Source organism: Thermococcus sp. AM4 (genome assembly GCF_000151205.2).
GTDB lineage: Archaea > Methanobacteriota_B > Thermococci > Thermococcales > Thermococcaceae > Thermococcus.
Window position 1 is genome coordinate 986,810 of sequence record NC_016051.1, and the last position, 115,343, is coordinate 1,102,152.

At 55.8% G+C, this 115,343-nt stretch carries 97 protein-coding genes and 2 tRNA genes (2 of these 99 running past the window's edge); 60 read left to right on the plus strand and 39 right to left on the minus strand.

What is annotated here, in order from left to right:
* On the plus strand, window positions 1-395 hold the 3' portion of the coding sequence (gene rqcH / locus TAM4_RS05400) for a ribosome rescue protein RqcH (protein ID WP_014122238.1). The gene continues 1,558 nt to the left of window position 1, outside the view; 395 of the gene's 1,953 nt are visible here — the last part of the coding sequence; its start codon lies off the left edge, out of view; the stop codon is at window positions 393-395.
* Here rqcH and TAM4_RS05405 read toward each other — a convergent pair whose 3' ends face one another.
* Window positions 396-821: a hypothetical protein gene (locus TAM4_RS05405; RefSeq protein WP_014122239.1), complete on the minus strand. Its 426-nt coding sequence runs from the start codon at window positions 819-821 to the stop codon at window positions 396-398. It lies immediately after the preceding gene.
* Window positions 822-996: 175 nt separating this feature from the next.
* On the opposite strand from TAM4_RS05405, the gene TAM4_RS05410 reads away from it, so the two are divergent.
* The 4 genes from TAM4_RS05410 (at window position 997) to TAM4_RS05425 (ending at window position 5,535) form a co-directional block, all read left to right on the plus strand.
* The gene (locus tag TAM4_RS05410; RefSeq protein ID WP_014122240.1) at window positions 997-2,604 is read left to right on the plus strand and encodes a Na+/H+ antiporter NhaC family protein; all 1,608 of its coding nucleotides are present in this window, start codon (window positions 997-999) and stop codon (window positions 2,602-2,604) included.
* A gap of 67 nt (window positions 2,605-2,671) precedes the next feature.
* A complete protein-coding gene (locus tag TAM4_RS05415; RefSeq protein ID WP_014122241.1) occupies window positions 2,672-3,586 on the plus strand; it encodes a pantoate kinase in 915 nt (304 codons plus the stop codon).
* A complete protein-coding gene (locus tag TAM4_RS05420) occupies window positions 3,583-3,807 on the plus strand; it encodes a hypothetical protein (RefSeq protein ID WP_014122242.1) in 225 nt (74 codons plus the stop codon). Before TAM4_RS05415 ends, TAM4_RS05420 begins: the two co-directional genes overlap by 4 nt.
* 48 nt (window positions 3,808-3,855) lie before the next feature.
* Window positions 3,856-5,535, plus strand: a complete 1,680-nt coding sequence (locus tag TAM4_RS05425; RefSeq protein ID WP_048150934.1) for an ATP-dependent DNA ligase — start codon at window positions 3,856-3,858, stop codon at window positions 5,533-5,535.
* Here TAM4_RS05425 and TAM4_RS05430 read toward each other — a convergent pair.
* From TAM4_RS05430 to udp, 7 genes are all read right to left on the minus strand, one after another.
* Window positions 5,519-6,253 carry a hypothetical protein gene (locus TAM4_RS05430; RefSeq protein WP_014122244.1) on the minus strand — a complete coding sequence of 245 codons (735 nt, stop codon included), beginning with the start codon at window positions 6,251-6,253 and terminating at the stop codon, window positions 5,519-5,521. The two genes, TAM4_RS05425 and TAM4_RS05430, sit on opposite strands and share 17 nt — an antisense overlap.
* Window positions 6,254-6,296: 43 nt before the next feature.
* Window positions 6,297-8,243, minus strand: coding sequence for a beta-CASP ribonuclease aCPSF1 (locus TAM4_RS05435; protein WP_014122245.1), 1,947 nt, complete (start codon window positions 8,241-8,243; stop codon window positions 6,297-6,299).
* Between the two features lie 10 nt (window positions 8,244-8,253).
* Complete coding sequence (psmB, locus tag TAM4_RS05440; RefSeq protein ID WP_014122246.1) at window positions 8,254-8,838, minus strand: archaeal proteasome endopeptidase complex subunit beta; 585 nt, start codon at window positions 8,836-8,838, stop codon at window positions 8,254-8,256.
* A 106-nt stretch (window positions 8,839-8,944) separates the two neighbouring features.
* Window positions 8,945-11,461 carry a CDC48 family AAA ATPase gene (locus tag TAM4_RS05445; RefSeq protein ID WP_014122247.1) on the minus strand — a complete coding sequence of 839 codons (2,517 nt, stop codon included), beginning with the start codon at window positions 11,459-11,461 and terminating at the stop codon, window positions 8,945-8,947.
* A gap of 65 nt (window positions 11,462-11,526) precedes the next feature.
* Complete coding sequence (locus TAM4_RS05450; RefSeq protein ID WP_014122248.1) at window positions 11,527-12,285, minus strand: hypothetical protein; 759 nt, start codon at window positions 12,283-12,285, stop codon at window positions 11,527-11,529.
* Between the two features lie 116 nt (window positions 12,286-12,401).
* On the minus strand, window positions 12,402-13,574 hold the full coding sequence (locus TAM4_RS05455) for a hypothetical protein (RefSeq protein ID WP_014122249.1): 1,173 nt from the start codon (window positions 13,572-13,574) through the stop codon (window positions 12,402-12,404).
* Between the two features lies 1 nt (window position 13,575).
* Window positions 13,576-14,409, minus strand: coding sequence for a uridine phosphorylase (gene udp, locus TAM4_RS05460; RefSeq protein ID WP_014122250.1), 834 nt, complete (start codon window positions 14,407-14,409; stop codon window positions 13,576-13,578).
* Window positions 14,410-14,472: 63 nt separating this feature from the next.
* Here udp and TAM4_RS05465 point away from each other — a divergent pair, with 63 nt between their 5' ends.
* A complete protein-coding gene (locus tag TAM4_RS05465; RefSeq protein WP_371136997.1) occupies window positions 14,473-15,243 on the plus strand; it encodes a pyridoxal-phosphate dependent enzyme in 771 nt (256 codons plus the stop codon).
* The gene (locus TAM4_RS11970; RefSeq protein WP_371136998.1) at window positions 15,240-15,488 is read left to right on the plus strand and encodes a hypothetical protein; all 249 of its coding nucleotides are present in this window, start codon (window positions 15,240-15,242) and stop codon (window positions 15,486-15,488) included. The genes TAM4_RS05465 and TAM4_RS11970 overlap by 4 nt, the downstream gene beginning before the upstream one ends.
* A gap of 11 nt (window positions 15,489-15,499) precedes the next feature.
* On the opposite strand, the gene TAM4_RS05470 is transcribed toward TAM4_RS11970, so the two are convergent.
* Complete coding sequence (locus TAM4_RS05470; protein ID WP_014122251.1) at window positions 15,500-16,573, minus strand: ATP-binding protein; 1,074 nt, start codon at window positions 16,571-16,573, stop codon at window positions 15,500-15,502.
* 108 nt (window positions 16,574-16,681) lie between these two features.
* Here TAM4_RS05470 and TAM4_RS05475 point away from each other — a divergent pair, with 108 nt between their 5' ends.
* From TAM4_RS05475 to TAM4_RS11755, 16 genes are all read left to right on the plus strand, one after another.
* A complete protein-coding gene (locus tag TAM4_RS05475) occupies window positions 16,682-17,557 on the plus strand; it encodes an MEMO1 family protein (protein ID WP_014122252.1) in 876 nt (291 codons plus the stop codon).
* Window positions 17,558-17,588: 31 nt separating this feature from the next.
* Entirely contained in the window at window positions 17,589-17,963 is a 375-nt protein-coding gene (locus tag TAM4_RS05480) for a nucleotidyltransferase domain-containing protein (protein WP_014122253.1), read from the plus strand.
* Window positions 17,960-18,376 (plus strand): DUF86 domain-containing protein, encoded by a 417-nt coding sequence (locus TAM4_RS05485; RefSeq protein ID WP_014122254.1) that lies wholly within the window; start codon window positions 17,960-17,962, stop codon window positions 18,374-18,376. The genes TAM4_RS05480 and TAM4_RS05485 overlap by 4 nt, the downstream gene beginning before the upstream one ends.
* Window positions 18,377-18,378: 2 nt before the next feature.
* Window positions 18,379-19,383, plus strand: coding sequence for a mevalonate kinase (locus tag TAM4_RS05490; protein WP_014122255.1), 1,005 nt, complete (start codon window positions 18,379-18,381; stop codon window positions 19,381-19,383).
* A complete protein-coding gene (locus tag TAM4_RS05495) occupies window positions 19,380-20,162 on the plus strand; it encodes an isopentenyl phosphate kinase (RefSeq protein ID WP_014122256.1) in 783 nt (260 codons plus the stop codon). The genes TAM4_RS05490 and TAM4_RS05495 overlap by 4 nt, the downstream gene beginning before the upstream one ends.
* A 5-nt stretch (window positions 20,163-20,167) precedes the next feature.
* Window positions 20,168-20,929 (plus strand): molybdopterin-binding protein, encoded by a 762-nt coding sequence (locus tag TAM4_RS05500; protein ID WP_014122257.1) that lies wholly within the window; start codon window positions 20,168-20,170, stop codon window positions 20,927-20,929.
* Window positions 20,930-21,142: 213 nt separating this feature from the next.
* Complete coding sequence (locus TAM4_RS05505; protein ID WP_014122258.1) at window positions 21,143-23,035, plus strand: aldehyde ferredoxin oxidoreductase family protein; 1,893 nt, start codon at window positions 21,143-21,145, stop codon at window positions 23,033-23,035.
* Window positions 23,036-23,120: 85 nt separating this feature from the next.
* The gene (locus TAM4_RS05510; protein ID WP_014122259.1) at window positions 23,121-24,692 is read left to right on the plus strand and encodes a class I SAM-dependent DNA methyltransferase; all 1,572 of its coding nucleotides are present in this window, start codon (window positions 23,121-23,123) and stop codon (window positions 24,690-24,692) included.
* Between the two features lie 32 nt (window positions 24,693-24,724).
* A complete protein-coding gene (locus TAM4_RS05515; protein WP_048150052.1) occupies window positions 24,725-24,910 on the plus strand; it encodes a hypothetical protein in 186 nt (61 codons plus the stop codon).
* A gap of 6 nt (window positions 24,911-24,916) precedes the next feature.
* Window positions 24,917-25,543: a PIN domain-containing protein gene (locus tag TAM4_RS05520; RefSeq protein ID WP_014122260.1), complete on the plus strand. Its 627-nt coding sequence runs from the start codon at window positions 24,917-24,919 to the stop codon at window positions 25,541-25,543.
* Window positions 25,536-25,718, plus strand: a complete 183-nt coding sequence (locus TAM4_RS05525) for a hypothetical protein (RefSeq protein ID WP_014122261.1) — start codon at window positions 25,536-25,538, stop codon at window positions 25,716-25,718. The genes TAM4_RS05520 and TAM4_RS05525 overlap by 8 nt, the downstream gene beginning before the upstream one ends.
* 3 nt (window positions 25,719-25,721) lie before the next feature.
* Entirely contained in the window at window positions 25,722-27,008 is a 1,287-nt protein-coding gene (locus TAM4_RS05530; RefSeq protein WP_014122262.1) for a restriction endonuclease subunit S, read from the plus strand.
* The gene (locus tag TAM4_RS05535) at window positions 27,005-27,865 is read left to right on the plus strand and encodes a hypothetical protein (protein WP_014122263.1); all 861 of its coding nucleotides are present in this window, start codon (window positions 27,005-27,007) and stop codon (window positions 27,863-27,865) included. The genes TAM4_RS05530 and TAM4_RS05535 overlap by 4 nt, the downstream gene beginning before the upstream one ends.
* 410 nt (window positions 27,866-28,275) lie before the next feature.
* Window positions 28,276-31,227, plus strand: coding sequence for a type I restriction endonuclease subunit R (locus TAM4_RS05540; protein ID WP_014122264.1), 2,952 nt, complete (start codon window positions 28,276-28,278; stop codon window positions 31,225-31,227).
* Window positions 31,218-31,880, plus strand: coding sequence for a M48 family metallopeptidase (locus TAM4_RS05545; protein ID WP_014122265.1), 663 nt, complete (start codon window positions 31,218-31,220; stop codon window positions 31,878-31,880). Before TAM4_RS05540 ends, TAM4_RS05545 begins: the two co-directional genes overlap by 10 nt.
* A gap of 51 nt (window positions 31,881-31,931) precedes the next feature.
* Window positions 31,932-32,096 (plus strand): hypothetical protein, encoded by a 165-nt coding sequence (locus tag TAM4_RS11755; RefSeq protein WP_014122266.1) that lies wholly within the window; start codon window positions 31,932-31,934, stop codon window positions 32,094-32,096.
* A gap of 2 nt (window positions 32,097-32,098) precedes the next feature.
* On the opposite strand, the gene TAM4_RS05550 is transcribed toward TAM4_RS11755, so the two are convergent.
* Both TAM4_RS05550 and TAM4_RS05555 read right to left on the minus strand, forming a co-directional pair.
* Window positions 32,099-33,430 carry a cation:proton antiporter gene (locus TAM4_RS05550; protein WP_014122267.1) on the minus strand — a complete coding sequence of 444 codons (1,332 nt, stop codon included), beginning with the start codon at window positions 33,428-33,430 and terminating at the stop codon, window positions 32,099-32,101.
* On the minus strand, window positions 33,388-33,915 hold the full coding sequence (locus TAM4_RS05555) for an HPP family protein (RefSeq protein ID WP_014122268.1): 528 nt from the start codon (window positions 33,913-33,915) through the stop codon (window positions 33,388-33,390). Before TAM4_RS05555 ends, TAM4_RS05550 begins: the two co-directional genes overlap by 43 nt.
* A gap of 160 nt (window positions 33,916-34,075) precedes the next feature.
* On the opposite strand from TAM4_RS05555, the gene TAM4_RS05560 reads away from it, so the two are divergent.
* Entirely contained in the window at window positions 34,076-34,780 is a 705-nt protein-coding gene (locus TAM4_RS05560; protein ID WP_014122269.1) for an ATPase domain-containing protein, read from the plus strand.
* A gap of 14 nt (window positions 34,781-34,794) precedes the next feature.
* Here TAM4_RS05560 and glyS read toward each other — a convergent pair whose 3' ends face one another.
* Complete coding sequence (gene glyS / locus TAM4_RS05565) at window positions 34,795-36,504, minus strand: glycine--tRNA ligase (protein WP_014122270.1); 1,710 nt, start codon at window positions 36,502-36,504, stop codon at window positions 34,795-34,797.
* A gap of 149 nt (window positions 36,505-36,653) precedes the next feature.
* Between glyS and TAM4_RS05570 the strand changes: the two genes are divergently transcribed.
* Together TAM4_RS05570 and TAM4_RS05575 are read left to right on the plus strand one after the other, a co-directional pair.
* Entirely contained in the window at window positions 36,654-36,884 is a 231-nt protein-coding gene (locus tag TAM4_RS05570; RefSeq protein ID WP_014122271.1) for an LSm family protein, read from the plus strand.
* A 22-nt stretch (window positions 36,885-36,906) separates the two neighbouring features.
* A complete protein-coding gene (locus TAM4_RS05575; protein ID WP_014122272.1) occupies window positions 36,907-37,098 on the plus strand; it encodes a 50S ribosomal protein L37e in 192 nt (63 codons plus the stop codon).
* 100 nt (window positions 37,099-37,198) lie between these two features.
* Here the strand turns inward: TAM4_RS05575 and TAM4_RS11795 are convergent, their stop codons facing one another.
* Genes TAM4_RS11795 through TAM4_RS05600 form a run of 6 tightly spaced genes read right to left on the minus strand, consistent with a single transcriptional unit; the run spans window position 37,199 to window position 45,105 of the window.
* Window positions 37,199-37,369, minus strand: a complete 171-nt coding sequence (locus tag TAM4_RS11795; RefSeq protein ID WP_014122273.1) for a hypothetical protein — start codon at window positions 37,367-37,369, stop codon at window positions 37,199-37,201.
* A 51-nt stretch (window positions 37,370-37,420) separates the two neighbouring features.
* Window positions 37,421-38,143 carry a DUF72 domain-containing protein gene (locus TAM4_RS05580; RefSeq protein WP_014122274.1) on the minus strand — a complete coding sequence of 241 codons (723 nt, stop codon included), beginning with the start codon at window positions 38,141-38,143 and terminating at the stop codon, window positions 37,421-37,423.
* A 5-nt stretch (window positions 38,144-38,148) separates the two neighbouring features.
* A complete protein-coding gene (locus TAM4_RS05585) occupies window positions 38,149-39,387 on the minus strand; it encodes a DNA double-strand break repair nuclease NurA (protein ID WP_014122275.1) in 1,239 nt (412 codons plus the stop codon).
* Entirely contained in the window at window positions 39,374-42,031 is a 2,658-nt protein-coding gene (gene rad50, locus TAM4_RS05590) for a DNA double-strand break repair ATPase Rad50 (protein WP_014122276.1), read from the minus strand. The genes TAM4_RS05585 and rad50 overlap by 14 nt, the downstream gene beginning before the upstream one ends.
* Complete coding sequence (locus TAM4_RS05595) at window positions 42,028-43,428, minus strand: exonuclease SbcCD subunit D (RefSeq protein ID WP_014122277.1); 1,401 nt, start codon at window positions 43,426-43,428, stop codon at window positions 42,028-42,030. The genes rad50 and TAM4_RS05595 overlap by 4 nt, the downstream gene beginning before the upstream one ends.
* 9 nt (window positions 43,429-43,437) lie before the next feature.
* Entirely contained in the window at window positions 43,438-45,105 is a 1,668-nt protein-coding gene (locus tag TAM4_RS05600; RefSeq protein ID WP_014122278.1) for an ATP-binding protein, read from the minus strand.
* A gap of 169 nt (window positions 45,106-45,274) precedes the next feature.
* Here TAM4_RS05600 and TAM4_RS05605 point away from each other — a divergent pair, with 169 nt between their 5' ends.
* Complete coding sequence (locus TAM4_RS05605; RefSeq protein WP_014122279.1) at window positions 45,275-46,816, plus strand: dihydropteroate synthase-like protein; 1,542 nt, start codon at window positions 45,275-45,277, stop codon at window positions 46,814-46,816.
* Here the strand turns inward: TAM4_RS05605 and TAM4_RS05610 are convergent.
* Complete coding sequence (locus tag TAM4_RS05610) at window positions 46,813-47,553, minus strand: CGP-CTERM sorting domain-containing protein (protein ID WP_014122280.1); 741 nt, start codon at window positions 47,551-47,553, stop codon at window positions 46,813-46,815. The two genes, TAM4_RS05605 and TAM4_RS05610, sit on opposite strands and share 4 nt — an antisense overlap.
* Window positions 47,554-47,606: 53 nt before the next feature.
* Window positions 47,607-60,485 (minus strand): right-handed parallel beta-helix repeat-containing protein, encoded by a 12,879-nt coding sequence (locus TAM4_RS05615; protein ID WP_014122281.1) that lies wholly within the window; start codon window positions 60,483-60,485, stop codon window positions 47,607-47,609.
* A gap of 258 nt (window positions 60,486-60,743) precedes the next feature.
* On the opposite strand from TAM4_RS05615, the gene TAM4_RS05620 reads away from it, so the two are divergent.
* Window positions 60,744-61,832 (plus strand): VIT1/CCC1 transporter family protein, encoded by a 1,089-nt coding sequence (locus TAM4_RS05620; protein ID WP_014122282.1) that lies wholly within the window; start codon window positions 60,744-60,746, stop codon window positions 61,830-61,832.
* Between the two features lie 54 nt (window positions 61,833-61,886).
* Here the strand turns inward: TAM4_RS05620 and rbcL are convergent, their stop codons facing one another.
* From rbcL to fba, 4 genes are all read right to left on the minus strand, one after another.
* Window positions 61,887-63,221 carry a type III ribulose-bisphosphate carboxylase gene (gene rbcL, locus TAM4_RS05625; RefSeq protein WP_014122283.1) on the minus strand — a complete coding sequence of 445 codons (1,335 nt, stop codon included), beginning with the start codon at window positions 63,219-63,221 and terminating at the stop codon, window positions 61,887-61,889.
* A 125-nt stretch (window positions 63,222-63,346) separates the two neighbouring features.
* Window positions 63,347-65,674 carry an alpha-amylase family glycosyl hydrolase gene (locus TAM4_RS05630; protein ID WP_237702061.1) on the minus strand — a complete coding sequence of 776 codons (2,328 nt, stop codon included), beginning with the start codon at window positions 65,672-65,674 and terminating at the stop codon, window positions 63,347-63,349.
* A gap of 47 nt (window positions 65,675-65,721) precedes the next feature.
* The gene (locus TAM4_RS05635; RefSeq protein ID WP_014122285.1) at window positions 65,722-67,497 is read right to left on the minus strand and encodes a pyruvate/oxaloacetate carboxyltransferase; all 1,776 of its coding nucleotides are present in this window, start codon (window positions 67,495-67,497) and stop codon (window positions 65,722-65,724) included.
* A gap of 85 nt (window positions 67,498-67,582) precedes the next feature.
* A complete protein-coding gene (fba, locus tag TAM4_RS05640) occupies window positions 67,583-68,428 on the minus strand; it encodes a class I fructose-bisphosphate aldolase (RefSeq protein ID WP_014122286.1) in 846 nt (281 codons plus the stop codon).
* 87 nt (window positions 68,429-68,515) lie between these two features.
* On the opposite strand from fba, the gene TAM4_RS05645 reads away from it, so the two are divergent.
* From TAM4_RS05645 to TAM4_RS05680, 8 genes are all read left to right on the plus strand, one after another.
* Window positions 68,516-69,238, plus strand: a complete 723-nt coding sequence (locus tag TAM4_RS05645; RefSeq protein ID WP_014122287.1) for a biotin--[acetyl-CoA-carboxylase] ligase — start codon at window positions 68,516-68,518, stop codon at window positions 69,236-69,238.
* Window positions 69,239-69,336: 98 nt separating this feature from the next.
* On the plus strand, window positions 69,337-70,617 hold the full coding sequence (locus TAM4_RS05650) for a dicarboxylate/amino acid:cation symporter (RefSeq protein ID WP_014122288.1): 1,281 nt from the start codon (window positions 69,337-69,339) through the stop codon (window positions 70,615-70,617).
* 90 nt (window positions 70,618-70,707) lie between these two features.
* The gene (locus TAM4_RS05655; protein WP_014122289.1) at window positions 70,708-72,144 is read left to right on the plus strand and encodes a CGP-CTERM sorting domain-containing protein; all 1,437 of its coding nucleotides are present in this window, start codon (window positions 70,708-70,710) and stop codon (window positions 72,142-72,144) included.
* A gap of 73 nt (window positions 72,145-72,217) precedes the next feature.
* On the plus strand, window positions 72,218-73,357 hold the full coding sequence (locus TAM4_RS05660) for a CGP-CTERM sorting domain-containing protein (RefSeq protein ID WP_237702062.1): 1,140 nt from the start codon (window positions 72,218-72,220) through the stop codon (window positions 73,355-73,357).
* 51 nt (window positions 73,358-73,408) lie between these two features.
* Window positions 73,409-73,996 carry an SMC-Scp complex subunit ScpB gene (scpB, locus tag TAM4_RS05665; protein ID WP_014122291.1) on the plus strand — a complete coding sequence of 196 codons (588 nt, stop codon included), beginning with the start codon at window positions 73,409-73,411 and terminating at the stop codon, window positions 73,994-73,996.
* Window positions 73,997-74,111: 115 nt separating this feature from the next.
* Entirely contained in the window at window positions 74,112-75,191 is a 1,080-nt protein-coding gene (locus TAM4_RS05670; RefSeq protein WP_014122292.1) for an OB-fold nucleic acid binding domain-containing protein, read from the plus strand.
* 5 nt (window positions 75,192-75,196) lie between these two features.
* Window positions 75,197-75,574, plus strand: a complete 378-nt coding sequence (locus TAM4_RS05675; RefSeq protein ID WP_014122293.1) for a replication factor A complex, RPA14 subunit — start codon at window positions 75,197-75,199, stop codon at window positions 75,572-75,574.
* Window positions 75,571-76,371, plus strand: a complete 801-nt coding sequence (locus TAM4_RS05680) for an OB-fold nucleic acid binding domain-containing protein (protein WP_014122294.1) — start codon at window positions 75,571-75,573, stop codon at window positions 76,369-76,371. The genes TAM4_RS05675 and TAM4_RS05680 overlap by 4 nt, the downstream gene beginning before the upstream one ends.
* A 4-nt stretch (window positions 76,372-76,375) precedes the next feature.
* On the opposite strand, the gene TAM4_RS05685 is transcribed toward TAM4_RS05680, so the two are convergent.
* Genes TAM4_RS05685 through TAM4_RS05695 form a run of 3 tightly spaced genes read right to left on the minus strand, consistent with a single transcriptional unit; the run spans window position 76,376 to window position 78,730 of the window.
* A complete protein-coding gene (locus tag TAM4_RS05685) occupies window positions 76,376-76,756 on the minus strand; it encodes a hypothetical protein (RefSeq protein ID WP_014122295.1) in 381 nt (126 codons plus the stop codon).
* Window positions 76,757-76,765: 9 nt separating this feature from the next.
* The gene (locus tag TAM4_RS05690; RefSeq protein WP_014122296.1) at window positions 76,766-77,596 is read right to left on the minus strand and encodes a geranylgeranylglycerol-phosphate geranylgeranyltransferase; all 831 of its coding nucleotides are present in this window, start codon (window positions 77,594-77,596) and stop codon (window positions 76,766-76,768) included.
* Window positions 77,597-77,641: 45 nt separating this feature from the next.
* Entirely contained in the window at window positions 77,642-78,730 is a 1,089-nt protein-coding gene (locus TAM4_RS05695) for a Clp1/GlmU family protein (RefSeq protein WP_048150070.1), read from the minus strand.
* A 127-nt stretch (window positions 78,731-78,857) separates the two neighbouring features.
* Here TAM4_RS05695 and TAM4_RS05700 point away from each other — a divergent pair, with 127 nt between their 5' ends.
* Window positions 78,858-79,319 carry an Lrp/AsnC family transcriptional regulator gene (locus TAM4_RS05700; protein ID WP_048150073.1) on the plus strand — a complete coding sequence of 154 codons (462 nt, stop codon included), beginning with the start codon at window positions 78,858-78,860 and terminating at the stop codon, window positions 79,317-79,319.
* Here the strand turns inward: TAM4_RS05700 and engB are convergent.
* Window positions 79,314-79,862 carry a GTP-binding protein EngB gene (gene engB / locus TAM4_RS05705; protein WP_014122298.1) on the minus strand — a complete coding sequence of 183 codons (549 nt, stop codon included), beginning with the start codon at window positions 79,860-79,862 and terminating at the stop codon, window positions 79,314-79,316. The genes TAM4_RS05700 and engB overlap by 6 nt on opposite strands.
* A gap of 91 nt (window positions 79,863-79,953) precedes the next feature.
* On the opposite strand from engB, the gene TAM4_RS05710 reads away from it, so the two are divergent.
* The 4 genes from TAM4_RS05710 (at window position 79,954) to TAM4_RS05725 (ending at window position 82,548) form a co-directional block, all read left to right on the plus strand.
* Complete coding sequence (locus TAM4_RS05710; RefSeq protein WP_014122299.1) at window positions 79,954-80,607, plus strand: hypothetical protein; 654 nt, start codon at window positions 79,954-79,956, stop codon at window positions 80,605-80,607.
* A gap of 38 nt (window positions 80,608-80,645) precedes the next feature.
* Window positions 80,646-80,733, plus strand: a tRNA-Leu gene (locus TAM4_RS05715).
* 264 nt (window positions 80,734-80,997) lie between these two features.
* Window positions 80,998-81,201, plus strand: a complete 204-nt coding sequence (gene hpkA, locus TAM4_RS05720) for an archaeal histone HpkA (protein WP_014122300.1) — start codon at window positions 80,998-81,000, stop codon at window positions 81,199-81,201.
* 72 nt (window positions 81,202-81,273) lie between these two features.
* Entirely contained in the window at window positions 81,274-82,548 is a 1,275-nt protein-coding gene (locus TAM4_RS05725) for a TIGR04013 family B12-binding domain/radical SAM domain-containing protein (RefSeq protein WP_014122301.1), read from the plus strand.
* Between the two features lies 1 nt (window position 82,549).
* On the opposite strand, the gene TAM4_RS05730 is transcribed toward TAM4_RS05725, so the two are convergent.
* Window positions 82,550-84,265: a CGP-CTERM sorting domain-containing protein gene (locus tag TAM4_RS05730; protein WP_014122302.1), complete on the minus strand. Its 1,716-nt coding sequence runs from the start codon at window positions 84,263-84,265 to the stop codon at window positions 82,550-82,552.
* Window positions 84,266-84,338: 73 nt separating this feature from the next.
* Between TAM4_RS05730 and TAM4_RS05735 the strand changes: the two genes are divergently transcribed.
* From TAM4_RS05735 to TAM4_RS05745, 3 genes are read left to right on the plus strand one after another with little or no spacing between them, the layout of a single operon-like run.
* A complete protein-coding gene (locus TAM4_RS05735) occupies window positions 84,339-84,740 on the plus strand; it encodes a toprim domain-containing protein (protein ID WP_014122303.1) in 402 nt (133 codons plus the stop codon).
* Window positions 84,737-86,089, plus strand: a complete 1,353-nt coding sequence (gene dnaG, locus TAM4_RS05740) for a DNA primase DnaG (RefSeq protein WP_014122304.1) — start codon at window positions 84,737-84,739, stop codon at window positions 86,087-86,089. Before TAM4_RS05735 ends, dnaG begins: the two co-directional genes overlap by 4 nt.
* 50 nt (window positions 86,090-86,139) lie before the next feature.
* Window positions 86,140-87,855, plus strand: a complete 1,716-nt coding sequence (locus TAM4_RS05745) for a glutamate--tRNA ligase (RefSeq protein WP_014122305.1) — start codon at window positions 86,140-86,142, stop codon at window positions 87,853-87,855.
* Between the two features lies 1 nt (window position 87,856).
* Here TAM4_RS05745 and TAM4_RS05750 read toward each other — a convergent pair whose 3' ends face one another.
* The 3 genes from TAM4_RS05750 to TAM4_RS05760 form a co-directional block, all read right to left on the minus strand.
* Complete coding sequence (locus tag TAM4_RS05750) at window positions 87,857-89,146, minus strand: sodium-dependent transporter (protein WP_014122306.1); 1,290 nt, start codon at window positions 89,144-89,146, stop codon at window positions 87,857-87,859.
* Window positions 89,147-89,317: 171 nt separating this feature from the next.
* Window positions 89,318-91,798: a maltodextrin phosphorylase gene (gene malP / locus TAM4_RS05755; protein WP_014122307.1), complete on the minus strand. Its 2,481-nt coding sequence runs from the start codon at window positions 91,796-91,798 to the stop codon at window positions 89,318-89,320.
* Window positions 91,799-91,891: 93 nt separating this feature from the next.
* On the minus strand, window positions 91,892-93,769 hold the full coding sequence (locus tag TAM4_RS05760; RefSeq protein WP_014122308.1) for a phosphoenolpyruvate carboxykinase (GTP): 1,878 nt from the start codon (window positions 93,767-93,769) through the stop codon (window positions 91,892-91,894).
* 163 nt (window positions 93,770-93,932) lie between these two features.
* Here TAM4_RS05760 and TAM4_RS05765 point away from each other — a divergent pair, with 163 nt between their 5' ends.
* Both TAM4_RS05765 and tmk read left to right on the plus strand, forming a co-directional pair.
* The gene (locus TAM4_RS05765) at window positions 93,933-94,640 is read left to right on the plus strand and encodes a phospho-sugar mutase (protein ID WP_014122309.1); all 708 of its coding nucleotides are present in this window, start codon (window positions 93,933-93,935) and stop codon (window positions 94,638-94,640) included.
* Window positions 94,641-94,709: 69 nt separating this feature from the next.
* A complete protein-coding gene (tmk, locus tag TAM4_RS05770; RefSeq protein ID WP_048150077.1) occupies window positions 94,710-95,336 on the plus strand; it encodes a dTMP kinase in 627 nt (208 codons plus the stop codon).
* Window positions 95,337-95,737: 401 nt separating this feature from the next.
* Here tmk and TAM4_RS05775 read toward each other — a convergent pair.
* Window positions 95,738-95,815: transfer RNA gene (locus tag TAM4_RS05775), tRNA-Gly, on the minus strand.
* A gap of 252 nt (window positions 95,816-96,067) precedes the next feature.
* Between TAM4_RS05775 and TAM4_RS05780 the strand changes: the two genes are divergently transcribed.
* From TAM4_RS05780 to TAM4_RS05830, 11 genes are all read left to right on the plus strand, one after another.
* Window positions 96,068-96,316, plus strand: a complete 249-nt coding sequence (locus TAM4_RS05780; protein WP_015859535.1) for a DNA-directed RNA polymerase subunit H — start codon at window positions 96,068-96,070, stop codon at window positions 96,314-96,316.
* Between the two features lie 15 nt (window positions 96,317-96,331).
* Entirely contained in the window at window positions 96,332-99,700 is a 3,369-nt protein-coding gene (locus tag TAM4_RS05785) for a DNA-directed RNA polymerase subunit B (RefSeq protein WP_014122312.1), read from the plus strand.
* 5 nt (window positions 99,701-99,705) lie between these two features.
* Window positions 99,706-102,423, plus strand: coding sequence for a DNA-directed RNA polymerase subunit A' (locus TAM4_RS05790; protein WP_014122313.1), 2,718 nt, complete (start codon window positions 99,706-99,708; stop codon window positions 102,421-102,423).
* Between the two features lie 5 nt (window positions 102,424-102,428).
* Window positions 102,429-103,604 (plus strand): DNA-directed RNA polymerase subunit A'', encoded by a 1,176-nt coding sequence (gene rpoA2 / locus TAM4_RS05795; protein ID WP_014122314.1) that lies wholly within the window; start codon window positions 102,429-102,431, stop codon window positions 103,602-103,604.
* Window positions 103,605-103,617: 13 nt separating this feature from the next.
* On the plus strand, window positions 103,618-103,926 hold the full coding sequence (locus tag TAM4_RS05800; RefSeq protein ID WP_014122315.1) for a 50S ribosomal protein L30e: 309 nt from the start codon (window positions 103,618-103,620) through the stop codon (window positions 103,924-103,926).
* A complete protein-coding gene (locus tag TAM4_RS05805) occupies window positions 103,926-104,363 on the plus strand; it encodes a NusA-like transcription termination signal-binding factor (protein WP_014122316.1) in 438 nt (145 codons plus the stop codon). Before TAM4_RS05800 ends, TAM4_RS05805 begins: the two co-directional genes overlap by 1 nt.
* 10 nt (window positions 104,364-104,373) lie before the next feature.
* Entirely contained in the window at window positions 104,374-104,817 is a 444-nt protein-coding gene (locus TAM4_RS05810) for a 30S ribosomal protein S12 (protein WP_014122317.1), read from the plus strand.
* 5 nt (window positions 104,818-104,822) lie between these two features.
* A complete protein-coding gene (gene rpsG / locus TAM4_RS05815; RefSeq protein WP_014122318.1) occupies window positions 104,823-105,470 on the plus strand; it encodes a 30S ribosomal protein S7 in 648 nt (215 codons plus the stop codon).
* Between the two features lie 102 nt (window positions 105,471-105,572).
* Window positions 105,573-105,824, plus strand: a complete 252-nt coding sequence (locus TAM4_RS05820; protein ID WP_014122319.1) for an AbrB/MazE/SpoVT family DNA-binding domain-containing protein — start codon at window positions 105,573-105,575, stop codon at window positions 105,822-105,824.
* A complete protein-coding gene (locus TAM4_RS05825; protein ID WP_048150088.1) occupies window positions 105,806-106,210 on the plus strand; it encodes a type II toxin-antitoxin system VapC family toxin in 405 nt (134 codons plus the stop codon). The genes TAM4_RS05820 and TAM4_RS05825 overlap by 19 nt, the downstream gene beginning before the upstream one ends.
* A gap of 67 nt (window positions 106,211-106,277) precedes the next feature.
* The gene (locus tag TAM4_RS05830; protein ID WP_014122321.1) at window positions 106,278-106,688 is read left to right on the plus strand and encodes a hypothetical protein; all 411 of its coding nucleotides are present in this window, start codon (window positions 106,278-106,280) and stop codon (window positions 106,686-106,688) included.
* On the opposite strand, the gene TAM4_RS05835 is transcribed toward TAM4_RS05830, so the two are convergent.
* From TAM4_RS05835 to TAM4_RS05855, 5 genes are all read right to left on the minus strand, one after another.
* Window positions 106,685-107,089, minus strand: coding sequence for a type II toxin-antitoxin system VapC family toxin (locus TAM4_RS05835; RefSeq protein WP_048150090.1), 405 nt, complete (start codon window positions 107,087-107,089; stop codon window positions 106,685-106,687). The genes TAM4_RS05830 and TAM4_RS05835 overlap by 4 nt on opposite strands.
* Window positions 107,071-107,259: a hypothetical protein gene (locus TAM4_RS05840; RefSeq protein WP_014122323.1), complete on the minus strand. Its 189-nt coding sequence runs from the start codon at window positions 107,257-107,259 to the stop codon at window positions 107,071-107,073. Before TAM4_RS05840 ends, TAM4_RS05835 begins: the two co-directional genes overlap by 19 nt.
* A gap of 135 nt (window positions 107,260-107,394) precedes the next feature.
* Window positions 107,395-108,135 (minus strand): hypothetical protein, encoded by a 741-nt coding sequence (locus tag TAM4_RS05845; RefSeq protein ID WP_048150097.1) that lies wholly within the window; start codon window positions 108,133-108,135, stop codon window positions 107,395-107,397.
* A 29-nt stretch (window positions 108,136-108,164) separates the two neighbouring features.
* Window positions 108,165-109,283 (minus strand): alkaline phosphatase family protein, encoded by a 1,119-nt coding sequence (locus TAM4_RS05850; RefSeq protein ID WP_014122325.1) that lies wholly within the window; start codon window positions 109,281-109,283, stop codon window positions 108,165-108,167.
* A 35-nt stretch (window positions 109,284-109,318) separates the two neighbouring features.
* Window positions 109,319-110,089 carry a hypothetical protein gene (locus tag TAM4_RS05855; protein WP_014122326.1) on the minus strand — a complete coding sequence of 257 codons (771 nt, stop codon included), beginning with the start codon at window positions 110,087-110,089 and terminating at the stop codon, window positions 109,319-109,321.
* Window positions 110,090-110,369: 280 nt separating this feature from the next.
* Between TAM4_RS05855 and TAM4_RS05860 the strand changes: the two genes are divergently transcribed.
* Entirely contained in the window at window positions 110,370-111,692 is a 1,323-nt protein-coding gene (locus tag TAM4_RS05860; RefSeq protein ID WP_014122327.1) for an RNA-guided endonuclease TnpB family protein, read from the plus strand.
* Between the two features lie 79 nt (window positions 111,693-111,771).
* Here TAM4_RS05860 and TAM4_RS05865 read toward each other — a convergent pair whose 3' ends face one another.
* Complete coding sequence (locus TAM4_RS05865) at window positions 111,772-113,022, minus strand: Nre family DNA repair protein (RefSeq protein WP_014122328.1); 1,251 nt, start codon at window positions 113,020-113,022, stop codon at window positions 111,772-111,774.
* Window positions 113,023-113,226: 204 nt separating this feature from the next.
* Between TAM4_RS05865 and aor the strand changes: the two genes are divergently transcribed.
* Window positions 113,227-115,044, plus strand: coding sequence for an aldehyde ferredoxin oxidoreductase (gene aor, locus TAM4_RS05870; protein WP_014122329.1), 1,818 nt, complete (start codon window positions 113,227-113,229; stop codon window positions 115,042-115,044).
* A gap of 67 nt (window positions 115,045-115,111) precedes the next feature.
* Window positions 115,112-115,343: the 5' portion of a ubiquitin-like small modifier protein 1 gene (locus tag TAM4_RS05875; RefSeq protein WP_014122330.1), read on the plus strand. 20 nt of this gene lie beyond the right edge of the window; 232 of the gene's 252 nt are visible here — the first part of the coding sequence; the start codon lies at window positions 115,112-115,114; the stop codon falls past the right edge of the window.

Genomic DNA, 115,343 nt, shown 5'->3' on the forward strand with positions numbered 1-115,343 from the left:
CGATGAGTCGCGCTTGGAGTCAGGGGCTGTATGGAGCGGACGCCTACTGGGCGTATCCCAATCAGGTGACGAAGCAAGCGCCGAGCGGTGAGTACCTCGGCAAGGGCGCCTTCATGGTTTACGGAAAGAGGAACTGGCTCCGCGGGCTTCCGCTCAAGCTGGCGGTGGGAGTCATAAACTACGATGGGGAAGACTACGTCGTCTGCGCGCCCGTTGACGCGATTAAGGCCCACACGAACAGGTACATCGTCATAAGACCCGGCAGGCTCAAGAAGGGCGAGCTCGTCAAGAAGATTCGTGGAATCCTCGAGAAGTGGGGCTACAAGGTGCGCGAGGAGGATTTGAACGCGATTCTTCCGCCGGGAGGGGGAGAAATAGTGGAGGTGGTGGGATAACTACCTCTTCCCTCCACCACCCCCAATGGCACCGATCAGAAAGCCGATCCAGGCCAGATAGTAGCCGGTGTAGAGGATATCAAAGAGCCTGTCCCTGAAGACCATGTACCAGGCGGCGGTGAAGAGGCCCATGCCGATCAGCCCAAGGACGTGGCCGCCTTTGCCCCCGGTCAGGCCCAGCAAGGCTCCGAGGGTTATGAAGAGCATCCCGAGGAAGTACATCCCGAGGAAGCTGATCGTTTTTCCCGATTCGTCGTGCTCCGCGAGGTACTGAAACGTCTTGAGGAAGTCGTCGAGGTTTGAATACGTAGCCTCTGCCATCTTGTAGAAGGACACTGACTCGTGTCCCAGCATGGTGCTGTGGAACCAGGGCATGAAAATAGCGAAGAGGACTATTAGTGCTCCTGCAAACCCCACTATGCGCATTTTTACCACCGAAACGATACAGGATGAGCAATTTTAAAAAACTTTGCCCGGCGTAACCGGCGGATTTTTGCCGAAGGATTTTCTAAAATTTGTCAATTTATCGAAGAAATTTGCAAAAGGCTTATATAACCACCCAAATTTTTTGGGATCACAACTCAACCAGGAGGTGAATTAAATGGCTGAATTCGGTGTCCTTTCACTCCTTCCACCGCTGGTGGCCATCATACTGGCCATATGGACAAAAAGGGTCGTGCTGGCCCTGTTCGCTGGGGTATGGGTTGGAGGCTGGATGGTGTCTGGATGGAATCCCATTACCGGAACCACCCAGACCCTGGACTGGATCGTTGCGAGCGCAACCGACGACTGGAACGCCAAAATCCTGCTCTTTGACTTCTTGATCGGTGCGGGTGTTGGGCTGGTCTACAAATCTGGAGGCGCCTTCGCCGTTGGGCAGGCCCTGGCCGGGAGGGTTCGCTCAAGCAGGGGAGCCTCGGTGATGGGCTGGTTACTAGGGGTCCTCATATTCTTTGACGACTACGCCAACACGATAATAGTCGGCAACACGATGAGGCCCATAACCGACAGGACGCGCGTTTCCAGGGAGATGCTGGCGTATATCGACGACTCCACCGCGGCGCCCGTGGCGGGACTGGCGCTGGTCTCAACGTGGATAGGCTACGAGGTCGGTCTCATAGGGGACGCCTTCAAGGAGCTCCACGCCGATCTAACGTCCGTCGGCGGGGCCTACGGGGCCTGGCTCCACAGCGTGCCATTCAGGTTCTACTCGATCTTCGCGATAATCCTAGTATTCCTCGTGGCCTACTTCCACAGGCACTACGGGCCGATGCTCCAGGCTGAAATGAGGGCCCGGACAACGGGGAAGGTGCTCCGCGATGGGGCCAAACCGCTCATGACGACCGAGATAGACCTTGGAATACCCAAGGAAAACGGGAGCGTGCACTTTTTCATCTGGCCGATCCTAGCGCTCGTCTTCGTGACCCTGCTGGGGATGTGGTACAGCGGTGGGGGCTACACCGCCTACGCAGAGGGCGGCATAAAGTCAGTCCTCGGAAACGCGGACTCAGCCCTGGCACTCCTCTGGGGCAGCTTCGCCATGGTAGTGGTGGCCTTTGCCCTGGTCGTCGGAACGAGGCAGATGAGCGTTGAAGAGGCCGAGGAAGCTATCATAAGGGGAATGAAGCAGATGGTGATAGCCAACACGATACTCCTGCTGGCGTGGAGCATAAAAAGCGCTACCGGGGCCGTTGGGACCGCCCAGTACGTTGTGAACATGGCGAACAGTGCCGGCATAAGCGGAAACTGGGTCCCTCTGATAGTGTTCGTCATCGCGATGTTCATCTCCTTCACCACGGGAACGAGCTGGGGAACCTTCAGCATAATGATGCCGATAGCGATTCCCCTAGCCTACGGGGTCAGCGGAGAACTCGGACCCGCGGTCTTTGCGAGCATCGGAGCGGTCTTCGCGGGCGGAATCTTCGGCGACCACTGCTCCCCGATAAGCGATACAACGATAATGAGCTCGATGTTCAGTGGGTCCGACCACATAGACCACGTCAGGACGCAGGTTCCCTACGCGGTCACGGCCTCGGCCGTGGGGATAGTGCTCTATATCCTCTTCGGCCTCGGGCTGACGAGCGTTGCAGTCCTGCTTCCAATAGGCCTAGTGCTCTTAATCGGAGCTTGGTATGTGCTCAGCGAGTGGTACGGCGGGAAGTACGGCGTTCCCCACGGAAAGGTGCCGGTGTACGTTGTCGAGGAGTGACGCCGCTTTCCTTTCCCTTTTCTAAACCCTTTTAAAAGCCCCCTCCAACTCCTCCCGGGGTGAGGCAATGCTGGTTAGGTCCTTCGTTCCAGCCCACATAACGGCCTTCTTCGTGCCGGTCTTTCACGATGATCCGCTCAAAGCCGGCTCCCTCGGGGCGGGAATAAACCTCGACAAGGGAACCAACGTCTTCGCGAGCATCGAAACCGGAACGCTGGAGAGGCACATCCATATAGCCTTCAACGGTGAGCCCGTAAAGAGGGAAGATGCAATAATCAGCTACTCAGTCGCGGGGAAACTCGTTCCAGAGGATTTCCTCGGCGAGGTCGAGATATGGCAGTACTTCGACTTCCCCAACGGTCACGGCTTCGGCAACAGCGCTGGGGGCGCTCTCGGCACGGCCCTCGCTTTGAGCTACGCCTTCGGGGGGACGTGGCTTAAAGCGGCTCAAACGGCTCACGAGGCAGAGGTGGTTCACAAAGGAGGTCTCGGCGATGTCATAGCCCAGCTCGCGGGGGGGATAGAAGTTCGGATCAAAGCGGGCGCCCCGGGGATCGGCGTCGTTGACAACCTCTTCTTCGAGGACTACCGCGTTCTGGTCGTTCCGCTCGGGAAGCTCTCCACGAGGGAGGTACTCGACGGCGACGTCGTGAAGGCCATAGAAGTCGAAGGGAGGAAGGCTCTGGAGGAGCTCCTGAAGGAGCCAGCTCCGAAGAGACTCATGGTTCTGGCGAGGGCCTTCGCCGAGAGGACAGGCCTGCTCACCGGCGAGCTCCTTGAGCTGGCGAAGGAACTCGACAGGGTTTTAAAGCTTCCGAGCTCGATGATAATGCTCGGAAAGGGCCTCTTCGCGCTTGTCCGGGAGAAAGAAATCGAGAACGCTAAGGTCCTTCTGGCTGACCTCGGGGTTCCCTACGATATCGCCGAAATCCACGAGGGGAAGCCCAAGGTCGAGAGATGGTTTGAGGGGGGATCGGGATGAAGGTTGCCCTATTCCTGATTGCCATAGCCTTCATAATAGCCGCCACCTATGCAAACCTCAAGAAGGAGCACAAACTCGGGGTTATCCTGTCGGGAATCGCAGGGGGCTTGGCCGTGTGGTTGCTCTTCTACGGCAAGCTGAATCCAGTTGTGACGTTCGCGATAGGCTTCGTCCTCACGGCGGCCTTTGAGTGGGCGAGGTTCTTCCAGGGGAAGCGCTGAGTTTTTATCCCCTTCACCGTATTTTAGCCGGTGGTGAGAGTGGGCGACATGAAGTATTTAGAGCTGGCCGAGCTTTACCGGAGGCTTGAGAAGACCACGCTCAAAACGCTCAAGACGAAATTTGTGGCGGACTTCCTCAAGAAGACGCCCGACGATCTGCTCGAGATAGTTCCATACCTTATTCTCGGCAAGGTCTTCCCCGATTGGGACGAGCGCGAGCTCGGCGTCGGTGAGAAACTCCTCATAAGGGCCGTTTCGATGGCGACGGGCGTTCCCGAGAAGGAAATCGAGAACTCGATTAAGGACACGGGGGATTTGGGCGAGAGTGTGGCTTTGGCTCTAAAGAAGAGAAAGCAGAAGAGCTTCTTCAGCCAGCCCCTCACGATAAAGCGCGTTTACAACACCTTCGTCAAGGTTGCCGAGGCGAGCGGAGAGGGGAGCCAGGACAGGAAGATGAAGTACCTGGCCAATCTCTTCATGGACGCGACGCCCGAGGAGGGCAAATACCTGGCAAGAACAGTCCTCGGGACGATGAGAACCGGCGTCGCCGAGGGAATCCTGCGCGATGCCATAGCAGAGGCCTTCAAGGTGAAGCCCGAGCTGGTAGAGAGGGCCTACATGCTCACGAGCGACTTCGGCTACGTGACAAGGGTTGCCAAGCTCGAGGGGAACGAGGGGCTCTCAAAGGTTAGCATACAGATTGGGAAGCCGATAAGGCCGATGCTAGCTCAAAACGCCGCCAACGTCAAGGAAGCGCTAATCGAGATGGGCGGTGAGGCAGCCTTCGAGATTAAGTACGACGGCGCGCGCGTTCAGGTCCACCGCGACGGGGACAGGGTGATAATCTACTCGAGGAGACTTGAGAACGTCACCCGCTCGATTCCCGAGATAGTTGAGGCGGTGAAGGCCTCACTGAGGCCTTCCAAGGTCATAGTTGAGGGCGAGCTTGTTGCGGTAGGCGAGAACGGTCGTCCAAGGCCCTTCCAGTACGTCCTGAGGCGCTTTAGGAGGAAGTACAACATCGAGGAGATGATCGAGAAGATTCCGCTCGAGCTCAACCTCTTCGACATCCTCTACGTTGAAGGGGAGAGCCTCATCGACACGAAGTTCGCCGAGAGGAGAAAGAAGCTCGAGGAGAGCGTCGAGGAAAGCGATAAGATAAAGCTCGCCGAACAGCTCGTTACGAAGAAGGTCGACGAGGCCGAGGAGTTCTACAAACGCGCTCTGGAGCTCGGCCACGAGGGGCTAATGGCGAAGAGGCTGGACTCCGTCTACGAGCCCGGAAACCGCGGTAAGAAGTGGCTGAAGATCAAGCCCACGATGGAGAACCTCGACCTCGTCATTATCGGAGCCGAGTGGGGCGAGGGAAGAAGAGCCCACCTCCTCGGTTCCTTCCTCGTTGCGGCCTACGATCCGGAGAGCGGTGAGTTCGTCCCGGTGGGCAAGGTCGGGAGCGGTTTCACCGATGAAGACTTGATCGAGTTCACCAAGATGCTCAAGCCCCTGATCGTCAGGGAGGAAGGGAAGTTCGTCGAGATACAGCCGAAGGTCGTCATCGAAGTAACGTATCAGGAGATACAGAAGAGCCCCAAGTATAAGAGCGGTTTCGCGTTAAGGTTCCCGCGCTACGTGGCGCTGAGGGAAGATAAAAGCCCGGAGGAGGCGGACACCATAGAGAGGGTCGCCCAGCTCTACGAGCTCCAAGAGAAGTTCAAGGCGAAGAGGTGAGCTCTTCATCCACCGCAACCGGAGAGGGCAGGGGCAGCTCTTTTACCTCTTCTTCCTCCCTCGGGATCAGTTCCTCCACGAGAGGAGCGGTTCTCAGGACGTCAACGATGAGGAGGGCAACCATGAGCAGACCGAGCCCCATGAGCGCCTTCAGGTATGGCCCGCGATACCCGCCCACAAAGACGAGGAGCGGCAGGTCGTAGAGGGAGTGGTAGAGGGAAGCCCTCAGGTAGCCGGACCAGCTCTCTTTAACGAGGTAGTGGGTGACAGTCACGAAGGTGAGGGCCACGTGAAAGGCGACGAGGAAGACACGGTAGAGGGCCATGAGGTGCTCTCCAACGATCAGGAGGATCAGGGCGTAGAGGGACCCCTCGATGAGGCCGAAGAAGAACGCCGCGCCGATGGTCTTCTTCCAGAGCTTCCACTTCTCCTCGCGGTAGAGCTTGACCGGGAGAAGCTTTGAAAACTCCTCTATGGGCCCGACGAAGATACCCAGGAGGAAAAATCCCGCGAGCGAATTGGAGATGAGGAACGGGAACTCCATTATCGAGGCAACGAGGATCGCTAGGAGACCGAGGAGAAACGAGATCGTCTTCCAAGACATTGCCGGGAGTTTTTCCCACGCTTCCCTGACCTTACGGTAGGTTACGATGAAAACCAAAACCTGAAGGGGGGCCACCGCGTAGATGTAATACCTCAGTATCCCGAGATCGACCACGTTACCACCGTGTGAAAGAAGGGAAGAAACCTTAAAAAGTTTATCACTTCAGCCTTATGGCGTCGAGGTTGTTCGGTGCCCTCGTGGAGAGGTTGAACTTCTTGTGCAGGCTCGAGGCCAGGTCAAGGCACTTGTGCGGCTCGCCGTGAACTGTTATGACGCGCTCGGGCCTCGGCCTCAAGCGGGCGACGTAGCTTATGAGCTCCCTCCTGTCCGCGTGGCCCGAGAAGCCGTCTATCGTGTGAACCTCCATGTTGACCTGGACCACCTCAGTCCTGCCGTCCTCGCCGACGAGCGGTATCTCGCGTAAGCCCCTCTGCACCTGCCTTCCGAGGGTTCCCTCGGCCTGGTAGCTGACGAAGATTATGCTGTTCTTCTCGTCCGGGGCGAGTTGCTTGAAGTACTCGACGCTCGGCCCGCCGACGAGCATGCCCGAGGTGGCGATGATTATCGCGGGTTCGCCACTGTCTATGATATCCTGCCTCTCGCGCGAGTTGGCGACGCTCTTGAATATCGGGTTGAGGAACGGGTTGTAACCCTCGTGGAAGATCTGCTCGCGCAGGCGTCTGCTAAGGTACTCCGGATAGGCAGTGTGGATTGCAGTTGCCTCCCAGATCATTCCGTCGAGGTAGATGGGAACGTCTATGCCGCCGACGCGCGCGTACTCCTCGAGGACCATCATTATCTCCTGGGCCCTACCGACGGCCATGGCCGGAATGAGAACCTTTCCACCGCGCTTTATCGTGTGGTGGATGACCTCTATGAGCCTCTTCTCGGCCTCCTCCCTCGGCATCTGGTAGTCGTTGCTTCCGCCGTAGGTGGACTCCATAACCAAGGTCTCGACGCGCGGGAACCTGCTCACAGCCGGTTCGAGCAACCTTGTGGGTATGAACTTGAAGTCGCCCGTTACCGCTATGTTGTGCAAACCGTTGCCGATGTGGAGGTGAACTATCGCCGAGCCGAGTATATGGCCGGCGTTGTGGAGGGTCAGCCTTATGTCCGGGGCTATGTCGCGAACCTCGCCGTAGTCGAGGGTTATGGTGTGCTTTATGACCTCCTTTATGTCTCTCGGCCTGTAGAGCGGCTCCATTCCGTTCATGTGCTGGATCTCGATGAAGTCCTGCTGGAGGAGGGTCATTAAATCTCTCGTCGGTGGCGTCGTGTAAATCGGCCCGTCGAAGAGCTTGTAGCGGAAGAGGTACGGCAGCATTCCGCTGTGGTCGAGGTGGGCGTGGGTGATGATGATTGCATCGAGAAGGCCCTCGTCGAGGACGTAGCGGAATTCTGGAGCGTCAAAGTGCGGAAACGCTTTGAGCGGGTCCCTCATCGCGGCTATGTTCACGCCGAAGTCAACGAGGACGTAGCTCTCGTCCGTCTGGACGAGGAGGGCGCTCCTTCCCACCTCACGGAAGCCACCCAAACCGGTGATCCTGATCCACCTGCTCTTGTACTCGGGCTTGCGGTAGATCGTCCGCCCTACCTGCCTCAGGAACTTCCTCCTGTCCTTGCTCTCGGTCTGGAGGATCTGCCTTATGGAGTATATCGTCTGGCTCTGGATCGGGGGAGTTCTTATCGCCTTCGGCGCCCAGTGGACTTTCTGCGTGATGAGGCGAAGCGTCTCGCCGTTCTTCCCTATCACCAGGCCGGGCTTTCTGGCCTCTATGATGACCTCGCCGACAGAGGGGTCGAAGCTTATGTTGGTTATCTCCGCCTCCGGCGGGACGATCTGCTTTATCATCTCCTCCGCCTTCTCGGGCGGAATCAGAATGTCCGGATCCGGGCGGACGCTTATCCTCTTCTTGAGCACTTTGGCGAGGTTCCTTATCAGATCGCCGTCGCGCATTATCGCCTCCGGATTCTTGACGTAGATGACCAGCTCCGGACCCTCGAACTCGACCTCGGTTACCTTGGCCTCCCTCGGCACCATCTGGTTGATGACGGCCCTTATGTCCTTGAGTATGTCCTCGACGAAAGTTTCTCTCCTGATCAAGTCCACCACCTCACTTCAGAACCGGTTCAAGCTCACGGTAGCCTTCCTTCGTGATCGTGACGACGGTGACGCCCTCACCGGTGTAAACGTCCCTCCTCATGGCGGCCTTAACGGCTCTAACCGCCAGATCAACGCCCTCCTCAAGGTCCATTCCATCGGAGAAGTTCTCCTCAAGGAGGGCAAGCGCGAACTCCATACCAGAACCGGCCGCTATAAAGCGCTCCTCGGTAACGCCTCCCGCGGCGTCTATCGAGTAAAGCCTCGGCCTCACGTCGTACCCCCCGATCAAGAACCAGGCAAAGTAGGGGAGGTACCTGCTCCCGTGCAGAACGTTCGAAACGAGCGTTGCCATGGCTTTAACCGACATCTCCCTGCCGACCCTCGCGCGGTAGAGCTTTGCCTCAGCGCGAAGAAGCCTGACGAGGCTGAGTATGTCTCCAACGAGACCGGCACCGGCTATGGCCAGATGGTCGTCTACCTGAAAAACCTTGGTTACCTCCTTCGACGTCACCATGTTGCCCAGCGTTGCCCTTCTGTCCGCTGCGAGCACGACGCCGTCCCTACACACCACGCCAACGGTCGTGGTGCCCTTCATTGCACTCGGACTCCCGTTCAACAGTAACACCCCTGTATGGTCTGTGTAGAACAGAAAAACCTCAAACCCCGGTTTGGAAAAGGGGTATTTAAAGATTTCGAAAGGCTCAGAAGGTGTAGTAGTCCACTCCCTTGCCCTCTCCCCTGTCCCTTCTCCTCCTGCTCTCCTCGAAGTTCCGGTAGTAATCGACCATGTAGGGCGTTATGCTGGGCCTGACCTTCTTGAGAGCCATCTCGAAGTCCTTCCTCGAAACCTTGAGGCTCTCCAGGAACTCTTCGCTCTGCTTCTCCACCACGTCCCTTGGAAGCCTCGAAACGGCCCTTCTGAGGGCTATCAGCGCCGCCTCCCTGACCAGGGCCTCTATGTCTGCTCCCGAATATCCTTCCGTTTTCTTTGCCAGCTCCTCGAGGTTGACATCTTCCGCCAAGGGAACGCGCCTCGTGTGCACCTTGAATATCTCCAGCCTGGCCTTCTCGTCCGGTGCCGGCACGAGTATCAGCCTGTCAAAGCGCCCGGGCCTCAGCAGGGCCGGGTCAATGATGTCCGGCCTGTTGGTGGCACCGATGACAACCACACCACTGTTCTCCTGAATACCATCCATCTCAGTCAACAGCTGATTGATCAGGGTGTCGAGGTGCCTTCCGCCCTCGTAGCTTCCCCTCGCCGGAGCTATCGCGTCGATCTCGTCGATGAAGACGACCGTCGGAGCAGCCTGTCTCGCCTTCCGGAATATCTCCCTTATCCTCTTCTCTGTCTCGCCGACCCACTTGCTCAGCACTTCTGGCCCTCTAATCGCTATGAAGTTGGCCTCGCTCTCGTTCGCCACCGCCTTTGCAAGGAGCGTCTTACCCGTCCCGGGCGGACCGTAGAGGAGTATTCCCTTCGGCGGGGTTATGCCGAGCCTCTCGAAGGCCTTGGGATACTTGAGCGGCCACTCCACCGCCTCCCTGAGCTCCTGCTTGACGTCTTCGAGGCCCCCTATGTCGTCCCAGCGGACGTTTGGAACCTCTATGAGAACCTCCCTGAGCGCCGATGGCTCGACCATCTTGAGGGCCTCGTAGAAGTCCTCCTCGCGAACCCTGAGCTCCTGCAGAACCTCCGGGGGAATGCGCTCCTGCTCCGGGCTCACCTTGCCCTCCTGGATGAGCCTCCTGAGGACGACCATCGCCGCCTCTCTCGCCAGAGCCGCTAAGTCGGCTCCAACGAAGCCGTGCGTTCTGTCCGCTATCCTGTCGAGCATTCTGTCTATCAGCTTCGCCTTGACCTCGGAGTAGAGCTCGCCGCTTCCCTTCAGGATCTCCTTGATCTCCCTCCCGCTCTGGGCGGCCTCAACGAGGGGCTTCAGTTTTCCAACTTCCTCGGCGAACTTACCGCCCCGCCTTGCGAGCTCTTCAAGGACCGCGAGGACTTCCTCCTTGTCGAATGAAGGCTCCAGCGGCATTCCCCTGGTGTGTATCTGGAGTATCTCCTTCCTGCCCTGCTTGTCCGGAACGCCGACCTCTATCTCCCTGTCAAACCTTCCAGGTCTCCTCAAAGCCGGGTCAATCGCGTCGGGCCTGTTGGTGGCCGCTATCACTATCACCTTGCCCCTGCCCTTCAGGCCGTCCATCAGCGTGAGTAACTGGCTTACAACCCTCTTCTCGACCTCTCCAACAACCTCCTCCCTCTTCGGAGCTATCGCGTCAATCTCATCGATGAAGATGATGCTCGGGGCGTTTTCCTCGGCCTCCTTGAAGATCTCCCTCAGCCTCTCCTCGCTCTCGCCGTAGAACTTGCTCATTATCTCCGGCCCGTTGATGGCTATGAAGTGTGCGTTTGCCTCGTTCGCCACCGCCTTGGCGAGGAGGGTCTTACCGGTTCCCGGCGGACCGTAGAGGAGAACCCCCTTGGGCGGCTCTATTCCAAGCCTCTCGAAGAGCTCCGGGTGCTTGAGGGGCAGCTCGACCATCTCGCGGATCTTCTGTATTGCGTCGCTCAGGCCGCCGATGTCCTCGTAGGTAACCTCGGGGATGCTCTCCTCCCTCACCTCAACCGCCTGCGGGAGAACCTCAACCTCGGTGTTGTAGGTTATCTGGACTATGCCCTTGGGGACGGTGCTCACCACAACGAACTTCAGCTCGCCGAAGCCGATCGGCATGGCCTCGAAGAGGCCCCTGATGAGGTCATCGAGCGGACTTCCGTAGTAACCGGTCTCACCCCTGCTGCTCGCGACCACTATGTCCCCTTTCACGACCGGCCTCCCGAGGAGGTTCTGCTTGACGATGTCGCCGGGTATCTGGAGTATGACGCCCTTCTGGGCCGGCGCGAGGACGACCTTCTTCGCCTCCTGGACCTGCGCCTTCCTCACCGTCACGTAGTCGCCTATGCTTACTCCGGCGTTCTTCCTGATGTAACCGTCCATCCTTATTATATCGAGACCCCTGTCGTCGGGGTGGGCGTTGGCCACTATCGCGGCGGTTGAGCGCGAACCTATGAGCTCGACTATGTCGCCGGTACCGACGCCGAGCTTCCGCTGGTACTGCTTGTCGAACCTGACTATTCCCCTGCCCACGTCCACCTTCAGGGCCTCTGCAACCCTGAGCTTTATTTCATCCACGTTCTCCTCGCCCCTTCCAAAGATCACAGCCCGCACCTCCTAAGTTTTCTCACGACGATGATCCTACGCTCCAGGGGTATAAAACACCTCCGCTACCTCTTCCTCCTTTGCCTCTCAATGGCCTCTTCGAGCGTCATGTTTCCAAGGGCAACCTCCCTGGCGAGCCGGGTGGATATCGTTATGTTGCCGCTCAGTTCCCTGCTCCTCCTCTTGATGTCCTCGATTTCCCGCTTCGTTGGCTCCCTGACCTCAAGCAGCTCGCCGATCGTCGCTTCCCTGCCCTCCCTGAGGGCGATGTTTATCGAGGCAACTATGTCCTGAACGCCCGGGGCCTCGGTGTTCCCGACCCTCGGCGTTGTTCTCGCCTCGTTCACGAGTATAACCCTGTAATCGTAGCCGAGGGCCTGGCCGAGGGCCTTGAGGGTTAAGGTTCTCTGCCTCCTCGCACCGTGACCTATCTTTATCCTTGCCTCAGGGTACTTCTCGAGCAGCTCAAGAACGACCGAGACGTCCCTCGGATCCCTCATCCTGTGAACCTCGAGAACCCTGTTGTCGGCCACGACGCTGAGGCCCGGTCTCTCACCGGGGTCTATTGCGATGAAAATCCGCCTGAACCTCTCCCGCCCCTCGAGAAAAGCCAACAGCTCGTCTATGAAGCCCTCATCCCTCGCGAGGATCTTGGCCGGAAAATCGACCTTCCCCCAGCTGACCTCATCGACGAGAACGACCTCGACGTCGAAGGGGATCCTCTCGCCCGGTCTAAGGCTGTGGAACCCTATTCCATAGGCCTTGAGGGTCTTCACGATGGTGTAGTAGGCCCTCGCGTCCTCGGTGATGACCGCAACCCTCATTACCAACCCCTGACCCGATGTCGGGGAAAAGCCTTAAATCTTTCACCCCCAAATAGATCTGAGGTAGGCTCCATGTTCCCGCCCAAGAAGAAGGTTAAAGTCGAGGACGATGAGGATTACCTCGAGGAGGAGCTCTGGGAGGAGGACGACTTCGAGGAAGAAGACTGGGAAGATGAGTGGGAGGACGAGGACTGGGACGAGGACGAAGACTGGTAGAGAGACTCTTCGTATTCCCTCTGGATTTTTACGCCCATCTCAAATATTTCGCGGGACTTCTCCAAGAGCTTTGGATCGTTTTCCTTCTTCGCCTCGCCCAGCATTTCAAAGGCGAGGAACTTGAGCAGGCGGGCGAGGATGTAATCGCTGTCCGGGGTCAGAACGGCCTCGGCGAGCTCCCTCTCAAGCAATCCCCTCACGGCAAGCTCCCTGAGAACCAGCAGCTTTTTCACGGGGCTCCTTATCTTACAGGAGAGGGAACCAATTTCCCCAAGCCTTCCATCCTCGATCATCCTGAGGGCGAGCAGATACGCGAGATCCTCCGTTTTTCCGGCCTTTCCGGCGAGCTCAAGGGCCTTCTCGATAACACCGGCCCGGAGGTATATCAGTCCTGCCTCCTCGAGGAGCTCATCCCTCAGCGGCCCTTCGACGAGCTCCGCCCAGTACTCGAGCTCGGCAACGTTGGCCATATCCCCGAGCAGCTGGAGGTAGTCACGCAGATAGCCGGCTTCCACCGTCCCAAACTCAAAGTAGGGCCTCTCCGGGGGGCTCCGCCGGACCTCGGTGAGGGAAACCACCTCGTTCCTGAACTCGCCCTTCATCCTGAGTATCTCGCCGCCGGGCATCAGCTTGCCGTCCTTGAGGCTTATTCCGCCGGGAAGGGGCTTTAAAACCTCGACGTCACTCTCATCAAGGCCGAGCTCGCTGAGGCTTATCTCCGCCCCCCTCTCCACTATCGCCCTCGCTAAAACAGTTGAAACCGTGCGAAGGGCCTTTTTCCGTGTGAATTCCCCCCTGATTTTCCTGGCGACCTCAATGGCCAGCTTGAACTTCCCCTCCCTTGAAAAAATGTAGGATAGGTTCGCGAGGGCATCGTCCCTCAGGGAATCCGTCGAGATCATCCCTGCTATCTCAACGGCCTTCTCCGGGTTCCCCCGGGCGTAGGCTTCCGCGACCCATCGGAGGGCGTAGTCCCTCCAGTAGGGCTCCTCGATGCTCTCCGCGACGAGCAGTGCCGTGTCCAGCTTTCCCTTGGCGATGAGCGCCTTAACGTCGATCAACCGCTCATCCATCTCAACCCCTCAGCCCGGGGAACCATACCTTCTTTCCTTTCTTTTCCTTCTCCTCGTCCCACTCGGCGAGTATCTTCACAGCCTCGCTCGCCACCAAAGCCGCTTCCTTCTCACCGGCCTTTCCGAACTCGTTCGTAACGCGGTTCGCGAAGACGGCGCAGACGCAGCCGGCCCTGAGCCCGTAGATGTTGGCGAGGGTGTAGAGCGTGGCCGCCTCCATCTCGAAGTTCGTGACGTTGGCCTGCCTGAGGTCATCGACTAAATTCTTTGCGAAGCTTGGGAAGTAGCCGTTCAGACCCGGCCTGCCCTGGCCGAGGTAGAAGCTGTCCGTCGAGGCCGTGATGCCGATGTGGTATCTAACGCCCAAGCTCTCGGCAGCCTCGATAAGCGCGAGCGTCACCTCAAGGTCCGCAACGGCCGGGTATTCAACGCGGACGTACTGCTTTGAGGTTCCCTCAAGCCTCACGGCGGCCTTGGCTATAATCAGGTCGCCTATCTCCATCCCCGGCTGGATTGCGCCGGTGGAGCCCACCCTTATGAAGGTGTCAGCCCCTATCGCCGCGAGCTCCTCGATGGCGATGGCGGTCGAGGGCCCGCCTATTCCCGTCGAGGTGACGCTTATTGGAACGCCCTTGTATCTGCCGGTGTGCGTTCTGTACTCGCGGTGGAAGGCTATCTCCTTAGCTTCGTCCCACAGGGAGCTTATCTTCGGAACCCTCTCCGGGTCGCCCGGCAGGAGAACGTAGCGCGCGACGTCGCCGGGCTTGCAGGCTATGTGGTACTGGTAGCCTTCCTCGGTCTGCGGCCTCTCGGCTGAAATGAACTTCTCCACCATGGCAACCACCTTTTTAAGTTTCGATGTCCTTTATTCCACACCATCCCTAAAAAAGGTGATGCTATGCTGCGCTGTTCCCGTTGCGGGAGAACTTATCCAGAAACCTTTCGCCTTACCTGCAACTGCGGGGGAACGCTTCTCGTTGAGCGGGACTTAAAGGCATTCACACCGGAGCCGTTCCTTGACGTGAGGCGCTACCGCAGGCATCTGCCCGTTAACGGGGTAGTCGTCCCAGTTCCAGCGGTTACGCCTGTAAGCGGGCTCGAAATCAACGGCGTTAGGGCCTTCTTTAAGCTCGAGTACCTCCAGCCGAGCGGTTCATTCAAGGACAGGGGCACCTGGGTTACGGTTTCAAAGTTGCTCGACGAGGGCATCACAGAGGTCGTCCTCGATAGCTCCGGCAACGCCGCGCTGAGCTTCGCGCTCTACGGTCTTGCAAATGGAATCCGCGTTCATGCCTTCGTCTCCTACGATACGAGTCCCGGCAAGCTCTCGCTCCTCCAGGGGCTCGGTGCTGTTGTTCACTACGTTGACGGCGACAGAATGGCCGTCCACGAGCGCGCGGTCGAGTTCTCCGAGCGGAGCGGAGTTACCTACGTCTCCCACTGGCTCAACCCCTACTTCCTGGAGGGCACTAAGACAATCGCCTTTGAGCTTTACGAGCAACTCGGCGTTCCCGACTGGATTCTTGCCCCAACCGGAAGCAGAACCCTCTTCCTTGGCCTCTGGAAGGGCTTTTCCGAGCTAAAAGCGATGGGGAAATTGGTAGACTTCCAAGGCTCGTCGCGGTTCAGGCTTCCGGCTACGAGAGCCTCTGCGAGCGCTCGGCAGTGAAAAACATCCTCGCTGAAGGTATAGCCATTCCCGAACCTCCGAGACTCAACGGGATGAAAAAGGCGCTGAATGAAACCGACGGGCTCTGCGTGAGCGTTGACGAGCTTGAAACGATGGGCGCGCTCAGCTGGCTTAAGAGACGTGGCTTCCTGGTCGAATCAACATCTGCCGTTGTCCTCTCCGCGCTGTGGAAGCTCATTGAAACGGGTCTGGTTGAAAAGGGGCACTCGTTGTTCTGCCCCTGACGGGTTCGGGTTTAGAGCTGATTTAGTCCAAGTCTTTCCGCTGTGTACCTGTAAACAGGGTCTGTGAACCGATATACGCCCACTTCATCTTTTTCCACTATGAACAGTTCGTTGATCAATGCGTTGAGGAGGCGGTGAAGGCTGTCCTTCGATATTCCCGTTCTTTCAAGCTCACTCCACGTTGCCCCGTATGCGAGCTTCTTCACAACGAGCCTTGCTTTTTGACTCCTCCCCTTGAGCAAGTTTTCCAGCTCTTTCTCCGCTTCCCTGACCGCTTTCTCGAAAACGACTTTGACTGCATTTTCGTGGGGCAATCCGAGGCATCTTCTGAGACCGTAGAGATTGAGCCATCCAGGGAGTGTTCCCAAGCTATGGATTGTCGATGCGATTTCCCTTTCGTTGAAGGGCACTCCACACCCCCTGAACCCGTTCTCAAGGAACTCTGCCGCCTTCCACTCCGGCCATGGGTGAAGCGTTATTTCGAAGGGAATTCTACCGAACAGGCTGTCTCTATGTCCCTGGCGAAGTAGTTTTCTGACGACTCCGGCATAGGAACCGGTAAACAGAATGAGAAGGGAGTCGTTTTCGTTGAAGGCTGTTCCCAATGCACCGAGCATACTCTCCACTCCCTGTGTCACGTTTTGAATCTCGTCGAGTATGAGGACGGTGTTCTCGACGCTTAAGAGGGCATCCTCAAGGGCGTGTTTTGCCGGGGCATACTCCTTCAACTTCAGGGTCGCCCCGATTCCGCTGGCGTGCACCCTCACCTCCGAAAGGTACTTCGACAGTCTCTTGATTGTTGAAGCCGGCATTTTCCCGAGGATTTTCTCAGTGGCCCTCCGTGAAGTTCGGGCAGTTCTCAGGTCCACGAATACAACTTGATAGTCATTTTTCTCGCTAAATTCCGAAGCGGCCGCCCATGCGAGGCTTGTTTTCCCGACCATCCGAGGACCGAGTATTACGGCCCAGCTCCCGGCTTCCATTGCACCCATCAACTGTTCAAGTTCATAATCTCTCCCAAAAAGGTCTTTTCTGCTCTTTCGTGGTCTCTGGTCAAAATAGTGTTTGCGTTTTTGTTTTTTCATCCGATACCCCCCGAACATGTTCGAGGGGTATCTAAATAAACGTTTTGGCTACTAAACTAACCCAAGGTATTTAAACTCTCGCGCCAACTAACTCCGGAGGTGGTGGCGATGATAAGGTACCCAGCAGTAGCGGGAAGCTTCTATCCTGCCGACGAGGAGCTCGTGCTCATGCTCGAGAGGTTCTTCAGCGACCTCGGCGAGGAGGGAAGCGAGAGACGGATAACCGCCGGAGTGGCACCCCACGCGGGCTACATCTTCTCGGGCTATACGGCATCGAGGACATACAAGGCCATCTTCGAGGACGGCCTGCCGGAAACCTTCGTAATCCTCGGGCCCAATCATACAGGCCTCGGCTCGCCGATAGCGGTCTATCCCGAGGGTGAGTGGCTGACCCCGCTCGGGAGCATCGAGGTCGATGCCGAGATGGCAAAGGAGATAGCGAAGCTCTCCGGAATAGCTGATTTAGACGACCTCGCCCACAAGTACGAGCACTCCATCGAGGTTCAGGTGCCCTTCATCCAGTACCTTGCCGAGCTCGCGGGGAAAGAGGTCCGGATCGTTCCCATAACCCTCGGCATTCAGGACGAAGAAGTTTCGAGGGCCCTCGGAAAAGCAATATTCGAGGCGAGCGAGGAACTCGGCAGGGACGTCGTGGTAATAGCGAGCACGGACTTCATGCACTACGGCCCGGCCTACGGCTACGTGCCCTTCAGAGCCAGGGCCGACGAGCTCCCGCACAGGATAAAGGAGTGGGACTTCAGGCTGATACGGAGAATCCTCGACTTCGACGTTGATGGTCTCTTCAGGGAGCTCCGCGAGATGAGGCACACGATGTGCGGCCCCGGGGCCGTTGGAACTGCCATCGTTTACTCCCGCCTCGCAGGGGCGCTTGAGGCTGAGCTTTTGCACTACACGACGAGCTACGAGGTCAGCAGGAGCACCGAGGCGATAGTCGGCTACGCGAGCATCGTGATGAGGAGGTGAAGTTTTAAGAGTTGCTAGCTTATTTTCTACCATGAACCTCGACGATGCCGTGAGAAAAATCCTCCAGCTCGGCGGCGACCGGGTGAAGTTCATCATCCTCTTCGGCTCCCGCGCGAGGGGCGAGGCGAGGAAGGACAGCGACGTCGATTTGTGCGTCTACTACGAGGGCACTCCCAAGGAGGCCTTTGAGTTCAGGATGCACGTTCTCGGGGTTCTCCCAGAGGAATACGACGTCCAGATTTTCCAGCTCCTCCCAGTCTATCTCAGAAAGGAGTGCCTCAGAGGAAAGGTTCTCTTCTGCAGGGACGAGACGTTCCTCTACGACCTCGCCTACGAGACGATAAAGGAGTGGGAGGACTTCAAGCGCTACTACTACGACTACCTCGGCCTGGAGGCGATAGAATGAGGATTGAGCTCATACGCTCAAAGCTTGAGGAGGTAATGGAGAGCTTAAGGCTCGTTGAGGAGAACCTACCCGATGACTTTGAGACCTTTGAGTCCCTTGGGCTCATCAAGGATGGGATATACAAGAGGATTGAGTTTGCAATCCAGAACGTCATCGACATCTGCGCGATAATAAACTCCGACCTGAGGCTCGCGATGCCCGAAAGGGAGGAGGACGTTTTTGAGGGGCTGGTAAGAGCGGGGATAATCCCTCGGGAAATGGCCGAGAAGCTCAGGCTCATGAAAGGCTTTCGAAACATCCTCGTCCACAGATATGGGCGAATAAACGACGAGCTTGCCTTCGAGGTCCTTCACGAGCATTTGGGAGATATCTACGAGTTCGTTGAGCTGATAGAGAAATTTTTGGAGGGTTAAAAATGAGGGTTTTAGCATCCGCCCCAGCTAAAATTATCCTCTTCGGCGAGCACAGCGTCGTCTACGGCAAGCCAGCGATAGCGGCCGCGATAAACCTTAGAACCTACGTGTGGGCCGAGTTCAACGACAGGGGAGCAATCCGGATAGAGGCCAAGGACATACGCGTTCCTGGTTTGACAGTTTCCTTCTCCGAGGATGAGATTTACTTCGAGAGCGACTACGGAAAGGCCGCAGAGGTCCTCAGCTACGTCCGCCAGGCGATAGAGCTCGTGAAGGAGGAAGCGGACAAGAACGGGAGGGGAATCACCGTCTCGATAACGTCCCAGATTCCCGTTGGGGCTGGCCTCGGTTCTTCCGCCGCCGTTGCAGTTGCCACAATCGGAGCGGTTTCAAGGCTTCTCGGCCTCGAACTGACCAACGAGGAAATCGGAAGGCTCGGCCACAGGGTTGAACTCCTCGTTCAGGGGGCATCGAGCGGCATCGACCCCACGGTCTCGGCGATAGGTGGCTTCATCCACTACGAAAAGGGTAACTTTGAGCACCTGCCCTTCATGGAGCTTCCAATCGTGGTTGGCTACACGGGCTCAAGCGGTTCAACGAAGGAACTGGTCGCGATGGTGAGGAGAACGAGGGAGGAGATGCCGGAGATAGTCGAGCCGATACTCCTCTCGATGGGCAAGATTGTGGAGAGGGCGAGGGAGATCCTCCTCTCCGACCTCGATGAAGAGGTTCGCTTCGAGAGGCTTGGAAGGCTGATGAACATCAACCACGGGCTTTTGGATGCACTCGGCGTTTCGACCAAAAAGCTCAGCGAGCTGGTCTATGCGGCCAGAACTGCTGGAGCTTTGGGAGCCAAGATAACCGGGGCCGGTGGCGGCGGCTGTATGTATGCGTTGGCCCCTGACAGGCAGAGCGAAGTGGCAACGGCCATAACGATAGCTGGCGGAACTCCGATGATAACCGAGATAAGCAGGGAGGGCCTCAGGATAGAGGAGGTGATCCCGTGATAATCGTCAAGATCGGCGGCAGCGTCTTCAGCGACAAGAAAGGGGATCCAGAGAACTTCGACCACGAAACCGTGAAACGGCTCGCGGAGGAGATCGGAAGGTTCTATCCTGAGAAGAGGTTCTTGATCGTTCACGGTGGCGGGAGCTTCGGCCACCACCACGCCAAAAAATACCGGATCAGGGACGGCCTTCCCGAGGACTTCGAGAAAGCTAGGGAAAGGATGATCGGCTTCACGAGAACGCACCAGTCCATGCTGAGGGCCAACGGCAACTTCATCGACCACTTTCTGGAGATAGGCCTTCCCGCTTTCCCCGTTTCAACGTCTTCCGTCTTCATAACCGAGAACGGGGAGGTTGCCTACGGCGACGTTGAGGTCATAAAGAAGCTCCTCGAGCTGCGCTTTATCCCGGTTCTCTTCGGTGACGTGTCGGTCGATCTGGCGAAGGGCATAGACATCCTCTCGGGCGACCAGATCATAACATACCTCGCCAAGATGTTCAAACCGGAGAAGGTGATCTTCCTGATGGACGTTGACGGGATCTACGATGGAAAACCCGGCGAGGGACAACTTTTGCAGAACATCGGCGTGGACGAGGTCGATTCACTCCTCGATAGGCTGGACTGCTCGGCAAGGGACGTTACCGGCGGGATCTGCAACAAGCTCAGGGAGGCCAAGAAGATCGCCCGCTTTTCCGAGGTCTGGTTCGTGAACGGAAAAGTGGCCGGAAGACTGAGCGGGGCGATTAGAGGGGACGGCTTCGGAACGGTTTTGAGGTGATGGGTATGTTCGCGGAGATACTCACCGTCGGGGACGAGCTCCTCACTGGGAACACAGTTGACAGCAACTCGGCCTTCATTGCCAAAAGACTCACGGAAAGGGGCTACTGGGTCAGGAGAATAACGACGGTCGGGGACGACGTCGGGGAGATAAAAGCGGCCGTTCAGGAGATCCTGGGGAGAAAGCCCGAAGTCCTCGTGATCTCGGGCGGCCTCGGGCCGACTCACGACGACGTTACGATGTTAGCGGTTGCGGAAGCCCTTGGAAAAAGGCTCGTCCTCTGCGAGGAGTGCCTGGAGAGGATCAGGGAATTCTACGAGAGGCTCCACCGCGAGGGCTACATAGACGATCCCGGGCTGAACGAAGCGAGGAGGAAGATGGCCTACCTGCCTGAGGGGGCGGAACCGCTCGAGAACGGCGAAGGTGCCGCACCGGGGGCATACATAGAACACGGGGGAACCAAGATTTTCGTTCTCCCGGGGATGCCCAGGGAGATGAAGGCGATGCTCGAAAACGAGGTCCTGCCGAGGCTTGGAGGAAGGAAGTTCGTCCAGCTCAAGTTCTTAGCTGAGATAACCGACGAGAGCAAGCTGGCACCGATCCTGAGTGAGGCCCTGGAGAGGTTCGACGTGAGGATACACTCCTCGCCGAAGGGCTTTGGCAGGTACATAGGCATCATAATCTTCGCGGAATCGAAGGAAGAGGCCGAGAAGGTCGTGGAGTTCCTCGAGGAGAAGGGGATCTCCCTCCAGCGGTGGAAGCTCTGAGGAAAAGTTCAACGTTTTCAGCCCTTTTCTGTAAAAATTTTTCGTCGTTTTCCTGAAATCTGAAGGTTCTCCACCTCCAGCACCGAAAGCTGGAAGCCCCTTTGCCCTTTTTCGTTAAACGGGAGTGTTTTAGGATTTTGGGAAAATTAAAGCTGTTTGTGAACCCAAAAGGTTTATTAGAAACCGTTCACTACTGATCGTTGGTGATCCACCATGGATGGTTACTGGGGAAAGATTCTGCGCGTTAACCTTACGACCGGGGAAATAAAGGTCGAGCCGCTCCCGGAGCACTTCCCGAGAAAGTACCTCGGCGGCGTTGGATTTGGAACGAGACTTCTCTACGACGAGGTTCCAGCAAAAGCTGACCCGCTCGGACCCGAGAACAAGATGATCATCACGCCGGGTCTCTTCGTTGGGACGGGAATCGGAACCGGTTCCAAGACCGCTTTCAACTTCAAGAGCCCGCTTACTGGAGGATACGGCCGCTCGATGGCCGGAGCCAAGATGGGCGAGGAGCTCAAGAAGGCCGGCTACGACGTTCTCATAATCGAGGGCCAGAGTGAAGAGCCGGTTCTTCTCTACATCAAGGACGATGAGGTCAAGCTCGTTCCGGCAAACGAGTACTGGGGCCTCACCACCGGCGAGGCGAGAAAGAAGGCCAAGGAGGAGTATCCCGGCTTCGCGACTGCCTTCATTGGTCCCGCTGGTGAGAACCTCAGCCTTATTGCAACGATAGACACCGACGAGAGGCAGGCCGGTAGAGGTGGCCCCGGAGCGGTTCTCGGAAGCAAGAAGCTCAAGGGAATCGTCGTCAAGGGCACCAAGAAGGTCCCGATCGCCCAGCCCGAGAAGCTCCGCGAGCTCATCAAAAAGTGGGCTCTAATCTTCAAGGACCACCCGGCAACTAAGGCCGATATGGAGTACGGAAGCGGCGAGTTCCTCGACTGGATGAACAGGGAGAGGGGAACCTTCCCGACCAGGAACTGGCAGATGGGCTTCTTCAAGAAGGCCTACGAGAGGGCCAAGGAAGAAGGGAGAGAGCACATCTACATCGACCCCTACTACTGGGCGCCCAAGTACCGCGTCGGAAGAAGACCCTGCCCGCTCTGTAACAAGCCGTGCAGCCAGTACGTTAAGGTCGAGAGCGAGAAGTGGGGCACCTTCATGACCGACGGTCCGGAGTACGAGACCCTCTACTCCTTCGGTGGAGCCCTTGAGCTCGACGACTTCGAGACCGTTGCCTACCTCAACTACCTCGCGGACGAGCTCGGTCTTGATACCATCTCCGCCGGTGTCACAATCGCCTGGGCCATGGAGGCCTACGAGAGGGGCCTTCTCACGAAGGAAGAGGCAGACGGCCTTGAGCTGACCTTCGGCAACGGCGAGGCTGCTGTCGAGGCGCTCAAGAAGATGGCCTACCGCGAGGGCAACCTCGGAAAGCTTTTGGCCGACGGTGTCAGGAGGGCAAGCGAGAGGCTCGGCAGGGGAAGCGAGAAGTTCGCGCTCCACGTCAAGGGCATGGAGCCCCCTGCCTACGACGTCCGCGGCATAAAGGGAATGGCTTTGGCTTTCGCGGTCAACGTCCGCGGCGCCGACCACCTCACCAGCGGTGCCTACGGAACCGAGCTCGTCGGCAAGTGGTGGAAGTTCGAGGGCGTTGACAGGACCAAGGCAGAGAACAAGGGCTTCGAGATTGCCTTCCACGAGAACCTCATGGCCATATACGACGCCACCGGTGTCTGTAAGTTCTCGAGGCACATGTACTTCCTTGAGGGCTTCCCCGAGCTCGTCGAAGCGGTTACCGGCATGAACATCGGCGAGGCCGAGCTGATGGTCATCGGCGAGAGGATAATGAACATCGCAAGGGCATTCAACGTCCGCGAGGGCTTCACCAGGAAGGACGACACGCTCCCGTACAGGATTATGTGGGAGCCGATTCCGGAGGGACCGAGCAAAGGTTTACACGTCCCGCCGTGGGAGCTCGACAGGATGCTCGACGAGTACTACCAGGCAAGGGGCTGGAGCAGGGACGGAATCCCGACCAAGGCCAAGCTCATGGCCCTCGACCTGCCGGACATCGCGAAGGACATCGGAGCAGGAATCTGATTTCCTGCCCTTTATTTTGTGTCTCTTTTTCCACAAGGAGTTAAATATAAGAATCCGACCGAGTATTTTGCCCTTGGTGTGAGTCATGGAGAAAAAGCTAACGGATTTCATAGGCGCATCTCCCCAAGAGAGTAAGGCCCTAACCCGCGAGGAGCTTGAGAGAGTCCTCAAGAAGGCCGCGGATTTAATCAGGACGAGGGTCGATTACAAGTACATCCTTCTTCTGCTTTTCTTGAAGAGGTTAAGCGACGAGTGGGAGAAGGAGTTTGAGGAGTACGTTAAGAAGCTCATGGAGGAAGGGCTGGATAGAAAGACAGCCGAGGAACTTGCTCTTCAGGATAAAGAGGCATACACCATCAACTACCCACCGGAATACCTCTGGAGAAAGCTCCGCGAGAAGGACATCGAGAACCTCCCCCAGAACCTCTCGCAGGCCCTCAAGAAGCTCGCCGAGCTCAACCCCAACCTGAGGGGTGTCGTTGACCGCTTTGACTTCATGGAGTTCATGCTCCACAGGGACAACGCCGAGATACTCAGACAGCTCTTCGAGTTATTCAGTGGGCTCAACCTAAAGAATGCTTCACCGGACGTTCTCGGTGATGCCTACGAGTGGATTCTCCGCTACTTTGCCCCCCAGAAGGCCAAGGAGGGGGAAGTGTATACCCCAAGGGAAGTCATAAGGCTTCTCGTTGAAATCCTCAAACCAAAGCCGGGTGAGGAAGTTTACGACCCGGCGATGGGCTCCGGGGGAATGCTGATAGGTGCCTACCTCTACGTCAAAGAGAAACATGGCGAGAGCGAGGCCAAAAAGCTCTTCCTCTACGGCCAGGAGGTCAACCCGACCACCTACGCCTTAGCGGAGATGAACATGATACTCCACGGCATCAAGTCGCCGAAGCTTGCCGTCGGCGATACACTTCTCAGGCCCGCCTTCAAGGAGGGAAACAAGCTCAAGCGCTTCAATGTGGTCATAGCAAACCCCCCGTGGAACCAGGACGGTTATGGGGAGGCCACACTCAAAAAGGCGGAGTTCAAGGAGGAGCGCTTCAAGTACGGCTATCCTCCCAACAACTCGGCCGACTGGGCGTGGATACAGCACATGCTCGCGAGCGCAAGAGATGAAGACGGCAGGGTCGGGATTGTAATAGACAATGGCGCGCTCTTCAGGGGAGGCGCTGAAAAGAAGATTAGAGCAAAGGTACTCAAGGACGACCTGGTTGAGGCGGTAATTTTGCTCCCCGAGAAGCTCTTCTACAACACCGGCGCGCCAGGGGCCATAATGATATTCAACCGGAACAAGCCCACCGAGAGAAGGGGGAAGGTTCTCTTCATCAATGCATCCCAGGAATATGAAAAGCACCCGGAGGTAAGGAAGCTCAACCGCCTCGGTGATGGGCACATAAGGAAAATCGTTGATGCATTTGAGAAGTTCGAGGACGTTGAGGGCTTTGCGCGGGTCGTTGAGCTGGATGAGATAAAGGAGAACGACCACAACCTCAACGTCACCCTCTACGTTTTCCCGATGGAGGAAGAGGAAGAAATTGACGTTAAGGCCGAGTGGGAGGAGCTGAAGAGGATTAACGAGGAGCTCGCGAAGGTGGATGAGAAGATTGAGGGGTATTTGAAGGAGCTGGGGTATTGGGGGAAGGGTTATTAAATCTCCCTGTCTAAATTAATTGGGTGAGGAAAATGGCCACAAAAAAGAAGAAGTCCACAACCAAAAAGCCTAGGCGCATTCGTATTCACAACCCGCTCACCGGAAAGTATTATCTCGCTGAGATTCAGCCCAACGGACAGTATAGAATAGTTGGGCTTTGGCACCCCCCAAAGAGGTCGAAGAAAAAGAAAAAATCCGTATGGAGCCTCCTAGGTTGATGGGTCATGATTAAGGTGTTCATAGACACGAACACCATAGTCCACTGGCTTGTTATCAAGAAAATGATGGAAGAGCACGGGAAGGAAATCTTGGAGAAATACAAAAGACTTAAGCAGTCTTACGAGTTCGTTGAGGCTGTTCTTTCGAGGAAGTTTAAAAATGCGGAGTTTTACATTTCCCGCTTAACCCTTGCGGAGATGACCAAAGCAATCCTTGATTTTATCGTGTACGAGAAGATGCGCCTCGACGGGGTTGCGGCCATTTATGGAATGAAGTACTTTAAGGACTATCTCTTAACAGATGAGGAATTCGACAGCTTTCTTGAAGGTATTATTGAGGCCTTCAATGTTCTTGAGAGCGAACTGAACGTGCTAGAGGACGACCTCTCCGATTTGGAATACTACCCCTTCTTTGTGGCGAGGGCGGGACTGAGAACACAGGACGCAATTCTACTGACGACGGCCATACGGCATGAGATGGACTACTTTGTTACAATGGATAGGGACTTTCATGATTTGCTGGAGGACAAGCGAATAAGGGACAGGACGAGGAAGTTCTTCGAGGAGAGAAATTTTAGAATCGTGAGACCGGGAAGGATGATGCAGATTTTGGAGGAGATAACCAATGAGTGAGGGGGCCGAGAAGATATTTGGGGCGTTTATGGTGTTTCTAGTTATAGCAATTGCCGGTTGGATGATGCTTGATATCGATATCGTGAGACCTCTGGGTGTTGGGTGGTTTATACTTGGGGTTTTGGTGGCCATAGGGATTTTAGTTGGGATAATTGTAAAGTTACTCGGTGAGTAAACTATGCAAGCTAAAACCAAACTCAAGAAAACTCCAATCGGCGAGATTCCTAGGGATTGGAAAGTTGTGAGAGTTCGGGAGATCTTTGATGTAAAGACCGGAACAACCCCCTCAACAAAACAAACAGACTATTGGGAAAATGGAGAGATGAATTGGATAACACCAACTGACCTGAGCAAACTAAATGGTAACATTTACATGGGAGATAGTGAGAGAAAAATCACTAAAAAAGCGCTTGAAGATTATAACCTAAGTCTCCTCCCTAAAGGCTCACTTATATTGTCAACGAGAGCCCCCGTGGGTTATATTGCTGTTCTCACGGAAGAGGCCACATTTAATCAGGGATGCAAAGGACTTGTCCCCAAGGATCAGAACAAAATCATTCCAGAATTTTATGCTTACTATTTTAAATTCAAGCGACAACACTTAGAAAGTTTAAGTGGTGGAAGTACCTTCAAGGAACTTGCTAAGGCCATGCTTGAACGCTTCTTAGTTCCTCTCCCACCCCGCCTCGAGCAGAAGAAAATCGCCGAAATCCTGAGAACTGTTGATGAAGCGATTGAAAAAACAGACTTGGCAATCGAAAAGACGGAGCGCTTAAAGAAGGGCTTGATGCTGAGGCTTTTGACCAAAGGAATCAAGCACGAGAGGTTTAAGAAAACAGAGATTGGAGAGATTCCGGAGGAGTGGAGGGTTGTTAGGCTTGAGGAAATAACTAGAAGGATTAAAAGAGGACCATCCAAGAAAACAGATGACAACGAAACAGGTGTGGTTTATGTAACTTCTGACTATATAGACGACCATGGAAACCTTAATTTTGATAATCCTAAATACTTATCTTTAGAAAAGATCGACAGGCTAGACAAATATTTGTTAGAGGAAGGCGACTTGATTATCAATTGTGTAAACAGCCTTGAGAAAATTGGGAAAGTTGCCGTTTTTGAAGGTTATTCTAAAAAAGCGATTGTCGGTTTTAATAACTTTGCTTTGACACTTGTATCCACGGTTAATCCATATTATGTTAAATATTTCTTCCTATCCTACAAGGGCAAGGCTCTCATTAAATCAATATCTAAAGCAGCTGTACAACAAGTTAGTTTTAGCTCGAAGGACTTACTACGTTTAAAAATCCCCCTTCCTCCTCTCCCCGAACAAAAACAAATCGCCGAAATCCTCTCTACCGTTGATAAAAAGCTCGAACTCTTAAGGAAGCGCAGGGAGAAGCTTGAGCTGGTGAAACGCGGGCTGATGAAGGGTTTGCTGACGGGAAGGAGGAGGGTTAGCGTGTGATCCTTGATACATTTTCGTTTACTCCCATTGAGATTTCCCTAGCGATTGTAGCTTTTAGTGCGATTCTCTACTATTTTGGCCGGCTAATAGCCGACACGCATGTTGAACAAGCTGATAAACCTGTTCTTTACGTTGCAGGATTTATCTTCGTTGTGTTCTTTATCTTAATTCCTGGTGGAGTTGTGTACTGTCTCAAAAATTACCTCGCGTGGATACCTAACATCGCACTTGTGCTTCTTCAAATTGGGATGTTCTCAATGCTTTCTTGGGCATTGACGACTTACGAATATTTTCTTAAGCACAGTCTTTTGGACGTGTTCCAAGAGAGATACCGAGAGAAACTAGAGGAAGTCAAAAAAGATAATACCCTTCTGGGGGACATTATTGTAGTCTACGAGACAATGAAAAATAACAAAGATCCAGTTTCAACATTCTCAAGTATATTTGAGGCCAATAGAAAAATCTCTAGCAATTACGTCTTTTTAATGTTAGTATCAATAATTTCCATTTTTTCACTATATAGAGCAATCTCAGAGCGCTCTGTGGTCCTTATTGTAGCTACTTCAGTACTGGGGATATTTCTCTTCACAATGATGGCACTTGTTTATGGGTTCAGTACTGCATATTATCCCCCCGCAGTCATTCACCTAAGAAACGGACAGATTCTCCAAGGCAAGCTTCTAAAATTCGGGGATTTTGTATATTTACTTGATCCTGAGCAAAAAGTTAAATTTTTCATAAATAAGCAGGAGATTATGTATTTAGAGGAGAGCTTATTCAAAAATCAATTCCCAATTTCTCAATCCGAGGACCAAGTTCGAATGAAAACTCTAGAAGAACACAATGAAAAAGTATAAGTACTATTGTATGTAAAAACACGATGTTGTGTGTGGAGGTTGGGGCGCTCTTAGCCCTAGCAGCTTCAGTAGACCTAGCGACTACAGTACTGCTAATACAGCTTGTAAAGGAGGTGATTGAGGTGGCCATGTGGCTATCTACATCACTACAGTGGGAGAAGGGCGGAGTGGCGGTCCCCCTCTGGGCTCGGAGGTACTAGGGGATCGTCATACAGGGCCAAGAGCGTCTTACCCTCGCTTCCCAGAGGGTGTGGGGGTTCGACTCCCCCACCTCCGCCCACAGGAATTCAATATCAAGAAAAATCAGGTGAAGTTCTGACTTGCATGAATATTTAAAACCAAGAGAGTTTATCCATAAACATCCAACCTCTCTAGTGCCCACGTTGTTTACGAATAAACAGGTGTCCCCTATGCCCGCTCAAACCCCCGAATACCTCCAGTGTGAGAAGCCCATCATCGAGCGACTGGAATCGAAGGGCTGGACTTACCGGAGGGGCATTGAGGTTCTTGAAAACGAAAACGAGCCCCTCTTAATCTCAAGGCTGAAGCGTGCGATAGTGAGGATAAACAAAGTCAGTGAGAAGGAAGCGGAGGAGGCTATCAACCTTCTCAAGGCCGCTCCCTTCGGCGTTGAAGGTTCCCGCAGGGTTCTTGACTATCTCAAGAACGGCGTTCCCGTGAAGGATGAAGAAACCGGTGAGCCCAAGAGGCTGATGCTCATTGACTATGAAAACCTCCAAAACAATGAGTTCCTCGTTGCCAACCAGGTCGGCTACCCGTTTAAAACTAAGATACCCGATGTAATCCTCTACGTCAACGGCATCCCCCTCGTTATAATAGAGTGCAAAAAGCTCGACGTGAGCTGGAAGAAGGCCTACGAGCAGATTAAGGGCTATGAAAAGGAGATGCCGGAGCTCTTCAAGTACGTGCAGGTTGGCGTCGCGGTCGGGGACAAACCCGTCTATTTCCCCATAGTGCCGTGGCTGAGCAGTGTTCCGGTCTACGAATGGAAGTGGGGCAACTTCGACCCCCTGGATGACCTCGTCGAACTTCTAAAGCCCGAAACCCTCCTCGACATCCTCCGCTACTTCACCTTCTACCGCGAGAGTGGCGGGGCTTTCACCAAGGTTCTGCCGAGGTACATGCAGTACAGGGCCGTTAGGGAGATAGTAAACCTCGCCGTTGGCTACGCAAGGGGAGAAACCGAAAGGAACCGGGGTCTAATCTGGCACTGGCAAGGTAGCGGGAAAACTCTGACGATGATATTCTCAGCCTACAAAATCAAGCGCCTGCTCGGCAACCCCACGATTTTCTTCATCGTTGACAGGAGGGAACTTGAGAGACAGCTGAGCGGCGAGCTTAAAGCCGTGGGGCTGAGCTTTGAAGTTATAGATTCAATCGAGAAGCTCAAGGAAGTCCTAACCCACGCCGATGGAAAGAGGGGAATATTCATCACGCTCATCCATAAGTTCCGGCCAGAGGAACTTGAGGATGTCCTTACAGAGCTCAAAAAGAAGAGCCGTAGGCAGAGGACGATAATGAACCGCCGGGACGTCGTGGTTCTCATAGACGAAGGACACAGAACCCAGTACGGCGAGCTTGCTTCGACTATGCGCTCGATACTCAAGAGCGCGTCCTTCTTCGCCTTTACCGGAACCCCAATAGCAAAGAAAGGGCGCGACACCTACGCCACCTTCGGCTATAAGGACAGGCCCTACCTCGACAGGTACTTCATAACGCAGTCCATAGAGGATGGCTTTACTGTGAAGATAGCCTACCAGGCGAGGCTTGAGGAGGACGTTCATCTAAAGAGGGAGCTCCTTGAGGCGTTTCTCTCATCGAAGCTGGAGGAAATCCCAGAGGAGTACCGCGGAAGGGTAGAGGAGAAGCTCAAGAAGAGGCTCAACGCGATAAGGGTATTCCTGAAAAACCCGAAGAGGATCGAAATGATAGCCCAGGATATAGCAAGGCACTATAAGGAGAGCGTGGAGCCATTTAAAGCAATGGTCGTCGCCGTTGATAGGGAGTCCTGCGTCTTATACAAGCGCGCTCTCGACAAGTATTTGCCAAGGGGGTACACCGAGATCGTGATGACGTTCAACCGGGACGACAGTGAGGTTATCAAGGAATATCAAAAAGAGCTTGAAGAGCGTTTCCCGGGAAAGGACATGGCTGAAATCCGCGAGAGAATTCGTGAGGATTTCAGGAACAAGGAAATTCCAAAAATCCTGATAGTTACCGATATGCTCCTCACGGGCTTCGACGCACCAATCCTCCAGACAATGTATCTGGACCAGCCCCTCAAGGAGCACCGGCTTCTTCAGGCGATAGCGAGGACCAACAGGCCCTTCATCAAGAACGGTGAGAACATCAAGCCCTTCGGCCTCGTTATAGATTACGTGGGCATATTCAAGGAGTTGAAGAGAGCGCTGGAAATCTATGATGAAGTTGATATCGAAGGGGCCGCTTACAGCGTCGAAGAGATAAAGGAAGAGCTCAGGAAAAAGATCGCCAAGGCTATGGGATACTTTGATGGTCTTGAGCCGGGAAGAGATAGGGAGACCATAATGAACGCAGTCGAGACACTGTTTAGAAACAACAAGGGCGAAGAGTTCCAGAGGCTGTACAGGGAGATAAGGCACCACTACAAGCTCCTCATGGAGGACAGAGATGAGTTCAGGGAGGCCTTCAAATGGCTCACGGAGGTCTATTATGCATACAGAGCGAAGGTTGATGGCGTTCCGCCGGAAGTCGAACTCAAAGCCGACGAATTCTTCAGGGAGGCTCTCAAGTTCATACACGAGACAGTGGACATAGAGGAGATAAAGACGGACTTTCCAATAATGGAACTTGACGAGGAGTTCCTCAAGAAAGTAATGAGGGAAAGGGATAAGCGGAAGGCATTTACTAACCTCCTATTCTCGGTCAGACACTACGTAAACACTCACAAGGGACCTTTAACGGAGGACTTGGTTGAGCAGGTAGAGAGGATAATCGAAGCCTGGAGACATAAAAAGGAAGAAATCGAGAAGCTCTATGAGGAGCTCCTTGGAATAGCAGGGGAAATAGAAAAGCGCTCGCAGGAGCAGAGAAAGCTCGGTTTGAACGAGCTCGAATACGCCATTCTGATGGTGCTCAAGAAGCACGTAAAGACCAATACTAACGAGCTGATCAAAGGGATCAGAAAGTTGCTCAAGGAGACCGAGGGGCTTAGGTTCCCCCGTTGGACAGAGAAAACTGAGGTCGTCAGCGAAGTCTCGCGGAAAATTATGCTCTTCATTGTAAGGGAATATAAGGAGGAATGCGACGACATCATCAAGACGCGTAACGAGCTCCTAGAGGTGCTCAAAAGGTGGGGATAGAGTACCGCGTAATTCTGAGGGACGTTAAGTATCCCCGCATCGAGATAAGCTCCCTGGGGGAGGTTAAGGTAATAGTCCCACCAAATGCAGACGCCGAGGATCTGGTGAAGAGAAAGAAGGAGTGGATAGAGAAGAAGCTAAGGGAAATCGAAGAAGCCAAGATGAAGTTTCTCCCGCTTTCCAATAAGCTCCTACTCGACGGTGAGTTCTACGAACTCATCGAGTCAGAGGAGTTTGGGGTTAATTCAAAGTTTCACGTGGTTCTCCTGCCCAAGGACGATTTGGGAATGCTAAAAAGATGGCTGAAGAGTCAGCTGAGAGAAGAGTTGGAATTTAAGGTGAGACTCTTCTCATCGGTCTTTGGGGTAAAGTACAGAAAAATATACATCCGCTTTCAGAAGACGAAGTGGGCAAGCTGTTCTGAGAAAGGAAATCTAAGCTTTAACCTAATGCTTATGGCGCTGCCAGAGGAACTCAGGGACTACATCATAATACACGAGGTGGCCCACCTCAAGTTCCAAAAGCACTCTCGCGCGTTTTGGGAACTCGTAAGGCAGTATTACCCCGACTACAAACATGCCCAGAGAGAACTGAGAGAGTACTGGCTTGCGCTCCAGTATAATAAAATCTGGAATAGACTGAGGGAAATTTAGCGCTGCTTAAAGTTTTTATCCCCTCCCCTCTTATTCTCCCCGGTGAGCAAAATGGACGAGAAGTTAAAGGCCTGCAAGAACTGCCGCTGGTTCGGGCCGATTGACTCCTACTTCCTGACCTACGGGATGTGCAGGAAGCACATGAAGACAGTCCACATGAACTTCGTCTGCGACGACTGGGAGCCGCTATGGGGAACGGAAAAGGAGAAAGAGTGAGATCACCCGCCCTTCGATCTCGACTCCTGCCTCTTCTGGGCGACCTTCTTCTTCCTGTCCGAGATCTTGCTCTTCCTCTTCTCGACCTTCTGGGAGATAGTGCTCTCGATGTCCCGCTTGAAGGCCCACTTGAGGAGGGGAGGCGTTATCAGCACCGATACGGTTATGAATATCAGCGTTGCGGCTATGAACTCCGGTGCGTCCTTCTGGGGAATCGCCCCTCCCTGTATCGCCACCATTAAATCGACGAGGGCAACCTCCGTCCTCGGTATCGAGCCTACCCCCATCTGGAGGGACATCCAGAAGTTCTCCCTCGTGAGCAGGAAGTCCCTTCCCCTTCCCCAGGCCGTTATCCATGCTCCGAAGCCCCTGCCAACGACCTTTCCGATTATCGCTATCGTCGAGAGCACCGCGGCGAGTTTGATCGCGTTCCCGTTCTCGAAGACCTTGAGGTTGAGCATCGCCCCTGTGTGCACGAAGAAGAAGGGCACGAGGAGACCGTAGCCTATCGCCCTGACGTCCTCCATCATCCTCTTGCCCTCTGGCAGTTTGGAGAGGATCAGGCCCATCATGAAGGCACCCTCGATGGCGGCGGCGAACCAGCCCTCGGCGAGGGCCGCGAAGAGAAACATCATGCCTATCGCCATTCCGAGGATGCCCTTCTCCACGTGGAGCCGCTCGGCGAAGCGGATGTAGTAGTCAATGAGATACCAGCCGATGACGCCGGTTATTATGAAGAACGCCACTATCTTGACGCTCAGGTTGATCAAACCGCCGCTTCCAACTGCAAAGATAACCAGCGCTATGCCGAGGAAGTCGTCCATGACGCTTGCGCTCAGCGATGCCGCCCCAACCTCGCTCCTGAGAACGCCTAAATCCATCATAACCCTGACCGTTAGACCTATGCTCGTCGCCGTTAGAAGAACGCCGCCGGCGAAGGCTTCCCTGCTCGGATAACCCATGGCCATGAGGGCGTACCAGCCCATGATCAGCGGAACGAAAACACCCATGACGGTTGATATCGTGGCCGTCACGCCCGTGCGCTTGAGCTGCTGGATGTCGGTATCGAGGGCGCCCAGAAAGAGGAGGAATATTATACCGAGCTTCGCGAGAAACTTCGAGATCTCCGTTGCCATCGTCTCAAAGCCCTGGCCCGTGGTGATCGGCAGGTACTGGGGGGCGACTATTCCGAAGTAGACGAGGTTCCCGAGGAGCATTCCCATGAGGAGTTCTCCGAGGACACCGGGCAGCTCAAACCTCTCGATTATACTGTCCCCGATCTTCGCCAGGATCAGGGAGACTCCGATTGTGAAGAGGATCCATGTTGCGTCCATTTCACATCACCCACCCTCAGCAGTCTAAGGAACTCGTCAACCAGGATACGGAGGCTCACTTCCCCGACGAGCCTGTCGCCCTCGACGACGGCCAGAACCTGAGTCCTGTAGCGCCTCATTTTGAGCAGGGCATCGAGAACCGTCGAGTCCTCCTCGATCGTGAGAACGTTTCTCTCGGCAACGTCGCCCGCTTTCTCAGCCCCTCCGAGTATTGACCTCAGGGTCCTGCTGGTCATTCCGAGCTTGAACTTGTGGGCCTCGGGGGGAAGGAGGATGTCTATGACGTCGAGGTACCTGATGACGCCTTCGAGCCTCATGCTCTCCCTGTCCTCAACGACCCAGACGTGGTGCCTCGTCCTGAGGATTTTAAGAACCGTGAGGATGGGGGTATCAACGGTAACGATGGGCATTGAGGCTATCGGAGGCATTATGTCGTCCAGCTTCATGGAATGAAAACTCTGAAGGGCCCTTTCAACGTCATGCACAGCTACCACCGGTTTTCCAGGTGTGAAAAACTCCCTTTAAGCTTTTCTGGTCATTCCCAGCCCATAGTGAACGTTTAAGATCATGTGGGGCCCCCTCCTGTACCATGCGACCACTAACTTTTTAGTTCGTAGAACGGATTATCCACAAACGGTGATCCGTATGGTAGAGAGGATATCCACTGGAATACCGGGACTCGATGAGATGCTCGGGGGAGGCCTGATAGCGGGAAGGGCCTATCTCGTCGAAGGACCTCCCGGAGCAGGTAAGACCATACTGGCGATGCACTTCGCCATGGCCGGTGTTGAGAGGGGCGAGAACGCCCTTTACGTAACCCTTGAAGAGCCCGCGGATCAGCTAAAGGAGGACATGGCGGGACTCGGTTTCAACGTTGGAAGCGAGAACTTCAAGATAGTGGACGCGACCCCCGTGAACCCCGAGAGAAGCATCGTGTTCTCAGAGAGCCCGGACATCGAATTCGGGGAGAGCTTTGAGAGACTTCTCAACTCCCTGAGCGCGGAGCTCAGAAAAAGGGAATACCGGAGGGTGGTCGTCGATCCGATAACCATGGTCAAGCTAACCGTGCCGGACGAGCTCGAATACAGGAAGATATTCCTCTCCTTCCTCAAGACCCTCAGGCGGTACAACGTCACCGTTCTGATGACGTCGGAGCTCGAGAAAAGCGACGTGGAGAAGTACCTCGTCAGCGGCGTGATCAGGCTCACCAGGGTCGTCTCGGGGGACAAACCCGTCAGGGCCATTCAGATAACCAAGTTCAGGGGTTCGGCCTTCGACGAGGCCATGAGGCCGTACCGGATAACGAGCAGGGGAATACAGATCTTCCCTGGGGAGACCGTGTTCGTTTAAAAGAAAAGAAACGCTCACTCCCCGAAGATCAGCTCCCTGAGCTTTGACGGCAGCTCCTCTATCTTAACCCTTACCTGCTCCCTCGTGTCGCGGTCGCGAATCGTCACCGTGTTGTCCTCGGGCGTCTGGTTGTCTATGGTCACGCAGTAGGGCGTTCCAATCTCGTCGTACCTTAGATAGCGCTTTCCGATTGTGTCCTTCTCGTCGTAGACGACTATAAAGCCAGCTTTCTGGAGCTTCCTGAAGACGTCGTAGGCTATGCTCTTCAGCGGTTCCTTGGCGACGAGGGGCAGAACTGCAACCTCAATCGGCGCCATGTCCTTCTTGAGCTTTAGATAAGTCCTGTCCTCCTCGATGACGAGACTGTTCTCGAGGAGCAGGTAGAAGGGCCTATCTATTCCGAAACTCGGCTCGAGGACGTGCGGGACTATCTTCTCGCCGGTTATTTTCTCCTCGACTTCCCTTATTATGAAGTCGTCTCTCTCCAGCTCGTAGCCCTCTATCGTGATTTTGCCCTCTTTCTCAAGGATTCCGACCAGCTCGCGCTTCTTCTCCTCGTCCCAGCCCTTGATGAGCTCGTTTATCCTCTTGGCGTCTTTCCTCAGCTTCGGACCAACGCGCTTGAGGTTGAGGGAAACCTCCAGCTTCCTCACGATTTTCGGCTCGTCGTAGTGGATGAGCACCGTCAAATCTGCCCCGCTCTCGCGCATGTGCCTGCTTAAGTCGTAGTCTCCCCTGTTGGCTATTCCAACGCATTCCACCCAGCCGAAGCGCTCGCTGTGGATTTCCGCGTCCCAGGTGTCGCGCGAGTAGTGGGCACGCTCCTCCGGTAGCTGCTGGCGGAAGCGTATCTTTTCTTCTGGAATGCCGATGTCGAGGAGGGTTCTCTTGACCATGACCATGTAGTAGGCGAAGAAGGTGTTCATAATGTAGCCTTTCTTTACAGCTTCCTCGGCGGTGAGCTCAATCTCGCCAAGGCCCTTGAGCTGGTGCTCTATCGGGTAGAGCCTCAAAACCTCGTCCTTAACCTCGTCGAAGTGCGGGTGCTCTGTCTCCTTCGGGTTGAAGAATATCTCGGCCTCTGCCTGCGTGAACTCCCTGAGCCTCAACATTCCCTGCCTCGGTGAAATCTCGTTCCTGTAAGCTTTCCCAATCTGGAAGACGCCGAAGGGGAGCTTGTTCCTCGCGAAGGCGTTCAGCCTTTTGAAGTTCACGAACATTCCCTGGGCCGTCTCTGGCCTTAAGTAACCTTTCTGGTCGCCGTAGGGGCCGATTTTCGTCTCAAACATGAGGTTGAAGTACCACACATCGGACAGCTCGCCGCCGCACTCGGGACAGCGGATGTCGTGTTCTCTAATAAGCTTCGTGAGTTCCTCAGCTGATAACCCCTCGACGTCCATGCCAAGGGCTTCCTCGACGAGGTGGTCGGCTCTAAACCTGGCGCCGCACTTCTTACACTCGACGAGCGGGTCGACGAACTTCTCGACGTGTCCGCTCGCTATGAATACCTTCTCCGGCGTTATGTCAGGCGTTTCGAGCTCGAAGAAGCCCTCCCTCTGGAAAGCTTCCCTTATTTTCTGCTCTATCTTCCTCTTTATCGTCGCGCCGAGCGGGCCGTAGTCGTAGAATCCGCGTGAACCGCCGTAGATTTCAAAGCTGCCCCACGCGAAGCCTCGCCTCCTCATCAGATCCTGGAGAACCTCGTACTTGTCCTGCTCCCCCATGCTCTACCACCTGAGAGTTGAGCGAGACAATTTCATAAAAAGGTTTTGGGGCTTTCCCTGGAATTCTGACGATGCCGAAAAACGGAAAGAGTTATAAACCGTTTCCGTCGTTTAGGCTATGAGCTTTGATTGTTTGGAGGTGCGTGAAAATGGCGGAAAGACCACTCGATGTTATTCACAGGTCCCTTGACAAGGACGTCCTCGTGCTCCTCAAGAGGGGTGGCGAGTTCAGGGGCAAGCTCATCGGTTACGACATCCACCTGAACGTTGTCCTCGCCGGAGCCGACTACATACAGGACGGCGAGGTCGTTAAGAGCTACGGTAAAATCGTCGTGAGGGGAGACAACGTTCTCGCGATCTCCCCGGTCGATATCGAGTGAGCAGACTTAGCGAGGTGAGACCATGGGAGCGGGCACAGAGCCAAAGGGTAAGCGGAATCGTACTCCGACCCACATAAGGTGCAGGCGCTGTGGTAGAAGAGCTTTCAACGTCAAGAAGGGCTACTGCGCCGCCTGCGGCTTCGGCAGGAGCAGGAGAATGAGGAAGTACCGCTGGAGCCACAAGTGGAAGAAGAAGAGGAACCTCCCCTACTGAACCCTTTTCTTTTCCATGCGATGATGACCCTTTAACCGGCTGACTGTGATGAGCTGGACCCGTGCCTGAGCCCAAGGCTTAGAAAAGCATTGCCGAGATACTAAACTTCCCCGGCGTACTCCTCAAGCTCCTCGGCGCTTGCCCTTCCGAGCATTCCGGGATGGACTTTCTTTTTCATTGCCTTTGCGAGAAACTCTGCGTCAGCTTCAAGGAATTTTTTGAGCCGTTCAATGTCAATCCCCGCCGGAACCTTTATCGTTATCTCCTCCATGCTCCCACCTAAAGGGAATTCGATGGAGTTGTATAAATCCCTATCAAAGCTTTATCCTCCCCCCACAATCGCCTTGAACCTCTTCGCGTCCCGGCACATGTCGGTGTTGTTGAAGAAGACGAAGCTCTCACTCCTGTTCCAGCCGAGGACGCGCTCTCGAACTTTTTGCAGTTCCTCGTCGCTGTAGGAGTGCCGGTAAATTATCCGCCCGTTCTCGTAGCGCCCGTGAAGGCGGTAGTAGTTCGTCTCGCCGCTGTGGAGCGGAATCCTCACGAGCGGGTCTGTTACGTCTATGACGTCGAAGGCCCTAACGAAGCGCTTAATCCCCTCCTCGCTCCAGCCCCTCAGCTCAACGGCTATCTCGAAGTTTCCCCTGTCAATCATCTCGAAGAACCTTTCCGCGTTGGTGAAGCTCTCCTCGCTCTCTTTAAAGCTCCGGGGGAGCTGGATGAGAATGAAGCGCGCGCCGAGGGTTTCGGCCTCTTTGAGCGTTACCCGCCAGAAGTGAAGGACGTCGCTCGTTGGCCTCAAAAGGCCGACGTTTTTGCCCGGCTTCACGTTGCTCCTCCGCCACGTCGGGCTGTTTGGGGGATGCGTTACGCCCTGAAAGGCCTTCACCGCGAAAGTAAAACCTTCTGGTGCCTCTTTCCTCCAGCGCTCGAGGGTTTTCTCCCCAAGGATTCTGTAAAAGGTCTGCTGAACCTCAACCGCGTCGAAGTCCCGGAAATACTTCGCCCTTCCCTCGCAGAAGCCACACGTTCCAACCTTAATCATCTCCATCACTCCAGCGGTTCCCTTCCGTAGCGCAGGAAGTTCAGGTATGCCTCGTCCTCGCCAACTATCGCGCTCAGGATTGCGTCAACGTAGGCGTCGAACTCCCTCTTCTTGATTACGACCGAGTGGTGCGCGTATTCGAGCGGAATCACGTACTCATCTTCGGCCACAGAGAGGATTTTTGCCAGCGTTTCCTCGAAGTCCTGCCCCTCCGGAACCTCGAGGAGATAAATCAATCCCCCGTCTGCGAAGCGGACGTAGGCCGGGTTAATTCTCGCGCCCTCTATCTTCCTCCCGTCGAGGACGAGAATCTCGCGAAGGTTCTCGAAAAAGCCGTGCTCCATGAGGTCGAGGATTAACTGAGCGAGGGCCTCCTTCTTGCCGACCTTCGACGAGAAGCGCAGGTAACCGCTCTTATCGGTCAGCGAAGCTACGACGGGCGTGTCCACCATTATTGGAACTTTTTTCAGCTTCTCCCTCTCTGCTACCGTCCCTATGACGTCGGAGCGGTAGAAGGTCTTGGCTATCGAGGCTATCTCGTTTCCCAAAAGCCTGTCAAGGGCGTGGAGGTATTCAAGGTATTCGAAGAGGACTATCAGGTTTTCGGCATCCACAACCCACCAGATTTTTCCGCGAATGCTCCTCGAGCCCTTCTCCTCCAGTATCTTGAAGATTGACTTTCCTTCTCTCCCGCGGGCGAGCAGAGATGGACCCGAGATGACGCCCTTTTTGAGCTCCCGCTTCCACTCGTTCCATTGTTTGTTTAGGTAGTCAAGGAAGTCCAGCGAGGCCTCCAAGAGCGTCCTCCCGTGTCTTTCATAGAGCTGGTTCGTGGTCGAGTTCGCGTAGCTCGGCGGTCTTATGAGTGCCCCGCTTATCGTGCCGTCCATGAGCACGAGGTCCGACATTTCCCCGACGAGGGCACCCATTCTTTTTTCTAAGGTATCCATGTGAACCCTTATCCTGTCGTCCGCGTTGCTGTAGGGGAAGAGCGCCCCGATGTCGTTCCAGTAGTAGAGGTCATCGCCGACCGCCGATGCGGAGACGGCGTAGATTATCGCCCCGCTGAGCCTCTTGGCCATTCTACTGCCGTCAACGGCGTAAACCTTAGCTTTCTTCGGCTCGGGTAAGCTCTCCCAGCGGTAGTGCTTCCTCACGAGGGGAACGAGCTTTCCGAGCTCTTTCCTGCTCTCCCTGAGGAAGTGCCTGATTTCCTCGAGGTGCCGGTCGTCAATACGCTCCAAGGCTCTCCACCTCCACCCTTGCTTCACCGGCGTTGGTAACCCTTATCACGTAGTCGGCCGCGTCCTTCAGCTCTTCGTCGTGAGAGACGATGATTACCTGCGGTATCTTCCTCAGCTGGCTTGATATAATCTCCACGAGCTTCTTCCTCCTCTCCTCGTCGAGGAATGGCGTCGGCTCGTCCAGTATGAGGAGCTCAAGGTTGCCCACCTTGTAGAGCGAGAGGGCAAGGCGGAAGGCCAGACCGAGCGCTATTCTCTCCCCACCGCTGAGGAAGTCTATTCCCACCTCGTTGCCCGCGTAGAGGACTTTGAGCTCAATCCTCTCCTTTCCGTACTTCTTCTCGCGCCTCAGCCTTATCCCCTGATACTTGCCCTCGGTCATCTCCGAGAACAGCTCTCCGGCCAGCTTCTGCACCTCTTCAAGGCCCCTCAGCTCTTCCTCCGCCTTCAGCCGGGCTATCTTCTCCCTGAAGGCCGTTATATCCGAGAGGGCCTTCTCGACGAGCTCGAGCTCTTTCTCGGCCTTTTCAATCTCCCAGAGGTTCGCCTTCAGCTCGTCTATTAAGCGAGCTATCTCGTCCCTCAGGCTTTCCGCCCCTTCACGCTCGGCCCTCGCCCTCTCAAGGACTCTCGATTTCTCAAGGTATTCCCTCTCGGCCCTCTCGAAGTCCTCCTCCGAGAAGTCCTCTCTGGCTTCCTCCAGCTCTTCTCTCGCCTTTCCGAGCTCGGCCTTCAGGCGCTCCATGTTCGCCCTTGATTCATCGGCCTTCCTCCGCTCGACGTCGAGCTTCCTCTCGAGGACCTCAATCCTCCTTGGAACGTCCTTCAGCGAGAGGAACTCGCGGTAGGGCTTCTCGAGCTCCCCAATCCTCTCCTCAACCTCCTCGAAGGACTTAAACCCCCTCTCGGAGAGCCTCTTTAGAATGTCAGCCTTTCTCTCCTCGAGGGCGTGAAGTTCCTTCTCTACTTCTTCCTTTTCCTTCTCAAGGCCCTCAAGCTCCTCAAGCCTCTCCCTCACGCCCCGGATTTCCTTCTTGAGACCGATGAGTTTCTCCTTCGTTTCCTCGAAGAGTTCGGCGTCCCTCTCAAGCTCCTCAACGCCGAGCTCCTCAAGCTTTTCCTCCGCCTCCCTGAGCAAATCGGCCGTCTTCTTGAGGCGGATTAGCTTTGGCTCTTTCGCGAGGAGCTTCCTGAGCTCAACCTCGCGCTTTTTCAGCCCTTCGAGTTCCTCCTCAAGGGTTTTAACTTCCCCCTCAATCCTCGATATCTCAGCCCTGTATTCTGCCAAGATTTCGCCTTCCTCGTGCTCGTCTATGGGCCTTCTGCAAAGGGGGCAGATTTTGGCCCCTTCCAGCCTCTCCATGTTGGCCATAAGCTCCGCCTTTTTCCCCTTCAGCGAGGCTATCTTCTCCCTGACCTTCGAAATCTCCTCCTGGAGTTTTTCAAGCTCCTCCTTGGCTTCCTCGATTTCTTTGAGTTCCTTCTCAAGCTTCTCGACGGTGTAGCCGGCCCTCTCGAGTTCCTTCCTGTGCTTCTCGGCCTCACCGAGGATTGACAGGGCACGCTGGTAGAGCCTGTGCCTCTCCTTGAGCCTCTCGTATTCCCTCCTCGTCTCAGCCTCTTTCTTCTTCAGCTCCTCAAGCTTTTTCTCCAGCTCAGCACGCTTCGCCGTTTCCCTCTCGAGGGAGCGGAGCTTCTCCCTCAGCGAGGAAAGCCCAACCTCAACCTTCGAAAGCTCGTCCTTCAGTTTGAGAAGTCTGCCGAGCTCGGTGTATTCCTCTGCGAGGGGCTTCAGCTCCTCGAGTCTCGCCTTCTTCTCCTCCAGCTCCTCGAGCTCGAGCTTCAGCTCCCCTATCCTCTTCTCCCTCTCCCTCAAAAGTTTCTCCTCGCTCGCCAGCGATTTTTCGAGGAGAGCTATCCTCTTCTCAAGGCTGGTTATCAGCTCTTTCCTCTCCTTCATCTCTTGATAGAGCTTGGAAAGCTTCTCCACCTCGGCCGAAAGCTCCCTTTCCCTCTTCCTCAGCTCGCTAATCTTTCTCAGCGTCTCGGCAAACCTCTTCTCGGCATCCCTGAGGTTCTCCTCGATTTCGGCTTTCCTCTCGATGAGCCTCTTGAGGTTCTCCTTCCTCCTCTTCAGCTCGCGGATTACATCGGCCGAGTTCCTCTCGGCGTTCTCGTAGTCCTCTATGCCGAGAACCTTGCGCAGAACCTTCTCCATGACCTCGCGGTTGGTGATTATGCCCTCAATCTCGCCCTGTCGAATGTAGAGCGCGTTCGTGTAGATCTGCAGGGGGTAAACGTTCCGCTCGACCCAGCGCGCTATATCTGAGCTCTTCTCCGCGATGAGCCGTCCGTTCTCGAGGAGCTCGCTCTTCTTCGTTGTTCTGGTTATGCGGTAGGTTTTGCCGTTGTGCTCGAATTCCAGGCTCAGGGAAAGCTCACCGGTTCCGACGCGAGCGTTGGCCTTCAGGTAACCCTTCGGGAAGCTCGGGTGTCCGAGGTAAAGCGAGGCGAAGATGGCCTCAAGGATTGAGCTCTTTCCCGCTCCATTCTGGCCGATTATCAGGTTTATGCCGTCGCTGAACTCGACAACGCTTTTCCTGTGGGCCCTGAAGTTCCGAATCTCGATTTTCCTGACCCTCATCGCTTACCACCCCTCAGCCACGCGTCGAGGCTCGACGGCTTTGCCGGCTTCGGTTTCTTTCCGGTCTTCTTTTCGGGTTTTGACTTTTCCTGTTTCTCCCTCTTCGGAGTTGCCTTCACGTGCTTTTCCTCTTTCGACCGTTTCTTTTCGACGTTTTCCGGTTTCTTCGGCTCTTCCGCTGGTTTGAGGGCCCTTGCATTCATCTCCGCCGGAACGCCGAGGCGGTACTTCTCAAGGAGCCAGTCCATGAACTCGTCGAGCGGGAACTCCTTGGTTTCACCCCTCATGTGGAGGAAGAGCTCCCTCTCCCACTCGGTCAGTATCTCCTCGCCCACGCGCTCCTTCGAGATTATCGCCTCGCCCGTGACCCTGCTCCTGAAAGCGTAGTAGGCTATGCCTGAATCCTTCAGCAGGTCGTTGAACTCCGCCAAACTAACGCCACCCTTCACCGTCCCCTCGAGGTAGATGATTGCCACGGCATCTTTCGGAATCAGCCCCGCTACCTCCTCGACCTTCCGCCTGAGCTCGGCCTTTGAGTTTCCCGAGACCGTAACGCGGTAGAAGGGCCTCGTTTCGACCTCGACGAACTCCGGCCGGAAGTCTTCAACGATGTAGAAGCCCTTCGGCTGGTTGTTTTCCCTGACCTTCGGCTTTCTGTCCCTCTCGCCGTAAACTATTATGTGGCTCGCCTCCCTCACGTCGGTTCTCTCGAGCGAACCGGGATAAACGACTGGCCCGTTCAACCCGGTCTGCTCCGGTTCGGCTATTTTCCTCACGTGTATGTGCCCGAGGGCGTAGTAGGAGAAGCCCTCGGGGAGTTCGCTCAGCCTCAGGTCAAAGGCGTCTTGATAGGGCGTGTCCTTCGCGAGGTAGTCAACGGCCTGGTGGAGCATCAAGATGTCCCCCTTCTTGAAGAGGGCCTTCAGGACGTTGGTGTTGCCCCTTATGAGCTGCCAGCGCGTGTGGTGTCTCAGGCCGTAGATTTTGAGGTCTCCAACTTCGGCCCAGACGAGGTAGCGGTCCGCTATTTTCTTGCTCCGCAGGAACTCGTCTTTCTTTTCCTCCCTCCTGAGGCCGAGGGTCCTTAGAAGGCCCAGGTGTTCGAGCAGGTCGAAGATGGAAGCTTCCCGAATCGTCTTGTCGTGGTTGCCCTCGATGGCGAAGACCGGGATTTCCTTCTTCCTCGGGATTTCGAGTATCTCAACCGCATCGCGCAGGGCCTTCGGCGACGGCCTGCTCACATGGAAGAGGTCTCCGGCGATGAGTATGAAGTCCACGTTCGCTTTAACGGCCTCCTCAACCGCCTCGCGGAAGGCCCTAACGTAGTCCTCGTAGCGGAAGGGCTGGTTGAACTGCTCCCTGCCGAGATGGGCATCGGCTATGTGCGCGAACCTCATCTTAACACCTCACAGCGGGAGGGCGCTTATGGCCTCTTCCTCGCTAACCTCTTCCTCCTTCCCATCGAGCCACTCCTCGACGATATCTATGTCCCTTCCTCCATAGTGGCCGTTGAAATCCTTCTCGAAGTTATAAATCTTCACCATCGCCGGAATCGTGATGGCGTAGCCGACTATAACCGCTTCACCGACGCCGAGGGAGGCTATATCGCTCAGCAGGTCCTCGCTTATCTGCTCACTCGCCTGCTGGACGTAGCGCTGGTCGTTGGGCTCAACCAGCTTGAGGATTATCTTGGTGTTGGTCTGGCTGAGTATGTCGTCGTCCAGCTTCTTCGGCCTCTGGGACACTATGCCCAAACCAACCCCGAACTTCCTGCCCTCTCGCGCTATCTTGCCGAGCCACAGGGTTGCGGGGTTCTTCTCACCCCGTGGAGCGAATATGTGTGCCTCCTCAACTATGACGAGAATTGGCTTCTTCACGGCCGGGTAAGCTTCCAGTATCTCCCTCGCGGTGAGCCTGTCGCTCGTTCTGACGGCTTTGATGTACTCGATGCGGTTCTTGAGGATTCCCCTCAAAACGAAGCTCGCGAGCGTTATCATCTGCTCCTCTTCCATTCCGCTGAGGTCTATGACGTTCACCATGCCGGGCCTTATCTCGCCGAGCACATCTACCGGGCTTATGAACTCGCCGAAGTTGGCCTTCAGCTCGCCTATGTAGTCCTTCAGCCTTATCAGGGAGTCCAAATCCCTCGCCTGAATCTTCCTCGGCGTCTCTATGCCCTTCTCGTTGTAGTAGTAGATTACCTTGTCGTCGGTGTTCTCGTAAACGCGTATCCACTCCTCTATCTTGTCCTCCATCGCCTCAAGGAATGGCAGACCACCGACGACCTTTCCGTCCCTTCTCATCTCCTCCTTGACCGTCCTATAAATCAGCCCGAGGAAGCGCCTCTGAAGGCTCGCGTTTTCGGCTATGCCGAGAAGCGTTGCCAGCTCGCTCAGCCTTATCCTTCCGGGGTCTATCGTGGCCTTTATCGGGTTGACGCGCGCCCCGGGCCAGCTCAACCTCTGATACTCGCCGTGGGGGTCGAGGATAACGACGGTCGCGTTCACGTTGTCCACGAGCTCCTTGGTGAGAACCGCTATGGTATTGGATTTACCGGCTCCGGTAACGGCCAAGACCGCGAAGTGTCTTGAAACGAGCCTGTTGGCGTCGAGGCGGACCTCTATGTTGGCCCTCGCGATGAGCTTTCCAATTCTGAGGTGCCCGTTGGCGAAGATTCTCTCCAAGTCCTCGTCTCTGGCCAGATAAACTCTCTCGCCCGGCTTTATGGGGACGCGGTTGGGGGCGGGCTTTACCATAAACTCGCCGTCCCTCGTTCTGAGAACGCCGAGAACCTTGGCATTAGCTAATATCTCCTCGCTCTTGTCGAGGATTCCGCGCGAGAAAACGTTGACGGTTTTTTCAACGTAGTCGTAGCTTCCCCTTCCGGCTTCCATAAGCCAGTTGAGGTTTCTGATGGACTTGAGGAGAGCCAAAACCTCGTCTCCCTCGCGGTTTTTGACGACGAGGAACTCCCCGAAGCGCGGGAGCTCGTTCTTGGGGTTGACTATGAACGTGAAGTGGTCGGTGCTCGATTCACCGAACACTATTCCAACCGAAGCGTCGCGCCCTTCCATATTACCACCTTGAGTTGATTTTCCGGCGAGGACAAAAACCTTTCGATGCCGAAAGGGTTTTTATTGGCTTCCCCAATCCACCACGCCCGATGACGAGCTACTCCCGGCTGAGCGGTGATGAGCCACCTACCGGCCGAGGGCTTTTAAGGCCAACACCGAAGTTCCAACCATGAGAATCCTCCTCGTCACGGGAAAACTCGCCGAACCGCTCGTGAGGAAGTATGGAAAAGGTTGCGACGTCCTCGTTACGCCGGTCAGCGTCGCGGCTTTCCTGACGCCAGAGCTGATAGTCCGCTACCTGAAGAGAGCCGGTGTGAGGAGCGAGGACTACGACCTAATTCTGATTCCCGGCCTTGTCAGGGGTTCAGCTCAACCCATCGAGGACGAAATCGGAATTCCAACCTTTAAGGGGCCGAGGAACGCGATGGATTTACCGGCCGTGCTGAGGGCATTGGAGAAGGGCTTCAGGCTGAGCAGGGAAAAGCCGGCGGACGAGCTCTTCTCCCTCGACGGCCTGAAGAAGGTCGAGGACATCAGGAATAAGACTAAGGACAGGCGCTACATCGAGAGGGCCCTTAAAAGGCCCGGGAACGTCCTCATCGGCAACCTTCCCGCGGGAAGGGACTTCCCGACGAGGATTCTCGGCGAGGTCGTTGACGCCCCGAGACTCGGCATAGCTGGAACCGTTGAGAAGGCCCTCTACTACCTCCGCGAGGGGGCCGACATAATCGACATCGGAATGGTTGCCGGAGAGACGAACCTCGATTTCATCGAATCCCTCCCAGAAATCCGCGGGAGACTTAAAGAGAGGGGCTTCGACGTTCCAATCAGCTTCGATTCTCTCAACACCGCTGAAATCGAGAAAGCTTTGAACTACGCCGACCTTTTCCTGAGCGTTGATGAGAGCAACATCGAGGAACTCGTCACCGATAAGCCGGTCGTTCTAATCCCGACGAACCAGAGGAGGGGTTTCTTCCCGGCTAAACCCTCGGAGAGGGTCGAGTTTCTCGAGAGGCTCAAGGAAAAAGCTCTGGATTTGGGCTACAAAACCCTAATCCCCGATTTAATCCTCGAGCAGGTTCCCCACCTGGCGCGCTCGGTTACAGCCTTCCAGCTCTACCGCGAGAGGAACCCGGACGACGTTCTCCTCGCTGGAGTCGGAAACGTGATTGAGCTCTACGACGCGGACAGCGTGGGAATTAACGCCTTGCTCGCTGGAATCGCTAAGGAGCTTTCGATAAGCCTTCTCCTTACGACGGAGACGAGCGCAAAGGCTAAAGGCTCAGTCAGGGAGCTGAGAAGGGCTGTGGACATGAACCTCTTCGAAACCCCAAAGGACCTCGGCCTCGATCTGCTCATCCTGAAGGAGAAGAGAACCAGGGAGTGGCGCTTCGAGCCGGCTCAGGGGGTTGTTGAGGCGAGGGAAAGGCCCGTCCAGCTCGAACCGGTTTACTTCCGCATTTGGGTTGAGGGCGGGAGAATCTGGGTGAACGCCTACCGGGGAACAAAAGCTGTTCTAACTCTCGTCGGCGACGAGCCGAACGCGATAATAGACACGATTCTTGAGCGCTTCGAGATAAGCCCGAGGCACGCCTTCTACCTCGGCCGGGAGCTGGAGAGGGCCTACACGGCCTTAAAATTGAGGAGGAGCTACGTTCAGGAGGTCGAGCTCTTTTCGGACTTCTACCTGGGTGAAAATGAAAGGCGTTAGCGCCTTCTCACCGCTGCGAGAAGGGCGAGGAAAAGCATCGCGCCGGGCCCGCAGGTTTTTCCGGAGCCAGTTGCGGAACTGGATTTCTGACCTGATGTCCCGGTTTGACTCCGAGTCGTTCCGGTGGAAGTTGGCTCGTAGGAAACCTCCACCCCGTCAAAGTAGATGTGGGACTTCATCGGGCTGTCGTCCCAGCCGCCTATTACGAGCTGGAAGTGGGTCGAGCGGCCAAACTGCTCCGTTGGTACGTTTTTGAGCAATTCTCCCGACTCCCAGAATTCCACGTGATCCGGGTAGAGGACTACCTTGAAGGTCCGGTAATCCCTGGGAATTCTCCTGGTCTCACTCACAGCCCCTCCTGGCAGGTCGTAGGCTATCTTGTCCGATGGCCAGCTGATGTAACGCATCCCGAAGTATTTCCCCGAGTCGAGGTCGTAGATCCTGAACCACATCTCTGCCGTCCCCGGATCGGTGAACTTCCACCTTCCGGAGAACGTCACGGAGCGCCAGTTCTCAATCGTGATAACCCGACTCCGGAGAAAGGCGTGCTCCTTGCGATAATCCTTGAACCTGCTGCCGTAGGTCTCGAAAACCGCGGCACCGTCTTCCTCGCTGAACCTGTTTCCGCTTCCCGCGATGTCTATGCTCCATTTTCCCGAGACGTCTCCCGAGCTGAAATCGTCGTGGAAGGCTATCTTTTCAGAGGAACTTCCCGCACTTACAAACGAAAGCGTCAAAACGCACGAAAGAAACAGAAAAAGAAGCAAAGATCGACCCGCACCCAATTTTCTCACCTCCTGCGCAGATAAACCAGTAGGAGCAGCACGGCCGCAAGGGCCAACAGAGCGTAGTAGGGCAATTTGATGCCACTTCCCCCTTCGGGAGTACCGGGAACGGTTTCAGTCTGACTTTCGGTTGGGGTTGGCGTTTCCGTTGGTGTCTCGTTTTCCTCCACGCTGAGCTTTTTGGCAACAACAAAGACCGAGAGCGCAGGTACCCTGACGTGGTAGTGGAGGTACTCCCCATCCCCGTACTCTAAAACGGGCCGGTACTCAGTCCAGCCGTAGCCGTGGCGAAGGAGGACAACATCTCCCGGGCTGACGTTGTTGTTCTCAAACCACCTCCTCGGCACCCTGAAGTAGAGGGTAACGTTGTTAACGCTCCAGTTCGAGGGATGGGTGACGTTGAACGTCGAGTACACGAGATAGCCCTCCACTCTCCCTCCAGGGTTCTGGGACACTGCTACTACACCCTTCAGCTTCCCCTCTGAGACGAGGGAAATCATCTGAAGATCCGTGTCGAACTCGAGCACGATGAATCCTGAGCTATCCACGAGGGTGCCCGCGACTTTCTTAGTAACGATGGGCGGTGTTACCGTCTCAACCGTGAAGGTCCTGGACTCACTGAGGTTTCCGATGAGGCACGTGACCTCAAGCGTGTGGTTTCCTGGCGCGACGGCGTCCGTCGGAACGAAGATGCCCCGTCCGGTTTTTCCGTCTAACCTCCACTCGATCGCACACGCCGCGGGGGCGGTTACGGTTATCGCATCCCCGAGTCTGAGCTTCAGCGGTGCCGCGTTGAGTTCCAGGTTTTCAACCCTGCCCCTCACAACCGTGATAAAGTCGTTTGAGGTTCCCACGGAGGCATTTCCGGTTACGTTTACCTCGGTTGAGTTCAGGGGAACGAAGGAGGGCCTAATCTCGATGAAGTTCCCGTAGCGACCGACGCGGGTCACGTTGGCGAGGGTGAGGCTCGCGTTCGTGAAGATGCTTACGCTAACCTTATCCTCCGTGGGGTAGGCGTTGAGGATTCCAGTGGCAAAGATGACTACCCTACCCCAGTCCATCGAGACGTTCCAGCGAGGCTTCCCCGCAAAATAGCCAGAGAGGAGCGTCCCGACCATGCCCTCCTCACGGAGCGCAGCCAAGAGCCTGTTCGCGCTATCCGCCGTTGGCCTCATGGTTATCGTCACGTTCCCGAGCATCTCCCCAATTCTAACGCCCTCAACTCTGGTGCTCATCCATAGCAGGGTTCCGTTGAAGAGCGATGCTATCGGAAGGCTCTCTGTTGAAACCAGGTAGCTGGCGTTGTAAACGTCCACATCGCCCAGGGAGAGCGAGACCCTGCCAACGCCCGTCCCAACGGCTCCGCCTCCTAAGAGGGTCACGTTTGAGTCTTCCGGATGCACCGTGAAGTTACCCGGAGGATCGAGGACGTATATCGTTTTGGTTCCTGGAACCGGGGCAAGGGCCAGGTAGGTAACGAACTGGGACATATCAAAGGTGTAGACGACGATGGCAGCGACGCCCTTTCCGACCTTGTTCTTGTAGGCCTCCTGCTCCTCCGGGGTCAGGCCCTTATAGTAGCTCGTCTTCTTCAGCTCATCGAGGACCGCCTCCTTGGCGGCCTCCTTCAGGGCCTTCTTCAGTGCCGCGGTGCCTATCGCCTCGCTTCCGCTGACTATCGCCTCCGGGTTCTGTGTTATCGCGCCCTTCATGACCTTTCCGAGGTTGTAGTAGAGGTTCGCATTGCTCACCTCTATTATCGTCTCCAAGAGGAGGAGCTGAAGGTCCTCATCGAGGGCTATCGCCTTCACGAACTTCCCGAGGACCCGGGCCTGCTCGGCGGCGGGCAGTTCGTTGAGGTTCTCCAGGCTGTTGTAGTACTCCCTGTCCATTCCGTAGTTCTTCTCAAGCCGGGCGAAGGTGTCTATGCCAACGGGCGCTATAACCGTCTCGTTGCTTGACAGGAGCTCGGCATCGACCTCGCTCCTCCTGGGACTGGCGTTTATGGACTCGAAGCTCTCGGAATCCGTCTGGAAGTCTATGGTCTCGGCTAGGTTCACAACCTTGAGCACGGTGTGTGCGAGGGCAAGGGTAAGCGTATCAGCGGGAACGTCGATTCCAAGCACCCCGAGGACGGCGTTCAGTGTGGAGGCGAACAGCTTGAGGTAGCTTCCGACCGTCGAGGGCTTGAAACCCACTATGATCCTGTAGTGGGGTACCGTCCTCTGGGGCTCGCGGCTGTCCCCGGCTATCGCCCTCATCGTGAAGCCCGGAGGTATGAAGTGGTACCACCTGAAGCCCTCACCCGGACCGTAGGAGCCCTGGACGAAGTAGTCGTAGTACACGTTCCCGTTGGTGTTGTGCATGGTAACGTACGTCTTTTCGTTCTTGACGGCAACAATCCTGACGTCCACGGGGTTCATACGCACAGTCAGGGGCACGAACGTCTTGTTCAGAGCCTTTACGGGCCTCTTTTTGTAGTTCAGGCTGGGGGTAGAGTAGTCCCTCCCATTTTCGTCGGAGTAGTAGAAGTCGGCGCTGATGAGATAATCGCCGGTGAAATTGACTGGGGGTATCATGATCGGGGGCAGATCCGGCCACCAGTCTATGAAGACATCCATTCCAGTCTTCTCAACCCCAACGGGGGCGCTTCCGAGCAGGTGGAACGAATCGGGATCCGTGTCCCACAGGCTGGATGAATCGTTGAATATCTCAACGGTGTTCATGCGGAGTGTCTTCTTTCCCGGATACTTCTCTGGGATGTGTTCCTTGACACTTATCCACCTCACGTTGGCGTCGGTGTCACCAACGTTCTCGTAGCCCATGTCAAAGTGGTGGCTCTCAGCGGCCTCGACGACGTCGTCGCCGTCACCGTCGTAGGGGGGATCGTGGTGGCAGGACTGGGGATAACCCCTACAGTACTTCCGGGAATACGAATACATGCTGTATCCCGTTATCTTGAAGACCGGGCCGAGGGTGAATCCCACCGTAACCGGTACCTCCGCCCTCAGCACGTTGTCGGAGTCATAAAGTCTGACCCAGGCCGTGAACCTGCCAAAGCTCGGGAGTTCATCGGGCAGAACGTCCCACGTCAGGGTTTCCCAGTTGTACTCCACTATCGGAAGGGAGAACCTGAGGGACAGCGAACCGTTGGGGGGAATGTATGCTAAGGCCTCAACATTACCGGTGTGCCTCTCCACGTACTCCGGCAGGTCGAGCACGAGCCTTGCGCTCCCGTTTATCAGGCCGGTGTTCTTGAGCACGACTGTGACGTTGGCGAACCTGTCCCGGTTTGGCCAGCTCTTCAAGAAGCCCTCTTCCACGGGTATGTACTTGATCCGGTAGAGGCTGTAGATGTTCGTGGCGTTGGTGGCGCTCACGTTCTCTATCACGATCTCGGCGTTGGCAAAGTACACCCTCACGGCACTCGTCAGGTTTTTGCCCGTGGAATCGACCGCAGTAAACCTCAGCGTTCCCCAGCCCGTCAGGTTCATCCCGACCGTGTCTAAGAGAACATAGCCGTCGTAGGTGTCCGAGTCAACGTTCACCTCAGCAATCGTCTCAACGCTCCCGTTCATGTCCAGGGAGTAGCGCACCTGGGACAGGCCCTCCCTCGATACCGCCCTTCCGGCGAGGGTCACGACGCCTTTGACCGAGCCTTTTTCGAGGGGATGCACGTTCAACGAGGCCGAAAGCAGGCTGGAACCCCAGTCAGCACCCACGGAGGTCGAGTTGCGGAGGATGACGGGCTTCCAGTTCAGGGCGAGAATGTCGTAATCGTCCCTCACCTCACCGTCGCGCGTGTACATAAAACCATCGGGGTAGCTGAGCACCATCCTCGGCTCGGTCCCTCCCCAGTCAATGAAGCGGAACACGGGTGAAAAGCGGCCCTCGATGAGCACGTCCCTGTAGTTTACCAGCGAGTCGAACTCCATGCCCGGCATCATCGTGGAGTTGAGGAGCAGGCCGAGGTCGTTGTTCTGGATCAGGCTCTTAGTAAGGCTCAGATAACCGGGACCGGCTCCACCGCTGAAGCGAACACCGAGGGAGTTCCCCAGTACGGTGTCGTGGGTTATTGAGAGCCGGTTCCCCCTTGCGTAGGCCGTTCCTCCGGTGTTCACGTCTATTCCAACGTCGTTTCCGTAGATCACGTTGTTCTCTATCATTCCCGTGACGTTGTGAGTCACCACGCCGATCCCGTTGTCCCTGATGTAGGAGTCCCTGATGAGAATTCTCGCGCTCTGAAGGCTTATCCCAACGTTGTTGTCGTAGATCTCGCTCCCGGTCACGTTGACCTCACTGGCCCCCATTATTCCGTACTCGAAGCCGTGAACTCTGGAGTTCTCGACCGAGATCGCACCGTAGTCAGTCATCCCAAGCCCGGTACCGCTCCCGTTGCCCTCCAACTCGCTGTTGATCAGCTCAATCCTTCCCACACAGTCCACAGTACCCTGGACCTTTGAGTCGGAGACGGTTACCCACGAGAGGTAGTCGAAGCTCAGTCTGCCGTGGACATCATCCCGGGCGAAGATCGCCCTCGTTCCGTAGCCGCCCACGTCCCCGTTCAGAACGCTGTCGGTTACCGCTGAGAGGCCGCTTTCGAGCCTTAAGGATGCCCTGAAAGCCCCGAGGTTCGAATAGGGGTAACCTGAGGGGAGGATTACGCGAACTGCTATGAGGTTCCTGCCCGGCATTAGGTAAGGGGCAACGTCAGCGCTCCCCGAGTGCGGCAGGACGCGAAGGCCGAGCAGGCCAAAGGACAGGTGCCCGACCTTCCTGTCGTGGACGACCCGGCGACCGTTCACGTACACATCGACCCTTCCGAAGGCCGAGTACTTGAGAATCGCCTTGGCCGGGAGCTCATCCACGCTGAAGGTTCTCTTCAGATAGAGGGTCCTGAACGTTCCGACGGCTGTGCCCGAACCCCACCCGCTCGGAGCGGTTGATGAGCGGGCGAAGAAGGGACCGTCACCCGGGATCATGCCAGTGCTATCCGGGGAGTAATACCAATCCCCCGAGGGGTACATCGTGCTGTAATACCACCCGGCCGTGGCGCCAAAGGCGGACGTTTCCACCGGCGGGCTGAGGGATTCCTCCCCCGTGTTGAGGCTCAGCTCGCCGTTGATTACGCTTCCCCTGATCAGAAGCCACCGGGAGTCCGTTACGAGAGAGGAGTTCTCAAGCCTCGAGTTGAATATCACTATGTGGGCGTTTCCCCCGGGGGAGTAACCCTCAACGTCCACGTTCCGCAGAACGCTTGCGTCTTCATCAGAGGGGTTCGTGGCCGGGATTCCGTCCTCGTCCTCCACACGAAGAGTTCCGCTTCCGTAAGCGACTATATTGCCCCCATCGACGGTGTAATCAACGATCGAGAGAACGCCCTTTATCTCAGCGTGAACGTTTCTCAGTGAGCCCTCCCTGAGCGACGCCTTCCTTCCCCTGCTCACCAGAACCTCAAGGTAGTCGAGATCACCCCTGACGTCCCCACTGAGGTTGCTGTCCTGGAGCGAGAGCGTGGCAAGTTTCCTGACCAGAACGCCCCTCCCGGCCACGCTGGAGTTCCGGAACGTCAGGATCTTCCCTCCCGCGTTCACAAGCACCGCGTAGCCGCTCTTGGGTTCTATCGAGGAGCTCTCAAAGGCCGCACTTCCACCGTTGATGATCACGGTTCCACCGATCACGGTGAGGTTCGTGAAAACACCCTCCCCCGGCAGGTAGCCGAAGCCTGCGTCGATGAAAAGGGCCGCGTCCCTCGGGTTTTCCACGAGGATGTTCCTGAAGGCCACGTTTCTTCCGTTGTCGTCCACCAAATGAATTCCGTAGTCGCAGTCCTGAAGGGTGACGTTCTCGATGGTCCCCCCGTCCATACCGGTAAGGGCGATTCCGCTTCCGCCGGTCACCACCGTGTTGGTCACCTTCCCTGATCCGAGGATGGAAAGGCCCCCGTTTACGATGCTGGAGTCTATTTTAAGCTCCGTAAACTCGAAGCTGAACTCGCCGTAGAGAACCGAGTTCGAGACGAGAGCTGTGCCCTCGACAAAGCTGCCCGCCCCGCTGTTTTCAAGGGTCGAACCCCTCATCTCAAGCCTTCCCAGACCTCCCGAGAACCCGCTCGCGTTCCCGATCAGGGAACCATCGAAGGCCCTCATCACCCCGTTCAGCCGAACGCTCCCGCCGAGGTGAATCCTGCAGCCCCTAAGGGTCAGGTTTCCCGTGTCGGTCACAATAAGGCCGCCGTTAACGCTGAACTCGTGTCCGATGCACTCCTCCGTGTCGTTCACTATCCAATCGCCCTCGCGCGGGGGCCCGACGAAAACCCTCTCGGTGGTTTCGGCGGTAAGGCCGCATCCGCTCACAGCCTTGACTGCTACTGTGTTCTCTCCCCGCTCGAGGAAGCTTGTCAGGTTCACAGTGCCGTTGAACTCCACCCAGGGGCCGCCGTTGATTGAGTAGTAGAGTCCCCTCAGGGGCACTCCGTTGACTACCTCCGCGGACATCACGACATCATCGTCCCGGTAATAAACGTCCCCGACTTCTACCGAGAGATCAGGGCTCTCCGCCTTTCTGCAGGCAACGAGTGTTCCCTCTGCCTTTATCTCCCCGCCGCAGTAGTCGGTGGCGGTTACCTCGATGACAACGGGCTCACCCTCCTCAGCCCCCTTCAGAACCGCATCCCTTATATCCCACAGATCAACGAGGAAGCGGCCTTCTATCACGTAGAGCCTCTCAACCTTTCCGAAGGGTCCGGCAACGTCTTTGTGACCAGTGATCTCGATCTCCGGCTCAAAGGTTCTCTCTACCTCCATCCCCCTGATCGAGGCGCGGTAGGTGTAGACCCTCGCGAGGGCACTCGTCACGAAGGTGAAGTTCACTGGGAAGCGCAGGGAGCTCACCTCTCCCGGTGGATGCAGTTCGAGGCTGGTTTTCTTGCCAAAGCACGTTCCCTCCACCGAGAAGGTCCTCACCGGCATGGAGACACCGCGGCGGTAAACGTCCACCGCGAAAACCGAGAAGCTGTATTCCCCTCCCGGAACGACCTCCACCTTTGCCCTGCAGGAGTTTTCCAAAACCTCCATTTCCACCGGCTCGCCGTTCCAGAGGAGGCGGCACTCTGTTAGGGGAACGCTTGAGAATACGTCCACGGTGACCTCATGAACATCGCCCGGGAGGATCGTTCCGTTCTCGGGCGTTGAACCGGTGTAGTTGAGCGCGAACTCGGGCAGCGGAACCGTGAAGGCAACTTCAACAGGACTCCCGCCGTTTCCGTATCTATCAAAGGTCCTCGCGTACAGGACGTGTCTTCCATGGCCAAGCCTCATCGAGAACCGCATCTCCCCACCGGGTTCCCCGGTCAGGTTGGCCACGAGGGACGAGTTCCAGTCAAGAACCCGCTCTCCCCTTTCGTTCTCCATCTCCTTAGGGTCAAGGTAAAGCTCAACCCTCTGGAAGTCGTCGTCCCGCGGGTTCAGCCAAGTTACCACGAACCCGGAACTGTTGGTCGTGACCTTCAGCTCACCAACCGGCGCCGGAGGAGTTGTATCAACGACCCTAACGGCGAGCGTTAGCTCAACGCGATTCAGGGCGGCGTCGTAAATGACCACTTTATAGACGTCAGTTCCCACATCGTTAGTTCTGACCGGGAATTCAAAGGGAACACCGCTCCGATAGCTTCCCCCACGCACGGGAGGCTCCAGAAGGCCCGGCTTTGGATTCAGGTAAACCCTGTAACTCATAGGATGTGCGTCGGTGACGTTGAACTCGAAGAACGCGGTGGAGAGCCTCTCCGCCCTGAAGATCATCCCCCCAAGGCGGCTCATGTTAACGGCGCGCGTCCACTGGATTAGCGGGGGCGTTGAGTCAACCTCAACGGTTCTGACATCGCTAACGCCGGTGTTGTTCCCGAGGTCGGTTCCGTAAACCCTGAAGGAGTAACTGCCGTCAGCGTGGCAGAGTTCACCGGTAAAGGCCCAGTGCCTGCCCGACCCGCTCATCGTGACGTTTACACCGTTGAACTCGAGCAGGGCTTCGCTCAGTTCTTCGCTCGCGTTTACAGCGATGGTCATCGTACACGAACCTACGAGGGATGAATCCGCAGGCGTCGGCGAAACGAAGGAAAGAACCGGCGGTGTCGTATCGATGGTGAAAGTTCTGCGTTCCGTCTCGTTAAGGTTTCCCCCGGCGTCCCATGCCTCAACGTAAAACCGGTACATGCCATCCGGCAGGAACACCGACGCGCTCCACTCCGTTCCGGATCCCGTCATCTCGTAGCCGGTTCCGTTTATAACGAGGATCGCCCTCGATAGATTTTCGCTTGAACTCAGCTTGAACTCCACGAGGTTCCTGTTCAGGATTGAGCCGTTCTCGGGGGTGGGGGAAAGAAGAACAAGCCTCGGAGGCGTCGTGTCCCTCACATGAATCCGCACGGTTGCCTCGTTCTCCCATCCAAAGGTGTCGTTTGCCCATACCTTGTACTCCACGATCCCGGGTTCAACTGCCCGAAACTCCATCCTCAAGGTTGTGTTGGTGGAGTAGCCGTCTTCCACCTGCAGAACACCGTCCCGGTAAATCCTATAGGCATCCGGATGGACGTCGTACAGGCTCACGTTCAGAGTTACCAGAGAACCCTCGCTCACGGCGGTGGGACACTCTATGGCAATCTCCGGCGGGTTTCCGTCCGACTCAAAGGTCAGTCCTTTGCTCACTGTCTTCCGCCCAGTCAGGTCCATGCCGTAAACCCTTAGGGAGTGATGGCCGTCCGTAAGCGATACGTTCAGGCTCCAGTTTTTCCCGGAACCGAGCATCGTGTGATTAACGCCGTCAAGCTCCAGCACCGCCAGAGAGAGTTCACCGCTCGCCCTCGCCCTGACCATCACCCAGCTTCCCTTTATCTTTGAGCCGTTCCCGGGCTCTAAGACAACGATCTCGGGCAGGCTTTCCAGCTTCATTACGCGCACCAGCCACCAGTGTTCCGCAACGCCGTTCCCATTTTCAGCCCTCACGCTGACGTTCCAGAGGCCTGGAATCAGGCTGGAGTTCTCGTACGTGGACTCGCTGGTTTCCTCATTGAGGACGACGGTCCCATTAACGGCCCAGCTGACGTTCGCGATCCTGTTGAGGGTTATAGAAAACGACGCCGTTTCGTTCTCCCTCAGCTCCACTTCCCTCTCCTCCGGCGAAAACGAGAGTATCCTCAGTCTCTCCTCCACCCTGAAGCACATTTGAGGCGTTCTGTTCTCGTTTCCGAAGGAATCCCTCGCACGAATGTACCAGCAGAAGACCTTTCCGGCGAAGTTTTCATCCGTGGTTATCGTCCCGTTGCTCCAGCCATCGGCGATCTGGAGCGGGCTTTCCGTCCACGTGAACTCTCCATCAACGAGGGTCGCGTTCGTAACCAGAACCGCCCCCTCAAGGTGGGCATCGGTCCACTTCGCAAAGACCTCGGCTTTATCACCGACTATCACCTCGTCCTCAGCCTGACCGTACTCCAAGAATTCAGGGGCCGTTGCGTCTATTTCTACAGCCCTCTCTTCCGTGGAGCCATTAATTCCCCCTGCAGAGCCGTAGACGCGGAAGGTGTAGGTACCGTCGGTTAGGTTTTCCATCAGGGCCCACCAGTTCCGTCCAGAACCTTCCATGCTCTTGTTGACGCCGTTCCACTCGAGGGTAACCCTGCTGAGGTCGAGCGAGGAGGTAACGTTGATGATGATCTTCCTCACGTTGAGCCTTGCCCCGTTCTCGGGGGTGGGCCTGACAAAGGTAATCGTGAGGTTTGGTCTGGGATAGACGTACCACGCCCAGAACTGGCTTGCCGAACCGTTTGAGTTCACGACAACGGCCCTGAGGCCGTGTTCTCCCTCACCCACGTCGGAGTTCTTGTAGGTAGATGTCTCAACGTTCTTCTCCGTCTTCACGATACTTCCATCGAGGTACCAGGTGACGTTTACGATCTGGTTCGCGGTTACGGAGAACTCGACCGTATCGCCGACGTAGCTCTCAACGGGACTCTCCGGGGAGTATGAGACTATTTCCAGGGGTGCGTAAACCCTGAAGCACCCCATCGGCGTCGTGTTCACGTGCCCGAGAACGTCCTCGCCGGTTATCCTCCAGCAGTAGAGGCCCGGCTCGAGGCCGTCCGTGGAGATCGTGAAGTTACTCCAGCCATCAGCGCCCTCAAAGCTCACATCCCCTGAGTTATCCCACGAGCCCGATACATTCGTGTAAAGAACGGCCCCAGAGAGGTGTGGATCTTTCCAGAGGGCGTGAACGTGTACCTCCCTACCGGGGGGAACGCCCATCTCATCCTGACCAACGTTCGAATACTCCGGAGCCTTGGTATCAACTTCGAAACTCCTCTCCTCGCTCGTCCCGTTATTACCGGCAGTGTCCATGCCGTGAACTCTGAATGTGTGTGAGCCATCAGAAACGCTCATCCGGTAATACCAGCCCCTCCCCGAGCCGAGCATAGTATGGTTCTCTCCGTCAAACTCAAGAACAGCCCGCGAGAGGTTTTCGCTCGACGTTACGTTTATCACGACGGTTGAGTTTCCAAGCAGAGAGCCGTTCCCGGGCGTTGGATCAACGAAGCTTATGACCGGAGGAGTAACGTCGGTTTTCTCCAAGGCGAGCGGTGCAAAGATACCGGGTCCGGTTAAGTTCGCCTCGACGAGGTTCCTGCTGGCGTCGAGACGATGCCCGCTCGTTCCATCGAGCGTCCAGCCCTCAGTGAAGCGCCAAATCCTGAGGCTGTCTTCCACGAGGCCATCGAGAGAAGAATCCTCGTAATAGACGCCCAGGTAAAGCCAGCTGTCCACGTCTATCTCCAGGTACTCCCCAATGTCGCCGTATCCATCCGGCGGCGCAGGGCGGTTCTCCGGAGAAACCGCTCTCACGAGACAGTTCTCGGGGCAGGTAATCTCGGTTGGAACTTCGTTTATCCTGTTCCCACTCAGCGAGCCCTTGAACTCTCCAACAACGTTTATCGCCCACGCTCTGGACTCGTTCGGGTTCGTTGTCAGTTCGTTGCCCTCAATGGAGGAATCGCCCGCGAGGTAAAGGTAGAGGGCGTATCCGGAGTTCTCGCTAACTCCCCCGATGGAGACGGTGTTGTTGGAAACGCGTGCTGAAGTGTAGAACACCTCTATCCCGTCCGCGCTGTCGCCTAAAACCTCAACAGCGTTGCCGTAAACGTCGCTTGGTGTTTCCCCCTCGTACAGGTATATCCCCACTCCCTGAAAGCCCGAAACACTGACCTCGCTGTCCCTGACGACGTTGTTCCCGCCGTAGCTGAGGTATATCCCGTAATGCTCGCTCTCCTCCGTCTCCGCAATTCTGACCGTGACGTTTTCAACGGTGCAGTTCACGCCGCCGTCCACCCAGATGCCGATGTTCGATAGGGCGGTGGTAACGTTGAAGCCCCTCACCGTAACGTTGTCCGAGCTCACGTAGAAGACGGGTTTCATTCCCTTCTCCACTCCCGAGCCATCACCGCTGACCACCGCACCTTCAGCAGTTTCCACTGTAAGGGGCTTGCTGATCTTCACGCTCTCACCGTATCTGCCGGCGAGGACCACGACCCTGCCACCCTTGACCGCGTTCTTCAGGCCATCCTCAAGCGGCGTCTCGCTGGGGTTGAAGCTTCCTCCCTCGTACCACCAGCCGCTCTCGTTTACGTAGACGGTTTGAGATGGAACCTGGGTCGTTGCCGTGTCGTTCACCCAGGTGGTGTTCACGTTTCCCGAGTGATCCCTCGTGAGAATTCCAATCGTGTGCGTTTCCCCGGGGGAAAGTCCATCCAGCAGCCATTCGCCCTCGTCCGTCTCGCCCCGGAATTTTCCGTCGATGTACACCAGGGCGGTATCGAAGTCTTCGTCCCGGGGATTGTCCCACGTCCAGCGGATGTAGTCCACGCCCACCTCATGGGAGAGGTTTTCAACGGTCCCGGGGGGAGTATCGTCCTCCTCGCTCGCGTTCACGTAGAAGCTCACCCTCGATTCCGCCAGCTCGTCGCCGGCAATGGCGTAAACCACGAGCCGGTTTTCACCGCCCTGAGCAGTTATGGTCGTGTTCGGCTTGAACGTGACGTTTTCCCCGCCGTTGAGGGAGTACCTCCACTCCTGAACGGGTTTGTTGGCGGTAACGTTCAGGTCTATCGTGTACGTACTGTAAACCCTCTCCTCCGGCGAGAGGATGGCTATCTCAAGGTTCTCTTCCGTCGGTGTATAGCCGTATTCAACCGCTATATCATCGAAGTACAGGTGGGAATCAACCGGGGTATCGTCCCAGCCCCCTATTACGAGCTGGAAGTGTGTGACGCCCTTCATCCCCGCCGTGTACACGGTTTTCACGAGCACGCCGCCCTCCCAGTACTCAAAGCGGTCCTCGTACAGAACCACCCTGAAATCGATGTAATCCCTCGGAATCGTCCGGTAGTCGGTTATCGAGCCCTCCGGTCTGTCGTAAGCTATCTTGTCCGACGGCCAGCTGACGTAGCGAACGCCCACGTAGTTCCCGGAGTCGGCATCGTAGATTCTAAGCCACATCTCTGCCGTCCCAGGATCGGTGAACTTCCACCTTCCCGAGAACACCACGTAGCTCCAGTTGCCCACCGTGATCACGGAACTCCTTAAGAAGGCGTGCTCGGTGGCGTAGTTCCCGGTCCTGCCCCCGTGGGTAACGAACTGGGCCTCCCCGTTTGCCTCGAGGTACCTGTTTCCATCGCCAGCGACCTCCTCGGTCCACTTATCCGTGTCGAGAACGTTGTCGTTGAAGTCGTCCTGGAAAACGTACGTATCCTGGGCCTGAACGGGGCGGGGAAAAGCCACGAAACCCACGTTTAGGTAGGAGCCGATTAAAAGATAGAGCAGAAAGAGCGTGCGCTTTTTCACGTGGATCACCCCCAACGCAAGAAGAGCCGGGCTGCACAGACACGGAAGCGTTATTAGAACGAGTTATTAGAGCCCACAGTCCGGGCTCCCCTTACGTTCATGTTCAAAGTTAGTCCTTCAAAGTATAATAATTTTTTGGTTCAATACTGAAATGTTGGAAAAGCTACAATAGGCGCTTCCTGGGCAATTACGACCAGTGAGGTATATCCCTGCCGGAACGTTTTTCTGATCCCGAGACGAGATCTGAGGGGTGAGAGGATGGAGGAGATCGAGCTCGCGAGGAAGTTTTACGCGGACGAGTACCAGGACTCGGTTCTCTATTCGAGCCTCGCGAAAGTGGAGAAGGACGAGAGGTTGAGGAACGAGTTCCTGAGGCTTTCGAACATAGAGGCGAAGCACGCCAAGTTCTGGCACGATTTCCTCAGGAGGAGAAACGCTGAAGTTCCGAGGGTCAGGGTTGGACGCCTTAAGATAACGTCCGTAAGGCTGCTCCGGAAACTCCTCGGTCCCGGCGCCGTCGCATCGCTCCTCGAGATGGGGGAGAACTCGGCCATCGAGAAGTACTACCGCTTTCTAACGAGCTTCGATTTAAGCGAGGAGGAGAGGATCGAGCTGTCGAAGGTTATCCTCGATGAGCTGGAACACGAGCACTTCTTCGCCGAGACCAAAAGGCGCTTCCATGCGGAGAACGTCAGGGACTTAGTCCTCGGGATGAACGATGGCCTGGTGGAGCTCCTCGGGGCCGTTACGGGGCTTTCGGCCGTCTACGTGAACTCTCCGAGGGTTGTAGGTATAAGCGGCCTCATCGTCGGCGTCGCAGGGGCCCTCTCTATGGCAATAGGGGCCTTCATATCCGTTAGATCCCAGAGGCAGGTCAACGAGAGCGTGAGAAGGCGCATGGAGGTTCTCTTCAAGGTGTCCCCCGAGCGGGCGAAGGAGGAGCTCTTCGAAAAGCTGACCGAAGTCGGAATACCCGAGGACGTCGCGGGGGAGGTGGCCGAGAGGCTCTCCTCCAACCACGACGCAATAATGAGGCTCCTCGTGGGGGAAGGGGGTGAAGAAAACGAGGTTCGGTCTGCGGTCTACACCGGACTGGCGTACCTGCTCGGTGTTCTCTTTCCGGTACTCCCGTACTTCTTGGCCCCGTCTTCCCTCGTGGCACTTCCAATCTCGATAGGCCTCGCCGGGGCCGCGCTCGCGGTGGTCGCGACTCTAATAGCCCTCCTCTCGGGCATCTCCCTGAAGACCAAGATAGCCGAGATGGTCTCGACAGGGCTTGGAGCGGCCTTCCTGAGCTACCTCTTCGGAAGGCTCATGGAGAACCTGTTCCACGTCTCGGCCCTCTGATTCCCTTTTTTGAAATACAGAAGAAAACGGAGAAAGAGCGAAAAGAGGCAACGATCAGACCGGCGTGACGTGGCCCCACTTCTCGAGGGCGCGAGCGAGCTCCTTGTGGGTCTTGGCGTACTCGTCGAGCGGGATTCCCTGCATTATGGCGTCGATGGCCTGTCTTACCGCCCTCGCTCCCGCTCCCGGTCCGTCCGGGTGGCCGAGGGTTCCACCGCCGAGCTGTAAAACAATGTCCTTTCCGAGGGCCTCTATGACCGGCTCGATGTTGCCCGGGTGGAGACCGCCTGAGCTGGTCGGGAAGGCTGGCTTCATGCCGTAGAACTTCTGCTCGAGGTGGAAGACGTCGTTCTCGTCCGGGGTGTAGGTTTCCTCCCTGAGAATCCTCGCGTTCTGGATGACGTCCCATTTTCCACCCTCGAGCTTTCCGGCGCCGGCGGTTCCAACGTGGAGCTGGTCAATTCCTATAATCCTGTAGAGCTTGGCCAGGACGAACATCGAGATGCCGTGGTACTTGTTCCTCGTGAAGGCCGCGTGCATCGCCCTGTGGCCGTGAATGGCCAGCCCGTAGTCGGCCGCCAGGTCGCGGATGTACTCGAGCGCTCCCCAGCCGGTTATGACGACGTCAACCATCGCGTGCTTGAGTCCGAGGTCTGCCAGAATCTCAAGGCGCCTCTCCATCTCGCGAACGTCTGCGGTGATGTTGGCGAACCAGGTCTTCTTCTCGCCGGTCTCGTTCTCGACCTTGTCGATGACCCTCGCCACTATCTCCGCCCTCTCGTCGAAGCGGTTGTACCAGGGGCTCGTGAGGTTCTCGTCGTCCTTCATGTAGTCCGCACCGTTGGAGAGGAGCTCGTAGGCTAGCTTTTCAAACTCCTCCGGCGAGTAGCCTACCTTGGGCTTGGGGACGACGCCGTAGAGGGGTCTGTCATAGATTTCGAGCATCTTCCTGACGCCCTCGATACCGAAGGCCGGCCCGTTGAAGTTCCTGAGGACTATCTCGGGAATGTAGAGGTCCTCAAGGCGAAGACCCTTAACGCGCTTCATTCCGAAGACGTTTCCGGCTATACTCGCGAGAAGGCCCGGTAAATTCCACTCCTCGAAGGCGTGGAACGGGTAGGCGATCCTGACGATCCAGCTTCCGTCGCCCATGTCGATGAAGTCGTAGGCCTTAGCTGAAAGGTCGGCCCAGCGCTCCTGCTCGTACCAGGGGTAAAGGGTCGTCCAGGTTCCGGTCGAGCTCTCGGCGGCGACTGCACCTGCGGCCGCCTCGATGGTGTATCCCTCAGCAGGGGTAACGCGGAAAACCGCTATTATGTCCCTCTTCTTGTTCGGCTCGTAGCCCTTGTCCACGTAGTAGTCGTATATCTTGTCGAACTTCTCAACCATTTCCAACCACCTCAACGGATTTTTCTCCCTTCCGGCTATTAAGCCTTCCGGCAAGGGGCAAAAAACTTGGAAAGCTGGGTTTATTAAGCTTTCGCCCCAGATCTGGGCAGAGAAAAGAAAAGGGGTCAGCCCCTGCGGAGAACGATCAGGCTCACGGGCGGGACGTCAAGGCTGTTGCTGTAGCTCCCGCTCCCGGGCCACACCTCCTCCCACGTTCCAGGGGGAAGGGGTATCTCCGCCCGTGCCTCCCCGTTGTTGGCCACAACGAGAACCTCGTTCCCGTGTCCGCGGAAAAATGCAATTACGCCGTCTTTCGCCATGTAAAAGCTTATCTTGCTGCTGGTCAGGGCGGGGACGCTCTCCCTTAGCTTTCCAAGGCTCCTGTAGTGCTCAACGAGGCTGGTGTTGCACTCGTCCCACTGGAGTGGATAGCGCTGCTCGTCGTAGTGGTTTTTGTCCCCCAGAAAGCCGCACTCGTCGCCCTGGAACGTCACAGGCATGCCCGGCAGCGTGTAGAGCAGGGCGGAGAGGAGCTTGAGCCTTTTAACGGCTTCGGGCTTTGGCTCCTCTCCAAGTTCCCCGCCGCCGAGATCGGTCAGGGCCCTCGACGTGTCGTGGGAATCGACGAGGTTGAAGCCCATGGCAACCACGTTTTCACCGTACGAGGCGTAGTACTTCCCGAGCAGGTTGAGGGCCGTTTTTCCGCTGAGGGTTCCCCGGGCGTAGGGCAGGAGGATGTCCCTTCCGAGGGCGTAGTTCATGAGGGAGTCGAATTTATCTCCCCTAACCCACTCGGGCGAGAGCGTCCAGATCTCCCCTACGAGGTAGGCGTCGGGATGCCTCTCCTTGATCCTCTCCCTGAACTCGCGGAAGAACTCGTCGGCGTTCACGAGGTCCGCGGGGGTGTCCACTCTGATCCCGTCGAAGCCGAAGTCGAGCCACTTCATTGCCGCGCCAAAGAGGTAATCCTTCACCTCGGGGTTCGTCGTGTTCAGCTTTGGAAGGCTTCCCAGCCCCCACCAGCCCTCGTAGGCGCTCCCGTCACCGAGCTTGAAGGGCCAGCGCTTTATGAAGTACCAGTGCCAGTAGGGGCTCTTCCTGCCGTTTTTCCACACGTCAAGGAACTGCTCCGCCCCGATTCCGCTGTGATCCGGCACGAAGTCAAAGATCACCCTTATACCCCTCCTGTGGGCCTCGGTGAGGAAGAGCTTGAGCTCGGCCTCGGTTCCGAACTTCGGATCAACCCGGTAGTAGTCGTAGGTGTCGTAGCCGTGAACGCTGCCCGAGAGAAAGATCGGGTTCAGGTAGATGAGCTTCACTCCAAGGGAGCTGAGGTAATCGAGTTTCTCAGTTATGCCCGCTATGTCCCCTCCGAAGTACTGGTGGCAGCAGTGAAGCGGCGTTATCGGATCGCTCCAGTTGGAGAGGATCGGCTTTTCGTTCGTCATCTGGTTGTAGATCAGCTCGTCGTGGTCGAGTGCGAGGGCATCGTTGCTCCGGTTGCCGTTGAAGAACCTGTCCGGGAAGATCTGGTAGCCAATGGCCCTGCTGACCCACTCGAGCTGGGGGAAGCGGTTCGTGCCGTCGAAGTGGAAGTACTTGGCTTTGGAGCTGTTGAGGACCACGAACTCGGTTCCGTTCACATCGAGCACGAAGTGGTAGTCGAAGGCCCTCACAGGAAGCTCGGCGCGCCAGACCTCACCGGAATCCCACCAGACCTGCTTCTCCATCGTGAAGTTCCCGATGGTAGTTACCAGAACCGCCGAATCAACCAGCCCGGGATCGACCTCGAAGCGCACCACGGTTCTGTTGTCGGCTATTGAGAGGTACGCCGGATCGAGGGGATTGTGCTCGATCTTCAGCGCCGATTCGCCCTTTACCACCTTTATCGCGTTCTTCCCGCCGTAGCCGTCATCGACGTAGCCATCTGCCGTTGGATCTGCCTTGGACATGTCCTCTATCCAGTGGCCGTCGACGTAGAACTTGTACTCGTAGGTTCCCGGCTTGAGGCAGATCCTGAGGTACCACTTCCCGTCCGGCTTTTTGTGCATCAGCCACTGGCTCCAGCCGTTGAAAGTGCCCCTGAGGCTGACCATCTTCACCGTCTTGTTTCCCGGGTCATAGACGAACTCCACCGGAACCTTGCCCGGCGGACAGGAACCGGAGGAACCCGAGAGGTAGATGACCCTGTACTCGCGGGCCGGAGTGGGGGTCGTTGTCGCGGTCGCTGTGGATTCAGTGGTAGTTGTGGTTGTGATTGATGTTGTTGAGGTTGTAGTTGTTGAGTACTGCGTGGAGGTCGTTGATTCAGTCGTCGTGGAGGGGACCGCCGTGGTGGACGATTGGCTAATTGGACTCGAACTCGTTTTCGAGGTTCCTCCACCGAGACAGCCGGCGGCGAGAACCCCGCCGATCAGGAGAAGGAGGAGCGCGAGGGCAACCTTTCTACCCACATGTATCACCTGGAGTGAGTAAAGGAAAGGGTATATTAGGGTTTTGCTCACCCGAGTTCTACGAGTGGGTCGCCGGTGTTCACGGTGTCCCCTTCCTTCACGTAGATTTTCTTCACAACGCCATCTTTCGGAGCCGGAATCTCGTTCTCCATCTTCATGGCCTCAAGCACAACCAAACCCTGGCCAGTCTTGACCTCCTGCCCCTCGCTCACGAGAACCCTCAGGATTTTCCCGGGCATTGGGGCGGTAACTGTGTTGGGCGAGGCACTCGCGGGGGCCGGCGAAGGAGCCGGCGCCGGAGCGGAGACAGGAACCGACGCAGGAGCTGCTGATGGAGCGCTGACCTGAACCGGAACGGCCCCCTGAACCCCCGATAGGTATCTGAGCGCGTTCAAATCTACGCCCTCGATACCGACCTCGAACTCGACACCGTTGACGTATATCTTCACCTTCGAGGCCTTCTTGGGCGGTTCGACCTTCACCCGCCCTTCAGCCCTCACCCTGAAGAACTCGAGGGCTACCTCTGGGAAGAGGCAGTAGGTTAGAACGTCCTCCTCCTTGTGGAGGTAACCGAGTTCCTCGAGCTTCCTCCTGCACTCCTCGAGTTGGGGCTTGAGCAGGCTTCCCGGCCTCTCGGTTATCGGCTCCTCGTCGCCGAGAACGAGCCTTTTGAGTTCCGGGTTTATCTCCGCCGGCGGCCTTCCGTAGAGTCCCCTGATGTAGTCCTTGACCCCCTGTGTTATCTGCTTGTATCGGCCAAAGAGGACGTTGAGGACGGCCTGCGTTCCAACTATCTGGCTCGTCGGCGTCACGAGCGGTGGCCAGCCCAAATCTTCCCTAACGCGCGGAATCTCCTCGAGAACCTCATCGAGCCTGTCGAGGGCGTTCATCTCCTTGAGCTGGGCGATGAGGTTGGAGAACATTCCGCCGGGAACCTGGTACTTGAGGACGTAGGGGTTCACCATGAGCGTCTCCTTGTGAAGTAACCCCCAGTACTTCTCCTCGAGCAGTTTCTTGAGGTAGCGGGAAACCCGGTGGATTAGCTCCCTGTCGAGGTGGCTTCCTACCGCCTCGGGAAGGGCGTGCCATATCGTCTGTATTCCAGGCTGGGCGGTTCCAAAGGCGAGCGGGCTTATGGCGGTGTCTATGTAGTCGGCTCCGGCTTCCACCGCCTTCAGGTAGGTCGCCACCGCCATTCCAGTGGTCGAGTGGGTGTGGACGTTAACCGGGACGCCGTAGGTCTCCTTTATCTCGCTGACCAGCTCGTAGGCCTTCCAGGGAGTCAAAAGGCCCGCCATGTCCTTAATCGTTATGACATCAACGTCAAGCCTTAGGAGCTCCTCGACCTTCTTCATGTAGTACTCCAGCGTGAAGACTTTGCCGGTTGTGTAAGCTATCGCCCCCTGAACCTCCGCCCCAACTTCTTTGGCCTTTTTTATTGCCACTTCCATGTTCCTGACGTCGTTGAGGGCGTCGAAAATCCTGAATATGTCTATTCCGTTCTTGTGGGCAAGCTCCACGAACTTCTCGACGACGTCGTCCTGATAATGCCTGTAACCGACGACGTTCTGACCCCTCAGCAGCATTTGGAGCTTCGTCTTCCTTATGTGCTCCCTGAGGAGCCTTAACCTCTCCCAGGGGTCTTCCTTGAGATAGCGTATGCAGACGTCGAAGGTGGCCCCGCCCCAAACCTCCATCGAGTAGAAGCCTATTTTGTCCATTGTCTCCGCTACCTTAAGCATATCCTCCGTCGTCATCCTCGTCGCTATGAGCGACTGATGAGCGTCACGGAAAGTCGTGTCTATAATCTCAACCCTCGCCAACTCCATCACCTCCCGTGTCCAGAAAAGTACACGGCCTTAAAAGCCTTACGACAGAAAAAGAAGAAGAGTTAGACAATCGCCGAAATCAGAGCAGGCCCTCTGCCTTCGCCGCCTCCTCAGGGTCCTCGTTCCTGTGGACTACCCTGAGAAGGGCCTTTATGAAGGGCTCCGGGTTCTCGCGCTGGAAGATGTTCCTTCCGACGACCGCTCCAGAGCCACCGGCCTCTATGACCTCCCACACGAGCTTGAGGAAATCAACGGGGTTTTCCGTCTTCGCTCCTCCGCTAAGGAGAACGGGAACGCCAGCTGCTGCATCGACGACCTTTGCAAAGGTCTCCTTTGAGCCGGTCCAGTAGGTCTTTATCATGTCCGCACCGCTCTCTGCTGCAGCTCTCGCACCGTACATGACGACGCGGTAGTCCTCTTTCTTTCCGTACTTTTCGTTGATGTACGGGCCCCTTGGATAGGCGAACTGCACAACCGGGAAGCCGAGGTCGTGGGCGTAGCTCGCTATCTCCGCGAACTGACGCATCATGACGTCCTCCTGAGGTGAACCCCAGTAGACGGTCGCCGCTATCGCGTCGGCGCCGAGCTTCACGGCATCCTCAACGAAGCCGAGCTGGCTCTGGAGGAGCTGTTCCTCCTTGGGGCGGAGATTGGTCTTACTGGTGAGCTTTATCATCAAACCGACGTTGGGCTTGACCTCATCGCCGGCGATCCTCGCGATTCCGGGGAGCATCATCACGCCGTCTATCCCGGCCCTGACAACCTTGCGGAGGATTATCCTCGGGTTAACGTGCTCCCAGTGCTCCTCAAAATCGGTCGGTCCGTGCTCGAAGCCGTGGTCCATCGCGAAGATTAGGGCCCTTCCGTCCCTTCTAAAAAACCGCCGGAGTCTCCTCCGGATACCAACGCTCTGGTAGGGATCCATTTGCATCACCGTGAGTGATATATTGATTTGAGGGATTTAAGGTTTTCCCCGGAAACGGTTTAAAGGGTTTCGACGAGTGATGAATGGGTGTTCGACGTGAGGTGGAACGTGATAAGGCTCACGGAGGTCGGTTCTACCAACGATTACGCAAGGGAGATCGCGGAGGACGTGCCGGAAGGCACCGTTGTCGTAGCGAGGAGGCAGAGGTCCGGAAAGGGGCGAAAGGGGAGGAAATGGGCCTCCCCCGAAGGTGGCCTCTGGATGACGGCGATTCTGAAGCCGAGATCCAACCCGGAGCACCTGCCCAAGCTCGTTTTCGTTGGTGCATTGGCGGTACTCGACACGCTTCACGAATACGGGATCAGGGGCGAGCTGAAGTGGCCGAACGACGTCCTCGTTAATGGCAGGAAGATAGCCGGAATCCTGAGCGAGTGCAGGTTCGGCCGCTTCGCCCTCATAGGTATCGGACTCAACGCGAACAACGAGATTCCCGATGAACTCAAGGAGAGCGCGGTTTCGATGGGGGAAATCCTGGGAAGGAACGTCGATCTGGAGGAACTGCTGGAGAAACTTCTGAGAAACCTGTCACGCTGGTACGGTCTGTTCAGGAGCGGAAGACACGGGGAGATACTGAAGGCCGTAAGGAACAGGAGTGCCGTGCTCGGGAAGAGGGTAAGGATCATCGAAGAAGGAAAGGTGATCGCCGAGGGAACCGCGGTGGATATAGACGAATCCGGGGCACTGATGGTCGAGGGGGCGGAAGGCACCGTCAGGGTTCTCTACGGAGACGTGTCCCTGCGCTTCGGATAGTTTTTGTCTTTTTGACGAAAATTTTGTGGAAAACTTAAAGACTGTTCTTGTCACCTATTGAGTTTGGGCTATTCATCAAATAGGCCCGGGGGATGATCATGGGAATGCTGAGGAGGTATCTAGACTACCCGGTTCTGTGGAAGATACTCTACGGTTTGATTCTTGGTGCCATCTTTGGACTGGTCGCTGGCCACTTCGGCTGGACCGACTTCGTGGCAACGTACATCAAGCCCTTCGGTGACCTGTTCGTCAGGCTGCTGAAGATGCTCGTGATGCCGATCATACTGGCATCGCTCGTCGTCGGTGCGGCCAGCATAAGCCCCGCCCGCCTCGGTCGCGTCGGCCTCAAGATAATACTCTACTACCTCGCAACCTCAGCGATGGCGGTGTTCTTCGGCCTCATCGTCGGCAGGCTCTTCAACGTTGGAGCGAACGTCCACCTCGGCTCGGGAACGGGCAAGGCCATCGAGGCTAAAAGCCCCTCCCTCGTCCAGACGCTCCTCAACATAGTGCCCACCAACCCGTTCGCCTCACTGACCAGCGGAGCGGTTCTCCAGGTAATCTTCTTCGCCATAATCCTGGGAATAGCGATAACCTACCTCATGAACAGGCGGGAGGAGCGCGTTAGAAAGTCGGCGGAAACCCTTCTCCGGGTCTTCGACGGCCTGGCCGAGGCTATGTACCTCATCGTCGGCGGCGTCATGCAGTACGCGCCGATAGGCGTCTTCGCGCTGATAGCCTACGTGATGGCCAGGGAAGGTCTGAAGGTCGTCGGCCCGCTCACCAAAGTGGTCGTTGCGGTTTACCTCGGCCTCTTCCTGCAGATCGTCATAACGTACTTCATCCTGCTCAAGATCTTCGGCATCGACCCGCTCAAGTTCATCAAGAAGGCCAAAGATGCCATGCTCACCGCCTTCGTCACGAGGAGCTCGAGCGGGACCCTGCCCGTCACGATGCGCGTCGCCGACGAGGAGATGGGCGTTGACAGGGGAATTTACTCCTTCACCCTTCCGTTAGGTGCCACGATAAACATGGACGGAACCGCGCTCTATCAGGGGGTAACTGTTCTCTTCGTCGCCAACGCCATCGGCCACCCGCTCACGCTGAGCCAGCAGCTGATAGTGGTTCTTACAGCGGTGCTCGCCTCGATAGGAACTGCCGGTGTTCCCGGTGCCGGAGCGATAATGCTCGCGATGGTCCTCCAGAGCGTCGGCCTCGACCTCAGCCCCGGAAGCCCCGTTGCCTTAGCTTATGCAATGATACTCGGCATCGACGCGATACTCGACATGGGCAGGACGATGGTTAACGTCACCGGCGACCTGACCGGGACGGTGATAGTTGCCAAGACCGAGGGGGAGCTCGACGAGAGCAGGTGGTAGCTCCCCACTAATTCTTTTTTGGATAAAGTTAAATACCCCCACCGGAACGGTAGTTAGTGGTCTTCAAGACCCACTCAAGGAGGTATTGGAATGGACAGACGACTGCTTGGAGTTCTTTTGATTGGAATACTCCTCATCCCCCTCGCGGGAGTCTCCGCGGAAGGGACGAATGAAAACGCGTTCGTTCAGGATTACACCTTCTACATCCAGCTTGACAAGAACGGTAACGCCAACATAACGCTCATCACCGTCTGGAAAGGGCCCAAGGATAAGATACACGAGCTCATAGAGAAGCTCCTCAACCAGACCAACGGGAGCGTCGAGAACGCCACCAAGCTCTACGCCCAGCAGATGCTCCAGGGCTACATTCAGGGACTGGGGGAGTCGGGCCTCAGAACCGAGAACCAGACGATAGAGGTCAAGGGCATCAGGGAGGGCAACAACATAACGGTGATATTCCGGGCAAAGGCCGAAGGTGTTGCGAAGTACTACTCCCACGGCAACTTCTGGGAGGTTCTTATCGACCCGACGAGGGGCTACTCTCACATCGCGTCTCCCGACATAAGCTACCCGTACAGGGTGATACTCCACAACAAGTTCGTCATCGAGCTGCCGCCGAACGCGACACTACTCTCGTACCCCCTCCCGTACAGGAGGACGTACAACCAGAGCTACTTTGAGGTCACCCCCAAGGTGGAGGGCAACAAGGTCATCGTCGAGTCGGTTATAGACCTCGAGCCATACCTCAAGGTTGAGGGCTACCAGTGGCTCTTCGGCGACTACAAGGGCTTCTCCATAACCTACCAGACGCCATACAGGGGCCAGGAGGAGTACCCGAGGAGCGTCCTCAACGAGAACGTCACCGTTGAAGTCCTCAAGAACGGCACCGTCGTGCTGACCCTCAGGGACGAGTACGTTGAGCCGAGGAACGCGGTTCTGGCCCAGAAGATCCAGATCCTCCAGTACGGCGTCAGGAACTTTGAGCAGGCCCTGCTGAAGAACTACGTCCAGATGTTCAAGAACATGGGCGCCGACGTTCTCGGGGCCGGTGTGAACGTGAAGAACGTTAACACAACGGGACCGCTCCTCGTTGAGGCGAGGTTCATCCTCAACAACTACACCAAGCTGGAAAACGGCACCTACGTTCTCCACCTCGACCCGACGATGGGGCTGATGAGCAGGATCTACCTGCGCTCAAACGCCGAGTTCAACTACACCTTCTTCGCGGAGGTCAAGCTCCCAGACGGGTGGAAGTTCGTTGCCTACCCCAACTCAACAACCCGGGACATACACGGGAACACCTTCAAACTGGACGTCAAGCTCGAAGGGAACAGGCTCCTGATAAAGGCGAACACGTACATCTACTACGGGGCATCGGACGAGGACGTGCAGCACCTCCTTGAGGAGTTCAGCGGAATAGACGTAAAGTTCAAGCCCGGCAAGTCGAGCGGATGGAGCCTCTGCGGGCCGGGCGCGATAGCGGTTTTAGCGGTTGTTCCCCTCCTTTTTAGGAGAAGGAGGAACTGACCCGATCCCCTCTTTTTTTCAACAAATTTTTAAAGTCCACAACCAATTGAAGTTGGAATACGCCCCGGGGGAGATGCCTTTGAGAACCGTTACCCTCATAGTGGCGGTTCTGCTGGCGGGTCTTTTCCTTCTAAGCCCCGTAGCCGCGGTCAGCTCTCCGGGAAAGGCCAGCTTAGCCATAAAACCCGAAAAGCCCGTGGACGTTAAGGTCCTCAGAGAGGCCGTCTCTCTGCTGAGGGAGCGCATCAACCTGACGGGGATTTCCGATTTCCGGGTTGAACTGGAAGAGACCGGGGAAGGCCACCTCATCAGAATAAAAGCAGAGGACGTGACCCCGGAAGAAGTGGGGGCTATCAAAAGGATCGCCGAAAGCTTTGGAAGGCTTTACATCGAGTTCAACGGCGTCGTTGTGGGGAGGAGCGTTAACGTCACCGGTTACAGACTTGAACCGAAGATGTGCCCCACCTGCTGGAGGGTTGATTTCACGGTCCCTCCGGAGGTCACGGCGAGGTTTAAGGAGGTGGCCTCTGGTAAGCTTGGGTGGCCGACTGATATTTACCTCGACCCGCCGGTGAATTCGCTCCTCGTTGTTTCACCCAGGGTTTACCAGGAGATGAACTCTCAGGACTTCATGGGAGAACCGAAAAAGGGGACTCCAAAACCGCTCGTTGAAAGGCTCAAGGAGGCGTTCAACATTACGGTAATCGAGTACCAGAACCAGAGTGCTGGGGAGATCGTTGATAACGCCACGGCCTTGGGCAAGGATAAGATTATCCTCGCCGACGTGCCAGAAAAACTGTACACCGAGGTCAAAGGAACCCTCTCCTCCAGAAAGATTAACATCGAGGTTTCTTACTACGCCCTTCAGACTGGAGAGGGCACCAAGAACTTCGTCAAGAGGATCCTCAACCTCTACGGGCCCTACGTCCTGAGGTTCGATCCCGCCGAAGATAGCACAACCCGGCTCACCATCAGCGGGGTCGGGAAGGACAGAAAAGCCACCCTCGAGGAGGCGAAGAAGCTGTACCTCGACTTCAAAATGGGATCCCTGCCCGTTACATTCCGGGTTGTGGATGTATCCCTCAGTTCAACTCCATCCGGAACGAGCACGAGCTCGGGCACAATGACGGCGAAGGTTGCCGATGATTCAAAACAGTGCGGCCCCGCGTCAATAGTTCTCCTCGCCCTTCTCCCACTGATCAGAAGACGCTGAGCCAGCAAACTTTATTTATTCCCTTCCCCCTATTCTTTCAGGGTGAAAATCATGGGACTGCTTGAAGACAAGGCCCTCGTCGAGGCTGCGCTCTTCGTTTCTGGAAGGCCCCTAAGCCTGAAGGAGCTCTCAAAGGCCCTGGGAATAAAATCCCTCGACTACCTCGAAAAGCTCATCGAGCTCATAGCGGCGGAGTACGCCGAGAGGAAGAGCGCCATAGAGGTCGTAAGGGTTCTCGGGGATAAGTTCGTTATGCAGGTGAAGCAGGAGTACAGCCAGAGGGTTATCCACCTCATGCCGAGGCCCGACTTGAGGACGGGCGAGCTGAAGACCCTCGCGCTAATAGCTTATCTCCAGCCGATAGAGCAGAGCAAGATAGTAAAGTTGAGGGGAAGCCAGGCCTACGAGCACATAAAGAAGCTGATAGAGATGGGCCTCATCTACGCCGAGCCCTACGAGAGGACCAAGATCCTCGGAACAACGCAGAAGTTCGCCGAACTCTACGGCTTTCCCGAGAACGATCCAAACGTCATAAAGGAGGCCTTCAAGAGGGTCATCCACGCCGAGTACACCGACATCATTGAGAAGCTCGAGGGTGGCAAGAAAGAAAACGAAAAAGCCGAGGTTCAGAATTCCTGAGCCCCTCAGTATCTCTTTCTCCTTTAGAAGGCAGGAAAGCCCTTCTCTGCACCCGGGGAACCCTCAGAGAAAGGTTTAAATACCCAACCTGCCAATTACCATTTAGGTGAGTTCTATGGCGGTGCTCACAAAGGAGGCAATCCTTGAGCTCATCCGGTCCAAAACCGGAATGAGCGAGAGGGAGATAGACCTCAAGATAAGGGAGATAATGAAGCGCGAGGGCATTGGAGAGCATGCCGCTGCACTGCTCCTCGCTGAGGAGCTCGGCATAAACCTCGAAGGCGAGGAAGAGGCACTCCACATAGCGGATCTCGTCCCGGGGATGAGCGGCGTCAACATAGTGGGCAGGGTCCTTAGGAAGTATCCACCGAGGGAGTACACCAGGAGGGACGGGAGCAGAGGGGTGGTGGCCAACCTGATAATCTACGACGCCACCGGCAAGGCGAGGCTCGTTCTCTGGGATTCGCAGGTCGGGAAGTACTACAACGAGATCAACGTCGGAGACGTCGTCAAGGTCATAAACCCGAGCGTCAGGGAGGGCAGGAACGGGATAGAGCTCCACGTGAACTTCAGGAGCAGGGTCATAATCAACCCGAGCGACGATCCAAGGGTGGAGGAGATACCGCCCCTCGAGGAGGTCAGGAGCTACAACTACAGGCGCGTTAAGATTGCAGAGCTCGAAGGGGGAGAGCGCTTCGTTGAGCTCAGGGGAACCATCGCGAGGGTCTACCGCGTAACGGTTTACAACGCCTGTCCGCAGTGCAGGAGGAAAGTGGACTACGACCCGGCCACCGAGTCATGGGTGTGCATTGAACACGGCGAGGTTGAACCAGTGAAGATGACCGTCCTCGACTTCGGACTCGACGACGGAAGCGGTTACATCAGGGTGACGCTCTTCGGCGACGAGGCGGCGGATCTGCTCGGCGAGGATCCGGCCGTGATCGAGGAGATGCAGAAGGAACTGATCGATGCGGGGGCGACGCTGAAAGAAGCCGCCAGGAAGCTGGCCGAGGAGAAGTTCTACACGATACTCGGAAGGGAGATAGTCGTGAGGGGCAACGTCATCGACGACAAGTTCTTCGGGCTGATCCTCAAGGCCTTCACGTGGGACGACCTCGACTTCAAGCGCGAGATAGCGATGGAGAGGGCCCAGCTGAAGGAGGCCCTGAAGATGCTCGATGGCGGCGAGGGGTGAGGTAGATGGAAGCCGAAACCCGTTTCAGGAGAAGAAAACCGGCCGTTGAGAGGAAGATAGCGGAAATAAGGGAGGACGACACGAGGGTTGCGCTCATCGGAAAGGCCTTCAAGGTGGACAAGATGGACTACACCTTCTGGCTCGACGACGGAACCGGGGTCATACTCATCGAAAGCGAGGACAACGTCCTGCCCGAGAACGGCCAGCTCGTCAGGGTCATAGGCAGGGTCATCAGGGACGAGAGCGTCCACATCTACGGTGAGGTGATCCAGGACTTCACCGGCGTCGATCTGGAGGCCCTGGAGGAGATAAGGGAGCTCGAGAGGAAGTACCTCCCCAGGATAGAGGAGATGGCCACCTTCTTCGGGGGTGAGGAGGAATGAAGAAGAGACTCCCTGCTAGCAGGGTCTACCTCAAGGACGTCATCGATGGCTACTACGTCAAGAGCGACGGTGACCTCGAGCCCAACTACCTCATCACGAAGGACGCCAGAAAGGTCTACCGCGTCAAGGTCGTCGCGACCGTGGTGAGGGAACCCTTCATAAGCGACGACGAAACCTACGGCAAGTTCCAGATCGACGATGGAACTGCGACGATATGGGTTCTCGCCTTCAGGGACAACACCCGCTTCGTGAAGCTCGTCAAGAAGGGTGACCTCGTTCAGGTCATCGGGAAAGTTGCTGAGTGGCGCGACGACAAGCAGATACTCGTCGAGGGCGTCGCCAAGGTTCACCCGAACATGATGGTGCTCCACCGCTTTGAGACCCTCAAGGAGAAGGCCGAGCACGTCCGCAAGGCGAGGATAGCCTTCGACATCTACGACCGCTACGGCATAACGGCCAAGGCCAAGGTCATCGCGAGGAACAAGGGTGTGAGCGAGGATCTCCTCATGACGATCGACGAGCTCTACACCCTCATGCTCGAGCAGAGGAGCATGGAACTGGAGGAGGAGCTCTTCGAGGAGGAAGAGGAAAAGCCAGCAGAGAACCCGGAGCTCGAAAAGGCCAAGGAGGCAGTTATGAAGCTCCTCAGGGAGAAGGGCAAGCCCCTCTCGCACAAGTTCATAGTGAAGAAGCTCTCCAAGGAGTTCGACGAGGAGATCGTAGAGGAGGCCATAACCAGACTCCTGGCGGAGGGAGAAATATACGAGCCGGAGACCGGCTACTACGAACCCCTCTGACCTTTCAATATTGTTCGCGCATCGTCCTTATGACCGGATCGTGGATCAGCGTTGACGTTATGCTGTCGACCATCCTGAAGAACTCGTCCCTTCCCTTCTCAAGACCCATGTTCTCGATCCTTATGAGCCTGCACTCCCTTCCGAGGACCCACTTTCCGAGGATTATCTTCTCCCTTCCGTCCTTGACCGCGTCTATCCTCACGAGACCGTAGGGTATGTCGGCCGTCCACCAGTTGGCCTTGAAGGTAATCCTCCACCCCGCGCTCCTGATGACCTCTGCCAGCTTTTCCATAGTCTCGCCCGGCCCGTGGGGCGTCTTGAAGGTGACGACCGTCCAGAGGCCGTCTTCATCAAGCTTCCTAACGATCTCATCCCTAAACTCCATGCTATCACCTCACATCAAAGCGGCTATCAGGAAGGCGAAAACCGCAAGGAAAATGCTCGCCTTGAGCAATAACTGTGACCTGTGGGCGGTTTCCCTGTCCTGGCTCCTGAGGATCAGGTAAACCGCGTAAAGGATTATCAGATCGACGGGAACCATGGCGTAGTAGCCGACGCCGACACCTGCCTTAACGGGGAGGAAAGAAGCTATCACCGTCGCGATCCCGAAAAGCGAGGCCACGTAAGCGGCCTTTCTGCGGCCGATTAGTATGGGTAACGTTTTAGCGCCCTTCTTAAGGTCCCCCTCGACGTCCTCTATGTCCTTGACGATCTCCCTCGCAACGTTAACGAGAAAGGCACAAACCGCCAGCGTTCCAGCCAAACCGAACTTCCCCACCGCGATGGCACCGTAGAGGGGGGTGGCTCCTGTAAGGGCCGCAACCGCTAGGTTCCCTATGAACGGGAGGGGCTTGAGCTTCCAGGCGTAGAGGAACATCGTGACGTACGCGAGGAGCGCGAAGGCGAAGGCCTCAACCGATATCAGCAGGGCGGAGAGGAGTCCAAGGGCGAAGAGAAACATGGCGTACCAGAAGGCGGTTCTCCTGTCCATGGCGCCCCTCGGGAGGGGCCTCTCCGGGCGGTTTATCCTGTCGATCTCGTAGTCGAAGTAGTCGTTGATGGTGTTTCCTCCCGCACAGCCGAGGGCAACGACGAGGAACACGAGAAGGAGAACCCTCCACCCGGGGAGGGAACCGAGTGCGACAATTGAACCCAGAACACCAACTAACCCGGCTAAAGTGCAGTTGTGGGGTCGGGTTATCTCCACGAAGGCCCTCAGCTCCATTAGACGCACCTAACAAACCCTAACTGGAGAACTTAAAAAGGTTTGCTAAAGCTCCTCGCGCCTGAGGAGGGCGAGTTCTTCCCCCGTCTCCGTGACCCTTATCCTTCCAAAACGGACCTCGACTGCCCGGGAGAGCTCGTCCTCGCCGAGGGGGGTCAGGACTTCGAGCAAACCCTCGCTGAGGCGGGGCCACTTGATGATGCCAAGGCCGAGGCAGAAGCCGAGCTCGTCTATGAAGCCGACCAGCAGGTTGCTCAGGGTCTCGAAGTCGATCGCCTTGATAACGGACCTGTTGTAGGGCCTCCTCCCCGAGTCGGCCTTAACGACGGTGTAGGTTTCCTTCCCCTTCCAGCCGGCCAGAACGATCCAGTCGTGAAGGCTCTCAAGGAGGTCTTTCTCCTCCCCCGTCAGGGGCCTTCCCGAGAACATCGACGTCCCCGAGACGCGCAGGACGGAGAGATCCACCATAAGGGGAGATGAGCCGGAGAAATATGCCCTCCACTTGGCGGTTCTTATAGCGCGTCTCTCCTCCTGGGAATGGGGCCTAACTTTGTCGCTCCTCCTCAGGAGAACCGTCTCGGTCAGCGGCGAGGAAACCTCGATGAGTTCCTCTATTGCCCTTTCCCTCTCGCCGGTGGACTCTATGAAAACGGTCAGATCCGGCCGAACGGCCTCGATCTTGAGCCTCTTGAGCTCGAAACCGGGCCCGGTCACAAAGCCGGTCGTGTCTACGAGAACCACATCCGCGAGGGATTTCGCAACGTCGACGAGCCTCTTAACGCCAACGACGGTTTCACCTATGTACTGGGCCGGAGTTGTTATTCCTATGAAGTAATGAAGGTAAGGCGCGAGTTCGGAGAGGCTGGGGAAATTCTCCTCGGCTATGCCGAGGCTTATCGTTGCGGGGGGGAGTATGCCCTTCTGGCCGAGATCGCTGTCCACGATACCAACGCGGTATCCAAGGTTCACGAGCCCGTTGGCGACGAAGGTTAAGGACGTCGTTTTACCGCTGTCCACGTCGCCGATGAACATTACCACAGGCCTCTCGAGGCCGGCTATCGTCTCCACGAGCTCAACCCTATCCTCGGGCACGTCGGTGGTGTAGATTGCCTTGTTTGAGCCCACGCCTTCCATCCTCTCCCCCCGCTGGAGTTGTGGGAAAGCCTTATAAAAGTCTCTGCCCCTCAAACTAGTGTTAGGTTTGACAAAATAAAACCAAAACCTCTAATTGAGTCAAGTTTCATGGATCGGAGGTGGAAAGATGGAAAGGAATTCCCTAACGAGCAGACAGCTAAAGCTTCTCAAAAAACTCTACGAGGAGGGCAGGCCCCTGGAGGTTCATACTGTCGAGAAAACGCAGGACGAACTGGCGAGCGAGCTGGGCATAACGAGGCAGGCCCTGAGCAACCACCTCAAGGTCCTCAAGGAGCTCGGCTACATCAGGACCGGCAGGGGCTTCATAGACCTCACCGAGAAGGCCCTCGAACTCCTCGGGGAGAAGAAGGGGGACGTTTTCATCTTCGTCAGGATAGAGCCTACCAAGAGGAGGCAGGTGTACGAAAACGTGAGGAAGCTCAAGATAAAGAGGATCTACCGCGTCACCGGCGACATAGACCTCGTGATAGAGGCCGACAAGAGCAAGCTGGACGAGATTTTAGAGGAGATAGCGTCTCTCGACGGCGTGAAGGAGACGATAACCCACGTCGTGCTCGAGGTTCTATGACCTCATTTTCCTTTCCATGAGTCTCTTCAGCTCATCGAGGTTCTTTCCGAACTTGGCCGAGATCGGGACGAAGGTTTCCGGTATCTCGCCGAAGGGAACTCCGAACTTCTCGGCCAGATAGCCGATAACGGCCTGAACGTTCTTCACCCTGTCGATCTTGTTGACCGCAACCACAGTGGGTATTTCGAGCTCCCGCAGGAACTGGAAGAACTCGACATCTATGGGTATCTCTCCCCTCTTTTCCCACCTCTCTATTATCTCGGGCGCGGCCTTTCCATCGACGACGAGAACCGCGAGCTCTATATCATCGGCGTTGTCCTCTATGAAGCGGACTATCTCGTCCTTGATCCTCTCCTGGACCTCCCGGGGAAGGCCACTCATAAAGCCAAAGCCGGGCATATCAACGATCCTCTTGTTGCGCCACACGACCTCAACGGGCTTCCTGGTCACACCGGGCCTCTTACCGCGCTTCACCTTCTTTCCCGTGAGTCTGAAGATCAGGGTACTCTTACCGACGTTCGATCTCCCCACGAAGATTATCATCTCGCTCACCCTCCGGGGCCTCGCTTCTTCCCTAATAAAACCTTGCGGAAAAGTTAAGTATCTTTAAAGCCCAATTCAAGCGGTGGTGATAATGGTACCCTCAGGCGACCGGGCCAATCAGCTGATAAACAAGTTCGTGATCTCCCTCACCACCGGAAGGATACTCGGCTACGTGACGGACATAAACGTGGAGGTTGAGGGAACCAAGTTCTACTTCATCCTCAAGATGAAGATCGTTGAGAACCTTGGAAAGGGGCAGGGCGTGTTCACGAACGAAACGAAGGTACGGATAGAGCCGAGCGACATCGTGAACGTCGGGCCTGACGTCATCGTTCTAGGCGACGGCAAAGTCCCCCCTCTGAGGGAGATAGAACGCCTCTACCAGCTTCAGAGCGAATACGAAGAGGTGGTAAGCCAGCTCAGGGAGAAGGAGGCACTCCTAAAGAGCCTCAAGGAGGAGAACGCCCAGCTGAGGAGACAGCTCGACGAGGCCCAGAGGGAGATAAGACGCTGCGAGGTCATGAAGGAGGACTTCGAACACCTCAAGGAGCAGCTGATAAGGCAGGAGGGCCAGCTGGAGATGGCGAGGGAGTACATAAAGCTCCTCGAGGGAATAAGACACGACATAGACCAGATGCGGGACCTTCTCGAAAAGCTCGTTGGAGAGGTCCTCGAAAACACCGTGAGGGGCGTAATAGACGAGGAACTGAACGCCAGAGGCCTCAAGAAGACCGGCTTCCTCTGATCGAAAGATTTTTTAAGATGCCGGAAAACCTCTCCCGGGCGGGGGTAGCCGAGCCTGGCCAAAGGCGCGGGATTTAGGGTCCCGTCCCGCAGGGGTTCCGGGGTTCAAATCCCCGCCCCCGCACCAGAAACTTTTCTCGAAAGATCTTCAATGGATTGGCATAACATCGAGTAATTTTCCGTTTTCCACTGCCTATCCGGAGCACCTTTTCTCAATTTCCCGGGCACCTTATGGTGAGAACATTGTCCTCCTTCGGCTTTTCACCCCACTTACCAACGAAGCGGGGCCGATTTTCATTATCGCCCGCCCCCAGCCCCCAATTTACCGAAAGCTTTATATAGTTTCTATGGCCAAAAGAATACTGAAAAACCCTTTATGGAGGTGTGGGAAATGGCCGAGTTGCCGATTGCCCCAATTGACAGACTTATAAGGAAGGCTGGCGCCGAGAGGGTCAGCGAGGAGGCCGCCAAGGTCCTCGCCGAGTACCTCGAGGAGTACGCGATCGAGATCGCCAGGAAGGCCAACGAGTTCGCCAGGCACGCTGGCAGGAAGACCGTCAAGGCCGAGGACATCAAGCTCGCCATCAGAACCTGATGGCTTTTTTCTGGCTTTTCTACCCATTTCTGAACCGTTACCGTTTTAAGCCCCCTCTCCACGCTTTCGACCATGCCGGAAATAGCGATCAGGATGACAAGGCGCAACCACAACGCCTTCGTCCACCTTCTCGGCGCCCTGGAGAGCCAGGGCTTTGATCTGAGCGGGCTTCTCATAACTAAGGACTTCAACGAGATTCTGAAGGCAAGACCGAAGGTCGTCCTTTACTCCTTCTTCACGGAGGAGATATGGGGCGACCTCCCCCGGGAAGTCCGGCTTTTGAAGGAGAGGGGAGCGCTCCTCGTTGCCGGCGGCTACCACGCGATAGCGATGCCGAAGCACACGCTCAATGAACTGGGGTTTGACATAGCGGTCATCGGCGAGGGGGAGGAGGTGATCTACCGGCTTTTAACAACCCTAAAGGGGACGGGCTATCGGATAACCCCGGAGCTGGCAAACGTAACTGGTCTCGCCTTCTATCTAAACGGCGAGTTCACCTTTACCGGCTTCGCGAAGGTCGAGGACTTCTGGCGATTTCCGCCGTATCCGGAGAGCTTAAGGCTCATTTCGCCGATAGAGATAAGCAGGGGCTGCCCCTTCCGCTGCTACTACTGTCAAACCCCCTACATCAAGGGCTTCCGCATGAGGCACAGACCCATAGACCAGATTGTGAAGTACTCGAGGAGAATGAAGGACATGCGCTACATAACGCCCAACGCCTTCGCCTACGGTTCTCCTGGGGCTATACTCAAGCTCAACAAGCTCGAAGCTCTGCTCAAGGCCCTCCAGCACCTCAGGAAAGAGGGGAGAAGGCTATTCTACGGAACGTTTCCGAGCGAAGTAAGGCCTGAATTCGTCCTTCCTGAGACGCTCGAGTTGCTCATTGACTACGCGGACAATAGAAGACTTGCCATCGGGGCGCAGAGCGGGGACGACGCGATGCTGAAGGCCATGCACAGGCTCCACAGGGTTGAACACGTTCAGCGGGCCGTTGAGTACATGCTCGAGTACGGCTTCGAGCCGGTCGTTGACTTCATCGTCGGCCTGCCAAACGAGAGCGAGGAGAGCCAGAGAAAGAGCATCGAGCTTATGAAGTGGATCATGCGTAAGGGCGGGAAGGTTCGCGCCCACTACTTCATGCCCCTGCCCGGAACCCCCTGGACGCGGTGCAGGCCCTCTCCCCTAAGTGAGGAGATGAAGAAGTTCTTGGGCAGGATGGCGGCAAAGGGCAAAATAGAGGGCTCGTGGGGGATTCAGATAGATCTCTCCAGGAGGCTCCAGAAGCTCATCGAGGAGTTCTACGAGGAACCGATGAGCTATCACGGGAAAATAAGAGAAAGCTGCTGAGCTATCTCCTCCTGAGCAGAGGTAGAAAGGCAAAGAGCGCTATTATTCCCGGTCCGCAGATGCCGCCGCTTTTCGCGGGTTTTTTGGAGGACGTTGATGAAGTTCCTCCCTGCCGAACCGTTGAGGTTGTTATTGAGCTCGCTGTGGTAGATGCAGTGCTTTCAGAAGCTCCCGAAGACGTCGCGTTCCCACCCGATCTCTCCAGATAGGCCATTCCTTTTTCGAAGTCCACGTAGAGCACCAGCTCATCCCCCGGGTTTATAGGGGCTGTGGTGTTGAACTCCCGGAGCTTGAAGTCTCCCTGGATCTGGGGAGTAACCGAGATGTTGTAGGTGTCGGGAAGAACCGTCAGGTTGGAGCTGTGGTCTATTACGAAGTCGGCGGAGTAGTGTTTGCCCCTCAACTTCACAAAGGCACCAAAGCTCGGGATGATTACCTCGAGCCTCGCCCACGGGTAAATCCAAACGGTTTCAGGGGCCCACTCGCTTACCGTTCCGTTGCCGTCACGGACTTTCAGGAGGTCCTTTGCATTCCTCTCCTCTACCTCCGGAGCTCCGAGGTTCTCGAGCTCGACGGGGGAGGACTCGATATCGCCGAGGGGCCGTATCATGTTGCCGTAGGGGAAGTTCGAGGGGAGGCTCATCACGAGGAGTCTGTCGTAGTCACCCTGTTCTGAGCCGGGGATTAGATAGGTTCCGACAGCTAACACGCGATCGTCCAGCCAGACCGCGTTCGCAATGCTCTCCCCCGTGGTGTACGGGTAAAATGAGAGCTTTACGCCCCTTAGAGGCTCTCCATCCGGGCTCAGGAGGAGCAGTTCACCCTCGTCGGTCGTGATCGCAAGCCCTTCACTCGAAGCTGAGACTGAATAGATGTGAACCTTGAGGCGCCGGGCCCACTTAACGTTTCCCTCCCTATCCATCATGAAAACGATCGAACCAGCGGCACCGATGAGGCTCCCGTTGAAGCTCAAGAGTGTCTTAACGCTGAGCGCCCGGCTCGTTTCTTGAAGCTCAACGTCGCCCCCGCTCGAGAGCCGAACCAGCCAGAGCCTGGCCCTCTGAACGTCGCACTCGCCGGGTATGGCTATCCTTCCGAGGGCGAAGACCCTGTTCCCCAAGACGGTGACGCTGTTAAAGGCCGTGTAGTAGCCGTTCTCATAGGCTTTGACCCACACAGGGTTCCCACTGGCATCAAACTTAACGAGAAATGCCGAGGCAACAGTGCCGGTCCTGAACTCGAGCCCCTTGCTCAAGCCCCCAGCGTAAAGGCCGTCGTTTCCAACGGCTATCGATGATAGGAAATCGTCCTTGTCAGTCCCGATTATCTTCTGCCAGAGCATGCGGCCATCGGAGGAAAACGCAATTATAAAGCCGTCCTTCTTTGACCTCCCGTCTATTACGACCCCCGCAATGTAGAGTCTACCCCTGGAATCCACAGCCGCCCCTGTGATACCGTTCACATCTCCTCCCGCCTGCCACACCTTTGACCATTTTATGTTCCCATCGCGGTCGAGCTTCATCACAAAAACTCCCCACCTGCCAGAGGGAGTGTCGGTGGTGGTGCCGATCACAACGATGCCATCACCAAGGGGAAGGACGTACTCCCCGGATGCCCATTCACGACCGAGGTAGCCCCTGATCCAGCCGTCAAAATGGGCCCCGTAGACCTGACCCGCCAGGAAGATCAGCAGGAGGAGCGCCAAGGGGCGCCTCATGGGATCACCCCCACTGTTATAATGTTGTGTGGAAAGATTTATAACCCTTGAGATGTTCTTCCGGCGAGGCGGCATGTACGCCGAAAACTATAAAAGATTCCTGGAGCTTATAGAGAAACTGCGAGAGTTTGAAGGTGCCCTCATCGTGGAGGGCCTGCGAGACGAGGTGGCTCTGAGGAATCTGGGGGTCAGAGCGGAGATAATAAGGCTATCACGCTTACCGCTCGCCGAAATCGCTCTCATCGCCTCACGTTACCGGGAAGTCATGATCCTTACCGACTTCGACAGAAAGGGTGAAGAGCTCGCTAGGAAGCTCGTTTCCTATCTCGAGGGCTACCCGTGCCGGGTGGACGCCGAGACGAGAAGGGAACTCAAGCGCATAGCAAGGAAGGACATCAAGGGCGTTGAGGACCTCTACGGCCTCTATCTGAAGGTCGTCTCCGTTTCTGACCCCCGGTTGGAGGGGTTTCAATGAAGAGGAAGAAGCACGTCCTGCACCAGATTTTGTCCGAAAAGAGGAAGGCAGAAAGAATAAGGGGTGGTAACATGTCAGCCAAGGATGAATTTGGAACGACCAAGTATATTATCTACGCCGAGTTTGAAGCGAACGGTGTTGTTGAAAGGCCCGACGTCGTCGGTGCCATCTTCGGTCAAACTGAGGGTCTTCTCGGCGACGATCTCGACCTGAGGGAGCTCCAGAAGACCGGAAGGATAGGCAGGATTCGCGTTGAGGTTCACACCAAGGCCGGAAAGACCTACGGAACGATAACAGTCCCGTCGAGCCTCGACAGGGTTGAAACCGCCATTCTCGCGGCTGCCCTCGAAACCATCGACCGCGTGGGTCCGGCAGAGGCCCACATAAAGGTCCTCCGCATAGAGGACGTCAGGGCGACCAAGAGGAAGTACATCATCGAGAGGGCCAAGGAGATACTCGAGACCCTCATGGAGGAGGAGATCCCCGAGACCCAGGAGCTCACCGAGGAGGTCAAGAAGGCAGTCAGGGCTAAGGAGCTCATCGAGTACGGGCCGGAGAAGCTTCCAGCCGGACCTCACGTCCCGTTCTCGGACTCGATCATCGTCGTTGAAGGCAGGGCCGATGTGCTCAACCTGCTCAAGCACGGCATAAAGAACGCCATAGCGGTCGAGGGGACCTCGATTCCTGAAACCATAATCAAGCTCAGCAAGGAGAGGATCGTTACCGCCTTCACCGACGGCGACCGCGGCGGCGAGCTCATCCTCAAGGAGCTCCTCCAGGTTGCCGATGTGGACTACGTTGCCCGCGCCCCGGAGGGGAAGGAGGTCGAGGAACTCACCAAGAAGGAGATAGTCAAGGCCCTGAGGAGCAAGATCCCGGCAGAGCAGGTCATCACCGAGATGTTCCACAAGGGCAAGAACTTCTACGAGATCCTGAAGGAAAAGGAGAAGACCGCACCGGTCAAGGAGGTCAAGCCGGCACCGAAGCCCGAGCCAAAGCCTCAGCCCGTTGAGCAGAAGCCTAGGGAAGAGAGGATAATCCGGCCCATCCAGCAGGCAAAGAGCCCGGAGATAGAGAAGTTCGAGAAGTTCATAGAGCGCGTTAAGAAGGAGCAGACCGCCATACTCCTCGACGAGAACATGAACGTCATCGCCGAGATCCCGGTCAGGGACCTGCTCACGACCATCTCGAACAGGGACAACGTTTACGCCATCGTCTTCAACGGGATAATCACCCAGCGGCTCATAGACATAGTCAGCGAGAACAACGTCCGCTACCTCGTTGGCGCGAGGAAGGCCAACGTCGTCAGAAGGCCCGTCAACCTCAAGATACTGACCTTCGCGGAGTGATTTTCCTTAACTTTATAACCCCTCCGCCTCTTCTTTTTCCGGTGATGTGAATGGTGGAGCAGCTGATCTGGAAGTACGCGCTCATCAACGCCTACACCCACAAGGGAAAGGCGAACCCAAAAGCTGTTATCGGAAAGGTTCTCGGCGAGAACCCCGAGCTGAGACCAAAAGCCAGGGAGATAATCCCTCTCGTGAACGAGATAGTCGAGAAGGTGAATAACCTCTCCCTTGAGGAGCAGGAGGCGAAGCTGAGGGAAATTTACCCCGAGTTCTTTGAGGAGAAGAAGGCCAAGAAGGAGGAGAAGAAGGGCCTTCCCCCGCTTCCCAAGGCGGAGAAGGGAAAGGTCGTCACTCGCTTCGCGCCCAACCCCGACGGTGCCTTCCACCTCGGAAACGCCCGCGCCGCTATTCTGAGCCACGAGTACGCGAGGATGTACGACGGCAAGTTCATACTCCGCTTCGACGACACCGACCCAAAGGTCAAGAGGCCGGAGCCGATTTTCTACGAGTGGATTAAAGAAGATTTGGAGTGGCTCGGCTTCAAGATTGACGAGATACACATAGCGAGCGACAGGCTCGAGATATACTACGACTACGCTGAAAAGCTGATAAGGATGGGCAAGGCCTACGTCTGCACCTGCCCGCCGGAGAAGTTCCGCGAACTGAGAGACAAGGGCATCGCCTGCCCCCACCGGGACGAGCCGGTTGAGGTTCAGCTTGAACGCTGGAGGAAGATGCTGGACGGAGAGTACAGGGAGGGCGAAGCGGTCGTCAGAATAAAGACCGACCTCAAGCATCCGAATCCCGCCGTCAGGGACTGGCCCGCTTTGAGAATAATAGACAACCCCAACCACCCGAGGACGGGTGATAAATACCGCGTCTGGCCCCTCTACAACTTCGCATCAGCGATAGACGACCACGAGCTTGGCGTTACGCACATCTTCCGCGGGCAGGAGCACGCCGAGAACGAGACGAGGCAGAGGTACGTTTACGAGTACCTCGGCTGGGAGTATCCAGTTACGGTGCACCACGGCAGGCTGAGCATCGAGGGCGTTATTCTCAGCAAGTCCAAGACGAGGAAGGGCATAGAGGAAGGTAAATACCTCGGCTGGGACGACCCGAGGCTCGGAACGATTAGGGCCCTGAGGAGGCGCGGAATAAGGCCCGAGGCGATAAGGGAGCTAATCATCGAGGTTGGCCTGAAGAGGAGCGACACAACGGTAAGCTGGGACAACCTCGCGGCGATAAACAGGCGCATAATCGAGCCGATAGCTAACCGCTACTTCTTCGTCGCGGACCCGGTTCCGATGTGGATTGAGGGGGCCGAAGAGTTCGTGGCCGAGATTCCGCTCCACCCCGACCACCCCGAGAGGGGCGTTAGGAGACTCAAATTCGTCCCCGGAAAGCCGGTTTACGTCTCCAAGGACGACATGGAGCTCTTCAAGCCCGGCAACTTCGTTCGCCTTAAGGACCTTTTCAACGTCGAAATCCTTGAGGTGAGTGAAGAGGGCATCAAGGCGAGGTTCCACAGCGTTGACTATGAGGTGGCGAAAAAGAACAGGTGGAGGATGGTTCACTGGGTTACAGAGGGCAAGCCCTGCGAGGTCTGGGTTCCCGAGGGAGAGGAGCTAATCATCAGGGAGGGACTCCTTGAGGGCGACGCCGACGTTAAGGTCGACGACATAGTCCAGTTCGAGCGCTTCGGCTTCGTGAGAATAGACGAGGTAAAAGATGGAAAGGTCAGGGCGATTTTCGCCCACAAGTGATTCACTCCGGTCCCTGGGGGACTATCTTTTCTCCCATTATTCCCAGGAGGCCTATGAAGAGCGCGAGCACCACCGACGCGTAGTAGATGCCACCGAGCTTTATGTCGTAGTAGACCTGCGCTATGAAGCCCGCTATAAAGAGTATCAGCGATATCAGGACGACGGCGACGTTGATCGTGCTGGGCTTCTCCTTGCCGATCATTATCGGGTAGGCCTCGAAGATCGACGTCAGGAGGAGAGAAGTCGTAACTGCCTTGAGGAACATGTCGGCAATGTTGGGCGGAGAGTCAAAGATTCCAATAACGGTAACTATGCCCATGAAGTAGAGGGCCGCCTTCGACCTGCCGAACTTCATCAGCGATTCTGTTATCTGAACCCCGATCTCAGCAGCCGGGAGGAGACTGGTGAGTCCGGCCATGAATATGGTCAACCCGAGGAACGCGAGCAGCATCGGGTGGTTTGAGAGTATCTTGGGCAGGTCACCCATGAGCGTTATCGCCTGCTCCTCACCACCGTTGGCGTATATGAGGAACTCCTCCGGCCGGTAGGGTGTGACAGCGTAGATGACGGCAAAGGTGGAGAGGAGGCCTATTATGAACTGGATGAAGACACCGGTTCCGATGATGAGCTTGGGGTTGAAGCGCTCGTTGATGAAGCTGCCGAGCATGAGGTAGAATCCGAAACCGAGGCCAACGCCGTAAATGGCACGCTCAGCGGCCGCACGGACCATCTCTAGGGATATCGGGTTCCTAGCGGTGAGCATGTTCTTCGCTATGCTCAGGTACATGGCGTTCTTGGGAACCTGGGTCTTGAAGAGGATCACTAGGACGGGAACGAGTATCACGAGGATGAAAGCTCCAATGGCCATTATCGTGAATGTCTTCTCCTTGGCGCGGGTTATGACGACGAGGATCAAGGCGATCATTATGAGCTTTGCAACGAGCCTTCCAACGGCCCCGGTTCCAAGGACTGGTGAGAGAAGCACGAGACCGGTGTTAGCGGTGTAGTACGATAGGAACATCACGCCAACCGCGAAGATCGCCAGTATCATTCCGGGTTTTCTCGAAACCTTCGTGTACAGTTCCGTGAAGTAGTAGCCGGACTTCATGACCCTCTCTGCCTCAAGAATGGCCAGGTACGTCAGTATGGCCAAAAAGATCACGTGCAGTATCAGTCCAGTCAGGCCGTACTTGAGCCACATCTGCGGAAACAGTCCTATCGTTCCTATGCCAGTCGCGAAACCAGCGACCAAAACCATCAGGTACAGGGTCCACTTTTTAATTTGATCCATCTCAACACCCCCTGGAGATTTCTCAAACTTATGGGCCAGTTGAACTTAAAATTCTTGCCGTTCTCATCGCACGAATTGGGGAGTGCAGCAGAACAGTTTGTAACAGAACACTTCCCCCAATAGGGGCAAAAGAGGGTAAAAAGGATAACAAAAATTCGTTCACATGACTCCTCAGTCAAGGCCCCTCCACTTCACGAGGCCGAGCAGGAACCTGTGGGGCAGCTTCTCGTGATGCGGATGCACCCTGATCGCGTAGTGCCAGCAGGGATCGCCGAGGTGCCTCAGGGCACTCCCCTCGTAGGTGTAGACCCACTCGTCACCCTCACTCCTCGGATGCCTCAGCTCGACGATGTGGGGCTTTTCGATTTCATAGCCCCTGGCCCTGACCCCGTAGTAGAGCTCGACCTTTACGTCCTCCGGTGAGAGGCCGTCGAGGTAAATCCTGACCGTCAATCTCTGCCCTTCAACCCGCGCGTCCCTTATCTCAACATTGTCCCAGGCTCCGGTAACCCGCTCCTTCCAGGCGGCTATCTCCTTGGCCCCCCTGTAGTTGTCCCTCGTCAGCCAGATGTAGTTGCTCATGGCCTTTGAGTAGAACTTGTCCATGTACTCCTTGACCATCCTGTGGGTGCTGAAGCGCGGGGCGATGCTCTTTATGCTCTCCTTCATCATGTAGATCCATCTGGAGCGGTTGCCGTAGTACGTCGGTACGACCTCGTCCTCGAGTAGGCGGTAGAGGCTCTCCGCGTCCTTGGGATCGTCCTCCTCGGTCTCCGGTTCCGTGCTCTCCTCACCTATGACCCAGCCGTTCTTGCCGTTGTAGCCCTCGACCCACCAGCCGTCGTAGATGCTCAGGTTCAGAACACCGTTCAGGCCGGCCTTCATCCCGCTCGTTCCGCTGGCTTCAAGGGGTCTGCGTGGGTTGTTGAGCCAGACGTCCACGCCGGCCACCATGAGCCTCGCGCTTCCCATGTCGTAGTTCTCGATGACGAAGATCTTCCCCCTGAATTCGGGCATTTTGCTGACCTCATAAACCCTCCTGAGAAAAGCCTTACCGCCTTCGTCCATCGGGTGGGCCTTTCCTCCGAAGACTATGTAGACCGGCCTCTCCGGGTCGTTCAGTATGCGCTTCAGCTTCTCCAGATCGCTGAGTATCAGGGTGGCGCGCTTGTATGTGGCGAAGCGCCTCGCGAAGCCGATTATGAGGGCGTTCTCGTCCATAGCGGGAATCGGATCGTCCACGCCGAGCCTCTGGTTCCTCTCAATGGCCTTTCTCCGGAGGAGCTCTATGAACTGTCTCTTTGCCTCGAGGTGGGCCTCCCAGAGCTCCTCGTCCGGGATCCTCTCAACCGCGTACCAGATACCCTCTATGTTCGTGTGCTCGCGCCAGACCTTGCCGATGTAGCGGTCGAAGAGCTTCCTCATCTCGTTGTGCACCCACGTCATCGTGTGCACGCCGTTGGTTATGCCCTCGATTGGTATCTCGTTCAGTGGAACCCCAGGCCAGAGGTTCTGCCACATCCGCTTGCTAACCTCCGCGTGCAGCTTGCTGACACCGTTCACGTAGCTCGACGTCCTGATCGCGAGCAGGGTCATGTTGAGCTGGTCGCCTTCCCTGCCGAGTTCGAGTAGTTCCTCCCTGCCCTCAAGGAATCCGGCGAGCCGTTTCCGAACCTCCTCAATCGGGAACCTGTCGTGGCCGGCCGGAACGGGCGTGTGCGTCGTGAAGACCGTCGTCCCCCTGACAACGCTCAGAGCCTCGGTGAAGGTGAGGCCTTCATCCATGAGCCACGCGATCCTCTGGAGGTTTGCGAAGGCGGGATGACCCTCGTTGAGGTGGACGACGCCGGGTTCTATTCCCAAAGCCTTCAGCAGTCTCATTCCGCCGATGCCGAGGAGGATTTCCTGCTTTATCCTCTTGTCCATCTCGGCGTTGTAGAGGTAGTCGCAGATGGTTCTGTCGTCTTTGCTGTTCTCGGGAACGTCGGTATCGAGGAGATAGATCTTCACCCTGCCGACCTGGACTTCAAAGGCCCTCGCGTAGACCGTCCTGTCCCCTATGGGAACCTCTATTAGGAGCCTTTCCCCGTTCCTGTCGAGGACGGGCTTTATCGGCATCTCCTCAGGTCTGTACTCCGGGAAAACCTCAATCTGGTTGCCGTTCTCGTCGATCTCCTGTCGGAAATAGCCGTGCTTATAGAGCAGGCCGACGGCTATGAATGGAAGCCCGAGATCGCTCGCGGTCTTGACGTGGTCTCCAGCCAAGATACCGAGCCCGCCGGAGTAAATCGGCAGGCTCTTGCTTATGCCGTACTCCATACACAGGTACACTATCGGCTTGTCCCACTTGGGGTAGTTGGTCGAGAACCAGGTCGAGCTCGGGTTCATGTAGGCCTGAAACTGCTCCATAACGAGCTCGTAGAGGTTCATGAAATCGTCGTCCTTGACGAGCTCCCGGAAGCGCTCTCCCGGTGTGTCAAGGAGCAGTTTAACTGGATTTTTATAGCTCCTCCAGTGCTCCGGGTCTATGTACTCCCAGAGCTTCGTCGCACGTCTGTTCCAGCTCCACCAGTAGTTATAGGCGAGATCAACGAGTTCCCCGAGGGGGTAGGGGAGCTTTCTCCTTATTGAATCCGCAACGCTACCGGCCATGGCAACCACCGTGTATCATCCTTGGTGATACTAAGCTGTTCCGACCTTTAAAACCCTGCCGCTCGGCGTTCGACGAAAAGGGAAGAAAAAACGTCAGGAACCCTCGAAGGCAAAGGGACTGATGTAGTCCCCGTACTTCTCCCTGGCCTCAAGGAGCCTCTTCCGCTCCTCCTCAAGAACCCGGAAGAGCTCCTCGGGGACTTCCTTAACCTTCTCGCGGTATATTTTCTCGATGCGCTCAATCTTCGCGAGCAGTTCCGGAACCCTTATCGTGAACTGCTTCTCGTAGGCTTCCCTGCTGTAGTCCTTGTTGAGAACCTCCTTGAAGAGCCTTGCCAAGTCCTCGTACTTCGGGATGTAGCCTATCGGCGTCTCGATTGCATCGACGTCGCCATGAACTCTTAACTCCATCCACTTGAGCCAGACGGCTTTGTCGAGCTTGTGGTTGAGCCAGTTGCCGTTCTCGTCGCGGAGGAAGTAGTTGACGGCGAATATCTTCGGCGTTTTCCTCAGCTTCTCGCCGAACCTCAGGTAGTTCTCGATGTACTCGCCGAGCGGGACGCTCATGAAGTCGAGTATGGCCATCGGGTTGAAGGCTCTAACCCCTTCCTTTCCAAGCGTCGCCGCCGTTGTCTCGCTCTCAAGCGATGCCCCCATCGTTATTACTCCGTGCTTCCAGTCGAAGGCTTCCCTCACCGGGGGCCAGGTGTCCTTGTCCCTGCCACCGAAAATCATTCCGCCGACCTCGACTCCGCAGGGGTTGTGGAGCGCCTCAAGGTCGACGTTCGGGAAGTGCTCGAGCGAAACGGTGAAGCGCGCGTTCTTGTGGCTCGGCGGTATCTCGTTGCCCTCTTTGTCCGTCTTGCCCTTCCACCACTTTCCGCTGTGGTTCTCTCCCTCTTCCGGAATTTCAACGCCCATCTCGTTCCAGTAGGGCTTTCCGTCCTTAATGAGGACGTTCGAGAAGATTATCTCGACCGGTGAGTGCAGGACCTTCCAGATTATCGGGTCATCCTCCGGATTGACGCCCTGGATTATGCCGAAAACGCCCTTCTCGACGTTGGCACCGCGGGCGACGCCGTTGACCGGGAGGATGAAGGTCAAATCGTCTCCGACTATGTTCTCCCAGGGAATCATCGCCGTTGAGGTCTTACCGCACATGCTCGGATATGCGCCGGTGAAGTAGGTCTTCCTGCCGTTCGGACCGTTTACGCGCATCAGGAACATATGCTCGCTGAGCCAGCCCTCTTTAACGGCCTTCTGGATGGTGAGCCTGAAGGCGAGCTTCTTAAGGCCGATTGTATTTCCTCCGTACTGGGTGTTGACGGAGTAAACGGTATCGTCCACGAGGTCGATGTAAATCCTTCTCTTGTCCAAGTTCTTGCTGGTCTTCCTCTCGTCGAGCTCTCCCGCCGAGTGGACGAAGCGGAAGAACTTCGCGTTCCTTCCCAGCCTTTTGAACTCCTCGTAGCCCTTTCTGTAGAGTATGAACTCGGAGTGAGCGACGTAGGCCGAGTCGGTGAGCTGAACTGCCGGAATGGTGAATATGGAGTTCTTGGGCCCGAGAACGAAGAAGCAGATGAACAGCTCTTTTCCGCGCATGACGCCCCTCATGAGCTCCCTTATCTCCTTCAGGCCCTCGTCGCGGTCCTTGGTGTTGAGGAAGGGAATCTCCTTTCCACCGGGGACGAGGAGCTTGGTGTTGGCCTTGTCCCTCGCCTGGTCGTAGTAGTTGTCGTAGTGAACCGTGTGGTTCGGCGTTTCGAGCATCTTCTCTTCTCCATAGTAGAGGGCCTTCCAGCGGACGTAATGCTCGTCCTCTTCGCTGTCGGTGCAGACGAAAACCTTGCTCGGCTCGAGCCACTCAATCCACTCCGCCAAAAAAGCGTGAAGCTCGGGGTTGTCTATCGCCTTAACCTTCTCGAACTGTTCTTCGGGGAGGAGTTCCTTGAGCTTATCGAGAGCCTCCATTTTTACCGCCTCCTCCCCCTCTTGGTCGATGTATTAAAATAGTTTGCCGGCGAAGTTAAGTACTCCGAAGAATATTTAAGGACATCAGCCAACAGGTTTTACTGTACTGGCCAGGGAAACCTTGAAAAGCTGTAACACTCACGGTGATACAGGAGGTGGTATCGTGGAGCTTTATTATTCCGAGAAGTTCAACCCGGAGGAGCTGGCTCTTCTCGGGAGGGCCATAGGAACCGTCGCCCACGGAACGACGATAGTCGGAAGGGACGGGAGAGCGCTCTCGAGGTACGGTAAGAGGGCTATGGTTGTCGGCATAGTGAGCACTGGATCGACCATAATGGACGTTCGCCTCATACCCCTCATAGCTCTCAAGGACTTCGCCCACAAGAAGGGCCTTCCGCTGGCGTACGTTTACTACTATCGCGGGGTGCGCGTCGAGGTTAGCGGTCTCGACGTCGACGAGATAAAGACGATCCTCGACAGCAGGAGCTTCATCGAGGCCCATCCTAGCGACATCGGGGCCACCGTGTACTACCCCAACGCCCTCGACGACTTCATGAACGACCTTCTCAAAAAGTACAGGTTCAAACTGGATAAAAGGGTTCTCGTGGATGCTATGAACACGCCGGCGGTTCTCTTCTTCCCGAGGCTCTCGGAGGCCCTCGGCATGGAGGTCGACATAATAAACGACATGATGACCAGCTACCTGCCCCCCAAACCGAAGGAGGTGTTCCTTCACAAGCTGAGGAAGGAGAACTACGACCTTGGCCTGAGGTTCCGGCCCGATGGGATCGTCGAGGTGCACGCTAACGGGGAAGAGCTCGAGTTCGGCAGCATGTGGACTCTCCTGGAGCACCTGAAGAAGAACCTTTGAGTTTTTCCCTCCATGACAACCATTAAAAACCACTCCCCCCACTTACTCCAGGTTCTGGAGGTGAAAGCGGTGGGTATATTCGTGGTCATCGAGGGCATCGATGGCGCCGGTAAGTCAACGCAGGCAAAGCTGCTCGCGAAGTGGTTTGAAAGGAAAGGTTACGAGGTCGTGCTCACCAAGGAACCAACGGACACTGCCTTTGGAAAGCTGATAAGGAAGCTCGTTCTCACTGGCGGACGGGAGGGTATAATCGACGGGGCTCGAATAAGCCATGAGGCGGAGGCCCTGCTCTTCGCGGCGGATAGGGCCGAACACGTTCACAAACTGATAAGGCCCGCTTTGGAATCGGGAAAGGTCGTCATCTCCGACCGTTACTTCTACTCATCACTCGCCTACCAGTGGGCGAGGGGGCTCGACCTCCAGTGGCTTATAGACCTCAACAGGTTCGCCGTTCGGCCGGATCTCGTGGTTCTCCTCGACCTCCCGGTTAAGGAGAGCATGAGGAGGATAAACGGGAGGAGCATTAAGACCGAGTTCGACAAAATACTGGAACTTCAGAAAAAGGTCAGGGAGAACTACCTCAAGCTGGCGGAGATGTTTCCGGAGATAAGGATCGTGAACGCCCAGAACAGCATCGAGGACATTCACAGGGACATAGTGGGCCTCGTTGAGCAGGAGATCCTCTCGGGGATCTAGACTCAAGGAGGCAGGCAAGAGCGCTTAAACTGTACATGTCCCCTGCAGTTCGATTTATTTTTGGCGCTCTCTGGTGTCTTTTGTGGAGTGAAACAATAACCAGGCAAGCTTTTGGGAAAAAGCTTGACCAAAAGTGTCAAACCTTCACAAGGGGCAAGGATAGAGTGCATGCCTTTCCAAGTGATCCGTTGGTTTTTGGGTTTGTTTTAATAAGGGCTCTTGGGAAAGGGGTTTAAACTTGAAACGCGCCCGAAGGGCGCTAATGGAAAAACACGCTCGAGAACGGCGAGTTTGAGAGCAAACCCACTCGAAAATGAACCCGTCTAAAAGCATGCCCACTTTGATGAAACTTTTCACCAGAAAAGTTTCTCCGCCAGCGCTTGCGCAAGCAAGGGCTGTTGTGGTGCGGTGGCCGGGATTTGAACCCGGGTCACCGGCTTGGAAGGCCGGTGTCCTAGACCAGGCTAGACTACCACCGCGCGGCCCTGCGCGATGTTAGTACCGGACGAGCATTTAAAAAGTTTACGCGTGAGGGGAGCCCCTCCCCGAAGGCTTCGCTGAACATTTCTGTGCGCCAAAAGCCTGAAAAGCGCAGGGAATTATTCTTAAACTTTTCGTAAGTTCTATAAACCTCCTCCCGCAGTCTAATCACGAAAAGCTTATATAGGTGAACCGGAAGGCGATGGGTGTGGCGGTCATTCTTGTAAAAAACTATAAGGGGGCATTTCTCGGTGGCGGGGAAAAAAGAGTTTAGCGTGTTTATGCACGAGCTGGTTCCCGAGCACAGGGTTATCAGCGAGGAGGAGAAGGAGGAGCTCCTCAGAAGGTATCGCATTAGGCTCTCCCAGCTTCCGCAGATCAAGGCGTCTGATCCTGCGGTCGTTGAGCTCGGCGCAAAGCCTGGAGACGTTATAGAAATCAAAAGAAAAAGCCCGACGGCCGGAGTTTACCTCTACTACCGGCTGGTCGTGGAAGACTGATTCTGAGGTGGGATCATGAGCGCGAGAGGAGTTACTGTGGTTGATGTCACTCCCGACGATCTCTGGATTGTTATGGAGTCGTACTGGAAGGAAAAGGGTCTCGTCAGACAGCACCTCGATTCTTACAACGCCTTCATCGAGCACGGCCTTCAGGAGGTCATAAACGAGTTCGGCGGCGTCAAACCGGACATCCCCAACTTCGAGGTGAAGTTCGGAAAGATACGCCTCGGCGAGCCGATCTTCCAGGAGGCCCAGGGGCAGAGGAGACCCCTTTACCCGATGGACGCGAGGATAAGAAACCTCACATACTCCGCCCCGCTGTTCCTTGAGCTGATTCCCGTTGTAAACGGCATAGAGCAGGAACCCGTTGAGGTCCGCATTGGAGAACTCCCCCTCATGCTGAAGTCAAAAGCCTGCAGGCTCTACGGCCTCAGCGACGAGGAGTTAATTGAGCTCGGCGAGGACCCGAAGGACCCGGGAGGATACTTCATCATCAACGGTTCGGAGAGGGTTATCGTTTCTATCGAGGATTTGGCTCCGAACAAGACCCTCGTTGAGAGGGACGAGAGGCAGAACAAGGTGGTTGCCAAGGTCTTCTCGTACAGGCACGGTTACAGGGCCCTGATAACGGTCGAGAGCAGAAAGGACGGCATCCTTTACGTTTCTATCCCGAACGTTCCAAAGCCGGTCAAGTTCGTCTACGTGATGCGCGCCCTCGGTCTCCTCAGCGATAAGGAGATCGTCGAGGCCATAAGCGAGGACCCGAGGATCCAGCAGGTTCTCTTCAACAACCTCGAGGACGCGAGCGACATAAGAACGCAGGAGGAAGCCCTTGACTTCATTGGAAGGCTCTCCCTGCCGGGCCAGCCGAAGGAGTACCGGCTAAGGAGGGCCGAGCACATCATAGACAACAACCTCCTCCCGCACATGGGCGTTGAGCCAGAGAACAGGAAGGCCAAAGCCTACTACCTCGGCATGATGGCCCTCAAGGTCCTCGAACTGGCCCTCGGCCTGCGCGGTGAGGACGACAAGGATCACTACGCCAACAAGAGGCTTAAGCTGGCTGGAGACCTCCTCAAGGACCTCTTCCGCGTCGCCTTCGGACAGCTCGTCAAGGACATGCAGTACCAGATGACGAAGACGTACCAGAGGAAGGGCGAGCGCTACACCTTCGAGAACATCCAGCGCTTCGTGAGGAACTCGGTCAGACCGGACGTTCTGAGCGAGAGAATTGAGCACGCCTTAGCCACCGGCTCCTGGCCGGGCGGAAGAACCGGTGTGAGCCAGCTTTTGGATAGGACAAACTACATCTCGACCCTCTCGCACCTCAGGCGCGTAACTTCACCGCTCAGCAGAGACCAGCCCCACTTCGAGGCGAGAGATCTGCACGGAACCCACTGGGGCAGGATCTGTCCCACCGAGACGCCGGAAGGCCCGAACTGTGGTCTGGTTAAGAACTTGGCTTTGATGGCCCAGATAACCACCGGAATTCCCGAGGAGGAAGTCAGGGAGTACCTCCTCAAGCTCGGCGTCGTTCCGATAGAGGAGAGAAGACCCTCACCCGGACTTTACCGTGTCTACCTCAACGGAGTTCTCATAGGGACGATAGAGGACGGAAAAGCCCTCGTCCAGACCATAAGGTCCGACAGAAGGGCAGGAAAGATAAGCGACGTGATCAACGTCGCCATCTATGAGGAGGAGGACGTGAGGGAAATATACGTCAACAGCGACGACGGCAGGGTTAGGAGACCCCTGATCATAGTGGAAAACGGCAAACCAAAGCTCACCCGCGAGCACGTCGAGGCGATAAAGAACGGTCAGCTCGAGTGGAGCGACCTGATAAGGATGGGCGTTATTGAGTACCTCGACGCTGAGGAAGAGGAGAACGCCTACGTGGCAACCTGGCCCTGGGAGGTAACTGAAGAGCACACCCACCTCGAGCTCATGCCGGCCGCGATACTCGGAATACCGGCTTCGCTCGTTCCATACCCGGAGCACAACGCGGCCCCGCGTAACACCTACGGCGCTGGTATGGCCAAGCAGAGCCTCGGTCTCGGCTGGGCCAACTTCAGGATTAGAGTTGACACCCGCGGTCACCTCATGCACTATCCCCAGGTTCCGCTCGTCAACTCGCGCATAATGAAAGCCGTCGGTTTCGAGGAGAGGCCGGCCGGCCAGAACTTCGTCGTTGCGGTGCTCAGCTATCAGGGCTACAACATGGAGGATGCAATCATAATAAACAAGGCCTCAATCGAGCGCGGTCTCGCGAGGTCGACGTTCTTCAGGACGTACGAGGCCGAGGAGAAGAGATATCTCGGCGGTCAGATGGACCGCTTTGAAAAGCCCGACCCGACGATCAAGGGCTACCTCGGCGACAGGTACTACCGCAACCTCGACGAGGACGGCATAATCTTCCCAGAGTCAAAGGTCGAAGGAAAGGACGTTCTCGTCGGCAGAACTTCACCTCCGAGGTTCCTTGAGGAGCAGAGCGGCCTCGGGGGAATAGCCCTCCAGGAGAGAAGGGAAACCAGCGTCGCGGTGAGGCCGAGCGAGAAGGGTATAGTCGACAAGGTCATAATAACCGAGACCGGCGACGGAACCAAGCTCGTCAAGGTTACCGTTAGGGACCTGCGCATTCCGGAACTGGGTGACAAGTTCGCATCAAGGCACGGACAGAAGGGTGTTATCGGTTTGATCGTCCCGCAGGAGGACATGCCCTGGACTGAGAACGGAATAGTGCCCGATCTGATAGTGAACCCGCACGGTATTCCGAGCCGTATGACCGTCGGACAGCTCATAGAGGCCATAGGCGGAAAGGTCGCCTCACTCAAGGGAAGGCGCGTTGACGGAACCGCTTTCATCGGTGAGCCAGAGGAGAGGCTCAGGAAGGAGCTCGAAGAGCTCGGTTTCAAGCACACCGGCAGGGAGGTCATGTACGACGGCATAACCGGAAGGAGACTTGAGGCGGACATATTCGTCGGCGTTATCTACTACCAGAGGCTCCACCACATGGTTGCCGACAAGATGCACGCGCGCTCAAGGGGTCCGGTTCAGGTTCTCACCAAGCAGCCGACCGAGGGAAGGGCTCGCGAAGGCGGTCTCAGGTTCGGTGAGATGGAGCGTGACGTCCTCGTCGGGCACGGCGCTGCGATGCTGCTCATCGAGAGGTTGCTTGAAGAGAGCGACAAAACGGAGGTATGGGTCTGCGAGAACTGCGGCCATATAGCCCTTGAGGACAAGCGTCGCGGCAAGGTCTACTGCCCGGTCTGCGGTGAGGAGGAGAGGATAAGCAAGGTCGAGATGAGCTACGCGTTTAAACTGCTCCTCGACGAGCTGAAGGCGATGGTTATTAGGCCCTCCCTCAGGTTGAAGGATAGGGTGTGATGGCCATGCAGTCCATGAAGAAGGTTATCGGTAGTATCGAGTTCGGAATACTCTCACCTCAGGAAATCAGGAAGATGAGCGCGGCCGAGATAACCGTTCCAGATACATACGACGATGACGGTTATCCGATTGAAGGCGGCCTCATGGACAAGAGACTTGGCGTCATCGATCCCGGCCTCAGGTGCGAGACCTGCGGGGCAAGGGCCGGCGAGTGCCCGGGACACTTCGGCCACATCGAGCTCGCGAGACCGGTCGTCCACGTCGGCTTTGCCAAAACGATCCAGAGGGTTCTTGAGAGCACCTGCCGCGAGTGCGGCAGGATAAAGCTCACCGACGAGGAGATAGAGGAATACATGAAGAAGTTCGAGGTGATCGGCGACAGGAAGAAGGACAAGGACCGGCTCATCAAGGAGATCCACAAGAAGGCCAAGGAGAGGATGGTCTGCCCGCACTGTGGAGCGCCACAGTTCCCGATCAAGTTCGAGAGGCCGACCATCTACTACGAGCTCAGGCGCGACGAGGAGGGCAACGAGTACAAGCACAGGATGATGCCCAGCGAGATAAGGGACAGGCTTGAGAGGATCCCGGATAAGGACCTGCCGCTCCTCGGCCTCCACCCCGAGAAAAGCAGGCCCGAGTGGATGATCCTAACCGTTCTCCCGGTTCCGCCCGTTACGATGAGGCCCTCGATCACGCTCGAAAGCGGCATCAGAGCCGAGGACGACTTAACCCACAAGCTGGTCGACATAATCCGTATCAACAACAGGCTCAAGAGCAACATCGAGGCAGGAGCGCCGCAGCTCATCATTGAGGACCTCTGGGACCTCCTCCAGTACCACGTCACCACCTACATCAACAACGAGACCTCCGGAGTTCCCCCGGCAAAGCACAAGAGCGGAAGACCCCTCAAGACCCTCGCCCAGAGGCTCAAGGGTAAGGAGGGCCGCTTTAGAGGAAACCTCAGCGGTAAGCGCGTCAACTTCTCTGCCCGTACCGTTATCAGCCCAGACCCGATGATAAGCATCAACGAGGTCGGCGTTCCCCTCGCGATAGCGATGGAGCTCACCGTTCCCGAAAAGGTCACGGAGTTCAACTTCGAGAAGCTCAGGCAGAGGGTCCTCAACGGCCCGGAGAAGTATCCCGGAGCAAACTACGTCATCGATCCCGAAGGCAGGAGAATCCGTCTCATGGAGAACAACCTCGAGATAATAGCCGAAAGACTTGACATAGGCTGGACCGTTGAGAGACACCTTGAAGACGGTGACATAGTCCTCTTCAACAGACAGCCTTCACTCCACAGGATGAGCATAATGGCCCACCGCGTTCGCGTCATGCCCTACAAGACCTTCCGCCTCAATTTGCCCGTCTGCCCGCCCTACAACGCCGATTTCGACGGTGACGAGATGAACCTGCACGTGCCCCAGACCGAGGAGGCGCAGGCGGAAGCGAAGATCCTCATGGAGGTCCAGAACCACATAATCTCGCCGCGTTACGGAGGGCCGCTCATCGCTGGAATTCAGGACCACATCTCCGGCGGTTATTTGCTCACCCGTGAGGGGGCGTACTTCACGCGCTCAGAGGTCGAGCAGATGCTCACCTTCGCCGGTGTTGACGTGGACGAGCTTCCAGAGCCCGATAAGGTGGAGAACGGCGTCGAGCTCTGGAGCGGAAAGACGATATTCTCGCTCCTCCTGCCCGACGATCTCACCATCTGGTACCGCAACAAGCTCTGCGACGAGCCCGAGCGCTGTGAGGCCCTTGAGAAGCTCATAGAGGAGAAGCTCGTTCCCGATCCGGAGGAGGTTAGAAAGCTCGCCTACGACGGTTTCGTCTACATCCAGAACGGAAAGCTCCTCAGCGGTGCGATAGACAAGAAGGCCTACGGTAGGGAGGACGGAAAGCTCCTCGACCTCATAGTGAGGGAGTACGGCGTCGAGAGGGCCAGGCAGTTCCTCGACCAGGTTACCAAGCTGACGATATGGGTCATAACCCACAAGGGCTTCACCACAGCCATAGACGACGAGGACCTGCCGCAGGAGGCCCTGGACAGGATCAAGGAGATAATCCGCGAGGCGGAGGAGAGGGTTCAGAGGCTCATCGAAGCCTACAAGCGCGGCGAACTCGAACCTCTCCCGGGCAAGACCCTCGAGGAGACCCTCGAGAGCAAGATAATGGCCGTCTTGGCGGAGGCACGTGACAACGCAGGTAAGGTCGCAGAGAGATACCTCGGTATGAACAACCACGCCGTCATAATGGCCAAGACGGGAGCGAGGGGTAAGATACTCAACATCACCCAGATGGCGGCGATGCTTGGCCAGCAGTCAATCCGTGGTAAGAGACTCTACCGCGGCTACCGCGGAAGGGTTTTAACTCACTTCAAGCCAGGAGATTTGGGGGCGAGAGCGAGGGGCTTCGTCGTGAACTCGTACAAGAGCGGTCTCACTCCGCAGGAGTACTTCTTCCACGCCATGGGTGGTAGAGAGGGACTGGTTGACACAGCGGTCAGGACGGCTCAGAGCGGTTACATGCAGAGGAGGCTAATCAACGCCCTCCAGGACCTCAAGGTCGACTACGACGGAACCGTTAGAGACCCGACCGGAATCATCGTCCAGTTCCGCTATGGAGAGGACGGCGTTGATCCCATGAGGAGCTGGCAGGGCAGGACGATCGACGTGGACAGGATAATCGTTAGAAACCTGCTCAAATCGAGGAGCGGGAGGTGATTGGCATGGTTGCCGCGAAGACGATTAAAACCCTCGTCTGGAAGTCCGAGCTTCCCGATAACATCAAGGAGGAGCTCTACAACAAGCTCATCGAGTACAACAAGAAGTACAAGCTCAAGAAGGCAGAGGTCGAGGCGATCATCGAAGATGCCGTTAACGAGTACAAGAGGGCACTCGTAGAGCCTGGAGAGCCGATAGGAACGGTCGCAGCTCAATCGATAGGCGAGCCCTCAACCCAGATGACCCTCAACACCTTCCACTACGCCGGTGTCGCCGAGATAAACGTCACCCTCGGTCTGCCGAGGATCATCGAGATAGTCGATGCGAGGAAGAATCCATCCACCCCCGTCATGACGGTTTTCCTCGACGAGGATCACAGGCACGACCTCGAGAAGGCGAGGGAAGTCGCGAGGAGAATAGAGGGAACCACGATAGAGAACCTCGCGAGGGAGATGAGCATAGACATCCTCAACTTCGAGTTCATCGTTGAGCTCGACCCCGAGAGGCTTGAGAAAAGCGGGCTTGACATGGAGAGGATCCTCAAGAAGCTCTCCGGCTCGTTCAAGAGCGCCGAGTTCGAGGCGGACGGATACTCGCTCATAGTGAGGCCAAAGAAGGTAACGAAGCTCTCAGACCTCAGAAAGCTCGCCGAAAAGGTTAAAAAGCACCGCCTTAAAGGCCTGTCTGGCGTCGGAAAGACCATCATAAGAAAGGAAGGCGACGAGTACGTCATCTACACCGAGGGCTCGAACTTCAAGCAGGTGCTCAAGGTTCCGGGCGTTGACCCAACGAGGACGAGGACGAACAACATCTGGGAAATCGCGGACGTACTCGGCATAGAGGCCGCTCGCAATGCTATCATCGAGGAAATCGTCAACACGATGCGCGAGCAGGGTCTCGAGGTCGACATCAGGCACATAATGCTCGTCGCCGACATGATGACGCTCGACGGGGTTATAAGGCCGATAGGAAGGCACGGAATAGTCGGCGAGAAGTCGAGCGTCCTGGCGAGGGCGGCCTTCGAGATCACAACGCAGCACCTGTTCGAGGCCGCCGAGAGGGGAGAGGTCGATCCGCTCAACGGTGTCGTTGAGAACGTGCTCATCGGCCAGCCCGTGCCAGTCGGTACGGGAATCGTTAGGCTGACAATGAGTCTCCCCCTGAGACCGCAAAGGGAGTAGGGAGGTGTAGTTGATGGTTGATTTCGCCTTTGAGCTTAGGAAGGTCCAAGATACCGGAAAGCTGGTCATGGGAGCGAAGAAGAGCATACACTACGCCAAGATCGGCGGGGCCAAGATGATTATCGTGGCGAAGAACGCGAGGCCGGACATCAAGGAGGACATCTACTACTACGCCAAGCTCAGTGGAATTCCAGTTTATGAGTTCGAGGGAACCAGCGTCGAGCTCGGAACGCTCCTCGGAAGACCCCACACCGTTTCGGCTCTCGCGGTGATAGACCCCGGTGAGAGCAGAATACTCGCGCTTGCTGGGGGTAAGGAGTAATGCCGCTCAAGCTGAACACGGACCAGATAAAGTACATAGCCCTCTTCGAGAGCATGACCGGGGCGACGGTGCTCGACTGCCTCATCGACACCAACAGGAACAGGCTCATCTTCGTGATCAAGAAGGGCGAGATGGGCCTCGCCCTGGGCAAGAAGGGAGCGAACGTCAAGCGCGTTCAGAACATGATAGGCAAGGAGATAGAGCTCATCGAGCACTCCGAGAACCCCGAAGAGTTCCTGAGGAACATTTATAAAAGCCTCGGGGTTAAGGTTAAAAAGATCCACATCACGGAGAAGAGAGACGGAAAAAAGGTCGCCCTCCTCGACATAAGCCCGCGCGAGAAACCTCGCGCGATCGGAAGGGGCGGCCAGAACATAAACCTCGTGAAACAGCTGATGGAGAGACACCACGGTATTAGCGATGTTGTGGTAATATGAGGTGATGATCATGGCTGGAAAGAAGGCCCCGTATGGTGAATTCGCCGGCAGGAAGCTCAAGCTCAAGAGGAAGAAGTTCCGCTGGAGCGACATCCGCTACAAGAGAAGGGTTCTCAGGCTCAAAGAGAAGAGCGACCCGCTCGAGGGAGCCCCGCAGGCGAAGGGAATAGTCCTCGAGAAGATCGCCGTTGAGGCAAAGCAGCCGAACTCGGCCATGCGTAAGGCCGTTAGGGTTCAGCTCATCAAGAACGGTAAGGTCGTCACCGCCTTCACCCCGGGTGACGGTGCCATAAACCACATCGACGAGCACGACGAGGTCATCATCGAGGGAATCGGTGGTCCTAAGGGCGGTTCGATGGGTGACATTCCGGGAATCAGGTACAAGGTCGTCAAGGTCAACAGGGTTTCCCTTAAGGAGCTCGTCAAGGGCAGGAAGGAGAAGCCGAGGAGGTGAAGCGAATGGCCAAGGCAATCACAGAGCGCTTTTTCATTCCGAAGGAGCTCAAGGTCATGGGCAGGTGGAGCGTTGAGGACGTTACCGTCAACGACCCCTCCCTGAGGCCCTACATAGCCCTCGAACCGAGGATCCTCCCCCACAGCCACGGCAGGCACGCCAAGAAGCCCTTCGGCAAGGCCCAGGTTCACATCGTTGAGAGGCTCATCAACAAGGTCATGAGGAGCGGTGCCAGCCACTACAAGGCCGGCGGTCACTTCATGAGGCGCGAGCACCGCTCGATAATGAGCAAGAAGATGAAAGCTTACGAGGTCGTCAAGGAGGCATTCATGATTATCGAGCGCAGGACCAAGCAGAACCCCATTCAGGTCCTCATAAGGGCCATCGAGAACTCCGCCCCGAGGGAGGACACCACCACCATCGCCTTCGGTGGAATCCGCTACCACATGGCCGTTGACGTCTCCCCGCTCAGGAGGCTCGACATAGCTTTGAAGAACATCGCCCTCGGCGCGAGCATAAAGTGCTACCGCAACAAGACAACTTTCGCCCAGGCTCTTGCCGAGGAGATAATCGCCGCCGCCAACAGGGACCCGAAGAGCTTCGCCTACAGCAAGAAGGAAGAAATCGAGAGGATCGCCCAGTCCTCCCGCTGAGGGCTGGAGCTTTTCTCACAATTCCCACTATTTTCTGCTTTCTTGTGTGTTTGTCGGAAGGTTTTTATGCTTGAGAGGTAAGACTATTTTGGTGAATGTAAGATGACAACTGTAAGAGTTTCTTCAAAAGGTCAGATAGTCTTACCCAAAGCCATTCGCGAAAAGTTCGGCATCAAAGAGGGCGACGAGCTTGAGGTTCTTGACTTTGGGAACGAGATAGTTATAGTTCCTGTGAAGAAGGACATTGAACTCATGGGAATACTGAAGTCTGACAAGCCGCTCAAGGAAATAATGAGAGAAGTAAGGGCCGAGGAAGAAGAGCTGGAGGCCAGAAAATGGAAGTTGAGAGAGTAGTGCTCGACAGCTACGCTATCCTTGCCTATCTCCTTCACGAGAGAGGTGCGGAACGAGTCAGGGATTTACTAAGAAAAGCCGAAAGGGGGGAAGTGGAGGTCTATATGAACGTTGTAAACCTCGGTGAAGTTTATTACATCGTAGCACGCAGAAAGGGAGTTGATATCGCAGATTTTATTATAGCCAATTTGTTGAAAAGCCCGATTTTATTTGTTCACGTTGATGAGCGTCTTTCCCTCATTGCGGGCAGGATAAAGGCCTTTCACAAGTTGAGTTATGCGGATGCTTTTGCCGCAGCTACCGCGATAGATCTCGACGCTGTTCTTTTGACCGGAGACGACGAGTTCAAGAGCGTTGAGGATAAGGTCAAGATTGAGTGGCTTTGACCTTTTCTCCAGATATTATACCCTTCGGGAGAAGGGAAATCTATAAGTACCCGGAGGGAGAAGGGAAATGGATGTCATTACTGCCCTTGGAGTGTATTCTGCCATTGGCATCATGATTGGAAGTTATGATGTAATAGTTGGCCTCTTTGAGCCAGAGCGAAAGATTGAAGACTACGAAACTGCAAAAGAAATTCAGGCTCAAAAGGACAACCTCATCAAGGGCATACTCTTCACGTCGCTCGTGACTTTGCCCTCATTCTCCTTCTGGGTTTCTTTTGGCCCTGTTCTTTCTGAAGACTATGCTAACAGTACTTGGGCCCAGCTACTTTTCTTTGTATTCTTCCTCGGTGCTTGGGCGAGGCTAATATATAAGCTGTATCTCTGGAAAAGGCTCGGTGACATGTATAAGGAAATACTTCTCCAAAAGGCCATTGCCAAGGGCGTAGAACTCGGAATGAAAAAGGCAAAGGAGGGCTAACTCCTCTCATCAACCTTCTCAAAGGGGTTGTATATCCTCAGTCCCTCAATCTTCTCAAAGTCTTTAACGTTCCTCGTAACAAGGGTTAAATTGTGAACGAGCGCCGTCGCCGCTATAACCGCATCGGGGAGCTTTATGCTCACCTTCCGCCTGAGCTCAATGGCAACGTCTGCTATCTCGTCAGTGAGGGGTATGATGTTGGCAAAGCTTATGAATTCCTTCGACTTCTCAAAGCCCTCCGGAGTGTGCCCCTTCCAGCCGAGGAACTCTATCTTCGTGATTATGGAAATATTAAAGCTCTTTCTGAGTATTTCCTCAACCTTCGAGAGCTCTTCCTCTGGAATTGCGTCCGCAAGGTAGTAGATGAGAATGTTGGTGTCAATCAAAAATCCCTCTCCCATTCTTCCCTCAGCTCCCTGAGGCTCTCCCCAAGGTTTTTCTTTTCCCTGTAAATTCCGCGGTACTTCGATGGCTCAAAGAACTCGGCCTTAATCTTCTCCCAGAGTTCAGGAGGAATTATAACGCCCTTAATCTTCCCGTGCTCGTCGTAAATGTACTCAACACCCTCCATACCTACACCGGAAGAAGTTTTGTTCCACGCATATTTAATCCCTTCGCTTCAGGAGAAGGGAAATGGACTGCCATTAATTGGTTTGTGTGATGAAATTCTGTCCCTCATCTAATGGACGAGGCTTTCGGGGAAAATTCAATCGTCCCACTTACAGTTGCTAAACCTCACCCTGAATGAGTCCCTATCTTTATCGATTCTCGGTGAAAATCTGGCGTAATAGCTGTCGTAGGCGAAGTCGTCGAAGACCATTCGGCCGCCACCTCTCACCTGCAGGGGCGTTCCTTTCCCAGTAACCTCAACTCTCAGCACTCCGCCGTTTCTGGGTAAAAATCTGAACCCCCTAATAACGCCCCGGAATGGTCTCACTGTGATAGCACTCTCCCAGAAGTCCAGAAGCACAGGCGAGAGCCGACCCTTTATTTTTATGAACTCACCCCGTTTGAAAATAATCTCCCCTGTGAGTTGCTTCTCGATGGGAACGTACATGAGCGACTCACGTCCCGCCCTACAAAGCCGACAGCGGACTGGAAAATTTATCACTGCCCTGGAGAGAACCCCAAAGTCCACAACCAGGTAAACCACTCCCCAGTAGGTTTCCTCCCCATCATCGCACGGCACTTCCCGCCCTGCTTCAGGTGTTATAGTCCGTGCGTATCCGCCGAGAATTCTGGCGACTGCTCTATACGTTCCCTCATCGTCCAGGGGCTCGATTAAAGGGGTGGCATTCTTTAGAACTTCCACTTTGTCTATGGTGGTCTCGATAGCAGGTTCTACCTCAATCTCCTGCCCTATCCTGAACACTTCAAAGGGGTCCCTCAGGCCACCAGAGGTTATGTCCGAAAGCGTTGTATCGTCAATGTAGAGGTTTAGCTCCATGTCTGCGCCACCGATTTCAATTATATCAATTATATCAGACTCTCCCCCACCATGTTTCCCGGCTTCTCAACTCCGAAGAACTTCAGAACCGTCGGCGCTATGTCCATGAGGCTCGACTCGTCGAGCTTAACCTCCTCAAACCCCCAGAGAATCAGCGGGACCTTCATCACAGGCTCGTTCATCGAGCCGTGCATGCCCTTGACCCAGTGGCTTGCCCCCTTTATCCCCTTGCACATCCTGTGGGAGCAGAACCAGTAGCCGGGTTTGGCAGAGACTATCAGCTCCCCGCTGTTCGGGCTGTTGAGATGAGGTAGGTCCTCGCGGAAGAAGACGGCCTTAACTCCCGGCGCCCTCCTCAGGACTTCAAAGGCTTCCTCGGCCTCGTTTGGGTTTCTCAGATAAACGTGAACGCCTCCGCCGGAGGAAACGCGGAGCGTTTCAATCCCGTGCTTTCTCAAATAGACCTTTAAGTTCACCCACGTGTGAACCTCCTCCTGCCCGTGGTCGGCGAAGATTATAAAAGCGTACTCGTCCTTGAGGCGCTCCCAGAGGGTTCTGACCGCGGTATCAACCGTCTCAACGGCCTTTAGAGAGCCTTCACTCAACGGCCCGTGGTCGTGGCTCATTCCATCTATCGAGGCGAAGTGAACGAGCAGCAAATCCGGTTTGCACTCCTCATATAGGTAAAGGGCCGAGTTTAGAACCCACACGTCTTTCCTCCAGTCACGCCCGTGCTGTCTGTACATCTTGTCGCTCGCAAAGAACGGCGGAAAAATCCTCACGTCGGTTCCGCTGAAGGGGGGCATCGTGTAGCCCGAAACGCTCGCCGTTCTAACCCCCCTCTGGCGGAGCAGGTCAACGATTGTTGGGGCCTTTATGACCTTGTGGGGATTGAAGGCAACCTCGTAGTCGTAGAAGTTCACCTTTCTGTCGGTTAGCCTGTCGTAGTAGCCGTTCTCAACGACGCCGTGGTCCCTCGGCCAGACCCCGGTCATCACGCTCGTGTGCACTAAATCCGTCAGCGTCGGGAAGATGGAATCCACAACGGCGAAGCTCCCGGTTTCAGCCAACTCGCTCAGGAACGGCATGTGCTTGAGGTTGTAAACCCCGTTTCCGTCGAGGCTTATGAGGGCGAGCTTTTTTCTCATGACGTCCAATTACATTGGGGAAATTTAAACTTTGTCTATTGGGAATTCTTGTTGAGAACTCCTTGAATGAAAGCTACTAAAATGTCTCCGGATATTGGGGTTGTGTAATCGTCTGAAGAACCCAATTGAAGGCTAAATTTTGTAAATCCATCAAAATATAGTGGCTTCTCTCTTCCCTCCTTTCCAATCAAGAGGCCGTCCCTGTGAGGAGTTAATGATACTAATTTTTTATACGGAATTGTGAGGGTCCGCTTTTGTCCGACAAATACTATCCTAGAATTCGTCACAACGAATGAACCAACGTCTACTAGGTCTATTTTTTCAAATTTATATGGTACCGATGTGCCTCCACCTATATAAACCCCTTTTGCAACTCTAAATCCCCCTCCTCCATAGTTGCGAATGGTATAACGCCGGGGTTCGTAGAATGAGATATCCGGAAGTCCAAGATATATAATTTCGTTTTTCTTTGGGATGATTGGGGCAGAAACAACAAGTTTAGCATCATCCAAAAATTCCCCAGACTGCAATGACTCTATGAGCACCTTATGGAATAGGTGCTGGGAAATTACTCTATTCCACTCTTCAATAGTCCTGGGTTTATTGGGAATTTCGGCAAGATATGAGTAATTATTTGCATCAAACCAATTTAGTTTGTATCTCTTTCCAAGCACTTTCTCAAATCTCGTGCCACAATAAGGACACTCAAGTATCTTTATCTTCCTTTTTAAAATAGACCCTATTATCTTGTATTTCTCTTCAAGTGTAGCCTTTTGACAGACGGGACAGGGGTAACTTTCTTCCATTAACATCACCCAGTAGGTATGTTGACCGGTCTTAAATAAACATTTAGGATACCAAAGCTGTGGTGTCAGTCCTGACTTTTTTCTTTTATAAGCTGAGGGGTCACTCTGGGTCAGAAAACATGCGCCGAAAGGCTTATGAATTTGACCATATTAACACTAATGGCATTGATTAATGGGGGTTCTTAATGCCAGTGAAAAATACGGAAAATTCGGGAGCCTTGAGGTGGCTGTAACTAAAACTATGAAACTTTAGATTAAAAGAAGCTGGAAGTGAGAAGCAATGAAGCGGTCGGTAACAGTAAGACTCCAGCCCTCAAAGGAGCAGGAGAAAATCCTTTTTGAGTTGGCTTACTCCACCGCAGTAGTCTGGAACAAACTCAATTACAAACGCTTAAGACAGTTCAAAGAATTCGGCAAAATCGATTTTAATGGAACGGAAAAAGAGGCTTATCATGAGTTCAAAAACTGGATTGGTGGTTCAACGGTTCAACAATTAGCCCGAAAGAACGCTGAAGCGTGGCGTTCATTCTTCTCGCTTAACAGGAAGAAAAAGAATGGCGAACTTCCCGAATGGTTCAAGCCAAGACCACCAAAATTCATTAGAGAGAAGAACAGGCGGAAACTCTTCATAATTCCTCTCAGGAACGACCAGTATCAGGTTAAGGGAAATGTTCTCGAATTGAGAAGACTTGGTAAGTTCGGAAAACTCAAAATCCAGTTCAAAGGAAGAATACACTTGAAGGGGAAACAGGGACGCTTGGAAATCACTTACGACTCCGTTAAACGGAAGTGGTATGCCCACGTAAGCCTCACAGTCGAGGAAAGACTTGAAAGTGAGGAATGGGTTGCACTCTCAAGAACTCCTAAGGGAGACCTCTCAGCTGGCATCGACCTTGGAGTAAACAACCTGATGGCCATCTACGTTGAGAATGGAGAGAGCTTCCTCGTGAATGGAAGGCCGCTCAAAAGCATTGACTTTTACTGGAGAAGAAAAATCGCCGAGTATCAGTCAAAACTCAACAAGTCTGGAGCTAAAACTAGTAGAAAACTCAAGAAAATGCACGATAAAGCGAAACTTCAGACTGAACATTACATTAACACGGCAGTTAGACAAACGGTTAGGAAACTCTATGAGTTGGGTGTTTCTAAGATTGTGATTGGTTACCCAAAGGGAATAGCTCGGAACTCTAACAAGGGCAAAAAGCAAAACTTCCTCCTCTCCCATGTCTGGCGGTTTAATTATGCTATCAAACGCTTGACGGAAGTTGCGGAAGAGTATGGTATTCAAGTCGTGCTTGTTAATGAGGCTTTCACTTCTCAATCCTGCCCTCTCTGTGGCCAACGCCACTCTAACGGGAGGATTTTTAGAGGTTTATTCAAGTGCCACAGGGAGGGCGTTGTAATGAATGCAGATTTGGTGGGGGCTTTTAACATTTTGAAGAAGGTAGTGAAAACCATAACCCCGAGCCTCCCGGCTTTATCGGGAGGTAGGGGTAATCGGGGGAAGGCCCTCCCGGAGGGGTTCGAAGAACCCGCTCTAACGGGTTCCCTAGTGAAAACCCCTCAAACCTCCCCACCAACGGCGAGGGTTCCAACAGTTTAATCCCTTGCCATTGACGGGGAGGAGGTCAGGTGCACTCATCACCGCTCGGTGGGATGGAGCGGTCATCATTCACCGGGCTTCATTGGTCAAGGCGGTATAAATTTCTTCCGAGCCACTCATCTAGGGTCTTCTGCCTCGCGAGGCTTCCTAAGATGTAGCTCCTCTTGAGGTACTCCTCGAAGGGGTGCTCAAGCCTTCTCCGTATCGCGTCGAGTGCCTCGTTGAGAGTCTCGAAGTGGCCGATTTGATTGTTTAAAGCTTTCTTCACGCCGAGGCGAATCTGCCAGACGCCAACCGGGGCGTAGTACTCGGGCGTAACTTCCCTGAAGACAACAACCCTCGCCTGCCTCCTTCTCGCCCTGAGGGCCTCCAAAACGCTCAAGCGGGCGGCGTGATAGGCTCCAGCAGTTTCCTTGACGTACTCCTTCCTCCCGCGGAAGTCCTCGTAGTCGTGAATCACGCTCGGCCTCTCGCTACCGAAGAGCGACCCCTTGAGCCAGACCTCCAAAAGCTCGAAGGCGTAAGACTGGGGCATCAGCAGAACGGCGTAGCGGTTGCCGAGGAAGCGGTAGAAGTAGACCTCGTAGTCGTTTATCTCCGGGTAGTGCAGAATCTCGCGCCTCAGGTTCTTGCCTATGGTATCTTGAACCGCTGTGATGCTCCACCGCGTCGGGACGAGCTTCCTCTCAATTCCAAGTAGTCCAGCGGAGAGGAGCCTTATGATGTAGTATTCATCGAAGCCCCAGTCGTAGAGGCGCATTATGGCCTGCTCAGCCCTCAGCTCGTCGCTCACCACGTAGTCGGTTCTCCTCGGGATTTTCGGGTTCTCGGTCAGCTCGAAGTCGAGGAGTTCCGCTTTGGGCCCGATGGGCGGGGCAAACTCGCTCGGCAGAACCTTGAGCACCGGCTTTTTCTTCAGCAGAATCTCACTGTCCACCGGTTTTATTGACATCGCCAGCTCCTGGACTTCGCTCAGAATTCTCCCGCTCTTCCTTACGTTCACATCGGCCTTCGTCTCGCCCATGACCAAAAGCGAGCGGTAGTAGAGTATGTCGCGAATCGTCTTGTTCTCCCACTTGAGGGGGCTGTCGAGGTGGCTGGTGTTGCCCTCTATCGGGGGAACGAGCGGGCCGATTCGAACCTTTGGGTAGCCGTACTCACCGACGAATAGGCTCGGCGGGGAGGAGCCGAAGAGGTGGCGCTTGTTGAGCTTCTGCTCGACAGTTCGGGCTACCCTAAAGCGCTCGAGAATCGGACAGGTTGGCCTCCCGCAGAGGAGCTTCCGGCCCTTGCAGACCGCGCAGAGCTTTGAGTTGAAGAGCTCGACCATCGTGATTGGTTCGTCCGATCACGTTTTAGCCTTTTCCTTCGAAGCCGTTCCGGAAACAAGGGTTCGAAGTTCATGGTTTTTATATCCCGATTAGTACTACACCGGAGTTAAATCCATTCGCTTAACTTTTGTTCCCATGCACATGAGAGCGTTTTCCTAAACTTTTATATACGACAATGTACTTAGTTGTCGTGAGGTGCTTCTATGTACGGGAACTGGGGTAAGTTTCTGCGCGTGAACCTCTCCACGGGAGAGGTCAAGGTTGAGGAGTACGACGAGGAGCTGGCCAAGAAGTGGGTCGGCAGCAGGGGACTGGCGATATACTACCTCCTAAGGGACATGGACCCGAAGGTCGATCCGCTGAGCCCGGAGAACATCATGGTGATAACACCCGGCCCGCTGAGCGGAACCAGCGCGCCGACCGGCGGCAGGTACAACGTCGTCACGAAGAGCCCGGCGACGGGATTCATAACAATGGCCAACTCAGGAGGCTACTTCGGCGCCGAACTCAAGTTTGCCGGATGGGACGGGATCATAATCGAAGGAAAGGCCGAGAGCCCGGTTTACATCTACATAAAGGACGAAAATGTCGAGATCAGGGACGCCTCACACCTGTGGGGCAAGGTCGTGAGTGAGACCGAGGAGACGCTGAGGAAAGAAATCGGTAGCAAGAAGATCAGAATCCTGAGCATAGGCCCGGCCGGAGAGAACCTCGTCAAGTTCGCGGCCATAATGAACGACGGCCACAGGGCGGCGGGCAGGGGCGGCGTCGGTGCCGTCATGGGAAGCAAGAACCTCAAGGCAATAGTTGCCGAGGGAAGCAAGAGGGTCCCCATAGCGGACAAGCAGAAGTTCATGCTCACCGTCAGGGAGAAGATAAACAAGCTCAAGAACGACCCTGTCGCAGGCGGCGGCCTGCCCAACTACGGAACCGCGGTTCTCGTGAACATCATCAACGAGAACGGACTCTACCCGACGAGGAACTTCCAGACCGGTGTCTTCGAGCACGCCTACGAGCAGAGCGGTGAGGCGATGGCCAAGAAGTACCTCATAAGGAACCAGCCGTGCTACGCCTGTCCGATAGGCTGTGGAAGGGTTAACAAGCTGCCAACCGTTGGCGTTACCGAAGGCCCCGAGTACGAGAGCATATGGGCCCTCGGTGCAAACCTGGGCATAAACGACCTGGCGAGCATAATCGAGGCCAACCACCAGTGTGACGAGTTCGGCCTCGACACGATCTCAACCGGTGGAACTCTCGCTGCCGCCATGGAGCTCTACGAGAAGGGCTACCTAACCGACGACGACCTTGGCGACGCTCCGCCCTTCAGGTGGGGCAACACCGAGGTTCTGCACTACTACATCGAGAAGATAGCGAAGAGAGAAGGACTTGGAGACAAACTCGCCGAGGGAAGCTACCGCTTCGCCGAGATGTACGGCCACCCGGAGTACTCGATGAGCGTCAAGAAGCTTGAGCTTCCCGCCTATGACCCGAGGGGAGCCGAGGGACACGGCCTCGGTTACGCGACCAACAACCGCGGTGGATGCCACATCAAGAACTACATGATAAGCCCCGAGATCTTAGGTTACCCGTACAAGATGGACCCGCACGACATAAGCGACGACAAGGTGAAGATGCTCATCCTCTTCCAGGACCTCAGCGCGCTCATAGATGCGGCCGGCCTGTGCCTCTTCACGACCTTCGGACTCGGTGCGGACGACTACCGCGACATGCTCAACGCTGCTTTGGGCTGGGACTTCTCCACCGAGGACTACCTCAAGGTCGGAGAGAGGATCTGGAACGCGGAGAGGATCTTCAACCTCAAGGCCGGCCTCGACCCGCTCAAGGACGACACCCTGCCGAAGAGGTTCCTAGAGGAGCCGATGCCGGAGGGTCCGAACAAGGGCCACGTCGTTCGCCTGAAGGAGATGCTGCCGAGATACTACGCGCTCCGCGGCTGGACCGAGGACGGAAGGGTCCCGCCCGAGAAGGCGGAAGAGCTCGGCATCAAGGAGTTCCTCTGATTTTCCCATTTTTGTCCAGCAATTTTTTAATAGCCTCGCGCTGAGGAACTTGTTCAGGTGGTATTGTATGGTAAAAGTCAAGGTATTCGCGACTCTTATCGACATCGTCGGGAAACGAATGCTCGAAATCGAGGGCGTTAAAACCGTTGGGGAACTGCTGGATGAACTCGACCGGCGGTTTCCGGGGGTCAAAAAGGAGCTCGAAGATGGCTACCTGATTCTCGTGAACGGAAAGAACATCGAGCACCTCCAGGGGCTTGAGACGCCGATCAAGGACGACGATACCGTCAGCGTTTTCC

Coding starts and splice junctions, on each gene's coding strand:
- TAM4_RS05405 (WP_014122239.1), bottom strand. CDS start 821: ATGCGCATAGTGGGGTTTGCAGGAGCACTAATAGTCCTCTTCGCTATT.
- TAM4_RS05410 (WP_014122240.1), top strand. CDS start 997: ATGGCTGAATTCGGTGTCCTTTCACTCCTTCCACCGCTGGTGGCCATC.
- TAM4_RS05415 (WP_014122241.1), top strand. CDS start 2,672: ATGCTGGTTAGGTCCTTCGTTCCAGCCCACATAACGGCCTTCTTCGTG.
- TAM4_RS05420 (WP_014122242.1), top strand. CDS start 3,583: ATGAAGGTTGCCCTATTCCTGATTGCCATAGCCTTCATAATAGCCGCC.
- TAM4_RS05425 (WP_048150934.1), top strand. CDS start 3,856: ATGAAGTATTTAGAGCTGGCCGAGCTTTACCGGAGGCTTGAGAAGACC.
- psmB (WP_014122246.1), bottom strand. CDS start 8,838: ATGAAGGGCACCACGACCGTTGGCGTGGTGTGTAGGGACGGCGTCGTG.
- TAM4_RS05450 (WP_014122248.1), bottom strand. CDS start 12,285: ATGAGGGTTGCGGTCATCACCGAGGACGCGAGGGCCTACTACACCATC.
- TAM4_RS05455 (WP_014122249.1), bottom strand. CDS start 13,574: ATGGATGAGCGGTTGATCGACGTTAAGGCGCTCATCGCCAAGGGAAAG.
- udp (WP_014122250.1), bottom strand. CDS start 14,409: ATGGTGGAGAAGTTCATTTCAGCCGAGAGGCCGCAGACCGAGGAAGGC.
- TAM4_RS05465 (WP_371136997.1), top strand. CDS start 14,473: ATGCTGCGCTGTTCCCGTTGCGGGAGAACTTATCCAGAAACCTTTCGC.
- TAM4_RS05470 (WP_014122251.1), bottom strand. CDS start 16,573: ATGAAAAAACAAAAACGCAAACACTATTTTGACCAGAGACCACGAAAG.
- TAM4_RS05475 (WP_014122252.1), top strand. CDS start 16,682: ATGATAAGGTACCCAGCAGTAGCGGGAAGCTTCTATCCTGCCGACGAG.
- TAM4_RS05480 (WP_014122253.1), top strand. CDS start 17,589: ATGAACCTCGACGATGCCGTGAGAAAAATCCTCCAGCTCGGCGGCGAC.
- TAM4_RS05485 (WP_014122254.1), top strand. CDS start 17,960: ATGAGGATTGAGCTCATACGCTCAAAGCTTGAGGAGGTAATGGAGAGC.
- TAM4_RS05490 (WP_014122255.1), top strand. CDS start 18,379: ATGAGGGTTTTAGCATCCGCCCCAGCTAAAATTATCCTCTTCGGCGAG.
- TAM4_RS05500 (WP_014122257.1), top strand. CDS start 20,168: ATGTTCGCGGAGATACTCACCGTCGGGGACGAGCTCCTCACTGGGAAC.
- TAM4_RS05505 (WP_014122258.1), top strand. CDS start 21,143: ATGGATGGTTACTGGGGAAAGATTCTGCGCGTTAACCTTACGACCGGG.
- TAM4_RS05510 (WP_014122259.1), top strand. CDS start 23,121: ATGGAGAAAAAGCTAACGGATTTCATAGGCGCATCTCCCCAAGAGAGT.
- TAM4_RS05515 (WP_048150052.1), top strand. CDS start 24,725: ATGGCCACAAAAAAGAAGAAGTCCACAACCAAAAAGCCTAGGCGCATT.
- TAM4_RS05520 (WP_014122260.1), top strand. CDS start 24,917: ATGATTAAGGTGTTCATAGACACGAACACCATAGTCCACTGGCTTGTT.
- TAM4_RS05525 (WP_014122261.1), top strand. CDS start 25,536: ATGAGTGAGGGGGCCGAGAAGATATTTGGGGCGTTTATGGTGTTTCTA.
- TAM4_RS05530 (WP_014122262.1), top strand. CDS start 25,722: ATGCAAGCTAAAACCAAACTCAAGAAAACTCCAATCGGCGAGATTCCT.
- TAM4_RS05540 (WP_014122264.1), top strand. CDS start 28,276: ATGCCCGCTCAAACCCCCGAATACCTCCAGTGTGAGAAGCCCATCATC.
- TAM4_RS11755 (WP_014122266.1), top strand. CDS start 31,932: ATGGACGAGAAGTTAAAGGCCTGCAAGAACTGCCGCTGGTTCGGGCCG.
- TAM4_RS05550 (WP_014122267.1), bottom strand. CDS start 33,430: ATGGACGCAACATGGATCCTCTTCACAATCGGAGTCTCCCTGATCCTG.
- TAM4_RS05560 (WP_014122269.1), top strand. CDS start 34,076: ATGGTAGAGAGGATATCCACTGGAATACCGGGACTCGATGAGATGCTC.
- glyS (WP_014122270.1), bottom strand. CDS start 36,504: ATGGGGGAGCAGGACAAGTACGAGGTTCTCCAGGATCTGATGAGGAGG.
- TAM4_RS05570 (WP_014122271.1), top strand. CDS start 36,654: ATGGCGGAAAGACCACTCGATGTTATTCACAGGTCCCTTGACAAGGAC.
- TAM4_RS05575 (WP_014122272.1), top strand. CDS start 36,907: ATGGGAGCGGGCACAGAGCCAAAGGGTAAGCGGAATCGTACTCCGACC.
- TAM4_RS11795 (WP_014122273.1), bottom strand. CDS start 37,369: ATGGAGGAGATAACGATAAAGGTTCCGGCGGGGATTGACATTGAACGG.
- TAM4_RS05580 (WP_014122274.1), bottom strand. CDS start 38,143: ATGATTAAGGTTGGAACGTGTGGCTTCTGCGAGGGAAGGGCGAAGTAT.
- rad50 (WP_014122276.1), bottom strand. CDS start 42,031: ATGAGGGTCAGGAAAATCGAGATTCGGAACTTCAGGGCCCACAGGAAA.
- TAM4_RS05595 (WP_014122277.1), bottom strand. CDS start 43,428: ATGAGGTTCGCGCACATAGCCGATGCCCATCTCGGCAGGGAGCAGTTC.
- TAM4_RS05600 (WP_014122278.1), bottom strand. CDS start 45,105: ATGGAAGGGCGCGACGCTTCGGTTGGAATAGTGTTCGGTGAATCGAGC.
- TAM4_RS05605 (WP_014122279.1), top strand. CDS start 45,275: ATGAGAATCCTCCTCGTCACGGGAAAACTCGCCGAACCGCTCGTGAGG.
- TAM4_RS05620 (WP_014122282.1), top strand. CDS start 60,744: ATGGAGGAGATCGAGCTCGCGAGGAAGTTTTACGCGGACGAGTACCAG.
- rbcL (WP_014122283.1), bottom strand. CDS start 63,221: ATGGTTGAGAAGTTCGACAAGATATACGACTACTACGTGGACAAGGGC.
- fba (WP_014122286.1), bottom strand. CDS start 68,428: ATGGATCCCTACCAGAGCGTTGGTATCCGGAGGAGACTCCGGCGGTTT.
- TAM4_RS05650 (WP_014122288.1), top strand. CDS start 69,337: ATGGGAATGCTGAGGAGGTATCTAGACTACCCGGTTCTGTGGAAGATA.
- TAM4_RS05655 (WP_014122289.1), top strand. CDS start 70,708: ATGGACAGACGACTGCTTGGAGTTCTTTTGATTGGAATACTCCTCATC.
- TAM4_RS05660 (WP_237702062.1), top strand. CDS start 72,218: ATGCCTTTGAGAACCGTTACCCTCATAGTGGCGGTTCTGCTGGCGGGT.
- scpB (WP_014122291.1), top strand. CDS start 73,409: ATGGGACTGCTTGAAGACAAGGCCCTCGTCGAGGCTGCGCTCTTCGTT.
- TAM4_RS05670 (WP_014122292.1), top strand. CDS start 74,112: ATGGCGGTGCTCACAAAGGAGGCAATCCTTGAGCTCATCCGGTCCAAA.
- TAM4_RS05675 (WP_014122293.1), top strand. CDS start 75,197: ATGGAAGCCGAAACCCGTTTCAGGAGAAGAAAACCGGCCGTTGAGAGG.
- TAM4_RS05680 (WP_014122294.1), top strand. CDS start 75,571: ATGAAGAAGAGACTCCCTGCTAGCAGGGTCTACCTCAAGGACGTCATC.
- TAM4_RS05685 (WP_014122295.1), bottom strand. CDS start 76,756: ATGGAGTTTAGGGATGAGATCGTTAGGAAGCTTGATGAAGACGGCCTC.
- TAM4_RS05690 (WP_014122296.1), bottom strand. CDS start 77,596: ATGGAGCTGAGGGCCTTCGTGGAGATAACCCGACCCCACAACTGCACT.
- TAM4_RS05695 (WP_048150070.1), bottom strand. CDS start 78,730: ATGGAAGGCGTGGGCTCAAACAAGGCAATCTACACCACCGACGTGCCC.
- TAM4_RS05700 (WP_048150073.1), top strand. CDS start 78,858: ATGGAAAGGAATTCCCTAACGAGCAGACAGCTAAAGCTTCTCAAAAAA.
- engB (WP_014122298.1), bottom strand. CDS start 79,862: ATGATAATCTTCGTGGGGAGATCGAACGTCGGTAAGAGTACCCTGATC.
- TAM4_RS05710 (WP_014122299.1), top strand. CDS start 79,954: ATGGTACCCTCAGGCGACCGGGCCAATCAGCTGATAAACAAGTTCGTG.
- hpkA (WP_014122300.1), top strand. CDS start 80,998: ATGGCCGAGTTGCCGATTGCCCCAATTGACAGACTTATAAGGAAGGCT.
- TAM4_RS05725 (WP_014122301.1), top strand. CDS start 81,274: ATGCCGGAAATAGCGATCAGGATGACAAGGCGCAACCACAACGCCTTC.
- TAM4_RS05730 (WP_014122302.1), bottom strand. CDS start 84,265: ATGAGGCGCCCCTTGGCGCTCCTCCTGCTGATCTTCCTGGCGGGTCAG.
- TAM4_RS05735 (WP_014122303.1), top strand. CDS start 84,339: ATGTACGCCGAAAACTATAAAAGATTCCTGGAGCTTATAGAGAAACTG.
- dnaG (WP_014122304.1), top strand. CDS start 84,737: ATGAAGAGGAAGAAGCACGTCCTGCACCAGATTTTGTCCGAAAAGAGG.
- TAM4_RS05745 (WP_014122305.1), top strand. CDS start 86,140: ATGGTGGAGCAGCTGATCTGGAAGTACGCGCTCATCAACGCCTACACC.
- TAM4_RS05750 (WP_014122306.1), bottom strand. CDS start 89,146: ATGGATCAAATTAAAAAGTGGACCCTGTACCTGATGGTTTTGGTCGCT.
- malP (WP_014122307.1), bottom strand. CDS start 91,798: ATGGCCGGTAGCGTTGCGGATTCAATAAGGAGAAAGCTCCCCTACCCC.
- TAM4_RS05760 (WP_014122308.1), bottom strand. CDS start 93,769: ATGGAGGCTCTCGATAAGCTCAAGGAACTCCTCCCCGAAGAACAGTTC.
- TAM4_RS05785 (WP_014122312.1), top strand. CDS start 96,332: ATGAGCGCGAGAGGAGTTACTGTGGTTGATGTCACTCCCGACGATCTC.
- TAM4_RS05790 (WP_014122313.1), top strand. CDS start 99,706: ATGCAGTCCATGAAGAAGGTTATCGGTAGTATCGAGTTCGGAATACTC.
- rpoA2 (WP_014122314.1), top strand. CDS start 102,429: ATGGTTGCCGCGAAGACGATTAAAACCCTCGTCTGGAAGTCCGAGCTT.
- TAM4_RS05800 (WP_014122315.1), top strand. CDS start 103,618: ATGGTTGATTTCGCCTTTGAGCTTAGGAAGGTCCAAGATACCGGAAAG.
- TAM4_RS05805 (WP_014122316.1), top strand. CDS start 103,926: ATGCCGCTCAAGCTGAACACGGACCAGATAAAGTACATAGCCCTCTTC.
- TAM4_RS05810 (WP_014122317.1), top strand. CDS start 104,374: ATGGCTGGAAAGAAGGCCCCGTATGGTGAATTCGCCGGCAGGAAGCTC.
- rpsG (WP_014122318.1), top strand. CDS start 104,823: ATGGCCAAGGCAATCACAGAGCGCTTTTTCATTCCGAAGGAGCTCAAG.
- TAM4_RS05820 (WP_014122319.1), top strand. CDS start 105,573: ATGACAACTGTAAGAGTTTCTTCAAAAGGTCAGATAGTCTTACCCAAA.
- TAM4_RS05825 (WP_048150088.1), top strand. CDS start 105,806: ATGGAAGTTGAGAGAGTAGTGCTCGACAGCTACGCTATCCTTGCCTAT.
- TAM4_RS05830 (WP_014122321.1), top strand. CDS start 106,278: ATGGATGTCATTACTGCCCTTGGAGTGTATTCTGCCATTGGCATCATG.
- TAM4_RS05835 (WP_048150090.1), bottom strand. CDS start 107,089: ATGGGAGAGGGATTTTTGATTGACACCAACATTCTCATCTACTACCTT.
- TAM4_RS05840 (WP_014122323.1), bottom strand. CDS start 107,259: ATGGAGGGTGTTGAGTACATTTACGACGAGCACGGGAAGATTAAGGGC.
- TAM4_RS05845 (WP_048150097.1), bottom strand. CDS start 108,135: ATGGAGCTAAACCTCTACATTGACGATACAACGCTTTCGGACATAACC.
- TAM4_RS05850 (WP_014122325.1), bottom strand. CDS start 109,283: ATGAGAAAAAAGCTCGCCCTCATAAGCCTCGACGGAAACGGGGTTTAC.
- TAM4_RS05855 (WP_014122326.1), bottom strand. CDS start 110,089: ATGGAAGAAAGTTACCCCTGTCCCGTCTGTCAAAAGGCTACACTTGAA.
- TAM4_RS05860 (WP_014122327.1), top strand. CDS start 110,370: ATGAAGCGGTCGGTAACAGTAAGACTCCAGCCCTCAAAGGAGCAGGAG.
- TAM4_RS05865 (WP_014122328.1), bottom strand. CDS start 113,022: ATGGTCGAGCTCTTCAACTCAAAGCTCTGCGCGGTCTGCAAGGGCCGG.
- aor (WP_014122329.1), top strand. CDS start 113,227: ATGTACGGGAACTGGGGTAAGTTTCTGCGCGTGAACCTCTCCACGGGA.